Raw genomic sequence first — 115,343 nt, 5'->3', positions numbered from 1 at the left:
CCGTCAGAACCACGGTTCACTTCCACACTTAGCTCTAGGTAGTTACGGTAATCCAGTAGCTCTTCACCCAGAACCTGAGGAGAACGTTGACCCATATCGATGTGTGGGTTCACGCGTTGGAACAGTTTCGCCATTGCTTCAGAGAAGGTAAAGCGAGTCGATTCAAACAGATCTTTATGCTGCTCTTGTTGTGTCGCTAGACCGTTTAGTAGCACTTCGTGACTTTCGCGGATCTTCACGTTTAGACGTACGCCCTTCACCTGACCAAACGAGATGTTCGACAAGCCTTGGTTCAGCATACGGATACGGTTTTGCTCACGCTGAATCGTCTTCTTGATAATGCTCGCTACTGACTCAGAGCTGATCGCTAGGCGGTTTTCACGTTGCGTTAGCTCTTCCGTTAGACGCGCTAGCTCTACTTCCATCTCTTCGATCGCTTCGACTGGATCATCAGTACGGATGATATCCTGACGAATACGCTCACGAAGGTGTTGGTACACAGCAATGTAGAACAGAACTTTACGCTCTGGACGTGCATTGTCTTCTGATAGACGCAGCGCATCACGCAGGTCATCATTATTCGCAACCGCTAGACGCAGCGCACCCAATGATTTATCCGACATTGAACGCAGTTCATCCGCGGACATGTAAGCCAGTTCACGCTTGTGTAGACGACGCTCAACATCGTTCTCACGCGCTAGACGAAGTACCGAACACCAGCCAGCTTTCGCTGCAACAACGAATGTACGCAGCTCAACGTATTCTTTCTGAACTTTCTTCAGACGTTTCGCCAAGCCTTTCATCTCTAGTTCAGTAGAGGTGATCGTACGCTCGTATTCGCTCTTACGGCTACGAGAAGTGTGTAGACGCTCATGCAGTTCGTCACGACGACGCATTGCACGCTCTTCTGCACCTTCGTCAGCGTTCACGCCAAACTCTTGAAGTTCTTGTTTGAACTCTTGAACCGTTTCCAGTTTCGCTTGGTGTGAACTCTTCAGAGAAGCCAATACTTGGTTGTATTGGTTCATTTGACCTTGCGATTGTTTCAACTCTTCACGAGAGCGAGTACGCATTTGTTCAGCTTGAACCAGTTTTGCTTTTAGCTGTTCGCTCAGCTCACTGCTCTTGTTCAGTAGGTCTACTGAATCTGAATAAGCGAAGTAGTGGCGACGTTCAACGAGGTCCGAGAGCGCAAAGATTTGCTTCTTAAGATCTTGTAGCTGTTCGTCTGCCGCTTTGTATTCCGCTTCTAGTGCATCGAATTGCTCTGGATCGGCATCTAGGGCAACTGCGACTTTTTCCAGTTCCGCCACCGCTTTCGCGTGGTTATTTAGGAAAGCTTTTGCTTCTGAAAGCTGGGCGATTTTCTCTTCCAACTCATCAAAGCGCGCTTGCAGCGACTCGTCTTCAATCAACGCCATGTTTGGTGCTAGCTTGTCTAGAGAAGACAATGCTTGCTTGCTGGTTTGCAGTTGAGAACGTTGCTGCTGCTCTTTTGCATCCAGATCAGCCAGTACGCGCGCAATTTGGTTACGCTTGTCGCGAATGGTTGCCAATGCTTGCTCTGGGTCAGCTTCGAATGCTACTTGAATGTGGCTTGCCACAAACTGGTTGAAAGCTTGATACAGACGCTGCATTTTTTGCGAATCGAATGCTGCTTTCGCGTGCTTCTCAACAACTTCTTCACGTTCGTTACGCAGTAGCTCTAAACGCTGCTCACGTGCTGCACGACCAAACAATGGGATTTCAGGCAAGCGAGAGTAACGCATTTGGCGATCGTTCATACGAACACAAACCGCGCCTTCTAACTCTTCTGCGTCGAATGAGCTGTCATCAAAGGCATCGATGTCACCTTCAATGATGTACAAGTCTTCTGGACAGTCGTCTAGCTCTACCAGTTTCTCTTCGATACCAGATAGGTCAGAAACAACGATAGCGTGACGAGCCGGACCGTACATCGCACTGAAGTAAGGCGCGTCATCAATAGTGATGTCATCATAGATCTCTGACAGCAATACGCCGCCTAGAGTATCTGCCAAACCTTTCAGACGAGGGTCGTTTGAACCACCAGGAGAAGCAAGACGCTCAATCTCGGTATCAAGCTGACTGCGACGCTCTGCCAGTTTGTCTTTTGCCAGAGAAAGGGTTTTCTCTTGCTCAAGCACCACTTGCATTTGGCTCATGACTGACTGGCTATCTTCTAGCTCAGCGCCACTTTGCTCACGCAGTTTTTCTAGCGCATCGTTCGCAGCAATCCACGTTGGAGCAATGGCTTCTAGCTTGTTGATTTCCGCTGCTGCATCTTGCTCTAGACGACGCTGTTCGCTGCGTTGCTCACGCACGTCTTCCTGCGTCATTTCAAGCGAGTCGATTTGCATCGCATGACGTTCACGCTCTTGTTCAAACGTGATTTCGTCAGTCAGTTCAACATGGAATTGCTTTTGGTATTCGTTGACTAGCTCGCGCGCTTGACGTTGCTGGTTAAGGCTACGCTCAAGGTCACGGTGCTGTGCACGCCATTGCTGTTCGTTTTGCGCGACTTGCTGAGATTCACGCGCTTTCGCTATTGCGGTTTTCGCATGTTCAGACGCGTCTTTACGCTCAACTTGACCAACGATGCTTTGTACCAGTTTAAGCGCGGTTTCGAACTGCTCTGCTGCCGCAGAAGACATGTCCAGTTTGTGCTTAACCGATAGCAACGCGTTGGTGCTTTCTGATTCTTTGCTCTTAAGCTCAGAGACAAGCGCTTGTGCCGATTCTGCCGTTAGGCTGTCATCGCCAAGTAGTTGCTTCGCTTTTTCCAGCGCTTGAACCGCTTGTTGGTATTGAAGGGCGCGAGTTTGTTGAACGTCGAGTGCTTGTTGGTAGTCAGCCAGCTGCGTCTTAAGGCTATCCACCTCTTCTTCCGCAATGGTCGCTTGCTCTTCCACCATCATCACGCGTTCTTGCGCTTCTTCCACTACCATCATCTGTTCTTCAAGACGCTCACTCAGCTCTTCAAGATCTTCTTGGTAGCGTTCGATCTTCTCTTGCTGACGCAGTGCGTTTTGCACCAGTTGCAAGTGGTCAGAAGCCGCTTGGTAATCTTGCTCTAGCGCAGATTCCGACTCGATCAGCAGTTCTAGCTCTTCTTGAACACGGTTAAGCAGGTTGTTTTGCTCAACGAGAGTTTCACGAGAACCGAACAGCTCTGAACGTAATGACAGCGTTTTATCCAACTTGTTACGACGATCGTTCGCGTGACGCATGTAGTCCGCAGCCACGTAGTTGGTTGACTCTGTGATCAAGTGTTTGAACAAGTCACGGTCTGCTTGCGTGGTTTTGATCGCTTCTAGCGTCATGCGGTTTTCACGCAGTGCTGATTCCATATCTTGGAACGCTTTCTTCACGCCGCCGTTTTGTGGCAGAAGGTAGTCACGTAGCGAGCGCGTGATTGCACTTGAGATACCACCGTAAAGCGATGCTTCGATCAAGCGGTAGAATTTAGAACGGTCACCAGAGTTACGCAGTTTCTTCGGAATCACACCGAATTCGAACATCTGCGAGTGGTAATCCACGATAGAAGAGAAGGCTTTAAATTGAACGCCTTCAAATTCTGCGATCGATTCTTTTACTTCATTGATTTGACGTACACGAGCTTGAGTCGCAGATACGCTTTCAACCAAGATATCCGTTGGTTTCACATGGCTTGGAAGACCTTGGATAACAAACGGTTTGATGTCTACTTTCTTATCACGACCCGCTACTTGCTGCAGTTTTACTGCAAACAATAGGCGTTGGTTACGTGAGTTCACCACATCTAGCGCCGCATAACATGCGCCCGGCTGTAACTTACCGTACAGACCTTTGTCGCGAGACGATTGGCTGCTGCCCGCTTCTGTGGTGTTACGGAAGTGCAGTAGCGTTTGGTCAGGAATCAATGCGGTGATGAACGCCGCCATTGTGGTCGATTTACCTGCACCGTTACCACCTGATAGCGTGGTTACCAGACCATCGATGTCAAACGTACGGGCAAAGAAGCCGTTCCAGTTGACCATGGTCAGCGATTGGTATTTACCGCGTTCAATCATGCTCATGCTTCACCCTCTTCTGTTGTTTCTTCTTGGGCTTGGTCGCCTTGATCTTCTTCAGACAATAGGCTGCCTTGGCTTGGCTCTTTGGTGTGCACTACCGCTTCACCATCACGGATCAGACGTAGCTGCGCTTCACGCATATCATCACCAATTCGTACATCGGCACCAAAGCGGAATACTGCTTCACTGATGCTGAATTTACCGGTTTCACCGATGTTGATGATCATGCCTAGGCGACGCAGGCGACGGAGTGACGTACGTACTTTTTCAAACAGCTTTTCTTTATCAAGGTCAGAACCAGTCGCACGGTTCGTCACTAGCTTCATCAGCTTGTTTTCATCAGCCAGAGCAAGTAGCTCGTCGTACAATTCTTGGTTAGTGAAGATGCCTTCGTGCGCAAGACGTTCTGGGCTTAGGTAAAGGAAACACAGTACCTTACCCACCAGCATGTCCAGCTCAGAAAGGACACTACGACCAATCAAAGACGTTGAACGTGGACGGAGGTAGAAGAAACCTTCTGGCGCTTTCACCAATTCGGTGTTGTAGCGCTGGTAGAAAGAAGAAAGCTCAAGTTCGAAATCCGACAACAACGCGTGGTTGTCCAGATCTTCACTTGAAACATGACGCCCTGCTCGAAGCATGCTGTCTAGCGCTGGGAACAGAGGGTTAGAAATTGCTTTTGCCAGATTCTCTGACATGTATTCATTAGTATCGGTCGATGACATTCGCTTGTACCTTTGCCCCAAATTCGTTGATTGCTTTCCAGTCTGGCTGAACAGCTTGGTAGTCGGATTCTGAATAACCCAGACGTACCGCCTGATCAACGACAATGCGAGCTAAATCAAAGTGATGAGTATGAGGGTGTTGTGCAAGGTAATCTCGCAGTACCACACTCAAGTCAATAGGTGCGCCTTGGTCTTTATGCGCTTTCAGCATGTCACCAATTCGCTCCGCCAACTCATCATTGACTTGTTGAAACTCTTCGTATTCCACTTCCATCGGAACTTGACCTGTTACCTCGTCATCACGCAGTACTAGGGCTTCATCACGAAGGTCAGAAAGCCTTTCCGCATCTGCATAAGTCAGATACCAAGGCGAATCAAAGTAGTCTTTAACGGACTGGCGCAGACGCGAGCTAAACGCACGGTTCTTATCCATATCAATTGCAGTACGGATGAACTTGTGTACGTGTCGGTCGTAGCCAATCCAAAGGTCGATCGCTTGCTGGCCCCAGCTTGTGATTCGGTCCAGTTTCATCTGAAGACCAAACAAGGCTTCCTCGATAAACTCAAGCTCAGGGTCACCATAGACAATCTCTTGAATGTCTAGGATCTGAGTTTGCAGTTCATCACTGGCAGCTTGCAGCGTATCTTGAAGTTCACGCAACGTGCTTGATGTTTCTGACAGAAGCGCTTCACAGTTGTTGATTGCTTCACGCCAGTCTTTGTTAAGCAGGTCAGCAATCTGTTGTTTCACAGATTGTTGCTGCTCATCCATCACACGTTGGTTGAGATCAATTTGATCGAAGATTTCGCCTACAGAATATTTCAATATCCCGTACACGTTCTTCTTCCAGTGGCCCGGAGTGCCGCCTTTTTGTGCCGCTTCAATCGCTTTCGCCATTTCATCAGCGACCATAGACAACTGAATAGAAAGGCGCAGTTTCGAGAACTCACGATGGCGCACGTAGTAGTCGGTAATTCCTATCGCTAATGGCGACAAGCGGTAAATGCTCGCTCCGTCAGTAATCTCACTGACAAAACGGCTCATAAGACGCTGCTTAACCATCTCGTTAATGGCATTGTTCGCACGGAAAGCCGAAGCTTCTCCCGTCTCATCAAAAAGTCGAGTGACGATGGCAAATGCATCGTGCAATTCACCTTCACCCAATTCTTCATCGAACCTTTCATTACTTAATACAGCGATAGCAATCAAAAATGCCAGTCGCTCAGTGGTCAGGTTCAACGAGAAATCGTGCTGCTTTACCCAGCCAACCAACTCATCGATTGGTTGCTCTGCAGCATTGAGAGTCATCTCACTCATCGTTATTCCTGTTTATCGTTCTTCTTAGCCCACACATGAATATAGCGGCCTAATGAGAGGTATGGCTCTTGTCGACAAAGTTGTTTTTCTAGCGCCAACACATCTTCAAACTCGTAATCGCCCATGTATTGCATATTACCTATGTAATCACTGAATGAACGAATACCAGATTTACCGCAAATACTAAAACCAGAATCTTCTATCCATTGATAAACCTCTTCAGGTTTTAGCCCTTTTTGTGGTTGTAGTTTAAATCTTTTTCGGTGAGGCATGCCGTCTAAAACATGAGGAATGTTGCCACAAACCACATTTTTATAGACCAAGCCGTGGTGGTTATAGAACATAACCGAAGCGATGCCCCCCGGTTTGACCTGCTCCAAAAGCGTTTCAAGTGCGGTTTTCGGATCAACCAACCACTCCATAACGGCATGGAACATGACAAGGTCCACCTGCGCTTCCATGTGTTCAGCAATGGATTGGACAGGCGAATGAATCAGGCGATACTGCTCAAGCAAACCGTTTTTTTCAATATCCTGCTTTGCTAGTTGCAGCATTTCCGAAGATAGATCACACAAAGCGACATGATGTCCGAGCTTAGCAAGCTTTTGCGACATTTGCGCTAAACCACCACCAGCATCAAGGACTTGTAGTGCTTGATGGTCGGCGTCTAATTCACTTAGAATCTGTAGAAAATCTTCCCACACAATGATTTGTCGGATCTCCCCTTTATCGGAGCCGTAAATATTTTTTGCAAATTTGTGGGCGATATCGTCGAAATTGCGGTCTTCTGTCACTTCTGCTGAGTTATCATAACGGATTGTGCCGCTATTCTGTCACAAGGAAAGCAGGAATAAAGAGGGTTATCCTCATTTTTATTATCAATTGATGTTTTTTCGGACTATTTATGTATGTTTGAGCTGAAAAAAGTAATGTCAGCCTTGTTAATGCCGCTTCCGGCATTGCTAATCATAGGCTTGTTAGGTCTTGCTCTCATTAGTTTTACCACGAAACGTAAAACTGGCTGCTTTGTTGTTCTATTCTCTTTTGTCGGCATTTTCCTCGTTGCCTTCCAACCTGTTTCAACCAAGCTTCTGATGCCTCTTGAGCGCGAGTACAAAGCGTTTTTACCTGTATCAGGTAGCATTGACTATGTCATGGTGCTTGGTAATGGTCATGTCGTCGATGATGAGATCCCACCAACTTCTCAACTAAGCCGTACAGCGCTAATGCGCCTTACCGAGGGCATCCGTATTTTACGTATGTACCCTGGCGCTAAGTTAATTTTGTCCGGTTACGCAGGTGGATCTGAAATCAGTCATGCGCGCATGATGGCTAACGTGGCACTTTCTCTTGGTGTCGCAAAGTCCGACATCATCCTTCTCGAAGACGCTAAAGACACATGGGAAGAAGCCCGCCAAGCCGCTGCCTTTGTGAAGCAAAAAGACATTGTGCTGGTAACCTCAGCAAGCCATATGAAGCGTGCTTTGTACGAGTTTAATGCTGCAGGTATCAAGCCAATCCCTGCGCCAACTAACTTTATGGCAATTGATGACATCGAACAGCCATGGCAAAAGTACACTCCGAAAGCTCGTTACTTAGAACAAACCGAGTTGTATTGGCATGAGTATTTAGGTGGGTTGTGGCAAAAGTTGCGTGATAACGTAGGTCAAACACCAATGGTTGAAGTAGAACAACCATAAAACACTTAAAAACGATTCAGTGGTCAAATTGCGGAAACAAAAAAGGAGAGCCAATGCTCTCCTTTTTCTTTAGGTATGATTTAATCACCAGCAAACATGTAGCCTTCACCGTGAACCGTCACAAAGATTTGTGGGTTCTTAGGATCAAACTCCATCTTAGCGCGCATGCGGCGAATCAGTACGTCAATCGTACGATCATTTGGCGCATCCACTCGGTGGCTGATCATATTCAAAATACGCTCACGGCTTAGTACCTGATTTGGGTACGAGGACAGTGCAACCAATAACTCATATTCAGCTTTGGTTAGTTTCACTGGCTCACCATTACGGCTTAGAGCTCGACGCTGAATATCAAACGTCCACTCACCGAAGCGCACAATGTGTTCTTCATTAGTGTCGTTCGCTGCTTTTTGAGAACCGCTGCGTGCCGCAGAGATGCGCCATAGCAAGTTCTTCACGCGAACCAATAATTCCCTTAGTTCAAAAGGCTTTGTCACATAATCGTCTGCGCCCATTTCTAGACCAACGATTTTGTCAATGCTATCCGTGCGTCCTGTCACTAATATGATGCCGATATCTGATTGGCTGCGTAATTCACGCGTAAGCATAAGGCCGTCTTCGCCGGGCAGGTTAATATCCAGCATGATTAGGTCAACATCACCGCCTTGAAGCACTTCGCGCATCTCTGCGCCGCTTTCTGCTTCACTGACTTTGTAACCTTCATTTTGGAAATAGCCCGCGAGCTTACTGCGAGTTACAACATCATCTTCTACGACTAATACGTGATAGCTCATTTACACCACTTTCTGTCTTTTTTATTTTCCAAGACGTATTCTATTCATAACTAGTAACATTTCTAGTCATAGATACATTAAAAAGCAAGATTTTGCGATTTTATTGATTCAAAGCAAGCTTATTTACAGCCATTCACAAATACGCATATTTTCCAATAATGCATAACAATTATAGTTACTGCTATTCATCTTAATTGTTTACACTTAAGGGATAACCATTCAGGAGCAAAAAAATGCAAGAAGTGAAAGCTTTTAACGAGAAACGCGCAGAAATCTATTGGTGGTTTTCTAGCCTGTTCGCAAAAGAACTGACAGAGAAAGAACTAGAAACCTACCACAGTGTTGAAATTCGAAGCTTTTTAGCGGGTCTTGGTGAAAACGAATCACTAAAACCAGCTGTTGATACCCTTGTTGATGCACTCAACCGTTTACAAGACCGTGAAGACGCTCAGTTAGAATTAGCAGCGGACTTCTGTGAACTCTTTCTAAAAACAGAAAAACACGGCGCACTGCCTTATGCTTCAATGTACATCGGCGAATCTGGTTTATTAAATGATAAGCCAGCAGAAGAGATGGAAAAACTGATGGCAGACTTTGGTGTGCAAGTGGACGAAAATCTGAAAGAACCAGCGGACCACTTAGCGGTCGAGCTAGATTTTCTAGGCAACATGATTATCCGCTCGAACGAACTAGAGCAAGATAAACATATGGAAGAAGCGTTCGGAAAACAGAACGAGTTCATCCAACAACACCTTATGACTTGGCTGCCACAGTTTGCTGCTAAATGTAAGCAATTCGACGAATTTGGCTTCTACATTAGCGTTGCGCAACTATTAATTGCATTTTGTAAACTGGACAGCACCTACCTTCTTGGTGAATAATTGCCACCTATTTTGGGGAGTCTGTCATTCAGACTCCCTATTTTATTCGTTTGTTTTTAATCTGGCACAGAGAAATACAATCAATTTAGCCGTTAAAATGTGACCTCAGGGGCACAAAACAACTGCCTAGAATATTGCCAGCTTGCTCGCATCAGTCTAAAATGTGAGCGCAAACGATTAAATATGATTTATATGTAAACCGCTGAAATAAAGCGGTTTTTGTGTTTTCTTAACAGGATTGCTGACCAATTCCTCACTTATATAAGAAAGGAATATGAGACTCAGCGATAAATGTTGCTACAAACCTTTTTATACCGATTTCGGAACAACCGCTGCCAAATATCTCAGCAATGCCCCTATTCGCAGTTGCTCGGTTTGCGCAAGACCCTAAGCGTATGGTTGTCTTCACTACGGTATTTACAGTAGCTCGATACAGGACATCATTTATGGCCACTATTAAAGACGTTGCTCGCTTAGCCGGCGTTTCTACCACTACGGTTTCGCACGTAATTAATAAAACTCGCTTTGTTGCTGAAGCAACTCAAGAAAAAGTAATGAAAGCGGTGGATGAACTTAATTACGCACCAAGTGCCGTTGCGCGCAGTTTAAAATGCAACTCAACTCGTACCATCGGTATGTTAGTTACTCAATCTACCAACCTATTCTTCTCTGAAGTAATCGACGGCGTTGAGAGCTACTGTTACCGTCAAGGTTACACTCTGATCCTATGTAACACGGGCGGTATTTACGAGAAGCAACGTGACTACATCCGCATGCTAGCTGAGAAACGTGTAGATGGCATTCTAGTAATGTGTTCTGACCTTACGGAAGAGCTAAAAGAGATGCTTGACCGTCATTCAGACATTCCTAAAGTTGTCATGGATTGGGGTCCTGAAAGCTCACAAGCAGACAAGATCATCGATAACTCAGAAGAAGGCGGTTACATCGCAACAAAATACCTGATCGACAATGGTCATACTGATATTGCTTGTCTGAGCGGTCACTTCGAAAAAGCAGCTTGCCAAGAACGTATTGCGGGTTACCGCCGTGCCATGGCTGAAGCAAACCTAGCCGTTAACGAAGACTGGATTCTTGAAGGCAACTTTGAGTGTGACACGGCTGTCTTAGCTGCAGATAACATCAGTGCTATGGACAAACGTCCAACCGCTGTTTTCTGTTTCAATGACACAATGGCACTTGGCTTGATGAGCCGCCTACAACAAAACGGTATCAAAGTACCTGACGATATTTCTGTTATCGGTTACGACAATATCGAACTTGCTGAGTACTTCTCTCCACCGCTAACGACGATTCACCAACCAAAACGTCGTGTGGGTAAAAATGCATTTGAGATCCTACTTGAGCGCATCAAAGATAAAGAGCATGAGAAGCGTGTTTTCGAAATGCAACCAGAGATCGTTGTGCGTAATACAGTTAAGAAATTGAACTGATCTCTCGCTTGATTTTATAAAGCGCTCCTAGGAGCGCTTTTTTATTGCCTAAAAATAACTTTTTTTGGACATTTCATCAGAAAAATAATTTAAAGAACGAAGATAAGTTGCTGTTTTAACTCAAGGTAGCACATATCCTTGATAGACCTTTTGTATTACAATTATACATTCCAGCATATGAAACTTTACACATCAAATTACCACTATTAACTGAACCAAGATCACACTTCAACGTTTGAAACGTGATGTTAATTCAATATACGAAGTATCCTCAAAGAGTCACGCACAGGGCAAACCATCCGAAAGGGTGGGACGCAAAGCCTCCGGCCTGAACCATCTTATTAGATGGAAGGTAGCGGGGTTACCGATGGCAAATATGCATTAAGTGAGTTTACCCTTTAATGACATTGTGTCTGCATGCATTTGCTAATCTCTCGGACCTGATTTTTGGTGGCGTAATATTAATTACACCGAGATAACACACCATGGATAAACCGATACTCAAAGACTCAATGAAGCTGTTTGAGGCACTTGGTAATATCAAGTCGCGCTCAATGTTTGGTGGTTTTGGGCTCTTCGCCGATGAAACGATGTTTGCGCTTGTCGTAAACAATCAACTTCATATTCGAGCTGACCAACAAACTTCATCTGACTTCGAGACTCAAGGACTAAAACCGTACGTCTACAAGAAACGTGGTTTCCCAGTCGTTACGAAATACTATGCAATTTCTGATGATCTTTGGGACACAACCGACCGCTTGATTGAAGTTGCCAAGCAATCCCTCGAGACTGCTAAGCAAGAGAAAAAACAACAAGCAAGCACCAAGCCTAATCGATTGAAAGATCTACCTAACCTGCGTCTAGCGACTGAGCGTATGCTCAAGAAAGCGGGCATTGACTCTGTAGAGCAACTTGAAGCAGAAGGCGCGCTAAACGCATACAAAGCAATCCAAGATACGCATGCCTCTACGGTAAGCCTTGAACTGCTCTGGGCGTTAGAAGGTGCAATCAAAGGCACACATTGGAGTGTCGTACCTCAGTCTCGTCGAGAAGAATTGATGAGTGCTCTTTCCTAAAGCATTTATATCAGCATGACATTGAGTAAAAGCCGCAGTTTTCAAACTGCGGTTTTTTTTTGAAATTTTTTATTGCCCCATTCTGTCTTATTATCTAAGAAGCCAAACGGAGCTATTGATATGAATAAGAAACTGATTTTAGGACTGATCCTACTCGCGACGATTATCTTTTTAGGCGTGAATTTTGGTCAATACCTAACGCTAGAAAACGCGAAGGCGCAACAAGAAGCGTTGAACACTTTTATTAGCGAAAACTTCGTATTCGCTGCTGCCACTTATTTCTTTGCTTACATTGCCATCACTGCGTTTTCGATTCCAGGTGCAGCAGTGGTGACTTTGCTTGGTGCGGCGCTATTTGGTTTCTGGACAAGTTTGCTGCTGGTTTCTTTTGCCAGCACAATCGGTGCAACGATCGCCTTTTTAAGCAGCCGTTACCTATTGAGGGAATGGGTACAGAGTAAGTTTGGAAACAAGCTAGGTGCGATCAACCAGGGTGTAGAAAAAGACGGCGCATTTTACCTGTTTTCGCTACGCTTAATCCCTGTTTTTCCATTTTTCCTAATCAATTTGTTAATGGGTCTGACACCAATGACTATTGCTCGATTCTACTTAACAAGCCAAATTGGTATGTTGCCTGGCACCGCGGTTTATCTGAATGCAGGTACACAGCTAGCAACCATTGATAGTCTTTCTGGAATTGTGTCACCAACCGTATTAGCATCGTTTGCTCTACTTGGTTTGTTCCCTATTATCGCTAAATGGGTTATGAATAAGGTTCGCCCTGCACAAGTACAGAATGGAAACGCTTAATGAAAATATACATCGCTAAAAATCCGGCTGAAGCTCATATCGTTTGTGAGCTTCTTAAAACCGAGCAAATAGCCTGCGAAGTGCGAGGTGAAGGCATGTTCGGATTGAAGGGTGAGCTACCTTTTAGCGATGATACTGACCCGTATGTTTGGCTTTTACATCCGGAGCAACATTTGAAAGCATCAGCCATCGTCGAAGACTATCGAAAACAAGCAGAACTTATTTACCAAGATTGGCAGTGCCCACAATGTTCGGAGCAAAATGAAGGTCAATTTGGCGCTTGTTGGCAATGCGGATATCAAATAGGGGAGCCTTAATGGCTCCCCTATTCTTTTCAATCATTTTAAGTTTAAGCGGCTAAGCTTTGCTGCTTAATGAACTCGATAGAGTGTTGATTGAAGTCATCAGGTCGTTCTACATTGCACACATGACCACAGTCTGGAATCTCACGTAGAACACTTTGCTTATGTACCGCAACCATCTCTTTAACTGGCTTGATGAACATGTAATCCCTATCACCCATTAAATACAATGTTGGGATAGGCAGTTCACGATCTTTAAAGTATTTCATCAGAGGATTAACGTCAGCGGCTAAGATAAACCATCGTTTGAATTCTTTCTGGCACAATTTCTTTGCTTCGCGGATAAATAGGTGACGTGATTCTCGTTGGTTTTTTTGCGGCATAACAATGTAGGCAAACAACTTGTACAGCCACATATAAGGCAGAATGTGCTTTCCTAGATTACCTAACTTCACCAGGATTTGTGAGCGGGTATTTAAACGCGTAACTGCGCCACCAAGAACCATAGAGCGTACTCGCTCAGAGGCTAACTCAGCCAAATTACGAACAATAATAGTACCCAAAGACATACCGACAAAGTGCGCAGACTGAATCTTAAGATGATCCAAAACTTTTAGAATATCTTGAGTCACCGCCGTAAAGGTATAGCGACTTGTCATCAATTCTTTAAGCAGTTGGTTAGATTTTCCATGCCCTCGAAGGTCGATCAGCAGTAAGTTAAAGTGCTGCTTATACGCTTTGATCTGCTTAAACCATATCGAAGAACTGCCACCAGCACCATGCACGAAAACGACCCACTCTTTGCTAGTAGGGTGTATATAGGTTTTATGGAATAAAAGTGGCTGAGTCATGTATCAGTATGAAAAACATTCTTTGTGAACAGGAATGGATAAATGCTACCACACTCCTTATGGGTAAGATAATAAAGGCACCCTATTCGGTGCCTTTCGTTACACTTTTTAAAGATTTTGCGTCAATTTAACGCGGCTCTATACAACTGCAAGTATTCTTCCGCAGCTTTACGCCAACAAAAGTCTTTCTGCATTGCATGAAGCTGTACACGCCTTACTTCGTTCGGACTCTGTGCGTAAAGCAACAGTGCCCTTAGCATCGTCAATAACAACGCTTGTGGTGTTGGCTCATAGAATACAAAACCTGTGGCTTCTTCAAGATCTGCGTCGTAGTCATTAACACTGTCTTTCAAACCGCCTACACCACGAACAATCGGCAACGTGCCATAAGCCATACTGTAGATCTGATTTAAACCACAAGGTTCAAATTCTGAAGGCATCAGGAAGAAATCTGAGCCAGCCTCAACAAGGTGTGCGAGTTCATTATCGTATGCTTCAACAAAAACCAACTTATTAGCGAACTGTGCTGAGACGTCTCTCAGTTGGGCAGCAAGGATAGGATCGCCAGTCCCCACGACGACAACTTGAACATCATGTTTGAGGAAGTCAGCCAATGCTGGTAGCAAATAATGCACGCCTTTTTGTTGCGTTAAACGGCAAACCATACCAAACATAGCGCAATCAGATGCTTCAAGACCCAGCTTTTCTTGTAGGGCTCTCTTACAAGCGTTTTTGCCACGCACCATGCTTTGTCGGTTCGCTTTGTAGTTCAACGGTAAACTAGAGTCCGTTTCTGGATTCCACGCACTGTAATCACAACCATTTAGAATACCCACTAAATCGTCAGCGCGTTGTTGAAACTCCCACGCCATACCATGACTACCTAGCTCAGTCTTAAGCTCTTCTGCGTAAGTCGGGCTTACTGCATTGATTTTGTCTGCATTCATCACCCCCGCTTTGAGCATGGTGATGTGAGTGGCACTGACGGCTGCATCAGGCACATTTCGACTATGGAACTCTGGAAGGCATTGAACATCGTCGTAACTAAATACCCCTTTGAACACCGCGTTGTGAATTGAAATAACGCTGCGAGTGTTTGCAAAGAAGGCTTCATTGCCGTATCGATGTTTGAGCAAGAATGGGGCTAATCCTGTATGCCAGTCATTAGCGTGAACAATGTCCGGCTGGAAGCCAAGCTTAGGTAACATGTCCAAACACGCTGCACTAAAGAATGCAAAGCGTTCACCATTGTCTGTATAAGCTTGGTTGTTTTCGGCGTACATAGAAGGACGATTGAAATACGGCGGACAATCAATTAAGTAAACTGGATTATCCCCAAGCGTTAACTTAAGCACTCGGTACGCCGTATGTGGCCAACTCGTTAACTCTGTTTCTAGAACCGTTTCCGCTTCCGATAGTTGCTCAATGCCAGTATAGGCTGGAATAGAAATTCGTACATCTTGCTGAAGATTTTGAAGGGCTTCCGGCAGTGCCTTGGCTACATCAGCCAAGCCACCACTTTTAATTAGTCCTTCGACTTCAGACGCTACAAACAGAACAGACAAATTGTTAGTAGCCAACACGTGCTCCTTTTGGAATTACAACGATGCCATCATCTGACACATGGTAGTGTTTCTTATCTTCTTGTAGATTTACACCAATTTGCGTACCCGGCGCAATATCTGCGTCTTTATCTACAATCACGCGACGAAGCACACAACCTTCCCCGACTTTCACATCACCGAGCAAAATACACTGACTGATGTCACACGCCGAAGCAATGTTGCTACGGAAGCCTAATACTGATTTTTCAATACGTGAACCACGCACGTAGCTACCGTTACATACCAAGCTATCGATGATCTGAACTCGACCATTAACAGAGTCAGTAAATGTCGCTGGTGGCAATGGTGGGTAATAAGTATGAAGTGGCCATTTGCGGTTGTATAGAGAGAACGGTGCGTCTTTCTCAAGAAGATCCATATGAGCTTGCCAGTACGCATCAATCGTACCTACATCGCGCCAATATACTTCTTCTTTCTCACCCGTGATGCGGTTGGTACTGAAGTCATAAACAAACACATCACCACGCGGGAACATTTTAGGAATAATGTCTTTACCAAAGTCGTGCGTTGATGCTTCGTTATCAGCATCTTCAATAAGTTCGGCAAACAGTGTCTGAGCTTCGAAGATATAGTTACCCATAGACACGAGTGCGTGCTCTGGATCACCTGGGATAGATTTCGGATTAGCTGGCTTTTCTTCAAAGCCAATCATGCGACCTTCGTTGTCTACTTCGATAACACCAAATTGAGACGCTTCAGATAACGGCATTCTTAGCGCTGAAACCGTTAGCGAAGCCTCTTTCTCTTGGTGGAAAGCCAACATCTGTTTAATGTCCATTTTATAGATATGATCGGAACCAAAGATACATACTTGATCAGGTTCTGCCAACTCCATAAAACGCAGGTTTTGGTAGATAGCATCTGCCGTTCCTTCATACCAACGCTTGCCTGTACGCATCTGCGCAGGAATTGGGTCGATAAAGCGGTCGGTGATGCCATTGATGTTCCACCCTTTCTTCAAGTGGTGGAATAGAGATTGAGATTTGAATTGAGTAAGGACGTAAATGCGCATTAAATCCGCATTCACAAAGTTATTCAGAGCGAAATCAATAAGTCGGTAACTTCCGCCGAAAGGGACCGAAGGTTTACTGCGGGATTCCGTTAAAGGTCTCAAGCGAGAGCCTTCACCGCCAGCAAGAATCATTCCCAAAACACCAGCCATTCGTTGTTCTCCATATAGTTATAGCTTGGAACTGGTACTCGCTTGATATGAGCAGAACTCGGGGAGTCAAGCGAATACGTTAATACGTCCATATTGATGAGTTTCTATGAACCCTCACAATACGAACTGAAAAAGCTATTGCACATCCTCGTACGCACACGCCTTAGTTATTCTTTATTTTCGGCGCTAAATAACAGCATACAGTTGCATTATCTGTCTAATAAGTTATCGAACTGGAACTAAATTACAATTTAAAATATGCCATTCCGTGTAGTGTACAGATGTTGCTTACTCAATACGGTATCTTGATCACACAATGGGACGCAAACGATTACATTGTGAAAACAATTTACAAACCGATTAACTACACAAGTGCAGTTTTGCGACAGGATACGATGAAACTATGACCGTTGGATGAAAACAAGAATGGTGAAAAATGGAAGAAAAATGATTGGTGAAATGAATGAATTATAAAATAGCAGGTAAAAAATAAGGCAGCGTATGAGCTGCCTTATCGATTCAATCTCTAGGATTATGCTTTCGCTTTTTTGCGCTTGTCCGTGATTTCCCACTTACCATCGATAAACAATGCCGTCCAACCACTTGGTTTGCCATTGTCTTCAGTGCGCACGTAGTTCTCTTTGCTCTTGCGGCTAAAGCGAACAACAGCAGGGCGACCATCAGGGTCCGCAGTTGGCGCGGTAGTCAGATACTTAAACTTCTCAGGAAGACGTTCTTCGAAGCGAGCAAGTTCAGAAACTAATGGTGCACGAGTCTCACGTGATTTAGGGAAGTTACTCGCAGCCATAAACAGACCAGAAGCACCGTCACGTAAAACAAAGTACGCATCTGAGTTTTCACATGGAAGTTCAGGGAAATGAACTGGATCTTCTTTCGGCGGTGCTACTTCACCGTTCTTAAGGATCTTACGAGTGTTCTTACACGTTTCACTTGTACAATCCATGTATTTACCGAAGCGACCGTTCTTAAGCACCATGTCAGAACCACACTTGTCACACTCAACAACTGGACCATCATAGCCTTTCACTTTGAATTCGCCATGCTCGACGATGTAGCCTTCACAGTTCGGGTTGTTACCACAAACGTGCATCTTGCGTTTATCATCGATCAAGTATGCGTCCATCGCCGTTTCACAGATAGGACAACGCTTCTTAGCACGCAGAGCTGCTGTTTCCACATCTTCTTCTAGAACGTTGATGATACCGTCTTCGTCACCCAAGTTGATGGTTGTCTTGCAACGCTCCTTAGGTGGCAATGCGTAACCAGAACAGCCTAGGAATACGCCTGTTGACGCGGTACGAATACCCATAGGACGGCTACAAGTCGGACACTCGATATCTGTCATCACAATGTGATTCAACTTCATGCCGCCTTCGTTCTCGTCTTGCTCCGCTTTCTCTAGATCGCCAGTGAAGTCTGTGAAGAAGTTATCTAGAACATCTTTCCACATCACATCGCCTTCAGCGATTTGGTCAAGCTTCTGCTCCATACGCGCAGTGAAGTCGTAGTTCATTAGATCGTTGAAACTGTCATCCAGACGGTCAGTAACAATCTCGCCCATCTTCTCTGCGTAGAAACGACGCTGTTCTACTTTTACGTAGCCGCGATCTTGGATCGTAGAGATGATTGAAGCGTATGTAGAAGGACGACCAATGCCGCGCTTCTCAAGTTCTTTTACCAGTGCCGCTTCTGTGAAACGTGCAGGTGGCTTGGTAAAGTGCTGTTTAGGATCTAGTGATTCAAGATCCAGCTTATCGCCCAGTTGAACAGCAGGAAGAATCGTATCTTCGTTTTTACCCATTGGGCGTTGAACGCGAGTCCAACCGTCAAACTTAAGAATACGACCTTTCGCTTTTAGCGTGTACTCAGCCGCTTTCACACTGATGGTGGTTGAATCGTATTCTGCAGGCGTCATTTGACACGCAACGAATTGATTCCAAATCAGCGCGTACAGCTTGTGTGCGTCCGCATCAACACCTTGTAGGTCTTCAGCTTTCACAGCAACATCGGAAGGACGAATTGCTTCGTGCGCTTCTTGTGCGCCTTCTTTGCTACCGTATGTTAGCGGTTTAGCTGGAAGGTATTTGTCACCGAACTCAGAACCGATGAAACCGCGAACTGCATCTACTGCTTCCGCGCTCAAGTTGGTTGAGTCGGTACGCATATAGGTGATGTAACCCGCTTCGTATAGACGCTGCGCCAGCATCATTGTCTTCTTAACGCCGTAGCCTAAACGAGTACTCGCCGCTTGCTGAAGTGTAGACGTAATGTATGGTGCAGACGGCTTACTTTTCGTTGGGCGGTCTTCACGCTTACATACTTCGTAGCTTGCGTTTTCCAGTACCGACATCGCCGCCTTGGTTTCAGCCTCGTTAACTGGCTTAAACGCAACGCCATCTTTCTGCGCAACAAGCAGTTTGAACGCCGTCTTATCTTTTGTGTGCGTATTTGCGTTGATATCCCAGAATTCTTCTGGAATGAAAGCGTTGATTTCACGCTCACGCTCAACCAGTAGTTTAACCGCGACTGATTGTACACGACCAGCAGACAGACCACGCGCCACTTTCTTCCATAGCAATGGAGAAACCATGAAACCTACTACACGGTCCATGAATCGACGTGCTTGTTGTGCGTTAACACCATCCATGTTTAGCTCACCAGGCGTCTGGAAAGCTTGCTGGATTGCATTCTTCGTGATCTCGTTAAACACTACGCGTTTGTATCGCTCTTCATCGCCACCGATGATCTCACGAAGGTGCCATGCGATTGCTTCCCCCTCGCGGTCTAAATCGGTTGCGAGATAAACGTAATCAGCATCTTTGGCTAATTTTTGCAGTTCGCTAACGACTTTTTCTTTGCCTGGAAGGATTTGGTAATTCGCATCCCAGTCATGATATGGGTTAATCCCCATTTTTTTGATTAGAGCTTTACGGTCTTTTTCTTTTTTGACACGCGCTTTTTCTTCCGGGCTCATTCCTTTAGTAGAAATGGCTGCGGCTTTTTTCTCACCAGTGCTTTGACCGGCCGTAGGCAGATCACGCACGTGACCAACACTAGACTTAACAATAAAGTCTTTACCAAGGTATTTATTTATCGTCTTAGCCTTGGCTGGTGACTCCACTATAACGAGCGATTTACCCATAACTGACTCTAACGTCCTTCATAATAATGCGGGTAACTAGCCCAAAGGAAGCTACCCGCATAATGTTCTATTTCATTGCTTCTTTTTTTACTATTGTGCGAGATGAAAAGAAGATCAACTGCTTTTTTGAAATTCAGATCCGATTGGTTGACAATTCATCGCCTTTGTACTTTGACGAGGCAGGGTACTGCAAAAGGTCTTGAGCGGCATATACTAAGCAGGCAAAGTTTCCTCTCGCTAGTCGAATTCGATAAATTTTGTCTCTCATCACAAAATAATTTGTCTTACGCGATCAGAACGTAAGCTTAAGTTATGCCAGTGAAATATCGGCTATTTGCAGATGAGAATCGCTTCGCTACTCCCTCTATATTAACGTGTGACGTTCGTAAAACACGCAATCACTGTTTTTAGTATGCAAACCCTTCACAATTGTGGGTATACTGCCCCCACTTAAAGTTTCATTGAATGACGAGAATGGTATGTCTGATAGAAAACACATTGAAGAGTTCGACCTTCTTTTAATTGCGAACCAAATCATCCAAGAGCACGATGACTACATTGAAGGCATGCGCGCAACAAGTGTAGAAGAAAAAGACGGTGTTTTGGTGTTTAAAGGTGAGTACTTCTTAGATGAAAAAGGTCTGCCGACAACCAACACTACTGCGGTTTTCAATATGTTTAAGTACCTAGCGCACCACCTTTCAAAAGAGTTCACATTGAACAAGTAAGCGCTTCAAATTCCAATAAAAAAGCCAGAGTCTCTACTCTGGCTTTTCACTTTCAATAAGGCGAATTAGCAGCTTAGTGCCTTTAACTTATCGAAGTAATCTGGGAAGGTCTTTGACGTACATTTAGGGTCGTTAATCGTCACTGGAGTATCACTCAGTGCCACTAATGAAAAACACATCGCCATGCGGTGATCATCGTAAGTATCAATCGCTGCGTGCGTAAGCTTAGGGACTGGTTTCACGATGATGTAGTCCTCACCCTCTTCCACCTCAGCACCGACTTTACGAAGCTCAGTCGCCATCGCTGAAAGGCGATCCGTTTCCTTTACGCGCCAGTTGTATACATTGCGAATTGCGGTTGTACCTTCAGCAAAAAGCGCTGTCGTTGCAATAGTCATTGCTGCATCAGGGATATGGTTATAATCCATATCGATGCCTTTTAACTGACCAACACGAGAAATGACGTAATCATCACCCCATTCGATTTCTGCACCCATTTTTTCAAGTGCATCAGCGAATTGGATATCTCCCTGAATGCTGTTCTTACCAATACCGGTTACTTTTACTTCACCACCCTTGATAGCAGCTGCGGCCAAAAAGTAAGAAGCAGAAGAAGCATCACCTTCCACCAAAAAATCACCCGGAGCGATATATTGCTGACCAGCTGGAATCACAAACTCTTGGTAATCATTGTTGATTACGTTGACACCAAACTGCTTCATAATATGGAGTGTAATGTCGATGTATGGTTTAGAAACCAACTCACCGTCAATATTGATGCGAATCTCACCATCAGCCAGCGGTGCTGACATTAAAAACGCTGTCAGAAATTGGCTAGAGATTGAACCATCAATCGATACAGAGCCAGACTTAAGTCCAGTACCAGTGATTTTCAGCGGTGGGTAGTTTTCGTTCTCTAGATATTCGACGTCAGCGCCTGCTGCTTTTAAGGCTGTCACTAAGTGACCAATTGGGCGTTCTTTCATGCGAGGTTCGCCAGTAAGAACGTATTCACCTTCACCTAAGCACAAGGCTGCTGCCAATGGGCGCATTGCTGTACCTGCGTTACCCAAAAATAGCTCAACAGGTTCAGAAACAGAAAATGGACGACCAAGCCCCTCTACAACACATTCTGTCTTGTCTTCAGACAACTGATACTGAACACCAAGCTTAGTCAGAGCGTTCAACATGTGGCGAATATCATCGCTGTCGAGAAGGTTGGTCAACCGAGTCGTGCCTTTTGCTAGAGCGGCAAGAAGCAAAGCTCGATTGGAAACGCTTTTTGATCCAGGAAGGTTCACTTCCCCTTGAATTTTATTGATAGGTTGTAACGTTAGGCTTTCCATTAAAAGTTGTTAATCCTTTGTGCTCTCACTTCACAATTTTTGAGAGCTAAACAATTCTTCGTGAATTCAGACTAACGAAAAAGCCACCACAAAACCAGAGCAAATCTACGCTAATTTTTGAATAATTAGTCAACTTCGTTTTTGCAGTACAAACATATACCCAAGTGACTTCAAGATGCATGGTTCAGACCGTTGTCATTGACTCGAGAGCAAAGAAAACAACGCAGTGTATTGGTTGCCAATTTTTGGCTTGGCTCCACTGAACCTTCAAATCCTAACCGCGCTAACAAACCAAGCCATTGTCGCGACCCCAAACATCTCGAGGTTACTTAATATGCAATATCAACCCTGACACCATCATCAAAATACAGAATGCGTACATCATCACCACGGTTAAACAGCATACTATTATCAACGTCTTGAATGACGTTGATAAGTTTGTTGCCATCAACCTTAATTAGCAGCTCAACCAATTTATACTCAACCGTGTATTCGTAGTTATTTCGATTTCGAACGACTGCGGCCCCCGCGAGTGCGCCCACGGCAGTTGCGACTTCTCTACCTGTGCCACCACCAAATTGGTTGCCAACTAGACCACCAATTGTGGCACCAAGAAGCGTTTCCCAACCGTTACTTTGTGATTGCTTTACTTCTTGTTGAGTTATGTATCGCACAGAATCGACTTTGCCATACACCACTTGATTGACTGGTTTTGCTACATTTCTTTCATAAGCTGCATTGGCGAAAAATGGCAAAAACAGTATGATCCATGCCCATCGTTTTATATTAAGTCTTTCTCTGCTCATAATAAGCTCCTATAGGCTCTGATGTTGGTAAACTTCTCTTTATGGCTATCTATTTAACTGAACTTGATGATTCGCTCTCTTTTCCATCTCCCTATGATGCGCTGAGCGATCCAAACGGTTTATTGGCGTTTGGTGGCGACCTTGACCCCGACCGCATCCTATGTGGCTATCAACAAGGCATTTTCCCTTGGTATGGTCCCGGAGAGCCAATTCTCTGGTGGAGTCCATCACCACGAGCTGTTTTCGATCCTTTGACCTTTACGCCTTCCAAGAGTTTGAAAAAGTTTCAGCGTAAACAACAGTATAAAGTAACGTTAAACAACGCAACCGAACGTGTCATTCAGTTTTGCTCTTCGACCCGCCCTGCGGAAGAGACTTGGCTCAATGACGAGATGCAAGCTTCTTATATCGAGCTTGCAAAGCGTGGTCATTGTCACTCAGTAGAAGTATGGCACGACGATCAATTAATTGGCGGTCTATATGGTATTAGCGTCGGTCGACTTTTTTGTGGTGAGTCGATGTTTAGCCTCAAAGACAATGCTTCAAAAATCGCATTGTGGTATCTGTGCGAACACTTGGCGTCAAATCAAGGTCAATTGATTGATTGTCAGGTGATGAACCCACACCTAGCATCGCTTGGTGCATTTGAACTCCAACGCGACGATTTCATACAAAAACTACTATCTTTAAGAGATAAGAAAACCGATTTGGGCACGTTTGAGCCACAGATTTTGCAGGGCGCGGTATCATGAGCACAGATCTCCAACATATTCGTATTGGGTTAACCAACAACCATCCATGCAGCTATTTACCTGAGCGTGAAGAGCGTGTGGCAGTAGCTCTTGATGCTGATTTGCATACAGAGCAAAGCTATCAAGTATTGATGGCTAATGGTTTCCGCCGCAGTGGAGACACCATTTACAAGCCGCATTGTCAGCACTGTAGTGCTTGTCAACCAATCCGAATCGCAGTACCGGATTTCGTAGCATCCAAAAGCCAGAAACGTTTGCTAAACAAAGGAAAGGCACTGCATTGGGAGATGAAACCTGAGCTCGATTCAAATTGGTTTGAACTCTACAGCCGTTATATTTGCGAACGGCACCAAAATGGTACTATGTATCCACCTCGGGAAGACGAGTTCGCGCGATTTGCTCAAACAACATGGTTAACGACTGGCTTTCTTCATGTTTATGATGACGAAGCGCGCCTAGTAGCCGTTGCTGTCACTGATATTATGGAGCATTGTGCGAGTGCGTTTTACACCTTCTTTGACCCAGATTATCCTTTGTCTCTCGGGACCTTAGGCGTGCTTTTCCAGCTAGAATACTGCCGACAGCACAACAAACATTGGCTGTATCTAGGGTATCAAATCGATGAATGTCCGGCGATGAACTACAAAACTCGCTTTCAGAGACACCAAAGGCTAGTAAATCAGCGTTGGCAAGGGTAGAATACGCCCCAACTTTACATAATTACTGTTTAGCGGCAAAATTAGCCCGCTAATACCGCCTAATTTCTAAAGAGGATTAAATGGCTAAAGAAGACGTAATTGAGATGCAAGGCACTGTGCTTGACACTCTACCAAACACTATGTTCCGCGTTGAACTTGAAAACGGTCACGTTGTGACTGCACATATCTCTGGCAAGATGCGTAAGAACTACATCCGTATCCTTACTGGTGATAAAGTAACTGTAGAGATGACTCCATACGACCTATCTAAAGGCCGCATCGTCTTCCGTGCTCGTTAATCTCTGATTTTCGAATACAATAAAAAACGGAGCTCGTAGCTCCGTTTTTTATTGCTTGTCATTTGCTTTAAAAACCAGTCTGGCTTTGGGAATTCAATTCACGCTACAAGCTATACTCAAGTGACTTCAAGTTACAGGATTCAAAGCGTTATCTTTGATTCTCTGTTTACCGAAAGTAAGCAAGGAAGACAATGAAGCGAAATAGCCAGCGTTTCAAATAGTTGCCTGCCTTCAAATCAAGTCATTCTCGCTGAACCAAGCTCATTGAGGTTAATTGAGAATATATAGCAGGCATAAAAAAGCGCACGACTAAGCGCACGCTTTTAGAACTCAACAAGACCTAAGCTTAGTGAAGCGCAGCTTCTTTCTCACTTAAGTACTCAAACTTAAGCTCGTCTTTCACCAACGTAACTTTCACTGTACCACCGTCAACCAGTGATCCAAATAGAAGTTCATTCGCCAAAGGTTTCTTAAGCTGCTCTTGGATAACACGTCCCATAGGGCGAGCTCCCATCGCTTTGTCGTACCCTTTGTGAGCCAACCAATGACGCGCATCTTGCGATACTTCCATCGACACACCACGAGCGTCCAGTTGCACTTGTAGCTCCACGATGAACTTATCAACCACTTGATGGATAACCGTTTCATCTAGGCTATTGAACCAAATGATATTGTCTAGACGGTTACGGAACTCAGGGGTAAATACCTTTTTGATTTCCGCCATCGCATCATGACTGTTGTCTTGTTGGATAAGACCGATCGATTTCTTCTCAGTTTCAGCTACACCTGCGTTCGTGGTCATTACAAGGATCACGTTGCGGAAGTCCGCTTTGCGACCGTTGTTGTCCGTTAGCGTACCGTTATCCATCACTTGCAGTAGCAAATTAAAGATATCCGGGTGTGCTTTTTCAATCTCATCAAGCAGCACGACCGAATGAGGATGTTTAATCACCGCATCCGTCAATAGACCACCTTGGTCGTAGCCAACATAACCAGGAGGCGCACCAATCAAGCGACTGACCGAGTGACGCTCACCATATTCAGACATATCAAAGCGCAGTAGCTCAATGCCTAGTAGTTTAGAAAGCTGAACGGTAACTTCTGTTTTACCAACGCCTGTTGGACCTGCAAACAGGAATGAGCCAACAGGTTTGTTATCCACACCAAGACCAGCACGAGATAGCTTGATTGCTTCTGACAGTGCATCGATTGCCGTATCTTGACCGAACACAAGCATCTTCATCTTGTCATCCAGATTCTTCAGAATATCTTTATCTGAAGATGATACTGATTTCTCTGGAATACGTGCCATCTTAGCGACCATCGCTTCGATGTCTGCAACACCAACGGTCTTCTTACGACGGCTTGCTGGCGCTAGACGACTGCGGGCGCCTGCTTCATCAATAACGTCGATTGCTTTGTCTGGCAAGTGACGCTCGTTGATGTACTTCGCTGACAGCTCTACCGCTGCACGCAGCGCTTTGTTGGTATAACGTACTTCGTGGTGGGCTTCATACTTAGGTTTCAAACCAATTAGGATTTTGGTTGTATCATCCAGAGAAGGCTCTACCACATCGATCTTTTGGAAACGACGGGACAATGCACGCTCTTTCTCAAAGATGTTGCTGTACTCTTGGTACGTCGTTGAACCGATACAACGCAACTTACCACTACTTAGTAGAGGCTTGATCAGGTTAGCGGCATCGACTTGACCACCAGAAGCGGCACCCGCACCGATGATGGTATGAATTTCATCGATAAACAGGATCGCGTCTTCCTCTTTCTCTAGCTGCTTTAACACAGACTTAAAGCGCTTCTCGAAATCACCACGGTATTTAGTACCAGCGAGTAAAGAGCCAATATCCAGTGAGTAAATCACACTGTTTTGAATCACTTCAGGAACCTGCCCCTCAACGATTCTCCAAGCGAGACCTTCGGCAATCGCCGTTTTACCTACGCCAGCTTCACCCACAAGTAATGGGTTATTTTTGCGGCGGCGACAAAGTACTTGGATTGTACGCTCTAGCTCTTTATCACGACCAATAAGAGGGTCGATATTACCGGCTTTTGCAACTTGGTTTAGATTTGTAGCAAAGCTTTCTAAACGTTCTTCTGGGTTGGTTTCTTCAGGCGCTTCCGAGCCAAAAGAGTCGGACGAAGAAGAGTCTTCGCTTGAACCAGAAGCTTTGGTAATACCATGAGAGATAAAGTTAACGATATCCAAACGAGAGATATCATTCTTTTTCAGCAGATAAGCAGCGTGAGACTCTTGCTCACTAAAAATAGCAACAAGAACGTTTGCCCCGGTCACTTCGCTTCGACCAGACGACTGAACATGGAAGACGGCGCGTTGAAGTACACGCTGGAAACTCAATGTCGGCTGGGTTTCGCGCGTCTCATCGCTTTCTGGGATGAGCGGCGTTGTTTGGTCGATAAAAATATCGAGTTCGTTACGCAAAGCATCAAGGTCCGCTTTGCAGGCTAGAAGGGCTTCCTTAGCTGCATCATTCTCCAATAATGCAAGTAGGAGGTGTTCGACAGTCATGAACTCGTGGCGTTTGTCACGTGCACGAGCGAATGCACCGTTAAGGCTTGACTCTAGTTCTTTATTTAGCATAAGTACCTCCCGAAAGAACAACTTTGGTTGCTCGAGCAAGTCTTCTTATTACGCTTGCTCCATAGTACATAGTAGCGGATGCTCATTTTCCCTTGAGTACATCGTCACTTGCGCTACTTTTGTTTCGGCAATTTCTGCGCTGTATGTGCCACAAATTGCCTTTCCTTCATAGTGAATCTTGAGCATGATTTGCGTTGCTTTATCAATATCATGTGAAAAGAATCGCTCAAGCACCTCTATGACGAAATCCATAGGTGTATAGTCATCATTATTGAGTACAACGTTGTATAGCTTTGGCGGCTGAACTTTTGTACTTTCTCGCTCCAGAAGATCTGAGTCTGGAGTCACCCATTCAAAATTTTTACTCATGGCAATTCAAAGATATCGTATCAAAGGGTTGATGTTTTCGACCTATAAAAACAATCTACCATAAGCATGCCGTGCGGTGTAGTGAGATATGACACCTAATTCGATTTTGATAGATAAAATTTGCGTCCTCATATAGAGACTAATGCACCTCCGGCAGGCGCGCAAATAAAAGATTTTTATCTCTTAGAACGGTTATTTTTTGCTGTTAGAACTATCAATTTTTGCTCTGTTTCCATATAACCGATAAACATTCTTAAACTGCCAAGATCACACTTACAACGGAAAAGTCGCTAAATATCACGAAAACATCACTTTTTATTCATTTAGTAGAATCTTCTAATGTACACACTTGGTTTAGAATGCCTTCGCTCTATTTCAATACCTTGCAGACCTTTTATCTAAACTTCGGCGAACCACCTCGATTGAGTTTGCAAAATTGTTAATCTCAAAAGTGATTTGTTTTCAAATATGTTTCTTAATGTTGTCTTTCACTATTGACTGACGAGATTCATTGACTACAGTGGAAAGTGTTGATGCATAAATCCTCATTCTGAATTTGTTGGATTTCTAACAATTTGATGAATGTGGATGTGCACACTCGACGTGTGTTAGCAATTACTAGCATAGCAAGGCTAACAATGAGACCAAGCTGAAGGGATGGCTTGGGTGAAGTAACAACATCAGTAAAAAATGCATGAGGGATGTAAAAGCATGGCTACAGGTACAGTAAAGTGGTTTAACAACGCCAAAGGATTTGGGTTTATTTGTTCAGACGAAGAGGAAGGAGACATTTTCGCCCACTACTCAACTATCCAAATGGACGGTTATCGTACACTGAAAGCAGGCCAACAAGTCTCATACGAGATTGAAAAAGGTCCGAAAGGTTCACACGCAAGCAGCGTTGTTCCAATAGAAGGCCAAGCCAAATAAATAGAGCGCTGTCGGAAAGACAAATCATTTGCTCTCGTAGAAGCACACAAGCTTTTATGAAGAGAAAAATAAACCCGCGTAAAGCGGGTTTATTGTTTCTATAGGTCTACCGAAGTAGCGTGTACAAGATTATTTATTGATAATAGCGTTCAGCGTTGCGCTTGGACGCATCAATGTAGACGCTAGAGAATCATCAAGAGAGTAGTAACCACCTAGCTCGCCTTTTACACCCTGCGCGTTGTTTAGCTCAGACACAATCGCTTCCTCTTGCTCTGCCAACGCTTTTGCGACAGGAGCAAACTCTGCTGCAAGATCCGCGTCTTCTGTTTGCTCAGCCAATGCTTTCGCCCAGAACGATGCTAAGTAGTAATGGCTACCACGGTTATCCAACTCACCTACTTTACGAGAAGGTGATTTATTTTCGTCTAAGAACTCGCCTGTTGCTTTATCAAGAGCGTCAGCAAGAACTTGAGCCTTCGCATTGCCCGCCACAGAGCTTAGGTGCTCTAGAGAAGCTGCCAGCGCAAGGAACTCACCTAGAGAATCCCAACGTAAGTGGTTTTCTTTTTCAACTTGCTGAACGTGCTTAGGTGCCGAACCTCCTGCTCCCGTTTCAAATAGACCACCACCGTTCATTAGCGGAACGATAGATAGCATCTTCGCTGAAGTACCAAGCTCCAAAATTGGGAACAAATCGGTCAGGTAATCACGCAATACGTTACCCGTTACAGAAATGGTATCTAGACCTTCTTTGATACGCTCTAGAGAGAATTTACATGCATCGATTGGCGCAAGGATCTTAATTTCTAGACCTGAAGTATCGTGTGCTGGAAGGTAGGCATTCACTTTTTTGATAAGTTCTGCATCATGAGCACGCGCTTCATCAAGCCAGAACACAGCCGGCGCACCCGAAGCACGAGCACGAGTTACCGCAAGTTTCACCCAATCTTGGATTGGCGCATCTTTGACCTGACACATACGGAAGATGTCACCTTCTTCTACTTCTTGCTCAAGAAGAACCGCACCAGAAGCATCTACAACACGTACAGTACCTGCTGCATCTAAAATGAATGTCTTATCGTGTGAACCGTATTCTTCAGCTTTCTGAGCCATTAGACCTACGTTTGGTACGCTACCCATAGTTGTTGGGTCAAATGCACCATGTTCTTTACAGAAATCGATAACCGCTTGGTAAATACCTGCATAGCTACGATCTGGAATCATTGCTTTAGTATCTTTCTGTTTGCCGTCTGGTCCCCACATTTGACCAGATGCACGCAGCATTGCTGGCATAGAAGCATCAACGATGATGTCACTTGGTACGTGCAGGTTGGTAATACCGCGATCTGAGTCAACCATCGCGAGTGCTGGTTGTGTTTCGTATACCGCAAGGATCGCCGCTTCGATTTCCGCTTTTTGTTCAGCAGGTAGCGCATCGATCTTCGCGTATACGTCACCGATACCATTGTTTACATCAACGCCTAGCTCTTCAAATAGCTTGCCGTATTTTGCAAACACGTCTTTGTAGTAAACCTTAACAGCATGACCAAAGATAACTGGATCCGATACCTTCATCATGGTCGCTTTCATGTGTAGAGAGAGCAAAACGTCTTGCTGTTTTGCTTCTGCAATTTCCTTCTCAAAGAACTCAACAAGCGCTTTCTTGTTCATTACCGAACAATCGATCACTTCTTTGTCTTGTAAAGGGAACGCCGATTTAAGTTCTTTCACCGAACCATCTGCAGCGACAAATTCAATTTTTACGTCAGTAGCACCAGAAACGGTTGCCGATTTTTCACTACCGAAGAAGTCGTTGTCTGCCATGCTTGAAACATGAGATTGAGAATCCGCTGACCATGCACCCATTGAGTGTGGGTTCTTCTTCGCGTAATTCTTTACTGAAAGTGGCGCACGACGGTCTGAGTTACCTTCGCGTAGAACCGGGTTAACCGCACTACCTTTGATTTTGTCGTAAGTCGCTTTAATCGCTTCTTCTTCGTAAGTGCTCGGCTCTTCTGGGTAGTTTGGTAGCTCATAGCCTTTTGCTTGCAGCTCTTTGATAGCAGCTTTTAACTGCGGGATAGATGCAGAAATGTTTGGAAGTTTGATGATGTTTGCTTCTGGCGTTTTCGCCAACTCGCCAAGTTCTGCTAGCGCGTCACCGATGCGCTGTTCTTCTTTTAAATGCTCTGGGAAGTTAGCGATGATACGACCTGCTAACGAAATATCACGAGTATCTACATTAATGCCAGACGATGCAGTAAACGATTGAATGATTGGTAGTAATGAATAGGTTGCTAACGCCGGGGCTTCATCAGTGATTGTGTAGATAATTGTAGGTTTTTCTGTAGGCATGAAATTTCCCTATTTTTTACTCAACTAAGCTGAACAACTCAGCAACTGAGTTCGTTGAATTTACGCATTGCTTAACGTTAGTAGTGCATTCCTCCTCACCAACGTGACATGCGGTTTGCACTCTTTCTTATAGTTTGAAGCTCTATGGCTCTCTATCCATGAGTGCACTTTGTGCCAAGTTTGCTTTCATGAAGTTCTTTTGCAAAAACACCTCTCTAAAAGCAACTTGGCTATATCATTAAACAAATAACACGAAATAGTCTATTATTCTGTGCGCTTTTGTTAGTTTTAGGCGCGCAAATGATAGCCGATAAGAAGAAAACTTAAAACTTTCAAACACAGTTCATTTACATTTTTGCAAGGTAGTTAACATGTCATCTCGCACGGGTCATGAAAAAGGTCGCCGTAGTAACCACTCTAAACCGAGCCATTTTAAACGCTCAGGCAAGTCAAACCATTCAAATGGACAGGCGAAAAATCGACCAGGGCGCTCTACCCGTTCATCAAAGTCAACAAAACCACGCATTACACCAGAAGACCGTAAAGTGATCATCTTCAACAAACCTTATGATACGTTGAGCCAATTTACCGATGGAGATGGTCGTAAAACGTTAGCGGATTACATCCCTGTCAAAGATGTATACGCGGCAGGACGGTTAGATAGAGATAGCGAAGGTCTGATGGTGCTAACAAATGATGGCATCTTGCAAGCAAAGTTGACACAACCTCAATCAAAGTCGCCAAAAACTTACTGGGTACAAGTAGATGGAGCACCTAATGAAGAGGACTTGGAAAAACTTCGTAAAGGTGTTGAATTGAAAGATGGCATGACATTACCAGCAAAAGTAGAAGTGATGCCTGAACCAAAGATCTGGGATAGAAATCCGCCCGTTCGGTTTAGAGCTAATATTCCTACAACTTGGCTAGCAATTACGATCATTGAAGGTCGAAATCGCCAAGTACGACGAATGACAGCACATATTGGCTTCCCGACACTGCGTTTAGTACGTTACTCCATGGGTGATATTGCGCTTGACGACTTGAAGCCGGGAGAATGGCGTGAAGTCACTCTCTAAGCTCGTCTAAGCTCGCACATCAAAAAACACCCACATCAAAAAATATAAAAAGCAGGTCAAGACCTGCTTTTTATATTTTTGTCGTCACCAATAATATTTATTGTTGAGCAACCCACTTCATGAATGCCTGACGTTCTTCGTCTGTCATTTCTAGGTAGGCAATCTTCGCTTTTGTTACCGGTGATTTTACTCTTTGCGCGCTTTTGCTAGTTGCCGTTACAGCCGTCGCTGCTTGTAGCTCAGACAATTCGACTCTCTTACCGTTAGCAAAGAAAACGCCATTAGCTTCATTGTATTCCGCTAGTTGCTCATCTAGGTTTGAGTAAGGGAACGCACCTTTCTCACCTGGCATTTTATATTGCGAGTAATCAATTGACTTATCGTTGAAACTTACTTTCCAGTCCATTTTGTCTTGTTCGAACAGCTTGTCTGCCTGACGTTTTTCTCTAAAAGATGGCGCATCAATATAAAGCTCACCCGCACCAGAGCTAAAGCCAAGAATATACGGTGCAGAGTAAACTTGAGTACGCTTATCACCGCGCCCAATAGCTTTGTTTACTTTTACAACTACTTGGTTAGAGCCATCAACAAGACCAAACGGTTCACTCAAATCATCCGCACTAACGCCATTTACAAACAGCACTTGAACGCCTTGAGCGGTAGTTAAGGTTGCTGAAGTATCAGCTTTATTTGTTGTGTCTGCGTTCGCTGTTGTACCAAACAACCCAAGCACAAATGCTACAGTCCAAGCTTTTAGTCTCATATCCTAATAACCTTAAAATTCAATTAATTACATCAAAAGAGTTAAATATCGCTTACGATTCATCACAGTTTGAGGAAATCATTGCTGAAAAGCCAATCATTTCTACATCATTGACTGTAGATAATTGGTAAGCGCATTCAAGTCTCAAAAATCTTCATGTACTCACTTAGTCCATGCTTTCAGGAGCCTAAGGAGATGCAAGCTTTTAATATAAAAAAGGCCGCAATAAATGCGACCTTTACTATATCTACTTAAGTTCTGAAATTAGAACGTGTAGTAAACACCAGCAACAACTAGGTCAGCTTCTTTCTTAGAAACGTTTTTCTCGTCGTTTTCGCTTGCAGTGTATTCGATGAACGTTAGAACGTTACCAGTTACAGCGTAGTCAGCACCAAACGTGTAGTAAGACTGGTCGTGGTCGCCTTCGTACTCAGTGAAACCAAATGAAGTGTAAACGCGTGCTTCGTTCATTTGGTAAGCAGCTACTGCAGACCATGTATCTTGGTCAGCTTTGTTTAGCTCTTCAGCAACGTAGTTAACTGCAGCAGAGAAGTTATCCATGTTGAAGCGAACAGCTGCACCCATTACTTGGTAATCAGTACCAGCAACGTCACGGTTCTCTTGATCTTGGTAAGAAGCACCAACAGTGAACATGTCGTTGATTGCGTATTGTGCAGATAGACCGAATGCAGTATCGATTTTCTCGTTTTGATCTAGGTATGCATCAGCGATAACAGTTAGCTTGTCGAAGCTACCTTTAACTGAAACAGCGTGACCAGCACTTTCTTTTGATTTTACGAAATCATCAACGTAACCAAGACCTTCGTTAGTGTTGTCGATAGTGATTGCGTCTAGAGAGTCGCCGAAATCACCAACTTCACCTAGAGCCACACCCCAGTTGTCACCGAAGTAAGCACCGAAGTATAGGTCATCTGTACGTACGCGAGCGTGGTCAGAGCTGCTGTCTTTATCGAAGAACTCGCCGTTTTCTAGTTCAAATGAACCGAATACTTTGATGTCTTCGTTTAGTTTGTGCTCTGCATCGATTTGGATTTTAGCCCATAGGTCAACGTCTACGTCACGCTTAACTGTAGTTTTGCCGTTTTCTTTGCCTTCTACAGTACTTACGTAAGTATCGATCTCACCCTTAAGGTTGAAAGAAGTTGTACCGTTGTCGTAGATGTTGCCTGCTGCTAGTGCAGACGTAGAGATGCCTGCTACTGCAAGAGCTACTAGAGTCTTTTTCATAATTAATCCACTGCCTTTTCTTAGATTGGGATATCCTTTCCGATTCCCTTTTTTATATTTTTGAGGTCGCTTGTTATCAAATCGCAACAATGCTTTACCTGCAAAATCTGGGCACTAGAGTGCAAAAGATTATTCTGGCTGTCAAATTTTCTAAATCACAACATCAAAAAACAAAAAAATCTTTATTTTACAGTAACATAGAAATTTAAGTTTCAATTATTCGATGAAGTTCTAAACAATCGACTTGATTTTTCTTAATTTAGCAAAAGATAAACAAAAGAGATAAACAACCTTACAACAGCAAAAAACCAAATCAATTCAGAATAAAATTCTGGTCAAATGGTATTTTTGAAGCTTTATATTTTTCACCTAATGAAATTATTTTCATTTAGATTGAGTTCAATATTTTTTTGTGAACAAGATCTACATTCCACATAAAAGCATTCCGTTTTGTGAACTACAGTACAACTAGTGATGTGTGCTACTATGCGCGCCCCACGCGTTTGAGGCACTTATGCTAACTAGTAACATCCAAAAATCGATCAGAACCAGCTACCAGAACTTACAAGCTCAACTGGATAACTTTGTACCTCGAAGAGCGCAAAATTACCTAGTCGCAGAGATTGCTAAGACGTTGTGCGGGCAATACCACAAATCGAATAGAATGCTTGTTGCAGAAGCAGGAACAGGGATCGGTAAGTCATTGTCATATCTGATGGCAGTTATTCCCGTGGCAGTCTACAACAACCGAAAAGTCGTGATTTCGACTGCAACAGTCGCGTTGCAAGAACAGTTGGTGAATAAAGATCTCCCATTATTTCGTCGTATTACCGACCGAGAGTTTTCTTTTATTCTAGCAAAAGGGCGCCAACGTTATTGCTGCGCGGAGAAACTCGCAACGGCAAGTGGTGTCGATGGCGGACAACTTGCCATGTTTGAGACCAAGCCAAAAAAGAAAGACATTGATTTGTTGGAAACCATGTACCGTTCTCTTGCTCAAGGCAAATGGGATGGCGACCGCGACTCCTGGCCAAAACCTATTGATGACCATATCTGGCAATTGATTGTCAGTGACAAGCACAGCTGTAATAACAGCCTACCAGCTCATCGTAACTGCCCTTTCCAAAAAGCACGTTCAGAACTGGATAAAAATGATGTCATCATCGCAAACCATTCATTAGTAATGGCAGACGCCGATCTGGGTGGTGGCGTAATTCTGCCCGAGCCGGAAAATACTATTTATGTCTTTGATGAGGCGCATCATCTTCCGCACGTCGCACGAGACCACGCTTCCGCATCTGCAAGCTTAAAAGGAGCGGCAGCTTGGTTAGAAAAACTCAATCAGTCCACCAGCAAATTCTCATCATTGGCAGACGAGAAACGCGTCGCACGCTTTCGCAATGACTTGCAGGAGTCGGTACAAGAACTCATTCCCGCGCTTAGCCAATTAACAAAGCAATTTGACCCAAACCAATTTGAAGAAAACATCTATCGCTTTGAACATGGCGAACTTCCAACTTGGTTAGAAAATCAATCTAAAGATTTAAAACAGCTCAGTAAAAAAGCAAACCAAAGTGTCGCGAAAATTGCGGATTTGATTGCTGAGCGAGTAAAAGACGGGGAACTTTCTTCAAGGTTAGCAGAGCCAGCTCTGGCTGAATTGGGGTTCTACATTCAGCGCTTAGAAAATCTTGCTCAAGTTTGGAACTTGATGGCAGAGCCAACACGAGAAAAAGGGGCACCGTTAGCAAGGTGGCTTGAGAAGCACCCAGATCGTGAAGGTGACTATATTGTGAGCGTTTCACCTTTGGAAATCGGCTGGCAACTTGATCAACAAATCTGGAGTCGTTGTATCGGTGCGGTATTAGTCTCTGCTACGATGCGTGCACTGAATTCATTCCATTACTTTTGCCATCAAGTGGGAGTAGACGCAAAACCTGAGTCAGGTACGCAGTTTTTAGCCTTGGCGTCACCGTTTGATTATCAGAACCAAGCGGAGCTTTTAATCCCTGCGATGAAGTATGAACCTCAAGCGCCACAGTTTACCGAATATCTTATTGAAATTTTGCCTAAGTATTTAGAAGACAACAAAGCGAACTTGGTATTATTCTCGTCATATTGGCAGATGAACCAAGTCGCAGATGCTCTAAGTGCTGATTTTGTAAAACGAGGCTGGGCACTGCAAGTACAAGGCGAAAGTTCACGTGCAGAAATTCTAAAAAAACATAAAAAGCTCGTCGACCAACAGAAAACCAGTATTCTCTTTGGCACGGGTAGCTTCTCGGAAGGTCTTGATTTACCAGGAGAGCTATTGGAAAACTTGGTCATTACTAAGATTCCTTTTGGTGTCCCTACCTCACCCGTAGAGCAAGCGCACTCAGAGTACATAGAAAAGAAAGGGGGCAACCCATTCATGCAAATTACTGTGCCTGATGCGAGCAAAAAACTGATTCAAAGTGTCGGTCGTTTACTGCGCAAAGAGCGCGATTCTGGTAGAGTGACCATCCTTGATAGACGTTTGATAACAAAACGCTACGGGCAAGCCTTAATTGACTCGTTGCCGCCATTTAAACGCAAGATAGAATATTAGAAGAATAACGATTTATGGAAATGATTGAGCCAACCATGCTGTTGGTTTTGGCGCTCGTCGCTTTTGTTGCTGGATTTATCGATGCGGTTGCAGGCGGTGGCGGTATGCTCACCGTCCCTGCCTTATTGTCGTTGGGACTCCCTCCGCACATTGCATTGGGCACAAATAAACTGGCAGCATCGTTTGCCTCTTCTACTGCCGCTTTCACATACTACAAGAAGCGTTTGTTTAAACCACAATGCTGGGGACGAGCGTTTGTGGCGACTCTTGTTGGTGCCACGCTCGGCACATTGTTTGTCGACGCAATCAGTACTGAATGGCTAGAGAAGGTTTTACCTCTCATTATTCTTGCTGCCGCGATGTATACCGTGTTCCATAAAGCTCCACAATCGACTCACCAAAGCCCGACACCTGAACCATGCCCAATGTTGAATAAAAAGCAGTATCTGCAAGGATTCTCAATCGGCTTCTACGATGGTCTAGCCGGACCAGGGACTGGCGCATTTTGGACTGTAAGCTCAATGGCGCTTTATCGGTTGAACATCTTGCTCGCTTCCGGGTTAGCAAAGGCGATGAACTTTACCAGCAACTTCACTTCTCTTGTCACTTTTGCTGTTTTGGGTCATATAAATTGGGTGCTAGGATTAACAATGGGCGTATGTTTGATGGCAGGCGCATTTGTTGGTGCTCACTCTGCAATCCGCTTTGGTTCTAAATTTATTCGCCCTGTGTTTGTTTCTGTTGTCAGCGTATTAGCAATTAAACTCGCTTATGATGCGTGGTTTGTAGGCTTATCATGAACATCAAACAGCTTTCCAATGGTCTAGAACAAATGTCTGAGAAAGCGGCTTCACTTGACCATCAGCGAGGTCATCATGAGGCAATGCTGTTTGATGAACGTCTATTTCGCTGCCGCTCTCGTTTGTTAGTTCCTTGTGTCAATGAAGCAAGAGCGACATTAAACGACATCATCAAGGAGCAAAAAGAAGGTGAGTTAAATGCGCAACGAGCAGAATATCTGACTGACCGATTGGTTGCCCAAATCACGGCAATTCAACGCGAAATTTCTATCGCCGAGATACCTAAAGCAAAGCCTAAGAAATCCGCTCGACAAGACAAGTCCCTTGATGCACTAAAACAAGAAGTCGCGCAGCATAAAGAATGGGCTCGTCGCTTGCGCGAGATGGTTATAGAAAAACAACAAATAGTTGCCATTGCTCCAGCTCATTTACGCACCGAAGCGCAGAAAGCTGTATTAACGGCAAAACAACGACTGATTCGCTGTGAAGCTGCATTAAACGAGCTAGAAAAGCAAGTAATCCAAAGAGAGAACAATTGAGCATGTCTGAAGAATCGAAATCACCACTGGATGATGCCCCAGAAGAGATCAAGCTAGCTGTCGATTTAATTTACTTGCTAGAAACGAATGAAATCGATCCTAAAATAGCGCTAAAAGCGATTAAGATCGTACAAAGCGATCTTGAAAATAAGATCAACGCAAACTGATAGACAACAAATAGACAAAAAAGAGGAGCGATTTCGCTCCTCTTTGTTTAAGCTGAGTTTGCGTTGATACCACGCTATACTTTGAATTGAGACATTAAGGTTTGCTGTTGATCAGAAAGTGAGGTCATCTCGATACCTGCATTTTCCGACGTTTGCGCTTGATTAAGGATTTCTCTGCTCAGATCGCGAATGTTCGCCACACTTTGATTCACCTCATTAGAGACAGATTGCTGCTCTTCTGCCGCTTTTACTATCTGATTATTCATATCACTTATCGCAGCAATTGACTCAAATACTTTCTGTAATTCTTCTACCGCCATATTCACCTGTTGAGAAGAGGATTGCGCACTTTGATTCCCTTCTGTAATGGACTCAACAACCGCTTGCGTGCCCTTTTGAACATTAGCAATGACATCTCGAATTTCACCCACCGAACTTTGAGTTCGACTTGCTAAGCTCCTTACCTCATCAGCCACCACAGCGAAACCACGACCTTGTTCACCAGCTCGTGCGGCCTCTATTGCTGCATTGAGAGCTAACAAGTTGGTTTGCTCAGAAATGCCTTCAATAACAGAAAGAATTTCGGTAATGCTGGCGTTGTTCTTCGCTAGCTCTTCTACAACCGGGACGGCATTCATCATGGTTAATAATAGTTTTTGCATCTGAGTTTCAGACGCCAAGATCACTTTCTGACCGTTTTCTGCAGATTCACTCGCCTCACCAGCCGCCTTTACCGCAACTTCGGCATTTTGTACCACCAACGCCGCTGTTTGCGTCATTTCTTCAGCAGCAGTCGCGACTAAATCAACTTCTTTAAACTGCGAATCACTGCTATTTCGAGTAACGGCTACAACGTGTTTTGCATGTTCGGTCTTATCTGCAATTTGTCGAGATGTTTCTGCGACTTCTTTAATCGTTAATTGCAAACGCTCAAGAAATCGATTGAACGCCCTCGCAAGTTGACCAATTTCATCGTCTGTTTTAACTTCCAAACGCTGAGTTAAGTCTCCTTCCCCTGTCGAAATATCTTCCAAACGAGCGACAACTTCTCGAATCGGCTTCACTAAGGTCTTAGCCAGCAGTCCGGTTGTAATCAGTCCAACAACGACAAGTGCGACACCAACACTTAATTCAATAATAACGCCGTCTTGCATCTTATTGGTAATCAAAGCGTCTAACTGATCCGCATCAGCAAGCACTGCAGAACGAGGCATTTCAAAGATCACACCCCACGTTTGATTCGCTATTTGGATAGGCGAAAAGACCGTCATCCACTCACCAGAGGCATCCCATTCAACCTTGGCTTCACCGCCAAACAATAAATCAGTGAGATTGTCATTAGAAATGGTGGAACTCGAAAAAGGCTGTCCAGGGGAATCAGTGTTACTATCTGAAGCTAACAAAGTTCCATCGAGACTGATCATTGATACCTTTCCAGCCCCAGCGAACAAGCTTTGATCAGAATTAATCGCAATGCTCGCTAACTGGTCTAATCGTAACTCTATACCCAAGAAGCCAATCGGCATACTCTCGACAATGAGTGGAATGGAGATCGATGTTGTTAAGAAGGAACCAGCATCGTTGGTGTTAACCCGCGGCGATGCAATGCAAGTTTGACCAGACGAGAGCGGACAGTAAAAGCGCTCAGCATTGTCGTTCTCATTCAAGGCTTGCTCACTTATCGTACTCGCTAACACGTTTTCACCATTGCTCGCTTTGGACCAATAGGTCGCAAACCGACCGACTTCATTAGAACCGACGTAATCGGCACTTCGATAGTTGGCATCTTCACTGTCGAGCATGTCGGGATTAAACACCAGATAAGCCGCTTGTATCGTGTCAAAGCGTAACACTGCCTGACGAATCATTTCATTCAGAGCGGAGCGAAGATCTTCACTACTGCCAAAATTCTCTTCCGAGTTGGTTTTAAAAAACAGCGCATTTGCTGCCAACATTTCAGCGCGGTAAGTCGCTTCATTGAGATACTCAGACACTTCCGTCGCGTTTAATAACGCTCGTGTCTGTAAGAGTTGTTCAGATTTTTCGATAACAGAAGAGCTAGTTTCTCGCTGCAACAACTTTTGGTTACCGAGCGCGTTGTAGACCGAAAAACCAATTAAAGATAAAGAAGTGACGAGCAGGCAAAGCCCGGAGAGTAATGTAATTTTCCACTGCACAGATATGGTTCGCATACAACATCCTTATTCAAGCAAACTCATTTTTGAGACTCATTAAACCATACGCAGGCACAATAGCAATTACATATTTAACAATTCTTTAAACTTATTCCGTTTACATGAGAACCATTTTCAGCTTGCCTTTGCAATGGTAACATCATGCTCAAACACGCCCTCTGAGAAGGATAAAAAATGAAAGTAATTAGCTTTAACATCAATGGACTTCGTGCGCGTCTGCATCAACTCCAAGCACTCATCGACAAGCACCAACCTGACGTGATTGGTCTGCAGGAAATCAAAGTTCACGACGAAGCCTTCCCTATCGACGATGTAGAAGCAATGGGATACAAAGTTTACTTTCACGGTCAAAAAGCCCATTACGGTGTGGCAATGCTATGTAAACAAGAGCCTATCAGCGTTCAAAAAGGTTTCCCAACCGATAATGAAGAACACCAAAAGCGCATGATCATGGCGACGTTTGAAGATGAAAACGGTGAAAAAGTGACGGTTCTTAACGGTTATTTCCCGCAAGGCGATAACGTTGCTCACGAAACTAAGTATCCATACAAACGTCAGTTCTACAAAGACTTGATGACTTACCTCAACGATCACCACACTAACGATGAGCAGCTGATTGTCATGGGCGACATCAATATCAGCCCAATCGACGCGGACATCGGTATCGGCGAACCAAACCGTAAACGTTGGCTGAAAACGGGTAAATGTTCTTTCCAACCAGAAGAGCGTGAGTGGTTGCAAACGCTTCTAGATTGGGGCTTTGAAGATACTTTCCGTAACTTACACCCTGAAGTCGATGACCGCTTCTCGTGGTTTGATTACCGTTCGCGTGGCTTCGATGATAACCGTGGTCTTCGTATTGATGTTATTTTGGCAACACCATCACTCGCAGAAAAATGCATAGAATCCGATATTGACTATGAGTTACGAGGCATTGAAAAACCTTCAGATCACGCGCCAATCTGGTCAACCTTCAAGTAGTTCTTACTAACATCGACTAAAAATAAAAAAGAGCGCCAACAAGCGCTCTTTTTTGATGTTTGTATTGTCCTACATGAAGTGGAATTAACAAGCCATCTTGTTAGCTCAATGGTCTTAGGTACGCCAAGAAGCGCTTCTCTGCCACTTTGAAGCACCACAAAATAATAAATGTCAGCGCCATGTAGAAGAGTCCCGCTGTCAAGAATGACTCAAATGGCGCGTAGTATCTTGAGTTCACCAAACGTGCTGCACCTGTCAGATCCATAATGGTAATGATGCCGGCGACCGCACTGCCATGAAGCATGAAGATAACCTCATTCGAGTAGGCAGGTAACGCGCGACGCAAAGCACTTGGAAGAATAATGCGACGGTAAGTCATAAACGTACTCATGCCGTATGCCTTAGCTGCCTCTACCTCTCCCTTCGGCAAGCCATTGATTGCCCCGCGAATAATTTCAGCAGTATAAGCGGACGTGTTGAGAACAAACGCCACCAGCGCACAAAACCATGCGTTTTCCCAAAGCGTGTCTTTTACCGGAAAAAACTGGTCCATGCCGTAGTAGATCAGATACAGCTGCACCAACAAAGGAGTGCCTCGGAAAAAGTAAATAAACGCCCATGAAGGCAGGCTTAGTGCGTAGTTTGCACTATTACGTGCAATCGCAAGAGGAATCGATACGGCTAACCCAATCACCAGTGCTAACGCAACAAGCCATACCGTCGTCCACAATCCATCTAGGTAGACCGGGAAACTTTCAATTATCAATGAAAAATCCATGGTTTACCTCGCGTGAATACTAAATTTGCGTTCAACCAACTTAAGTAAGCCTGTTGAAACACTGGTAAAGAACAAGAAGATGATTGCAACCGCCATGTAAAAAGTGAATGGCATTTTGGTTGTACCCGCAGCCAACGAGCTAATGCGCACCATATCTTCCAGACCAATGATGGATACTAACGCGGTCGTTTTCAGTAGAACCAACCAGTTGTTGCCAAAGCCTGGTAAAGCATGTCGGATCATTTGAGGCAATAGAATTCTTCGAAACGACATTATCGGGCTCATGCCATAAGCTTTTGCGGCTTCTAGTTCACCCTTGTCTACCGCCATGATAGCGCCACGAAACGTCTCTGCCATGTATGCACCGAAGATAAACCCAATGGTTAAAACACCGGCAATAAAGGGGCTGACATCGATGTAATCTGGCAAATACGAAGTCCACTCATGATTTGGGTCACTTGCAGTAAACCATTCATTGAGTGTTTCATTGATCGAGTAAAGGCTATTGTTAAGTAGAATTTGACCACCAAAGAAGATAAGCATCATCAGAACTAAATCAGGGATGCCACGAATGATGGTGGTATAAAGCGTCGCAACTGCTCTTGCCCACTTGTACGGTGCCAATTTCGCCAATGCACCCAGCATTCCGAGAATGACCGCTAAAAGTAGAGAAAGTATTGCGACTTCGATGGTTACTAGAGCCCCTTTTAAGATCGAGGCTTCATATCCTTGTAGATCCAGCATAGGTGAGTTCCTAATCCCTAAACTCAAAAGATCGACCGTTGGTTACTTCTAGGAACAAGCCAACGGTCGCTTAATTACAGCTTATTCGCCGTAAACGTCGTAGTTAAAGTATTTACCTGCGATTTCTTGATAAACACCTTTTTCACGTAGTGACAAAATAGCTGCATCGAGCTTTTTCGTTAGATCCTTGTCTTGCTTACGAACTGCAATACCAAAACCATCACCAAACCACTTAGGATCCGTTAGTGAAGGACCAACAAATTCATAAGCATCGCCACCAGCTTTGTTTAAAACACCCTCTTCTAGTGCAGACGCATCACCAAGCACTGCCGCAACACGACCGTTTGCAAGATCTAGGTACGCTTCGTCAAATGATCCGTAACGCACGATTTCAACTTTGTCGCCATAGTTATCTGTCAGGTATTTGTCGTGAGTCGTTGCACGCTGCACGGCAATTTTTTGACCATCAAGGTTATCAAAATCTAGGTTTGCACCTTTCTTAGCGATGAACTTGTTTGGAATCAGCGCGTATTTTCCTGTGAAGTCGACTTTCTTCTTACGTTCTTCAGTGATCGACATTGCAGCAATAATCGCATCGTATTTACGAGCAAGTAGAGAAGGAATAATTCCATCCCAATCTTGAGCAACGATCTGACACTTCACTTTCATCTCTTCACAAAGTGCGTTCGCCATATCCACGTCGAAGCCTTTTAGAGAGCCGTCCGTTTCTGTCCAGCTAAACGGAGGGTAAGCGCCTTCAATACCAAAGCGAACGGTTTTCCATTCTTTCGCTTGAGCGACACCAGACACTGCTGTTGCAGCAAGCGTTGCTGCTAATAACCACTTTTTCATTTCCATACTCCTGTGATTGCTTTTATTTGGTTTTGATTGTTGTGCTTATGGGTGGCAAAAGACTGCCACCCAAGAAATATTAGTAGATAGATGAGATAAATTGCTGTAATCGTTCTGAATCTGGGTTTGTAAATAGCTTAGCTGGATCTCCCTGTTCTTCCACTAAGCCTTGATGTAAAAACATCACATGGTTAGATACGTCACGCGCAAATGCCATTTCATGGGTAACGACCAACATCGTTCGCCCTTCATCTGCCAAATCTCGCATTACTCCTAACACCTCACCAACCAACTCAGGATCGAGTGCTGAGGTCGGCTCATCGAACAACATCACTTCTGGATCAACAGCAAGAGCACGAGCAATAGCAGCACGTTGTTGTTGACCTCCGGATAGATGTCCAGGGTAGTAATCTTTACGTTCGTACAATCCCACTTTTTTCAAAAGCAGTTCAGCGTTTTCGATGGCTTGAGCTTTCGGTACGCCAAGCACATGAACTGGTGCTTCAATCACATTTTCTAGAACGGTTAGATGTGACCAAAGATTAAAGCCTTGAAACACCATGGCTAAACGAGAGCGAATGCGCTGAACTTGTTTCTCATTAGCTGGAACTGACTCTCCTGCTCGGTTGTTCTTCATCTGAATAAGTTCACCATTTACCCAAATTTCACCGGCGGTCGGAGTTTCGAGAAGGTTAATACATCTAAGGAAGGTACTCTTACCTGAACCGGAAGAGCCGATGATGGAGATAACATCACCTTTATGAGCGGCAAGTGAAATGCCTTTCAAGACTTCATTTTGTCCAAATGTTTTGTGCAGGTCTTTTATATCTAGCGCTGGTACATCATTCATGCGCCTTACTCCCTGTGTTTTTGTCACTGCAATTAAGGGACTCCGCCCTCTTTGAATTGGAACAAACTATCACCACCCACCGCAAGTTGCAACAAATCATTAACCTAAATAATTCGAATGGATAGATACAACAATCAAATGAATATGCAATTTTTAGCAATATATTCTTTTAATGCTGAATATTAGACGTAAAAAAGCCCCTCACAGGAAGGGGCTCTTTTTTGTAAAAATGTTAATTATTACTTAATCAACACCATAAAGTCAGACTTCTGAGCATTCGTATTGACCTTCTCAGAATCAACTTCACTGATCACAAGACCATCGTGATCCACTTTAAGATCGGTCACATCACCATGAGAGAAAAGAGAAACAAAGTCATAGCTATTTAGGTTTGCTTCAGCAGACTCCACGACAATAGATTGTGAGTAATCACTGGTAGAAGAAACTTTCAAATCTTGCTTCACATTGTCATCGAATGTGTAGTAGTACAATTCCGGAACAACGACATCACTCTCTAAAGTTGTAAATATCTTGTGTGTTACTCGGTGTAGTGTTCCAGAGTTAGACTCTGCACGATATGCGAGGCGGCTAAAGCCTTTATCTTGGTCATTGAAAGCAAAACCAGTATCAATCGTTGAACCTCTCACCACATGCGCTGCAGGCAGAGCATTTAGGTTGTAGTAAGCGCTTGGATCAATTGAGATATCCCATTTTGCGTCCTGGTACATCTTTTGGTTCAGCGCAACTGTCCAACCATTGATCGGTTTTTCAGCTGCAACACTGTAAGTCCAAGTTTCCGTTTTAGGTTCAAGCGGGTGGTAGAACTTCGTCGTTGACATAGGTAACTCTGCAACTTCGTAGTTGTAATCACCAACCAGTACACTGATGTCTAAAGTGTCATATTTAAAAGATGTTGGGTTCAAGATTGGTGAAGAACCAGTCATGCCAACCAACGGCAATGGTGATTCACTTGACCAATCGCGAATACCATATTGGTGCAGTTCTGTCTTCGCTGCGTCCGCATATTGCAGCACGACAGTCGACTCCATCTTCGAACCAATAGCTCTCACATCCAAAGAGTCAATGGAATAAGCAGGCTTAGACTCTTTAGCAACTTGAGATATAAAGTTGTACTCTAAGCCACCAGCTTCTGTTGCCACATAGTTAAGATCGGTTCGGGTAGTCTTATTAAAGTTACCATTTTTGTTACAAGCAGACACCGCCTCTCGATTCATCGAGAACGTTGAGTTTCTAAGGTTATTGTCCTGTAAAAAGTCTCGACTAAAGCTGTTTGCCGTAAATACGGTTCCAGAAGCATCAAGCAACTGATAAGTAAAGTAGCCATCCTCAGGAATGTCTTCTAGAACAAATTTTAAAGTAGTGCCTGATGGGTAGATAAAGTCGCCTTGACGGACACCATTCTTGTCAGAATAGAAACCAACAACCTTATCCCCTGTCAACTGTGCACTTACAGCTGGTTGATAAGTTAATACTTGATTGATGCCATTACCATCTACTCTACGCTCGTAAACAGTACAACTATCTTTTTGTGCGTTTGCTTCACTGATGACATTTGGGGCAGCAAAAGTAAAAGTGAATGTAGTTCTCGGTGTAGAACTGCCACCACCGCCACCGCCGCCGCCACCGCAACCGACCATTAATCCCGAAATGATTGCCACTAGCGGCAGTACTTTAAGCTGTTTCATGTCTTCTTCCTAAACTGAGCGGCAATGGTTAGCCAAAAAATCGTCTTTGCTCGGTACTAAGCAAGAATAAAGCCAGCTTTTAATATCACTCATGAATGATATCAATAAATATCGTTGAGTATTATTTCCGCAAAACCACATCTAATTTTATGCAACTTGTGTAATCGAATTACACACGAAACAACCAAGTTGTTCGCATGCCAGACACTTTCTGTAGTTTTCTTTCACATCTATTCTTAAAGTGATCTAAATCAATCACCCCAAAGGGCTATCTTGTTAGACTCCGCCCCAATGATGAGGAATTTTTTGTGCCTCAACACAACAAGTTATTAGCTATGCTTAGGCACGAGATATTCGTGTGACAAAATCTAATAATAGCTAGCATAGGACGTGCCGCAGGAAGCGGAAAAACACAATTCAATTTAGAATTCATAACTTTTAAATATATGAGGAATCTATGTCAGACGCAGTTAATAAAGCGCACTCTGATTCGGATATTGAGACTAAAAGCTACCGCGAGCTTCATCGTCCATCATCTGAGTTCGCAAGCCGTTCAGACTACCTAGACCACGAACTACAAATTATGAAGCCACGTCGATTTGGCTTGAACTTGCCAGGTCGTGACTTCCGCTTTGAGCTTGAAGACCTTGTTCCAGCACTTGCTGGTACTATCGGTATTATCGCAATGTACTCTGCGGTAATGATGTCTTGGGCTGAAGGTCTTACTGCAGCATGGGACCACGTCAACTTGGGCAAAGATTTTGCTATCGAAGTTGCACGTGTAGAAATGCTTATCCCTGCACTTCTTTTCTGTGTACTTGCTTCTGGTTTTATTAACCCTAAAGCCAACCTTGCAGGTAACCACGGTCCAATGATCCCTCTTATTGGTACCATCGCTCTTGCTGGTGCTCACCCTCTTGCATTGGCAATTCTAATCGGTGTGTTCGGTCTTCTACTGAGTTTCCTAAAAGGCGGCTCCAAACTGGTGAACCTCACCTCGGAAGGTACAGCCGGTGGCTTGCTTATCTTCTTGGGTTTGACTGGTACCATGAGCCAGATTACTTCGATTCAAGAATGGGCAGTTGGTCTGCAATCTTCTACTGTTGAAGCTGGTAGCATGGGCTATGTTGGTCTGATCGTACTGGCAGTCACTATCGCACTATACGCATTCCTTGCAAAAGTGAACAAGCGTTGGCTTGCTATTCCGGTGTGTGCTTTCACTGGTCTTGCAATCGCTTTAGTACTAGGTGCAGGTTTCGATATTAAATTCGTCACTGAAACAGGTCTTCCTAACCTAAACCCTGTTTACTGGTGGGGCAGTACTGAAGAAGGTTGGATGCTAGGTCTTCCTAACATGGAACACTTCATCGCATCTCTACCATTTGCAATCCTTGCCGTGGCAATGTGGTCTCCTGACTTCCTAGGTCACCGTATCTTCCAAGAATTGAACTACCCTAAAAAGACAGAAAAAGTATTGATGGACGTAGATGACACAATGACAATGTGTTCTATCCGTCAGATGGTAGGTACAGCAGTAGGTGGTGGTAACATCACTTCATCTTGGGGTACTTACATGATCCCAGCAGCGATCGCAAAACGCCCTATCCCTGGCGGTGCAATCCTTCTTGGTCTTCTGGTAATGATCATTGCAATCCTTGGTTTCCCAATGGATATCGCAGTATGGCCACCAGTAATGCGTGTTGCTCTTCTTGTAGGTGTATCTCTACCTCTACTTGAAGCAGGTATGCAGATGGTGAAAGACTCGAAAGATTCTCAAGCAGCAGGTATCTGTATCTTTGGTTCTGCAGTCGTTAACCCAGTTCTTGCTTGGGCACTGACTATGCTGCTAGACAACAATGGTCTGATTGGTGATAAGGAGCGCGCTTCTCGTCTATCCTTTGTCGATAAGATTGTGATCCCTGTAGGTGTACTTGTTATCTGTTTAGTCGCTATGCTTGCAGTAGGTATGCTAGAAGGACAATATGGCATTAAAGCTTGGCTATAATGACATTCGTTCAAAAATTGTGTGGGTAGCGCTCGTCGCTACCCAATTTTTATCGAGATTTTTTAGGATTTATTGATTTAGTTTAAGGTTTGCAAAATTTTTTTAGTGTAGCCTTGAATTGTGGTTGGGAAGAACCCACATTGTTAGCAGTGACAATATTTATAGTTTTATGACCCACTCTTTCTTATTTAAGACTATAAATATTGTTATTCATTAAGAGTGTACTGTTCTCCGTTTAACAGTGGAGATAGCTGGCTCAACGGCGAACCAGTACGTATTTTTTTCTACTACAAAGGTAGGTATGTCATGGCAGAGCAATTTGCTAAAGCTTGGGAAGGTTTTGCTGCAGGCGACTGGCAAAACGAAGTAAACGTTCGTGATTTCATTCAGAAGAACTACACTCCGTACGAAGGCGACGAATCTTTCCTAGTTTCTGAAGGTACTGAAGCGACTAACAAGCTTTGGGCTAAGGTAATGGAAGGTATCAAACAAGAGAACGCGACTCACGCTCCTGTTGATTTCGATACTTCAGTTATCTCTACCATCACTGCTCACGATGCAGGCTACATCGAAAAAGACCTAGAAACTATCGTAGGTCTACAAACTGAAGCTCCTCTTAAGCGTGCAATCATCCCTAACGGTGGTATCCGTATGGTTGAAGGTTCTTGCAAAGCTTACGATCGCGAGCTTGACCCACAAGTTAAGAAAATCTTCACAGAATACCGTAAAACGCACAACGCTGGCGTATTCGATATCTACACTCCAGATATCCTAGCATGTCGTAAATCAGGCGTTCTAACTGGTCTTCCAGATGCGTACGGTCGTGGTCGTATCATCGGTGACTACCGTCGTGTTGCTCTATACGGTATCGACCGTCTAATGCAAGACAAGCTAGCTCAATTCAAGTCTCTACAAGAGCGTTTTGAGAACGGTGAAGATCTACAGATGACTATGCAGCTTCGCGAAGAGATCGCTGAGCAGCACCGTGCACTTGGTCAAATGAAAGTTATGGCTGCGAAATACGGCTGTGACATCTCTCGTCCAGCTGAAACTGCACAAGAAGCTATCCAGTGGACTTACTTCGGTTACCTAGCTGCTGTTAAATCTCAAAACGGCGCAGCAATGTCTCTAGGTCGTACTTCTACTTTCCTAGATATCTACATCGAACGTGATATCGCTGAAGGTAAGATCACTGAAGTTGACGCACAGGAAATGATCGACCACTTCGTAATGAAACTACGTATGGTTCGTTTCCTACGTACTCCTGAGTACGATGATCTATTCTCTGGCGACCCAATCTGGGCAACAGAGTCTATGGGTGGTATGGGTCTTGACGGTCGTACGCTAGTTACACGTTCAAACTTCCGTTTCCTAAACTCTCTATACACAATGGGTCCTTCTCCAGAGCCAAACATCACTGTTCTTTGGTCTGAGCAACTACCTGAAGGCTTCAAGAAGTTCTGTGCAAAAGTATCTATCGATACTTCATCAATCCAGTACGAGAACGACGATCTAATGCGTCCAGACTTCGAGTCTGATGATTACGCAATCGCATGTTGTGTATCTCCAATGATCATTGGTAAGCACATGCAATTCTTCGGCGCTCGCGCTAACCTAGCTAAGACTCTTCTATACGTTATCAACGGCGGTGTGGATGAGAAACTGAAGATCCAAGTTGGTCCAGAGATGCCTAAGATCACTGACGAAGTTCTAGACTTCGACGATGTATGGGGCAAACTAGACCACTTCATGGATTGGCTAGCTAAGCAGTACGTGACTGCACTAAACAGCATCCACTTCATGCACGACAAGTACAGCTACGAAGCTGCGCTAATGGCTCTACATGACCGTGACGTTCGCCGTACTATGGCTTGTGGTATCGCAGGTCTATCTGTTGCAGCTGACTCACTATCTGCAATCAAATTCGCGAAAGTTAAACCAGTTCGTGACGAAGATGGCGTAGCAATCGACTTCGAAATCGAAGGCGACTACCCTAAATTCGGTAACAACGATGCTCGCGTAGATGACATCGCTTGTGAACTTGTTGAAGTGTTCATGAACAAGATTCGTCAGCTTAAGACTTACCGTGACGCAATCCCTACTCAGTCTATCCTAACTATCACTTCAAACGTGGTATACGGTAAGAAGACTGGTAACACGCCTGACGGTCGTCGCGCAGGTGCTCCTTTCGCACCAGGTGCTAACCCAATGCACGGTCGTGACGAAAAAGGTGCTGTAGCGTCTCTAACGTCTGTAGGTAAACTACCGTTTGCTCACGCTAAAGATGGTATCTCTTACACGTTCTCTATCGTACCTAACGCTCTAGGTAAAGATGAAGGTTCACAACGTGCTAACCTTGCTGGTCTAATGGATGGTTACTTCCACCATGAATCTGGCATCGAAGGTGGTCAACACCTAAACGTGAACGTTCTTAACCGCGAAACTCTAGAAGACGCTGTTAAGCACCCAGAGAAATACCCTCAGCTAACAATCCGTGTATCTGGTTACGCTGTACGCTTCAACTCTCTAACTGCAGAGCAACAAGCTGACGTAATCGCACGTACATTCACTGAGTCTCTATAAGACTGATTGAATTAGCACTTTAAGTGATAGAACAAAGGTCGATGCTGAAAAGCATCGACCTTTTTTTGTTTCTTGAACTAAAGTTGTGACATTACAAAAGATTTTGTCTGGGATCTTCCGTATGATGCGTAAAAAGCTTGCAAACATACACTATGAAACTCAGTAAATTATTCATCCTTGCGCTGCTATCACCGGCAGCAATCGCATCCACCAAATCCACAGTCTCTTTCACTCTCGATAACGATGGCATTTTTGGCGTTGACCAAGATTATACCAATGGTATTTTTCTCTCTTACGCGACTGAACAATTGCGTGAAGACGCAGAATGGAAATGGTTTACATTAAATGATTCTAGCCAAAGCAACGTCGATAAGATTGAATTAGTGCTTGGGCATAAAATGTACACGCCAAGTGACATCGAAGCCGACTACCCACTTGTCAACGATCGTCCTTACGCGGGCTACTTACATACTGAAATCAACTATATCTCACTCACCGCTGATAAAGCTGTTCGCTACAATTTCACTATCGGCGCAACGGGTGAGAGCTCACTGTCTGAAAAGGCGCAAGAGCTGGTTCATAGCATTACTGGTTCAACCGATCCACAAGGTTGGGATTACCAAATTGATGACGAGTTGGCATTTAGCGTCGGCTACCGAGCGTTCAACAAATTGATGCGTAGCGAAGGCAAAACGACACAGTGGGAAATTACCAACGTTAACGATATTAACGCAGGTAATTTCCGAAGTGACGTTTCACAAGGTGTCATGTTTCGTTGGGGTACTAACTTAGCCAACAGCATAGGTGCCGCAAACATCAGCGTTGAAAGTCCATTCCATGCCAGCATGTTAGCTAAGAGCACATCAAGTTGGTTCTTATTCACGGGCTTTGAAGGTCGTTACCGCTTTAACGATATCACTATTGAAGGCGACCGTTCAGGTCTACCAGAGCCATCAGACCAATATGATGTCACACTACAGAACTGGCAAGCGAGTGCCGTTGCAGGTGCGGCTTGGTACAACCAAAACTATGGCGCAAGCTTAACATTTACAGTGAAAACGCCAGACTATGAGGAAGCCCAAACTGACGTTTACGGTACAGGCTCTTTGTCTTTGTTCGCCTTCTTCTAAAGAAATCTTCCCATACGGCGTGTGAGTTTTCATTCGCCGTTGTCTTTGCTCAATATCTCGCCAACGAAAACCCACTTAGACTGTTTTAACCCTGCAATTTGTAATAAAATAACGGTCAGAATTTATTAAAAATGAGAGCAAAAGATGTCAACAACTGGTCGTATTCACTCGTTTGAGTCATGTGGTACCGTAGACGGACCTGGTATCCGTTTTATCGTCTTCTTGCAGGGTTGCCTAATGCGTTGTAAGTATTGCCATAACCGCGATACATGGGACACGCATGATGGCAAGGAAGTTACGGTTGAAGAGATTATTGCTGAAGCAAAAACTTACCGTCACTTCATGAACGCATCAGGTGGTGGCATTACTTGTTCCGGCGGTGAAGCGATGCTTCAGCCTGAGTTCGTTCGTGACTTCTTCCGCGCTGCTCAAGCAGAAGGCATTCACACTTGTTTGGATACTAACGGCTACATCCGTAAACACACCGACGTGATCGATGAAGTGTTGGATGCGACTGACCTAGTCATGCTTGACCTAAAACACATGAAAGATGAGATTCACCAAGACTTCATTGGTGTGTCTAACCGTCGTGTTTTAGACTTTGCTCGTTATCTACATAAAATTGGTCAAAAGACTTGGATTCGTTATGTGGTTGTTCCTGGCTACACGGACGAACCAGAAGCCGCTCATATGCTTGGTGAATTCATTAAAGATATGGATAACATTGAAAAAGTAGAGCTTCTGCCATACCACAAACTTGGCGCACACAAATGGGAAGCGCTTGGTGTTGAATATCCTCTTGATGGTGTAAATCCTCCATCTAAAGAAACCATGGACGAAATCCAGTCAATTCTTTCCCAATACCACTCAAATGTGAAATACTAAGTAGCATTAGGTTATTGAATAGATTAAAAATACCAGCAACTTGCTGGTATTTTTTTACCTAAACGTAGGTATATGTGTCTAACGGACCAGCAGGTCTTGTGCCCTATCCAACTCATATTAGACATATTAGGAATACGAAACCGTAAGTAAAGCTCACAGGAAAAGCGTTGGGATAACACATGGATTGGTTTAATTTTGTTTCGATCATCATTATTTTCTGGGTCGTCGTCGTTTATTGTCTCCCCGATTGGCGAAGAGTCGTTTGGCCTAAAATGGAACAAGAAAAGCCATTCCAACATTTAGTCTTCGCGACACTTTTCTTGATTAGCGTTTTGTGGTCTGCCCAAGCAGGGGTAAAAGAAGGGTTACAAATTCATTTCCTTGCTTTAACCACGCTAACTATGATGTATGGTTGGCGCATGGCTTTTCTATTTTGCATCCCTGCGATGGTCGTCAACCACTTGATTCATGACATATCGTTGTTGATGTTGCCAAGCGCGCTGGTGCTCTCTGCACTGATTCCAATACTTATCAGTTACAGCATCTTTCTTCTGAGCTACCAGTACTTACCACGTAACATCTTCGTTTTCATTTTTGTGGCAGGATTCTTCAATGGTGCACTTACCGGCAGCCTCCACTTGCTGATCAATTCTTTTTACCACCTATCTGTGGGTCATTATGACTGGCAAACCATCCAGCACAATTACTTTGTGTTTGTGCCGTTACTCGCTTTCCCTGAAGGTCTTCTTAATGGAATGGCTTTAGCGGTACTGACCGTTTTTAAGCCTGAGTGGCTGAGAGTTTTTTCGGACCGTGACTACATATACAACCATTATCACAAATAAGTTGTAACGCCCCATTCATACTGCATTTGTAAACTGGTTAAATTCGATAATTCTTGCCATTTTTCATATTAAATATGTGTTGAGATCATGTTTCACCTTCATCCGAAACGTTAACCTAAGCACATTAAAAATGTATTAGATTATTTAGTGAGGTCACCATGGAAATGTCAAACGCTCAACGTTTGATCCTATCAAACCAGTACAACCTAATGTCTCAACTTGATCCTAACAACGCGGCAAAATACAAGCGTCTACAGACTATTGTAGAGCGTGGTTACGAGCTACAAATGCGCGAGTTGAACAAAGATTTTGGCTGCATTACAGAAACCGAGTGTCGTGAAATCATCGACATCATGGAGATGTACCACGCAATGCAAGAATCAAACAAAATGCTGGATGACGAAGAGTGCGGTAAAGTCGACCAGCGTCGCCTTCAGTTCCTTGGCTTTGATATTGCGACAGAAGCACAACAAGTACACTATGTGCGCTTCCTAGTGGATTCAGAAGGTCTTTACCCTCAATTTGATAAAGCTGATCACCACTTCAATAGCCAAATGCCAATGTTAGACAAATACCGCCGCATGCTAAAAACCTGGCGCAACTGTCCTCGTCAATACCACCTATGTGCAAACGAGCTAGCACAAATCTTTAGTGCATAATTCAGCAAGTATTTGAAAAGGAGGGCAAAGGCTCTCCTTTTTTCTTTTCCCCTGTCACAAGTCAAGCTCATTCTATCAGCACAGTTTTATCTTTCATTCTCTAGACTTGTATACGAATCACTAATATCAGTGATTCAAAGCCAAATATCTGATTTCTATCACTCCTATTCACAACATAAATTTTTCAATCTCCAAACAGTGATTCAAATGTCACTTTTGCAATAAATTCATAATTGTTAAGCAAAATTGGAAATCCCCGACTAGGCTTAAAATGAGAAAGGGAGTGATTGAAAGGTACCTATCCATCGTTCTCCGTTGCAGTGAAAAAGTGTCCATAAAGCAAAGTCTTTGGTGTTGTCTAGCTTACTTCCAGTACAAACCAAACGTGATAACAGGACGTATAACTTCATACAACGAAGGGCATATCAAAGGTGGATAAGCCTGCGTCAACGTTCGTCGGTAGACTGACTAGTTAAAGGGGAAAGCGACATGAGTATTTTCGACCACTATCAATCAAGATATGAAGCTGCAAAAGATGAAGAGATGTCGTTACAGGATTTCTTAGCCCTGTGTAAAGACGACAAAAGCGCTTACGCTAATGCTGCAGAACGCCTACTGATGGCTATCGGAGAGCCAGAAGTCATTGATACTGCTCAAGATCCAAGACTGAGCCGTATATTCTCGAACCGAGTCATCTCACGTTATGAAACCTTCAAAGACTTCTATGGCATGGAAGATGCGATTGAGCAGATTGTTTCTTATCTCAAACATGCCGCACAAGGTTTGGAAGAGCGTAAACAAATTCTGTACTTACTCGGTCCTGTTGGTGGTGGTAAGTCATCACTTGCCGAAAAGCTAAAAGCCCTAATGGAAAAAATGCCCGTTTATGTGCTTAGTGCGAACGGCGAACGAAGCCCAGTTAACGATCACCCTTTCTGTCTGTTCAATCCAACAGAAGATGGCGAGATCTTGAAGAAAGAATACGGCATCGAACATCGTTACCTACGATCTATCATGTCACCGTGGGCAGCAAAACGTCTGCATGAATTTGGTGGTGATATCACCAAGTTCAAAGTGCTGAAAGTACGCCCTTCCATCCTCGACCAAGTGGCTATTGCCAAAACCGAGCCAGGCGATGAAAACAACCAAGACATTTCGTCCCTCGTTGGTAAAGTCGATATTCGTCAGTTAGAGCATTACTCACAAGACGACCCAGATGCCTACAGTTACTCTGGTGCGCTGTGTAAAGCGAACCAAGGTTTGATGGAATTCGTAGAGATGTTCAAGGCGCCAATCAAGGTGCTACACCCTCTATTAACCGCAACTCAAGAAGGCAACTTTAATGGTACCGAGGGACTGTCTGCGATTCCATTCGACGGTATGATTCTGGCTCACTCGAACGAATCTGAGTGGCAAACCTTCCGCAACAATAAGAACAATGAGGCGTTCTTAGACCGTGTGTACATAGTGAAAGTACCTTACTGCTTACGTGTGTCGGAAGAAGTGAAGATCTACCAGAAACTGCTTGAAAACAGTGAGCTTTCTAAAGCACCTTGCTCACCAAGTACGCTCGAAACTCTGGCACAATTTAGTATTCTTTCGCGACTTAAAGAGCCTGAGAACTCGTCCATCTTCTCTAAGATGCGAGTGTACGATGGTGAAACACTGAAAGACACCGATCCGAAAGCGAAGAGCTACCAAGAGTACCGTGACTACGCAGGCGTTGACGAGGGTATGAACGGTCTATCAACTCGTTTCGCCTTCAAAATCCTATCTCGCGTGTTCAACTTCGACCAAACGGAAGTGGCGGCCAACCCTGTTCACCTGTTCTATGTTATTGAACAGCAAGTAGAACGTGAGCAGTTCCCTTCAGAAATGGCAGAGAAGTACCTTGAATTCTTGAAAGGCTATCTAGTGCCTCGTTATGTCGAGTTCATTGGTAAAGAAGTTCAAACGGCATACCTAGAGTCTTACTCTGAGTACGGTCAGAATATCTTCGACCGTTACGTCACCTATGCAGACTTCTGGATCCAAGACCAAGAATATCGCGATCCAGAAACAGGTCAACTGTTCGACCGTGCTTCTCTAAATGCTGAATTAGAGAAGATCGAGAAAACAGCGGGCATCTCTAACCCGAAAGATTTCCGAAACGAAATCGTAAACTTTGTGCTTCGTGCGAAAGCCAATAACAATGGTCAAAACCCAGTTTGGACCAGCTACGAAAAACTGCGCACGGTAATCGAGAAAAAAATGTTCTCCAATACCGAAGAGCTGCTTCCGGTTATCTCATTCAATGCGAAAACGTCTTCTGAAGATCAGAAGAAACACGACGACTTTGTCGCTCGCATGATGGAAAAAGGCTACACCGAGAAACAGGTTCGCCTACTTTCTGAGTGGTACCTACGAGTACGTAAGTCATCCTAACCAGTTTGAGTTAGGTCGCTTGTGAAACATGAAGAGGGCTATTTCATGGCGCAATTTATAGACCGAAGGCTCAATGGCAAGAACAAGAGCGCTGTTAATCGACAGCGCTTCTTGAAGCGCCATAAAGAGCAGATTAAAGAGTCGGTAGCTGACGCAGTGAATCGACGCTCGATCACGAACACGGAAACGGGCGAAGACGTCGCAATACCGCACAAAGACATTAACGAACCTATGTTTCATCAGGGTAAAGGGGGCGTACGTGACCGTGTGCACCCTGGTAACGACCAATTTATCACGGGTGATAAAATTGAACGTCCGAAAGGTGGAGGTCAAGGCGGCGGTGCTGGTGAAGGCAATGCTAGCCCCGACGGCGAAGGTCAAGACGAGTTCGTTTTCCAAATCTCAAAAGACGAATATCTCGACATCTTATTTGAAGATTTAGAGCTACCAAATCTCGAGAAAAACCAAATTGCCAAAATCACAGAGTGGAAGACCCATCGCGCGGGTTATCAAACCGCGGGTATTCCATCCAACATTGCCGTCGTTCGCTCGTTACAACAATCTCTGGCGCGACGCACCGCAATGACAGCAGGTAAAAAACGTCTTCTTAACGAGCTAGAGGATGAACTAACTCGCATCAAGAACATTGAGCCTGCACAACAGCTCGAAGAAAATCGCTTGAAGAAGGAAATCGAAGAGTTACGTAAGAAAATCGAAAGCGTACCCTTCATTGATACCTTCGACTTACGTTTCAAGAACTATGAGAAGCGCCCTGTGCCATCGAGCCAAGCGGTCATGTTCTGTCTAATGGACGTATCCGGTTCTATGGATCAAGCCACCAAAGACATTGCAAAACGCTTCTATGTGCTTTTGTATCTTTTCTTAACTCGCACGTATGAGAATGTTGAAGTGGTCTTCATTCGCCACCACACTCAAGCGAAAGAAGTCGACGAGCACGAGTTTTTCTATTCGCAAGAAACGGGGGGCACTATCGTATCGAGCGCGCTCAAGCTGATGAATGAGATCGTTCAAGATCGCTACCCTGTGGGTCAATGGAACATCTACGCGGCTCAGGCATCCGATGGCGATAACTGGGCAGACGACTCACCCCGTTGTCGTGACCTACTCGTCAATAAGTTACTGCCAAATTGTCAGTACTATTCATACATCGAGATCACTAGACGTTCCCATCAAACGCTGTGGCATGAGTATGAAAAGCTTTCCGAAGCCTTTCCAAACTTCGCCATGAAAAACATCCGCTCTGTGGAGGATATCTTCCCAGTCTTCCGTGAACTATTCCAAAAAGAAAATGCGTAAGGAGGCTAGCGATGAATACCGCAACGACAAACCTTTCGGGGGAAGCCTCGAAGAAACGCAGAGATAATATGCTGCCAGATGGTCCAGACTGGACATTTGAACTGCTGGAGCGTTACCACAAGGAAATCAAGCGTGTCGCGGAGCTTTATCGCCTCGACACCTACCCTAACCAAATCGAAGTCATCACCTCAGAGCAAATGATGGACGCATACTCAAGCATCGGTATGCCTATCAACTACAACCACTGGTCGTTTGGTAAAAAGTTCATCCAAACAGAGCAGAACTATAAGCACGGTCAAATGGGTCTAGCTTACGAGATCGTCATTAACTCAAACCCATGTATCGCTTACCTGATGGAAGAGAACACCATCACTATGCAGGCACTGGTTATTGCTCACGCATGCTATGGGCACAACTCATTCTTTAAAGGCAATTACCTGTTCCAAACTTGGACCGATGCCAGCTCTATCATCGATTATCTATTGTTTGCGAAGAACTACATTGCGGAATGTGAAGAGCGTTATGGTGTGCACGAAGTCGAGCAGCTTCTAGACTCTTGCCATGCACTTATGAACTTCGGCGTTGACCGTTATAAACGTCCTGAAAAGATTTCAATTAACGAGGAGAAAGCGCGTCAGGAAGAGCGTGAAGCTTACCTGCAATCGCAAGTGAACGAGTTATGGCGCACCGTTCCACAATCGAAAACCAAAGAAGAAGACATTAAAGTTCGTTTCCCTAGCGAGCCACAAGAGAACCTGCTCTACTTCTTTGAAAAACATGCTCCTCTGCTTGAACCATGGCAACGTGAGATTGTGCGTATCGTGCGTAAGGTAAGCCAATACTTCTATCCTCAAAAACAAACTCAGGTCATGAACGAAGGCTGGGCAACATTCTGGCACTACACCATTCTTAATCACCTTTATGATGAGGGTTTGGTGTCTGAGAAGTTCATTCTCGAATTTCTACACAGCCACACTAGTGTGGTTGCACAGCCACCATATAACAGCCCTTACTTTAGTGGTATCAACCCTTATGCGCTTGGTTTTGCGATGTTCCGCGATATCAAACGTATCTGTGAAGAACCAACAGACGAGGACAAAGAGTGGTTCCCTGAACTAGCAGGAACAGACTGGTTAGACGCGGTTCACTTTGCCATGCATAACTTCAAAGATGAAAGCTTTATTAGCCAATACTTATCACCGAAGCTCATGCGTGATTTCAAGTTGTTTGCCATCAATGACGATGATCGTAAAAACTTCATCGAAGTTGCCGCCATTCACGATGAGATCGGTTATCGACGCATTCGTGAAACGCTAGCTGCGCAATATAACTTGGCGAATTTAGAGCCAAATATTCAGGTGTTTAACGTAGATGTCCGCGGTGACCGCTCATTAACGCTGCAATATGTCCCCCATAACCGTATTCCTTTGGATAACAGTTATGAAGAAGTACTTAAGCATGTATATCGCTTGTGGGGCTTCGACGTGATTTTGGAAGAAGTCAAAGACACCGGACACAGAGAGATCCTCTCAACATGTCCGAAACGCAATCAGTACGACACCAATATCTAACCGATACAGCTTCCAATCTATCGTAGATACAAAAAGGCTCCTCAACGAGGAGCCTTTTCTAATTTTGAAATCAATACCAAGCTTATTGTGCTTGCTTAGCGACAATCGCACGTACTGCTTCTAAATCTTCTGGCGTATCCACACCAGTTGCTGGCGCTTCTTTTGCAACTTCCACATGAATCTTTTCGCCGTACCAAAGTACGCGAAGCTGCTCTAGACACTCGATTTGTTCAAGTGCACTTGGCTGCCAATTCACATAGGTATTGATAAAACCAGCACGGTAAGCGTAGATGCCGATGTGACGCATCAATGGGTTCGCGATCGTTTTGTCTTGTTTAGCAAAGTTGTCACGATCCCATGGAATCGTTGCTCGGCTAAAATACATGGCATAGCCACGCTCATCCGCGACCACTTTTACCGCATTCGGGTTGAAGACTTCCTCTTCCGATTCGATCTCCACCGCAAGCGTTGCCATGGGCGCATCGCAACCTGCTAAGTTATCAGCCACTTGGCGAATGATAGACGGCGGAATCAATGGTTCATCACCCTGAACATTCACCACAATGTGGTCTGCAGGAATCGCCATTTTCTCTACTACTTCGGCTAGTCGCTCAGTGCCAGATTCGTGGTTTGGCGAGGTCATACAAACCTTGCCACCAAACTGCTCTGCTGCCACTGACACTCGCTCATCGTCAGTTGCAATAATCACATCTTCTGCACCCGCTTGTAACGCTTGCTCGTAAACCCATTGGATCATAGGTTTACCACCAATATCTGCCAATGGCTTACCTGGTAAGCGGCTTGACGCATAGCGTGCAGGAATGACAACCGTAAAAGACATTAGCGTCCCTCGTCCATGCTCATGGTTCGAGCTTCTGGCTCAAGCAGAACAGGAATACCCTCTTTTATTGGGTAAGCAAGGCGATCTAATTTGCAGATCAACTCTTGATTATCTTTATCGTACGTCAGCTTACCTTTGCACACAGGGCAAGCTACAATCTCAAGCAGACGGTGATCCATAAGTCGCTTTAACCTCTTTTATTCGATTTAAAATTCGCTCTGCATCGTTTGATTCAAACTGAGCAGAAACAGGCAGATACCACCAATTATCTTGCGCATAGCTGTCACATTTGACGGCATCTTTTTCTGTCATAATCACATTCGCCCCTTGTTGAGCCAATGTGTGCAATTCTTGCTGGTCAAAGTCTTGATGATCGGCAAAGCCCTTCGTTACTTTAACGTCAGCGTTCATCGCATTAAGTGTATTAAAAAATCGTGGTGGATGTCCGATCCCAGCAAATGCAACGAGGTCTTGCAGTTCACTCACCTCGACTTGCTGTTTTGTCTTTAAATTAACGGCTTTCGATGGCGCTAAAGACATTGGCATTTCGTTTTGCTGAGCTTGACCACCGTTAGTGATAATAAAATCGACGTTAGAAAGACGCTCTACCCCTTCGCGAAGCGGGCCAAGCGGTATAAGGCTTTCATTACCAAAGCGACGATTACCATCAACAATAACAAACTCGATATCTCTCTCAAGCGCGTAATGTTGAAGCCCATCATCCGTAACAATGATATCAACGCCCACTTCTAGTAATGCTTTCACTGCATTAGCACGGACTGGATCCACTGCCACTGGTGCGCCAGTTCTGCGATAGATAAGCTTAGGTTCATCACCACAATGTTTAGCAGGCGTACTATCATCAAGCAATAACGGATATTGCGGCGCTTTTGCGCCATAGCCTCTAGACACCACTCCAGGCTTAAAACCAAGTTGCTGCAATTGCTCTACCAGCCACACCACAACTGGGGTTTTGCCGTTCCCACCAGCAGTAATGTTACCAACAACGACAACAGGCACAGGCGCTTTATACGCTTGTTTTTTTCCAGATTGGTATTGTTGTCGCTTAGACTTACTAATTGCACCGAATAACAGACTAAGTGGCCACAGTAGCGGCCACAGTAAGTACTTGAGAGGATGGTTTTCGAACCAGATTTTTTCAATCACAGCGCTTAAGCACCAAATTGGATTCGGTGAAGTTGGGCATAAGCGCCATCTTTCGCGATTAAATCGGCATGGCTACCACGCTCAACAATTGCACCTTCGTCCACAACCAAAATTTCATCTGCATTCTCAATCGTAGATAGGCGGTGGGCAATCACCAATACGGTTTTGTCTTTCTGTAGCTCATCCAGAGCAGATTGGATTGCACGTTCAGATTCGGTATCTAGAGCAGATGTTGCCTCATCAAGAATAAGAACTGGCGCATCACGTAATAAAGCTCGAGCAATTGCTACACGTTGACGCTGCCCACCAGAAAGGCTTGCACCGTTCTCACCTATCATCGCGTCGAGTCCACCATCCATCTTACTGATGAACTCCATCGCGTGAGCTAGGCTGGCTGCGCGTTCAATGTCTTCACGTGAATACTTATCTTCTGTTGCGTAAGCAATATTGTTCGCAATCGTATCGTTAAACAGATGCACGTTTTGCGAAACCAAAGCAAACTGCTCACGTAAGTTTTTCAGCTCATAGTCACGGATATCATGACCATCAAGTGAGATAGCACCGCCACTTACATCGTAGAAACGGTTAAACAAATTCGCAATGGTACTCTTACCTGAACCTGAGCGCCCCACTAAGGCAACTGTTTTGCCTCGTGGAATATCAAAGCTGACATTTTCCAATGCAGGCTTTTCAGAACCTTCATAGGTAAAGCTTACATCTTTCACTGCAACGTCGCCTTTTGCTCGCTCGACAGTGAATTTGCCTTCGTTCTTTTCTGTATCCAAATCCACAAGAGCGAACAAGGTTTGGCTCGCCGCCATACCACGTTGGAACTGTGACGTTACGTTTGTTAGTGCTTTCAATGGACGCATCAAACCAAACATCGCAGAGAATACAACAGTAAATGTACCCGGCGTTAACTGGTCTTTAATTGAGTCAATACTTGCAAGATAAAGCACCACAACAATAGCAATAGACGCAATCATCTGGATGATTGGGTTTGCCGCTGCTTGAGCTGTCACCAACTTCATGCTTTGTTGGCGCATTTGGTTACTTACTTTCTCGAAGCGTTTACCTTCGATATCTTGGCCGCCATAACTCAGTACTACTTTGTGACCTTTCAGCATTTGCTCTGCAGAGGCAGTCACATTGCCCATCATCGTCTGCATGTTTCTCGAGATCTTTCTGAATCGCTTAGAAACAACGCTAATACCAAAAGCAACAACAGGTGCAACAGCAAACAAAACCAAAGACAATTGCCAGCTGTTATAGAACATCAGAACCAACAAACCAATGATGCTTGCGCCTTCACGCACAATGCTAACTAGCGCAGAACTAGTCGCCGCTGAAACTTGTTCAGAGTCATAAGTAATTCGAGAAAGTAGATTGCCTGTTTTTTCTTTATCGAAGTAAGAAACAGGCATATGCATAAAGTGATTAAACACCATGCGACGGATTTGCATTACCACATTACCGGATACCCAGCTCAGACAATAAGTAGAGACAAACCCGCTCACACCACGAATAAACATCATGGCGAAAACGATAAGTGGAAGTGTACGTAGAAAATCAGATTCCGCACTACCAAAACCTTCATCTAGAAGCGGTTTTAGCAAGGAGATCATGTAGGTATCAGAGATAGCATTAACAACTAATGCTACAACAGCAACGATTAGACCTGACTTATAAAGGCGAATAAATTGCCATAGACGCTTAAACGTCTGCCAAGTCGTTTCATCAGTATTTATCGACATAGAAGTGCTTTGTTTTCTTACATTAAGACTCTTATTCTACTCCGTTACGCAGCATCTGCCTATACCAAGGGTCAAATGTCTCACTTCGTTTCGTTTCAAAATACCAATTCTCTTGCTCAATAAGGACGCTTATTTGACCGCCATTCCCCGTATCCAGCCATTTCGCATTGGCGTTCTCGTACGCTAGAACCACGTTATTTGCAGGCATTCCCCACTGATTCCCTTTTGCCAGAGATGCGATCGCCAGTTTTGGGGCAATCGCTTCAACAAACTTGGGGTTAGAAGAGCTCTTACTTCCGTGATGCGGGACAATCACAACATCACTTTTTAACTGATCGGGGTTTCTCACCAAGATCCATTCACTAACGGCTTCAATATCGCCCGTTAATAGCAACTTAAAATCCGTTTTGGTATCGACGACACGAATCACGCATGAATGTGGGTTATATGCACGTTTAACCAACTTCGGAGGCCAAAGAACTTCAAATTCTAGCGCTTGCCATTTCCATCGCTCCCCTGCAATACAAGGTTGGTAGTTAGCGTAGTTTTGGCTACTAAGCTTACGAACTGGGGCGAAGTGCCTTTCGATATATGCACGTCCTCCAGCATGATCTGAGTCGGCGTGACTGACGACAAACATGTCGATAGAACCGAACCCTCTGCGATACAAGATAGGAGCAATAACTTGTTCAGCAATACTTCCATAAGCCCATGTTTTACCCGTGTCATATAAAAGCACTTCACCGTCTTTTTCTAGGAGCACTGCAAGTCCATGCCCAACATCTAACACATCAATACGCCAACCATCGGATTTTCGTTCATACCACAACGCCAGACTTGTGATGACCAAGAACAAAACGCCTGAGGTTTCTCGATTTAAAAATCGCATCGAAAGCACACAAACGCCCAATGCCAGCACCCACAACGTTGCCTGTGAGCTAAGAGATTGCCAACTCCCCAAAGCAAATGGCAAAGACCAAGTAAGGGGTACAAGCATCCAATCTAACCACTGCCACAGCATGTTCGCCAAGTGCACTGAAAACGGGGTAATGATAAGTGCAACAAACATCAGTGGAACGACAACAAAACCGAACCAAGGGATAAAAATGAGGTTATATAAAATAGAGGAGAGGCTCGTCCCGGCAAAAAACAACCCACTAATCGGAATGATCAACACAGTGAGTACTAACTGAATTTTGAATAAGGTACCCAGTTTCCTAATCCAATTGCCACGGCTATGTTGTACACAATTCACTGCAAATAAAACGGCGATAACAGAGAGATAAGACAGCCAAAAGCTCATAGTGAGTGCAGAAAACGGCTCGATGCACAACTGTATTGCTACAGCAAGGAGCAGCACGCGCCAAGCGCTCCAATAAATCAAAGCAGACTTTAATAACAAGTAAATCAAACATACTGAAAAAGCTCGAGTCGTAGGCAAAGAGAAGTCTGCTAACCATGAATACAAAAAAGCAGTAGTAAGCCCAAACAAGGAAGGTAAAAAGACAAATTTTGGCAAAGCGTACCTAACAACAACCCCAAAGCTCATACCAAAAGCAAACGCCATTCCTATATGTAAACCCGAAATCGAGACCAAATGCAGTAAGCCACTATCACGTAGGAGTTGCCAGTCATATCGAGACAGAAGCGTACGGTCACTAAACGCCAAAGCACGAATAAGAGCGAAGTGTTCAAGCTGAACAATGTGCTTATGAACGACGGCGATAATTTGCGTTCTTAATGATGATCGCTCACGAATAAGCCACGCTGAATCCTTTGAAACGGTCGCCCTTGCCACAATGCCCTTTCCTACTGCCTGCTTTTCGGCGTCATGACCTGCTTCGTTTAAGAGCCCAAAGATGGGTTTAACTGTCACTTCGGTAGTGAACTCACTGTTAACTGCGAGTGGGAAAGGCGTTATCAACCGGATTTTCGGTTTAAAAAAAGGTAACAAGTTTTGAGAATTCACCTGATGGACACGCGCAATTCCTTCATATCCGTGACTTATTTGCGTAAAAGGGCTGTCAACTTTGCCATTTATGGTAATATTCACCCCTGCTTGAAACAGGGCTTGTCTTTGATGCTCCATAACATTGCCGTGGATAATGACAACCATAAAGCCCGAAATTACGCCTATGCTCAATAAGCCACGTCGTAATTTTATTATTGAGCCAGTGGCAATTATTCCCAGCAGCAACCAACGCCAATCTGGTATCGTCGGCCACCATGCAGACGAAATAACGCTCGCTACAAATAAAGCCAAGGTCAAACTTTTTTCTAAGAGAGTCATGTCGTCCTATGCCTAGAAAGCTGATAAAACGCTTCATGCCAGATCATGAAATGATCAAACGCCAAAAAGCACTGAAGGTCTTCGGCAACGTTTTATATAACCCAAACTTGTGGTGTTTAAATCGTCGCTCTGCGTCTGGTGCTTTTGCTGTTGGTCTGTTTATGGCGTTTGTCCCGCTTCCGAGTCAGATGATCATGGCGGCAGGTCTTGCCATCATGCTTGGTGTTAACTTGCCTCTATCAGTCGCACTTGTTTGGATCAGTAACCCAATTACCATGCCAGTGCTGTTCTACTTTGCTTACAAGCTTGGCGCCTTGGTCATGCATGTACCACCACAACCATTCCACTTTGAATTGTCGTGGGAATTCATCATGCAGCAAATGAACACCATAGGACCTCCGTTCTTACTTGGCTGCGCGATCTGTGGCGTAGTGTCAGCAATCATTGGTTATTTCGGTATTCGTGGTCTTTGGCGTTATTCAGTCGTGAGAAGCTGGCAAAAGCGTAAAGTACGATAAGCGCTTATTCACCAGTTGGCAGGTTATGGCGCGTTGAATGGAAAACAGTTAACGTTAGAAATGAAAGGTGATGTAACTCAAGTATGAAACGCATCGAGCCAATTAGAGATAGCAACGATATAGATAAAAAGGACCGATAATAATCGGTCCTTTTTTTGTTGTCTGTTATTTGCGAACTGTTCGCTGAGCTTTGTAGATTACTTGGAACTCAATACCGCCGCTGGATTAAGTTTCGCTGCACGGGAGGCTGGGTACCATGTTGCCAACAAACTCAAGATAATCGCCGTAATGGAAACCAAAGCAACATCTGGCCAATGCAATTGCGATGGTAAGAAGTCGACAAAGTAGATATCCCCCGAAAGAAATTGGTGACCAATTAAGGCTTCCAACCCCTTAATAATCGGTGTGAGGTTGAGAGCAACAAGAACGCCAACGACACTACCCGCAAGACTACCAAATACGCCCGAGAATACGCCTTGCCAAACGAAGATACGCTTAATCAAACTGTCTTTTGCACCCATAGTACGAAGAATCGCAATCTCAGCCGCGCGATCTTTAACCGCCATCATCAATGTCGAGACAATATTGAAACACGCGACACCAATCACTAGCACCATTACCAGGTACATAATGGTACGAACAAGTTGGATATCACGGTACAAAAAGCCAAATTGTTGTTGCCAGCTTTTTAGGTAAACATAAACATCAATTCGGCTACCGACTTCACGTACAATTGATGGTGCATTCAACACATCATCCGTCTTCAGCGAAATACCTGTAACGCCATCACCTAAGCGGGCATAGGCTTGAGCATCCTTGAGTGGTACTAGCGCTAATGAATGATCGATTTGACCGTTAAGCGTTAAAAAACCAGCGACTTTGACTCGGACTCGCTTTGGGGCTTGTACCTTATTCGTACTGCCTGATTGCGGGATCATTAAAGTAATATAGTCACCAACATCGACCTTTAACTCATTGGCGACACCACGCCCAAGAATCACTTGCTGTTGACCTGAGTAAAAATTTTGCCACGCCTGTGGGTCAATAAAGTCAGACATACTAGAAACAGCTTGCTCAAAAGCTGGATCCACACCGCGAACTTCTATTGCTTTTAGCTTACTGCCCTTCTCTGCTAACCCTGTAAACCGAACATAAGGTGCGGCAGCAACCACATGCTCATGACTTAGGGCTTGCTTCATGGTTTTGGTATAGTTGTGCAGTGGACCATTCACCCCCTCTAACTCACCATGTGGAATCACAGAAAGCACACGAGACTGTAACTCTCGTTCAAAGCCATTCATCGCAGATAAGCCAATGATGATGACTGCTACGCCAACCGCAATACCTATGGTGGAGGAAAGAGAAATGAACGATACCATCTTGTTACGCTTTTTAGCGCGACTGAAACGTCCACCAATCATCAATGCTAAAGATGAAAACAAAATTAGCCCTCCACGGTTGCTGTGTCTGTGGTAAAACGATCCACCAGCAAACCATCTTGCATATGCATTTGGCGATCCATTTTCGCGGCCAGCTCGTTATCATGAGTGACAACTAAGAAAGCAATATTCGACTCCTGATTTAACTCACGCATTAAGTCGTAAATCGCTAGCGCCGTATTGTGATCTAAGTTACCAGTCGGCTCATCTGCTAAAACCAAGTCAGGCTTATTGACCAAAGCTCGTGCGATAGCCACACGTTGGCGCTCACCACCAGAAAGTTCTGACGGACGATGGTCCATTCGATGTCCCAACCCCACCTTCTCCAGAAGGGCTTTTGCTTCCGCTTTCGCATCTGCAACTTTCGCCCCACCAATCAACAGTGGCATTGCAACATTTTCAACCGCTGTGAAATCAGCCAGCAGATGATGGAATTGATACACAAAGCCAAGATGCTTATTGCGCAATGCAGCTTGTTTGTTGGAGCTCAAAGCAGACAGGTTCTGTCCCAGAAAATCCACTTCTCCTTGAGATGCATCGTCTAATGCTCCAAGGATGTGGAGCAACGTACTCTTACCCGAGCCTGATGAACCGACAATAGACACTAACTCGCCTTTATCAATATCAAAACTTACACCTTTGAGCACTTCAGTATCTAACGAACCCTCTCGGTAGACTTTACGAATATCACGACATTCTAATAGCTTATTCATAGCGAAGTGCCTCAGCAGGTTTAACAGAAGATGCTCGGAAAGACGGGTAAACAGTTGCAGCTAGACTCAGAGCAATCGCCAGCACTACCACTAGTAAAATTTGGAATGAATCAATCACAATAGGTAAGTGACCACCGAAGCTAAATAGTGCCACTCCCGCCGCTTCAAGAATTGCATTGAGGTTAAGTGATAAAGCAACGCCCATTGCACCACCAACAATGGCACCAATCACACCACTGCTTGCGCCTTGAACCATGAAAATCGCCATCACTTGAGATTGAGTCATACCTTGTGTTTTAAGAATCGCGACTTCAGATTGCTTCTCCATCACCACCATGATCAAAGCGGAAATAATGTTAAACGCAGCAACACCAACGATCAGCCCAAGCATCAAGCCCATCATATTCTTTTCCATTTTGACGGCTTGGAAAAGCTCACCACGTTGTTCTCGCCAATCACTCCATTGCCAACCATCAGGCATTGGCTGATCAGCAAAATCAGTCACCATAAAAGGGTCTGAGAAGAACACACGCCAGCCAGAGACTGTATCTTTCGGTAAACGCATCAGCTTTGCCGCATCAGTCATATTAACAATCATAAGCTGACCATCGACATCTGAGCCCGTATTGAAGATGCCAGCTACCGTGAAATTACGTTGGCTCGGAATTCGACCCAGTGGGGTAAATTGGGTGGCATTGGTGACCATCAAACGGACTTTATCGCCCATCGACACTTTCAATGAGCGCGCCAAGCTGTGACCAAGGAATACTTTGTACTCACCTGCTTGAAGAGAAGATAAACGTCCTGCGATAAGGTGGTTAGAAATCGGGTCGCCAAGTTTGGGCTCTATACCAATTAAATAACCAGCTGTCAGTTGTGCAGAGCTTTGAATAACAGCCTCACCACGAACAATAGGTTCTGGTTTTGCTATGGTCGACATATCTTGAATGAACTTAGGAGCAGCTTCACTGAGAGGCGTTTTACTATCGTGTTGCGAAATCACAGCATGAGGAAGCACTCCTAAAATGCGCTCTTTCAACTGGGCTTCAAAACCGTTCATTACGGAAAGCACCGTCACTAACGCCATCACGCCAATTGTGATACCGGCTGTCGACATATAAGAAACAAATCGGCTAAATCGGTCTCCGGAGCGTCCCCGAAGGTACCGCAAGCCAATAAACAAAGAAATAGGATGATACATATAGGACAAACCAACTGGTTATCTAGTTATGAAGCCATTACTTAGCTAGTTAATACGGGTTATCTTACCTTACTCTTACAATGAAGAAGACAAGATAATCGCTAAATTTGTCAACGACATGCAATAAGTCCCCATTTACAGCAAAAAGTTCAGCCAGAGAAACGGGGAAACTTGATAACTTAACCTGATTAGCGATAATCAACCCCCTATCCTACTCATTCCTAAATGAAATGAGAGCGCTCGATGGCAGAAAAGGACCGAATTATGACAGAGCAAGAATATTTTACCGTACACCACAATCTGACTATCAACGTCGAAACGCTAGGGACGGACTTTGCTCTGCCAGATGAAGAGACTTTCCAATCCGAAATTCCAGCGCCTTTTATTGTCGCAAGTGAATTTAGCCATTTAGATATGTTAGCTGATAACGCGAGATTGGAGCTGCAAAACAAAGAGTTAAAACACGTCATCCATTTGCTGGATACTCAAAACTCTAAACTCAACTTACTGCTCAGCTTTATGCTCTCGCAACAAGATGACATTGCACTCCGTTTCCAGACTACGCAATTCGGCGCAAGCCAACTGAGCTACCGTAGCGATTCTGCCGTAGAAAAAGACCAACTGGTTCGTGTGAAGCTCTTCTTAGATCATCCTGCTGCAGCAATTTACTGCTACGCTCAGGTAGTAGAGTGCGAATCTGCCGAGCAAGGCTATGTAGTCACACTAAAGTACAAATTACTTCGAGAAGCTGACCAAGATTTATTGATTAAAGCCGCACTATACCAACAGCAAAAACTACTCCGTCAGCGCTCATTAGAGCGAGATAACAAATAATTACCATGACAAAAGCAACGATTCTGTCCGTCACCAATCCGTCTGAGCGTGGCGATAAAAAACAGCTTGGCAACTTACCGGGAGCGGCATTGCCGATGGCGATTGCCGAGCTAGCAAAACAACACTCTAGCCACTCTCTGCTAGTGGTACCAGACCCGCAAATCGCGCTCAAACTGCAAGCAGAAATTGAGCAATTTACCGACCAACCTGTAAGCCTATTCCCTGATTGGGAGACGCTGCCATACGACAACTTTTCTCCACACCAAGAGATCATCTCAGATCGTATTGCACGCTTATATCAATTGCCAAACCAAAATCGTGGTGTGACCATTGTGCCAGTGAGCACAGTATTACAACGCCAGTCCCCGCGTGATTTCTTACTGCAACACACCTTGATGGTGAAAACGGGCGACCAATTCTCGCTGGAAAAACTGCGTGTGCAACTGGAGAACTCTGGCTACCGTCACGTTGATCAAGTTTTTGGTCCAGGTGAATATGCAAGCCGAGGTTCGATCCTAGATTTGTTCCCAATGGGCAGTTCAGATCCATATCGCATTGATTTCTTTGATGACGAGATCGACACCATTCGCACATTTGATCCAGAAAACCAACGTTCGATCGAAGACATTCAGCAAATCCAGCTTCTGCCTGCGCATGAATTTCCGACGACGAAAGCGGCTATTGAAGATTTCCGTACTCGTTGGCGCTCTCAGTTTGAAGCTCGCCGCGAGCCTGAGTCAATTTACATGCAAGTCACCAAAGGCACTTGGCCGGCGGGCATCGAATATTGGCAGCCATTGTTTTTCGATCATACAGAAACGCTTTTCGATTATTTACCCGATGACTCTCAACTGATCACCTACGGCGATATTGAAGCCGCAGTCGATACCTTCTTGAATGACGTTGACTACCGCTACGATCAAAAGAAAATCGATCCACTGCGTCCGTTGTTAGCACCACATGAATTGTGGCTGAAGAAAGATGAGCTATTCACTCACTTCAAACAACTACCGCAAGCTCAGCTGAGCCTAGAGAAAATCGTTAAACGTGCAGGTCGCCAGAATCTCGCCGTTCAATCTCTAGCCGAGCTTGGTGTTCAACAGCAGAACAAAGAGCCGTTAGCGCGTTTACGCCAATTCAGTGAACAGTTTGCGGGTAAAATCGTTTTCTCTGTCGAGTCAGAAGGTCGCCGTGAAGCATTAACAGAGCTACTGCAAGGCATTAAAGTGCGCCCAGTAGTCCATGGTTCACTATATCAAGCGCTGGATTCTGACGATCGTTTCAGCCTAATTCTAGGTGCTGCGGAACATGGTTTTATTCATGAAGAGCTAAATTTCGCGCTGATCTGCGAAAGCGATCTGCTTGGCGATCGCGTTATCCAACGTCGCCGTAAAGACAAAAAAGCGGTCAACAGTGACACCGTCATACGCCACCTAGCTGAACTTAAGCCGGGTCAACCTGTTGTGCACATCGATCACGGTATCGGCCGCTACATAGGCCTACAAACTCTTGAAGCTGGCGGTATGAAAACGGAATACGTAACACTTGAGTATCAAAATGATGCCAAGCTTTACGTACCCGTATCTTCACTGAACTTGATTAGCCGCTATTCAGGCGGAGCTGAAGAAAGTGCACCGCTGCATAAACTAGGCGGTGAAGCATGGGCAAAAGCTCGCCGTAAAGCTGCAGAGAAAGTTCGTGACGTTGCAGCAGAACTTCTGGATGTTTATGCCAAGCGAGAGCTAAAACCGGGCTATAAATTTGAGCTCGACCGCGGTCAATACGCAACTTTCAAAGCAACTTTCCCGTTTGAGGAGACCGACGATCAGTCAATGGCAATTAATGCGGTCTTGTCTGACATGTGCCAAGCAAAAGCCATGGACCGCCTAGTTTGTGGTGACGTTGGTTTTGGTAAAACAGAAGTCGCAATGCGCGCTGCATTTGTTGCCACAGACAACAGTAAGCAAGTGGCAGTCTTAGTACCAACCACTCTGCTTGCACAGCAACACTTTGAAAACTTCCGCGACCGCTTTGCTAACTTGCCAATTCGCGTAGAAGTCCTGTCGCGCTTTAAATCGGCAAAAGAGCAAAAAGTGATTCTCCAAGATGTCGCTGATGGCAAAGTTGATATTGTCGTTGGTACTCACAAGTTGCTATCAAGCGATATTAAGTTCAAAGATCTTGGCTTGTTGATTGTTGATGAAGAACACCGATTTGGTGTGCGTCAAAAAGAAAAAGTGAAAGCAATGCGTGCCGATGTCGACATCTTAACGCTTACCGCAACACCAATTCCGCGCACATTAAACATGGCAATGAGTGGCATGCGCGATTTGTCGATCATCGCAACACCACCAGCACGCCGCTTGGCGATTAAGACCTTCGTACGTCAACGCGAAGACTCCGTGGTACGCGAAGCAGTACTCCGTGAAATCATGCGTGGTGGTCAGGTTTACTTCCTACATAACCAAGTCGAAACGATTGAAAAAACCGCCGAAGATTTGCAAAAGCTGATTCCGGAAGCGCGAGTTACCGTTGCACATGGTCAGATGCGTGAACGCGAGCTCGAGCGCATCATGAATGATTTCTATCATCAGCGCTTCAACTTACTCGTATGTACTACGATCATAGAAACAGGTATTGACGTACCAACCGCCAACACCATCATCATGGACCGAGCAGATAACCTAGGTCTCGCGCAGTTGCACCAGCTTCGTGGTCGTGTTGGTCGTTCACACCACCAAGCGTACGCTTACCTGTTGACGCCACATCCAAAAGCAATAACGAAAGATGCAATTAAGCGTCTTGATGCAATTGCGTCACTGGAAGACCTTGGTGCTGGCTTCACTCTTGCTACCCACGATCTTGAAATCCGCGGGGCTGGTGAGTTACTGGGTGACGAACAAAGTGGTCAAATTCAATCGGTTGGTTTTACACTATATATGGAAATGCTTGAACAAGCTGTTGAAGCCTTAAAAGAAGGCAAAGAACCTTCACTGGATGATCTACTTCGAGAACAAACTGAAATCGAAATGCGCATTCCAGCTCTTTTGCCGGATGACTACATACCAGACGTCAACACTCGCCTATCTATGTACAAACGAATCGCGAGCGTGACAGATAAAGAAGGGCTATCAGAATTAAAAGTGGAACTGATTGATCGTTTCGGCTTGCTACCTGATGCAACGAAGAACTTACTGTCTGTCTCTGAGCTAAAAATTGCTGCTGCATGTCTCAAAGCTAAGAAAATTGAAGCTCATGACAAAGGTGGTTTCATCGAGTTTTACCCTGATGCTGACATAAACCCAGCATATTTAGTTAAACTCCTGCAATCACAGCCGCAAAAATTTGCAATGGAAGGTCCAACTAAGTTCAAGTTTAGCGTACCATTGACGGACCGACGTAAACGCATTCAGTTTGTTCAAGACTTACTGAATGATTTTAAACAGAATTTATTACCAACGAGCTAATAGTCGAATGAGAATACTGATCCCATTATTACTTCTTTGTGTCTCAATGCCATCATGGGCTGCGCGTCAATTTGATATTGAAGTAATTATTTTCAAGCGAGCAGTCGACGCTGAAAGTACCAGTGAATCATGGCCAAACAAACTGCCAACTATCGAAATGAGTAACGTCGGCAGCTTACAAAGCGATTCTTACCGTCAATCAAAAGGTGTCACCCTGCTTCCTCGTTCTTCTTACAGATTGAACGCTCAAGAAGCAGCACTTAACAACCATGCAGGCTTTAAAGTATTGAAGCACGTAGCGTGGCGTCAAGGTGACCGTGGTAAAGCAAGTGCACCAGTTTTCCGCATTGTTGGCGGGCGTGATTTTTCAGGATCATATAATCCGGATGGCAGCTCAATCACTGGCAATGCACATTCCTTAGCGACCAATGGCTATAGCGAAGAAAGCGTTAAAGGTCCGCTTTATGAGTTGGATGGCAAATTACAAATCTACGTTCAGCACTATTTGTTTGCCGAGACAACGATGGACTTACGTGAACCGAGTGTTCGGGAGGTTCACATTGAATCGCAACCTTCAGAACAATTGTCTGAAGAATTTGGCGAAGTCGATGGTAACGTGCAAGTCGGTAACTTAGCAGAAGTCTCTCCGACTGTGACTGAAGAGACATTCTTGAAGAGCTTCCGAATGGATCAGAAGCGTCGTATGCGCAGTGGCGAAACCCACTACTTAGATAACCCATTAATGGGGATGATCATTCAAGTTCGTCGAGTACAATAAAACACAGTACCAACAACAAAGCGCAGCACTTGCTGCGCTTTGTTTTATTTGAAATCTAACATGGAAGTTGTATGAGTCCAGATTTTGAAATCATAACCCCTCGTTTGGCTCTCAGATTAATCCCATCTGAGGAAGCCCATATTCTACAACGCATACTGGCAGAATCCCCTTCCCTACACCAATGGTTAGATTGGTGTGATGAAAATGTCTCACTAAGAGATGCGCAAGATTTCTTGCTCGCTACGCGACTGAACTGGGTAAAAACAGAAGCGTTTGGTTTTGGCATTTATGAACGAAGTAGCGATAACCTTGTTGGTATGGCTGCTGTCAATGAGCTTTATCATACCTTCAATATGGCAAGCATTGGCTATTGGGTTGCGGACCGTTATCAACGCAAAGGTTACGCTCAAGAGGCAATCCGCGCGCTTGCCGAGTTCTGCTTCGCTAAACTCAATTTGACTCGCGTAGAAATCGTCTGTGATTTAGATAACACAGCCAGTCAGGCTTTAATTGAGTCTGTTGGTGCACAGAAAGAAGCGATTGCCAGAAACCGATTTATCTTTCATGGGAAGCCAAAAGATGGGGTCGTTTATTCACTGTTACCCAATGACTTGGAATGAAAAAAGCCACCGACATGCGGTGGCTTTTCTTCTATTTGTTATTTGATTCTCTCGCCAAATCTTCAACAAAGAACCAAAAATTCAAATTAGTGCAGTTTCAAGTTTGGACGCAATACGCGGTTGATACGACCAACCAGCATCATCAAACCCGTTTTAATCACACCGTGTAGCGCCATTTGGTGCATACGGTACAGTGAAATGTAAACTACGCGTGCGATGCGACCTTCAACCATCATAGAGCCTTTGGTTAAGTTACCCATCAAGCTACCAACGGTTGAGAAGCGGCTTAGAGACACTAGAGAGCCGTGGTCTTTGTATTCGTATGCTTTAAGCTCGCGACCATTAAGCTTAGCCACAATGTTAGTGAACGCTTGACTTGCCATTTGGTGCGCAGCCTGAGCTCGTGGCGGCACAAATGAGCCATCTGGCTGGGTACATTGAGCCAAGTCGCCGATAACGAAGATGTCGTCATCACGAGTGGTTTGCAACGTGTTTTTCACGACTAATTGGTTAATACGGTTCGTTTCTAGACCGGCAATATCTTTGATGAAATCAGGCGCTTTGATACCCGCAGCCCATACCATGATTTGTGCAGGGATTTTCTCACCATCTTTGGTAGTCAAACCGTCTTTGTCCGCTTGTGTCACCATGGTCGCAGTACGCACGTTTACACCTAGCTTAACCAACTCTTGATGCGCTGCAGAAGAGATACGTGGTGGAAGCGCAGGCAGAATGCGCTCACCTGCTTCAACTAGGTTTACATTTAGTTTGCTAGAGTCAAGATCGCCGAAGCCATACGTACGTAATTCTTTTACTGCGTTGTGAAGCTCTGCCGATAATTCAACACCAGTTGCACCCGCACCAACGATCGCGATATCTACCGTACCGTTACCGTTTTTTGCATGCAGTTTTAAGAATTCATTATTCATTTCACTACGGAAACGGTGCGCCTGTTCAGGGCTGTCGAGGAAGATACAGTTTTCACGAACCCCAGGCGTATTGAAGTCGTTTGACGTAGAGCCAATTGCCATAACCAGAATATCGTATTCCAGTTCACGGCTTGGCATCAGAAGTTCACCATGTTCGTCTTTTAGTTCACTTAGAATGATCACTTTACGTTCACGGTCAATGTCTTGAAGGCTACCCATTTGGAAATCGAAGCAATGGTTTTTGGCATGAGCACGGTAGCTCAATGCATCCACACCTTCGTCTAATGAGCCTGTTGCCACTTCGTGCAACAGTGGTTTCCACAAGTGGCTCGCTTTACGGTCTACCAGTGTAATTTGCGCACGGTTCTTACGACCCAGAGTGCGGCCCAGTTTGGTAGCCAACTCAAGGCCACCAGCACCGCCGCCTACAACGATAATGCGTGTCACAATGTTATCCTCTACAAAAATGAATATATGGGTTCAGCTCGACGTAGACTCACAGTTACGCTGCGGTCATACATCCAACCGATGAATTCTTTGGTCTCTAGAGGTGAGCTCACTTTTTGGATAAATCCCGATGCCATCATGTTATTGCCTACTCTTGTTTTCGGCTTATGGTCCATCGGATTATTCGCCTGAAACACACGATCTCAGACAAAAAATGGGCAAGTTTCTTACTCGCTCTCAATTTTTTTTGATATTTATCAAATTATTTTTACCAAGTTCATTATATAGAGCAATCCTTTGATGGCAACAAAAATCCTTACTCTGGATACGGATTGACTACTTTTCATCTGCTTGACGGTAACGTTTTCGTGCCACAAAAGGTTAAATCGATAAATCAAGCCGATAAATCGATACAAAATGTAAAATTTGGCAGAATCAGTGCGATAGAGTCAAAACCAATAGATACAAAAACAGCACTTCTTGAAGTGCTGTTTAAAGGTAGTTAAATTTTTATCTATTGGGCAATTTATGCGTTCTTAAATGCCTTCATCGCTTGCAGATGATGAGAGATTTTCTTGAACTTGTGCGTTTGGTTCTCATCCCAAATAATCTGATAATGCTTGTCCAACTCTGCCGCAGTTTTCGAATTGTCATGTATTTCATCTTCTTTGGATAAAATCACTAAACAACGATCTTGGTTTTTGGTTCGGAATTGCTCGACACATTTGGTCGCGATATCTTCATATTCTTCGGGACGATCAATGCGACCTGCCATCGTTTTCTCTGGATGCAGGTTTGGGTTGAACATCACCTGCTTAATGCCGCAAAGAAAACCGATACGCTCTGACCAATATGCGCCAAGTCCAACACCACAGATAAGTGGGGCTGGGTCATTCGCTTGGTCGATGACCTTAGACACTTCCTTCAACAAGTGCTGCATATCGTGCTTAGGATGAAGTGTGCTGTAATTGATGAAACGAACGTCATCATCGATGAATTGCAATTGAAGAACTTTTTCGTGGTTACCTGGGCTTGTACTATCAAAGCCGTGCAAGTAAATAATCATGTGTACCTCTCCCTGTGACTTGCTGGTACTTCACTTTAAACTACCACTATTTCCTTATGGTTAAAGAGGAAAAAGTCATGAGTTATCAAAACAGTGATCTTCCATACATAATAAGTCTTTAAACTCATTCGCACTGTCTAAGTATTGTTCATCATCCCACAATTTGTAGGCGATCAAATACCATAACATCGCCATCATAATGGTCCTTGGCATCCACGCACGTACGCCTTCCAGCCACAGAGACACATCATCAATTTGACGAATCTGGCAATACTGAGCAACACCCTGCTCAATTGGCACATCGGCAAGCTGCAAAATCAAAGTGAGGTCTAATCTTGGATCAGATAAAGCGGCGTATTCCCAGTCTATGACCTTCACCCCCTCTTCACCACGAACCAAGTTATAACAACCAAGATCGAAGTGGCACAGTGCAACGGGAACTTGTTCAACACTCGGTTCCGACCGCCATTTTCGATACAAGGTTTCAAACTCTGTACCAATGTACTTACCACCTAGCTCTAACCAGTAGTGATCAATTCGTGACAAGTAAGAGAAAGGAACCAAAGGAATCGCCGTCGACGGATATTCATGAATAGCAGCAGCGATTGGCAATAATTCATCAATATCGATACCAGGCTTAGTCAATGTCTCACCCGGAACCCACTCCACTAGCAAACCTTGCTCATGAACAAAGACAGGTTTAGGTCCGAGGTTAAGCGGGGCGATTGCATTGAGCACTTGATATTCGTTATGGCGAGATATAGCAAAGGTCTTGCATACGTTACTGGTTGGTCGCCAGACATACGCAAGACCCTCTGAAGATTCCAACCGCCAACAACGATTGGTAAGTCCACCAGTGACGGTTTGAACCTTCACTGGTGGTGAAGTAAAGAAGCCATCAAGAGTATTTAAACTCGGATCTAACTGTTTCGCTTGTTGCCAAGAAAACCACGCCATGAATGACTTCTCCACTCAAGGTCATATGACCAAAAAGAATCAATTAAAGACCAAATAGGCTCTTAGATTGCTCTTTACGGATTTCTGTTTCATCCGCCCATTCAATCAGACCTGTTTCTAGATCCATTAGACGCATCGTCATTTTGTAGTAAACGTCTTTGTCACTGCCTGCATTTTTCACGATGCTAGAAAGGTTGCCGTAAAGCATGTATTGCGCACCGACCATTTTACCGAATTGGATAGCTGTGCTTTGGTTCACTAGCTCGTCAGTGTTTTGGAAGTTAAGTTGCTCACGAACAGATTCCACACGATCCATGTCTACAAAACGGAACTTACCAGAGTTCAGCATCTTAGTAGAGATAGTGTCAGTAATAGATTCAGTATCGATGTGCTCACTTGTTTTGTTCTTGATGCGCTCAACAAACACGATAGGACGTTGGTCACGAGTAATTGCTGCCACTGAACCTGACATCATCATGCTGTCGACCATTTCGCCAGCAATTTTTTGTAGATCCGTCGAGCCGAAATCAATCGTTGTTGTTTCTGTCGCTTGCGCATCACCGTAAGAGACCTTGTTTGAACAACCACCCAGAATGACGGCAAGACCTAAAAGAGCAATAATACTTTTTTTCATGAGAGTTCCTTAGTTTGTGTTTCATACCAAGGTGCCTCCACCTTGGCAAAGCAGCATAGCCGCCGAAATTGTGTTACTCGAGTTGAGTTAGTTATCATCTGCTTCGCGAATTTGTACGCGAAATTGTGTTCCGTTTGGGTTCACCGTCACTTCAGACAGAGTCACCTGTTCGAATCCACGCACAATCATTTTGCGCCACGGACCAGGTTTGGTGTTCACTTCCAGACCTGTATTGTCATACCAATAAAAGCGATAAAGAATGTGCTGGTCACCTTTGTAGTTACTGCTTAACTGCACGACACCTCGTGGGCGATCATCCACGTAAGTCGTTGTGATGTTGTCAACTAACAAACGGCTACCCAAAACATTGTCATTAAAAAACACCTTTTGAGTTTGACCATCAATTCGGATACCTGCGGTGTTGTCAGCACACCCGGCTAAACCAATGATCACCGCTAAGCCTATAAGCCATGCTCTCATTACAACCTCCCTAGTTGTTTATGCCACACTGTTGAGTGCGATCCCTGACGGGACACCCAAACCAACGTGGTTTGTTGTGCTGGCACGTCAAATTGATACACCTGATCACCTAAGTTAAGACTCTGCTTGCCCGGCTTCACCACTTTCGAAGCCGTTTTCACCGTCCCCGGGAGCGTCTGCCAACTTCTGGTATCAGGTTGTTCAGTTAATGTATTCCAAACATTGAAAAGAATGTTGCCGACGTCATCGCCTTTCTTCGCTGCTTCTTTTCGAATTCGGTCTTTTGCCCAAACACGAATTGCCTGACGAATAACAATCGTCGTTAAACGTTCGTTCAAATCGTTTTGAGCCATCGAGTTAACATCAACTAAAGTGCTCGATGGTAATTTGCTACCATTCAATGCCACATCGCCGAAACGCTGCGTTCCACTTTTTGGGTAATAAGGTAATGCGAGCGAATAAATTGCACCATCACCTCGGCTGTCATATATAGGCAAATCTATACGCCAACCTTGTAATGCTTCTACAACACCTTGTTCATCGATCACGATCACGCGACCTTGAGACTTACTCAACCCTGAAGGTGCTTTACCATAACGTTTTTCAAGTAAACGTAAGTCTTCACGCATGCCGAGCTTTTTTGCGGCATACATGGTGCTTTCAATCACTTGCTTATTGTTTGGCATCACCGCAAGGGCACGACGGTAGTCTACATACGCACTATTCAAATCTCGTGACGCTTCATATAAAAGACCCGACAGATAGAACAAGTAGCCATTTTGTACTGAACTTAGCTTTTTACCCGCATCTGGGTAGTTTGCAAGCACGCTACCTAGGTTCGCCGACATGCCTTGACTCTTAAGATCCTTCTCTGCGCGTTTTAGTTCCTTTTCACGTGCTTTCTTCGCTGCTTCTTGCACTTGGTTAGCACGGCGCATTTCTACCAGCGCACCTTCGAGATCATTCTTTTGCAAATAGTTTAAACCTAAGTACAAATGCAAAAAGCCGAGCTCATAATCGGCAGGCTGATATTCATTTAGATTGTCGTTAACGGCAAGAGAACCAACGCTGGTTGCTGTTTCCGTAACAGAAATGGTTGCACGATCTTGTTGTTTACGAACTGCACGATCGCTTTCTTCTAATGAGTTCAAGCTGGTAGGGTAATCCTCAGCAAGAAACGAAATTCTTCCTTGTTCAAAGTTTCCAAGGATTTCGCCACCTACATCACTTGATTGCAGTTGTTCAGCTTTGGCGTATTCACCAGCAACCACCGCTTGGTAGACTTCTTTATTTTGGTCGCTGTAATGACTGAACAGATTGCCAGCGGATAAGTTCGCACATCCCGTAGCAAGCAGGACCCAGCTCATCAATCCAAATAGCTTCACACCATGTTTCACATTTATCTCCACAAATGTGTCGTTCACAGAAATATACCCAAGTAATTTCAAAACATTGGCTGAGCCAAACATCCCGAAGTGCTTGGGTATAAAGAAGTGGATGAACTGCTTCATCCACTTCTAATAGATTAGCTCAATACCATTGGACCTAAAGGACGACCGCCCACTAGATGCATATGAATATGATAGACTTCCTGACCGCCATGTGAGTTACAGTTTACAATCAAACGGTAACCGTCTTCTGCAATGCCTTCTTCTTTAGCCAGCTTTTTCGCAACCGTGAACATGCGCCCCATCATCGCTTCATCTTCGGCTTCCACGTCATTAGTTGTCGGGATCAGCTTATTTGGAATGATAAGAATGTGGCTTGGTGCACGCGGATTAATATCACGAAACGCCGTTACTAAATCATCTTGGTAAAGGACATCTGCTGGGATTTCTTTGCGAATAATTTTGCTAAAGATGGTTTCTTCCGCCATGGGTACTCCATTTTATAAGGTGTGTAACCTATTTAGTATGCGCTAAGCCAAAAGCGAGCTCAATAAAAAACAGTGTTCACTTAACATTATCAATATAAGCCGTTACGTTGAAGCTTTTTTTGTCGTGTCCGTCATAAAACGTGCGTCTCAAACTCAATACAATCCAATGAATTTTGTTACTTTTTTAAGACATTTCTTATTTATCTTGTCTATTTTTGGGAGAGGAAGCTCACTTATGCGAGGTTCAGTTATTAAACGGATGTATGCAGGCTTCGCGCTAATCATCGTCCTGTTTGCGGTCACGATTGCCATTATGATGGGGGGCATGAATGATATTCACGGTAAGTTTGAGACAGTATCCAAGTCTTCACTACCACTTGTTTCACTATCTAACCAGACCAGTGTGGAACTGCTTTCCGCAGATAAATCTTTTAAGGATTTCCTGACCACAGAGAATAAACAACGCATGGATGAAATGCGTCAGGAATTTGCTAAATCTCAACAGCGCTTTGAAGGGACATTGAGTCAACTTGAAATCGCGAGTCAAATCTACCCTTCTCTTGCCGAACCATTTTCTCAACTTAAAGAACTTGAGCAGAGCTACTTTACCGAAGCAAAAGAAGCCATGGACAACTATGAGGCAATGTTCTCTGCACAAGAAGAAGTGCAAAAATCATCGCGTCGTTTCCAAAAGCTCAACACAGAGCTTTCTGTTGGTCTTAAAGAATACGTTGCAGATCAATCCAGCATCTCAGTGAAAGTGATGGCAAAAAGCTACTTCATTAAATTAAAAGATGCTGAAGTTATTACCTCGGATGCGCTGGCAAGTACCAACCCAGAATTCGTAACTCAAGCGGTAGCAAAAAACCGTAAAGCAGTCACGCACCTAAACTACGCGTTCCGTGGACTTGTGACACAACTGCCTGAGCTGCAAAAAGCCTTCGGCGAATCCGTTGAGCAGTTTACTCGCGACGTAGGTATGCGTGGCGGAGTATTGGATCAACACAACAGTTACTTATCGGCTCGATCTGCGTTGTACAACAACATTGCTAACCTAGCAACAAAAGTAGACTCTAGCATGGCAATTCTTGAACAATTCACCACAACCGCAACCGATAAGCTGAACGAGTCTCTCGCTGACGCTGGGGACATCTACTCAGCGGGCGTGACTAAAGCGATTGTCATTGCTGTTATTGTGGTTCTCTTTGCAACAGCGATCGGCTACCACATCGCGCAAAGTGTTCGTGAACCACTAACTCGCATCTTAAAAGCGTTGGAAGGCCTTACAGAAGGCGATATGACGCAACGTATCGACAACCGTTACAACAACGAATTCAGCCGTGTGAGCGGTCACATCAATACGCTCGCGGATAGCTTGCACAACATCCTTGTGAAACTAAACGATGCATCAGACAACTTAGCAACAACCGCATCAACCAACGAGCAAACTTCTTCACAAGCACAAACACAATTGAATTCTCAACGTGAGCAAACCGCTAATGTGGCGACAGCAATGACTGAGATGTCTCACTCAGTACAAGAAGTCGCGCAGAGTGCACAAGGCTCGCTAGAGATGGTACAACGTGTTGAGACAGCGTCTGACCAAGGACGCAACGTGATGAACAGCAATATCTCGACCATCAACCAACTTGAGACACGTTTAAACGAATCAGTGTCTGCGGTTTCTGAATTGCAGAAAATGAGTGGGCAAATTGGCTCTATTCTGGATGTAATTCGTAACATTGCTGAACAAACCAACCTACTCGCACTGAATGCCGCCATTGAGGCAGCACGTGCTGGCGAGCAAGGTCGTGGTTTTGCAGTTGTTGCCGATGAAGTTCGAGTGTTAGCTTCCAAGACGACACAATCGACAACTGAGATTGAGTCAATGATCAGTAACCTACAAACCAGTTCACAAACCGCGAGTCAGGTGATTCAAAGTTGTATGAGTGATATGGAAATGTCGGTGGAACAAGCATCAAAAGCAAACAGTTCAATGGAAGAAATCCAAGCACTGATCATCGAAATCAGCCAAATGAGCACGCATATATCTCAGGCGGCAGCTGAGCAGAGCGAGACTTCTGCCGATATTGCACGCAGCATTGAAGACATCAATAGCATTGCAGACCAAAGCTATCACGCGATGTCTAGCATTGCGCAAACCAGCGAATCAATGACGCAACTTGCGCATCAGCAAAATGAACTGGTTCATCGATTTAAGCTATAAAATCGAACGCGACAAGTAGCGGATTTATTGCAACCAACTGTATAAGGGTGACTTTTTATTAAAGTCACCCTTGTTTTTTATGAGCCTTGTCTACATATGGTTATTATGGCTTGCTCATCCCTTTTCTTTTCTCTTTTCGAGCAAGCCAAATAAGAAGGAAAACCTATGGCTGTTCATGTTGGTATTATCGACCAAGATCCAGTGAGATTAGTCACTCCTCTTTTGGATAATCGCACTGTAAGTACACATATCGTCTTCATCGGCGACAAAAGCCAATCCGATATGTACGAGCGACTGAGCGCAGTATTAGAGCAGCGAGAAATTACTTCCGAATTCTTTGAAATTCCTTCTGCAGTAAACACTTCTCTGATCAAACAATCTGTCCACAAATTGGCAAAAGACCTCCACGACCGAGGCGAAGAAGTTAAACTCAATGCAAGCTGTGGTCTTCGTCACCGTCTGCTTTCCGTGTACGAAGTCTTCCGTACTTATCGCTGGCCAATCTTCGTTGTAGAGCCAAATAGTGACAAATTATGCTGGCTTTACCCAGATGGCAAAGAAGACACGCAAGTAGAAGACCACATTACGATTTCTGACTACCTTACAATTTTCGGTGCGCGCGGTGAATTCCACCACGTAGACCTTCCTCCTCAACTTGACCAAAAGCTGTATGAACTTGGCGAGCGCTGGGCGTCTAACGCGTTAGAGCTTGGTCCTGGTCTTGCTACACTAAACTACCTTGCAACAACGTGTCGTAAAGAGCAAAAGCTAGATGTTGAGCTTTCTGAGAAACAACAAGGCTACCGTGAACTGAACATGTTGTTGACCGACTTGGTCGAAGCGCAAATCGCCACTTACGAAAACGGCGTACTGACGTTTGCTGACGAAGATGCACGCCGCTTCTCAAATGGTGAGTGGTTAGAAACTCTGGTTCACAGCACCGTTAAACAAATTCAAGACACCATGCCGACCATTCAAGACCGTTCGTTGAACGTGCAGGTTTATCGCAAACTCGGTGAAAGTGAAGTTCGTAATGAGCTTGACGTGGCAACGGTGGTGAACAACAAGCTTCACATCATCGAATGTAAAACCAAAGGCATGCGTGACGATGGCGATGACACGCTCTACAAACTTGAATCGCTGCGTGATCTTCTTGGCGGTCTACAAGCAAGAGCGATGTTGGTGAGCTTCCGCCCACTGCGCCATAATGACATCACTCGTGCAGAAGATTTAGGTTTGGCACTGATCGGTCCTGATGAACTCAAAGATCTCAAAACTCACCTTTCTGCATGGTTTGAAGCCGCTGGCGGTTCTGACGAAATCTAGTTTTTAACCTCCAATCAAAAAACAGAAAAGCAGCCCTCTCGGCTGCTTTTTTTTATTGCGTCAGGTTTAAAGTTGTTGCACCCAAACAAACGAACAGATAGAAAAAACCAGAGGCGAACCTCTGGTTTTTCCCGTTTGTTTAAATGCCAACTAATGTTGTACTTAAAGCATCTTACGAGCGGCTTCTACTACAACTTTAATTGAGCGAGCTTCCGTTTCTTTCAGAGTTGAATGATCTGGAATCTCTTTTTGTGTACGGTTGATGATTACACCCGCCACACAACCTGCTTTCAGGCCAGAGCTTGCACACATGGTTAGCAATGTTGCTGACTCCATTTCGAAGTTCAGAACGCCCATGTCTTGCCACTCTTGCATAGAACCTTGGAAACGCTTAACAACACGACCAGAGAAAGTATCGTAACGCTCTTGACCTGGGTAGAAAGTGTCACTTGAAGCAGTCACACCCATATGAACTGTTGCACCAGACTCTTCAACGGCTGCTTTCATTGCTGTTGCGATTTCGAAATCTGCTACTGCTGGGAACTCCATTGGAGCAAAGTGTAGGCTCGCGCCATCTAGACGAACAGAACCTGTCGTAACGATCATGTCACCTACGTTTACGTGTGGTTGGATTGCGCCAGTAGTACCAACACGTAGGAAAGTACGAACACCAAGTTGCGCTAGCTCTTCTACTGCAATAGAAGTAGATGGACCACCGATACCTGTAGAACAAACCACAACAGGTTTACCGTCTAGCTCTGCACGGTATAGCGTGTATTCACGGTGACTTGCTAGAAATACTGGGTTTTCCATTTCTTCTGCGATTTTTTGTACGCGTGCTGGATCGCCTGGAATGATTGCTAGAGTAGCACCATTAAGATCAGCTTCAGTAACACCTAAATGGAATACAGCTTGAGACATAAGTCGCTCCTTGTTGTGGCTTATTTTGTAAACAATAAGCTCATTAATAAGTTGTTGGGTACAGATGCACTGTAGCGAACCTTTTACCAACATTGAGTGATCACAATCACAATGAAACAATGTAATAAATCTACACTTTCAAATAAAAACGGTTTGGATCACACTTTACAGACCAAAAGATCATTTCATTGCATAGTAATCAGTGATTCACCAAACGAAACCATCACTAAGACCATCTCGATTAACAGATATAAAAAAGCCTGAGACGTCTCCGCCTCAGGCTAATTCTTAATACACGTTTATGATTATTTTACTTGCTTAGTTTCAAAGCGTAATAGTCTTAGAGCGTTCAAAGTCACCAAGGCAGTAGCCCCGCTGTCGGCTAATACCGCAACCCATAACCCGGTAATACCGAGTAAGCTTGTCACCAAGAACACGCCTTTCAAGCCTAAAGCCAACGCTACGTTCTGACGAATATTATTGAGCGTCGCACGTGATAGCTCAATCATCGCAGGCAATTCAACCAAGCGGTTGTGAGTCAGGGCCGCATCTGCGGTTTCTAGCGCAACATCCGTACCACCACCCATGGCGATACCGATGCTGGATGCTTTCATCGCCGGTGCATCGTTAATACCATCTCCGACCATCGCGACAGTGTGTTGCGCTGATATCTCTTCCACATAGTGCACTTTATCCGCTGGTAACAGACTGGCTTTGTAATCAAGACCAATCTGGTTAGCAATAGCTTCTGCACTACGTGGGTTATCACCGGTTAACATGACTGATGAAATACCAAGTTTCTTCAGTGCAGCAACCGCTTGCTGGGCGTCTTGGCGAAGCGTGTCTTGCCATGCGATCAAACCAATGACTTCATGATCATGACGAGCAATAACGACCGTTTTACCCTGCCCTTCTAACTCAACCACTTGTTGCTCAACCTGTTGCGAGATTGGGAAGTCTGCTTTCGATGGTGCGATGACTAGAACCAACTTCCCTTCAACCACACCTGTCACACCAGAACCAACCTGCGCAGTTTTATCTGCCGCTTCAGGAATATTGATGCCTTGCTCTTGCGCTTTACTTACCAGCGATAACGCTAGTGGGTGACTTGAGCCAATCTCAATCGACGCCGTTAAGCTTAATAGCTGCTCTTCTGTTACATCGAATGGAACCACGTCAGTCACTTGCGGTTTACCTTGTGTCAAAGTACCTGTTTTGTCGAACGCGACAGATTCAACACGTCCCAACAGTTCCAACGCTGCACCGCCTTTGATCAAGGCACCTCGTTTTGCTGCCGCGGCTAAACCTGAGGTAATCGCTGCAGGAGTAGAGATAACCAAAGCACATGGACATGCGATCAATAACAATGCTAAACCGCGGTATACCCATGTCTCCCAAGGTTGTGCAAACAGCAATGGCGGTGTGATGATGACTAATAGAGAGACAAGCATCATCAGCGGTGTGTACCAACGACTGAATTTATCTAGGAAGCGTTCAAGCGGTGCTTTGCGTGACTCTGCTTCTTCAATCAAATGCAGAATACGGTCGATCGCGTTTTCACCTTGGCGAGACGTCACTTTCACTTGCACGACTTTGTCGACAACCACGGCACCCGCCATGATTTTTCCACCTTCAGCATGTTCAACTGGAACGGATTCACCGGTTAGTGCGCTCTCATCAAAGCTTGCTGCTTGGGTCATAAGTAGACCGTCAGCAGGCATACGACCACCAGGAGCGACTTCAATAATGTCACCTGGCTGAAGCTGTGACGCTGGCACTTCTTGACGTTCGCCGTCCACTATTAGTGTCGTATTTTCAGGCACTAAGTCCATCAATGCCTGAACACCACTGCGAGCACGAGATGATGCGTATGCTTCTAACTTTTCACCAATAAGGAAAAGCAATAGCACCATCGCTGCTTCAGCAGTTTCGCCAAGGTAAAGTGCACCTAATGCTGCGACACTCATTAATGTTTCAATCGCAAACGGAGTGCCACTACGAGCCAATTTCACCGCTTTCATTGCAACCGGATACAAACCAAGCAAACAGGTTAAGGTAAACAGCCAAGTACTTAACATTGGGTTGAAATCAGAAATGATGCCAGCAAACGCCATTGCACCTGCGATCGATAGGATTTGTACATTGTCTTTAACAATGCCTAACCAACCTTTCTTTTCTGCTTTTGGCTTTGGTGCATCGGTAGAAATTAATGGAAAACCAGTTTGTTGAGAGACCTGCTCAATTACAGCCGCGACGGCACGGTTATCAAAATCGACGACCAATTTTTCGGTTGCGAATAGTACTTTAGCGTTGGTAACCCCTTCTACAGAGGTAATCGCCTTCTCTAACTTTTGGGCACAAGAAGGACAGTCCATACCAGACACTAACCAGCTATGACGAATGGAGGATTCGAGGGGTTCGGCAGGACCTTCGTCTTCGGCAGACTCTGAGCTACAACCGCCGCTACTGCAGCAAGAGCCTTCTGAGCCGACCACGCTCGCTTGCGTGATATTGAGAGTTGGTTTTGCCGGTGCGCAGCAAGAGTCGTTTGCACCTACCGCCACCGCAGATTTGATTTTGCCAGATTGGCAACCTTGATGTTTTGTACACATAATTCACTTTCCTTATTGGTGATGAGTCTCTTTCTGCCACTAAGGATAAACCTTGGAGCTAGCTCCAAGGTCAAGAACAATATGATGAATTAAGCAAAATTACGCTTTTTCTTCTTCCAAAGCCGTTGCGACTTCGTCGATCAATACCGCGTCATGCGAACAGAAAGGCTGAGTGTTAACACAAGTAATCGCAGGGTCTTCTTCAATAATGTCTTCCCCAAAGTTCTGCATCAGATCTTTGATGTGCTTGTTCAGTACTACCAGTGCAAGTAAACCAAATACAATCGTACCCACCGCTTGTCCATATAGCACACCAAGTGCGCCATACCATTGAGCCCCAAAGTACACAAATGGTAATGTACCAATTGTCGCTTTACCCAAATTCAATGCCGTTGAATAAAGCGGTTTACCAAGGTTGTTAAACGAGGTATTCGCAACAAATAAAGTGCCATTGAATACAAATGTGATAGCAACGTAAGTGCAGAACGCGACAACAATAATCGCGGCATCCCCCGTCAAACTAAACATAGCGACGATGTAATCTTGCAAAACATAAAGCAAGGCACAAACACCCAGCGTGTAAATAGTGGTAACCAACAAAGAGTCTGTCAGTGTTCGCTTCACGCGGTCCATTCGCTCCGCGCCAAAGTTCTGCCCAATGATAGGACCAACCGCACCAGACAATGCAAAAATCACAGCAAAACACACTGGTGTTAAACGCCCTATCACCGCAAAGCCTGCGACAAAGTCCTCACCGAATTGAGCAATATGTGTCGTTACAATCGCGTTGCCAATTGGCGTTGCGGTATTAGTGATGATTGCTGGAATGGCAATCGCCAAAATCGGCTTAAGGTTATTTTTGAAGATATCGAATGTTGGAAAGGACACCAACTGATGCACTTTCACCAGTGGATAAAGGGAGAATGCCAATACCGTAAAACGAGCAATCACCGATGCCGCCGCCGCACCTTCCACGTTCCATTTGAAGACAAAGATAAAGAGAGGATCAAGAATCGCATTAACGATACCACCAGCCAACGTGGCCCACATCGAGCGTTTAGCATCACCAGCAGCACGCAAACCTGCACCGGCTGACATACCTAATGCCAAAATTGGCGCACTTGGTAGAAGAATGTTGAGATACGCTTCAGCACGCTCCGCTGCAACTCCTTCCGCACCAATGGCTGCGAGTAATTCGGGAATGTGGATGAACATACCAATGGTAATGACCAAGCTGATCATAAAAGCCACCAGCATGATGCTACCACTGGTCAACTTCGCTCGTTCGAAATCCTTTGCACCGATCGCTTTGGAAACTAAAGCGCCCATCGCTATCGAGGTACCTATCGATGCTGAAGTTGAGAAGAAAATTAATGTTCCCGCGAAACCAACCGCCGCAGCCAACTCGACCTGCCCCAACATACTGATGAACAACATATCAAGCAAATCGACGACAAACAGCGCCATTAAACCCACGGAACCCGCTCCGGACATCACCAGAATGTGGCGCATGGTTGAACCTTGGACAAACTTTGCGTCTTGCGTAGACATATTCTTCCTCAACGACAAAAAGACGCCGTAGCGTCTTTCGTCTTCATACTTATTGTTTTGTAATTAAACGGGGTGTTTGAAACATTCGTTCAGCGTTTTTCCTATCGCTCTCAGCACATCGCGTCTTGTAATCACACCGACGAGTTTCTCTTTATCATCTACCACAGGGTACATTTTTGGCTTGCCTATTTTCATCATGTCGGCCAACTCAATGATCGACATATCCGGCGATACAGACAAAACATCATCATGCATACACTCTTCTACTGTGTGCGTGTCCTGACAGTGATAACTGGCTTTAACGAGTTTGTCCAAAAGGTCTTGTTCAGAAAGGAATCCAATGACTTTCTCGTTTTCGTCGATAACAGGTCCACCTAGAGTAACACTTTGCATCACCTTGTCCAAAGCCGCCGTCAACGACATGTTCTTGGTGAATGTCACTGCCTGTAACGTCATGTAATCTTTAACTTTTAGTGAGTGCATTCTTATCTCCTTAGCGGCACATTTTTGCTGCCTTTAAGATAAGTGTCGTCTAATTTCTTGATTTTACTAAATGGAAATTAGCAATTTTATCCATAGATTTAGTCTATCGATCTCTAATCGAATCAATACATAAGACAAAACAATAGATGCTCAGTTGCATATTTATATACCATCAACACCGCCCTCAGCTCGATGAATAACCATGAGAATATAAAGCATGAGAAGAGGTTGGATAAGTAACCAGTCGTTCAGAAATTTAAATGAGAAATAACTAGCTATGCAGCAAAGACAAAAAAGCCAGCCTATGATCGGGCTGGCTTTCGACGTTATATCACGCGATTAAATTATGCATTTTCCAGTGAAGCTACGATGTCACGCGCTACGGCTTCCGCCACTTTGATGCCATCAATACCCGCAGAAAGAATACCACCAGCATAACCGGCACCTTCACCCGCAGGGAAGAAACCTTTTAAGTTAATGCTCTGGAAGTCTTTGCCACGCTTGATGCAAACTGGAGAAGACGTACGTGTTTCAACACCTGTAAGCAAACCATCTTCTGATGCAAAACCTTTGATCTTACGATCGAATGCTGGAATCGCTTCACGAATCGCTTCAATAGCAAATGCAGGTAGCGCTTTTGACAGGTCAGTCAATTTGATGCCCGGAGTGAACGATGGCTCAACATCACCCAGTGCGCTTGGATCGCGACCTTTCAGGAAGTCACCAATTTTCTGTGCTGGTGCGTCGTAGTTCTCACCACCGAGTGTGTAAGCGCCCGATTCCAGTTCACGTTGGAAACGGATGCCTGCTAGTGGATCGCCTGGGTAATCTACCTCTGGTGAGATACCGACGACGATTGCGCTGTTCGCGTTACGCTCCGCACGAGAGTACTGGCTCATGCCGTTCGTTACTACACGACCTTCTTCAGAAGTTGCCGCAACTACCGTACCACCAGGGCACATACAGAAGCTGTAAACCGTACGACCATTCTTACAGTGGTGAACCAGTTTGTAGTCTGCAGCACCAAGAATTGGGTGACCTGCGTTTGGACCAAAACGCGCTTCGTCGATCATCGACTGTTTATGCTCGATACGGAAACCAACAGAGAATGGTTTCGCTTCCATGTAAACGCCACGGTCGTGCAGCATTTCAAAGGTATCACGAGCACTATGACCTACCGCTAGTACTACGTGACGAGATTTGATCTCTTCACCGTTTGATAGCGTTACGCCTGTGATTTGACCATCTTCCATATGCAGATCGTCAACACGAGTGCTAAAGCGGATCTCACCACCTAGCTCGATGATTTTCGCGCGCATCTTCTCGATCATGGTAACCAGTTTAAAGGTACCGATGTGCGGCTTACTTACGTATAGAATTTCTTCTGGGGCTCCAGCTTCAACAAACTCAGTGATCACTTTGCGACCGTAGAAATTTGGATCTTTCACTTGGCTGTAAAGTTTACCATCAGAGAAAGTACCTGCACCGCCCTCACCAAACTGTACGTTCGATTCTGGGTTAAGTGTACGCTTGCGCCAGAAGCCAAACGTGTCTTTAGTGCGCTCACGTACTTCTTTACCACGCTCAACGATGATTGGGTTAAAGCCCATTTGAGCCAAAACCAAACCCGCAAAAAGACCACAAGGACCGAAACCGATCACCACTGGGCGCTCAGTTAGGTTCTCAGGTGCTTTCGCCACGAACTTGTATTCCATGTCAGGTGTTTGGCGAACATGTGGGTCTTTTTCAAATTTCGCTAGCAACGCTTCTTCATCACCTTCAACGATGATGTCTAGCGTGTAGATAAGATGAATATTGGTTTTCTTACGAGCATCGTAGCCGCGTCTAAAGACATTAAAAGAGATAACTTTCTCAGCAGCAATGCCAAGCTTTTTAGTAATCGCGTCCAATAGCGCGCCTTCCTCGTGATCAAGAGGAAGTTTAATTTCATTAATACGAATCATGTGATGTCTCGTTATGGTAGGTGTCTTAGCCAGAACTGCTATTTTCTCCTCGTTAATATCAAGGGTGAAAAAGCAGTCAGCTCACAATGGCGCGCATTTTACGAGAAATTGAATTGTCTGTCATACTAAATCCAAGTTGCGCGGCGGAATTAATGTAGCGAATGTTGAATTTTGCCTTGGGATGAGTATTATCCCCATTCTTCAATTTTGACTAACTTAAGAGCTGATTATCATGGCGTTTGTCGTAACCGATAACTGTATCCAATGTAAATACACTGACTGTGTCGCGGTATGCCCTGCTGATGCCTTCCACGAAGGTCCAAACTTTATGGTAATCAACCCGATTGAATGCATCGATTGTGGCTTGTGCGTGGATGAATGTGCCGCAGCCGCCATCTTCCAAGAAGACGAGCTACCAGAAGATCAAGTGATCTACAAAGAGCTCAACGCAGAGCTTGCGGAAATCTGGCCGGTACAAACTGAAGTGAAGCCAGCAATGGATGAAGCAGAAAAGTGGAACGGCGTGCCAAACAAGTTGGACATGCTAGAAAAATAAGCGCATTAAAACGAAAAAAGCGTAATGAACCTCAACTTGAAAAAGTCTGGCTCGTTACGCTTTTTTTGTATCTATGATTTGTTGATGCGATTAGCTGTGTTGACGACGCATGTTGTCGAGAATAATACCTGTCGCCATTGCCACGTTTAGCGACTCAGCACCACCAAATGCTGGAATAGTAATCTTGTCAGTCACAAATTTAGACGCCGCTTCACGCACACCATGAGATTCGCTGCCCATCAACAAAATACCGTCTGCTGAGAATTCTGTCTTGTGCACACTCTCGCCTTCAAGGAAAGCGCCATATACTGGCAAGTTTGCCTCTTCTAAGTAGCTTGGTAAATCCACTAGGCTAACTTGCACACGACCAAAGCTACCCATGGTTGCGCTGATGGTTTTTGGGTTGTATGGATCGGCACAATCTGTGCTCGCGATGATGTGCTTGATACCGTACCAGTCTGCTACGCGAATAATCGTACCTAGGTTGCCCGGATCAGAAACGCCATCCAATGCGATCATCAAGCCTTTTGCCTGAGGCACTGTTACGTTTGGAATTTCAACCACAGCAATGGCTGCGTTATTGCTGACCAGGGTACTTGCCTTGGTTAAGTCATCAAGTGACGCTTCAATACATTCGAAACCGTTTAGTTCTTGGCTGTGCTGCTCTAGAAACTCAGCAGTCGCAAAAATCTGCTTTACCGTGAGCGAGCTGTTCGCTAACTCCAGTACGTTCTTTTCACCTTGAACCAGAAATAAGCCGTGCGCTTTACGCTGCTTCTTTTGACCTAAAGCACGCAGCAGTTTTAGTTGGTTTTTTGAAATCATGAAAATATCCCAGATGAAAGTTGGTGAAGTACCAGATGAAAACGGGGGGATTATAGAGTAAACCTTCGCACAGCTAAAGAGATGCCTTGCTTGAGAGAAAAGAAAAGCCCGCCAAGCTATCACTCTCGGCGGCCTTTAGGTCTCTGTCACTTCCCTATACTGCAAGAATCGACATCACCATACTTAAACGACTTTGGTTTTCGTCATCTCTTTGATACCAGACAAAATGAACGTTGGCAGTGAAGACACTAATATCACACCAAATAGGTGACCAGCACTCAGCGCCTCGGTATTAAAGATAAGCTGACCAAGACTCGTGTAAATAACGCCAAGAGACAGCATTGCTGATACTGCGACTGCCCCCAGTAGGTATTTGTTGGTGAATGGGTTCTTACGATATAGCGAGTTAAACGTACGCGAATCAAACAAGTGCCATAACTGGGCAAAAATCAACATTGCGAATGCCATTGTCTGTGCATATTGAGCGCTTTGACCGCTACTCAATGCCCAGTTGAACGCCAAATAACTCATTCCGCCTAATGCTAAACCACGCGTCACAATACGTGTACCGAGATGGTCGCTGAAGAAACTTTCGTTACGCTTGCGCGGCTTACGTTCCATCAAGTCTTTCTCTTCTGGCTCAACACCCAACGCCAAAGCAGGCAAGCCGTCAGAGACTAGGTTAATCCAAAGAATCATCAATGGCGTGAGTGGTAGAATCGCCTCAGGTCCCATCATCAAGAAAGCAAATAAGATAACCGACACTTCACCCACGTTCGCTGTCAGTGCTTGGCGAATGAACTTACGCAAGTTATCGAAGATCTGACGTCCTTGGCGCACGGCTTTCACGATCGTACTGAAGTTGTCATCCAGAAGGATCAAATCGCCTGAATCTTTGGCCACCGAAGTACCGGTAATACCCATCGCAACACCAATGTCAGCTCGACGAAGGGCAGGTGCGTCATTAACGCCATCACCCGTCATCGCTGCCACTTCATTATTGTGTTGCTGAGCTTGAACAATACGCAGCTTGTGTTCTGGCGTCACGCGGGCAAAGACTGCCACTTCCGGGCAAATCTTACGCAATGCCTCATCGTCCATTTCATCCAGTTGTGCTCCCGTTATAACCAAGTCTTTTTCACTGCGGATAATGCCGATTTCGCGTGCAATTGCCGCTGCAGTGAGTGCATGGTCACCCGTGATCATTACCGTGCGAACGCCAGCGTTGTAACAACTCTCTACTGCATCTCGAACCTCTGGACGCGGTGGGTCCATGATTCCATACAAACCAAGCACGGTCACATCTTTCTCTAGCTCAGCAGGATCACGCTTTAGGTCATCCTCTGTCAGCTCTTTGTAACCCACCGCCAAAGTACGAAGCGCTTGCTCTGCGAAGTCCTGAATTGCCGCTTCATAATTCGCGATGACCTCTTCTGCTGGACTTGCCGCTAACGCAAGGCTACCTGTCGACATGGTTGGAGCTGTTGGTAGCTCACCACCATCAACCATAAAACCAGAGGCATTACGCAACACCACATCTGGCGCACCTTTGATAGCGAGGAAGTGCTTACCATCAGGTCCTTTAACAATCACTGACGCCATCTTACGTGCAGAGTCGAATGGGAACTTCTCGACGATAGAGTAACCGCCTGTTGATAGCATGTCTGATTGTTCCAGACCCGCTTTTGCCGCGGCAACAATCAGTGCACCCTCGGTTGGGTTACCACGCACTGACGAATTATCACCATCTTTGATGTATTCCGCATCATTACACAGGGTCGCAACTACCAAGCCTTTCATCATTTCTGGGCTTTGCTTTGCATCAACCGTATGACCTAGAGGTTTGAATTCCCCCTCAGGGCTAAAGCCTTTGCCCGACACTTCCCAGTAACGACCACTTGCATCGTACGCTTTCATTACCTGCATTTGGTTTTGTGTCAGCGTACCGGTTTTATCCGAACAGATAACCGTGGTTGAACCGAGCGTTTCAATCGCAGAAAGCTGCTTCGCCAATGCGTTGTTCTTCACCATACGTGTTGAGCCCATGGTCAACACAATTGAAATAACCGTTGGTAGACCTTCTGGAATTGCTGCTACCGATAGAGAAATACCCGTGTTGAGGATTTCGAGCCAAGGCATACCATGGTAAAGACCGATACCACAAACCACAGCAACCACACCCAAAGCCGCAACCATCAAGGTCTTCGCGATGGTATCCATACGTTCTTGCATTGGTGTTTTGGTTTCTTCGGTGTTTGCCATCATATCCGCAATATGACCGACTTCCGTCTTCATGCCTGTGCTGACTACTACACCTAAGCCTGTACCTGTCGTCACAATCGTGGTCATAAAGCCCATATTACGCTGATCACCAAGACCAACGGTTTCGTCTTCAATCACCTTGACGATTTTATCAACCGGCTCAGACTCACCAGTAAGCGCAGCCTCATCTACTGCGAGACGGTTCGCTTCGATGATACGCACGTCCGCTGCGAGGATGTCACCCGTATTAATCTTTAGGATATCGCCTGGCACAATGTCACGCGCCAAGACATCAACCCATTCTCCATTGCGACGAACTTGTGCGGTTGGGGCTGCCATTTCTCGCAGTGCTTCCATGCCCTTCTGAGCTTTAAACTCTTGCCAAAATGCAATGATGGCATTGATGAAGATGATCACAGTGATGGCAATCGCATCAACTAGGTGACCAGTGAAGAAGGAAACAATCGCACCAATACCCAGAATGAAGATCAATGGGTTCTTAAATTGGTGTAGAAATAGCTCAAGCGCAGATTTGCCTTCTTGCTCTTGTAGCTCATTTTTGCCGTGTTCAGCCTGACGCTGTTCTACTTCTTCCGAAGTCAGACCTTGCTCAGTTGATACATTAAATTGAGTCAGTGTTTCTTCAACCGACTCAGTAAACCACTTTTTAGTCATGGGGGTCTCCAAAAAGCATTCAAGCGACATCAGTACAATTTCAAACTGATAAAAAGCATTCGCTGAATAGAATTGAGTTAAATCACCTCGCTCGTCACCTTTGCACCGTTTATTTTCATTTTGAATATTTATCAAGAATCTATTCAGTGTTATGTCAGCGAGTAAAAATAACCTACCCGAACCAATGAATACTTGTAATTAACTTTCAGCCCCGAAAAAGGCGAATGCGGACGAATCTTTGACCCCAATCAATCTCAATTTTATTTTGTCATACAAAAAATAAAACAAGTGTAAAAGATCATGAATAAGACCCCGAATAGACGGAAAATACACTTCATATTTCCCGAAAAGTGTAATTTTTCTACAGATTAATTTTCTTAAAGATTGCTAACAAATCTAACAAGCAGACAAACTATTCGAATAAACAGGAACGAGAAGATAAAAGAATTGCTAACAGAAAATAATGATGCGAGCACTGTAAGAATATAAAGACTTGCATTCATCGGTAATGAATATTTATTTTCTGAGCATATTCTGGGAAAAATGAATAACGCGGGTAAAAGCGCGACTTTAGATTCCTTACCATAGAATGAAGCTCGTCCATGTATACCCAAGTAACCTCGAGATGCTTGGTTCCGCGAGAATGACTTGGTTTGAAGGCGAGGCAACAGTTTGAAGATCTAGTGGTTCTAAATCGAAAATTGTTAACGAAGCATGCGAACCAAGGCAACTCGCCCATCGGGAGCGTGTCACTGAAGCAACTTGGGTATAGGTACAGAAATCAGGGTATTGAATGGCTCTAAAGTGCAGAAGATAAAAACGAAAAAGCCCCGCTGTATAAGCGAGGCTTTTAAAGGGTGGGACCCCAGCCACATCCCGGCACACAAGTCACACGCTGCGGCTGCTTCCTTCCGGACCTGACCGAGTTCACGAGCTATTGTTGCGAGAGGACCAGAGCCCCATAATTCTTGCTTTGAGAGCTTGTCTCAAATGATGTGAGGATTATTCAGCATCGCCTCTCGGATTGCAAGGGCTAAAGCGACGAATTTGTCCTTTTCACTTCCGTTTGGACAAAACTCGGTCAATTCAGTCTATTAAAGCTAAACCATACAAGGGTTTGCTTCATTACAATTCCGGGAAGCTTGTTTGCTCGAATACATATCTTCATCTGCTAAATGCAGCGCTTGCTCAAGACTAACGCTTCGCTCTCGCTTGGCGGAAACACCCACAGAAATGGTTACCACATTCAAACCATCAGATTGTTCGTCTTTGACATCCAGTGAACTCAGTTCTTCAACCGCTCGACTTAACTGAACCTCAGTAGGATAGCCAAGCAAAATAAACTCATCACCACCAATCCGATAACTTCTACCCGCCCACACACGATGTATTTTGAGCGACAGCAATTGCAACACTTTATCTCCTGCTCGATGTCCAAACGTATCGTTGATTTGCTTGAAGTGGTTAATATCGAGATATAAGACCGCAAGATCCTTTGGTACACCCTGTCGGTACTTAAGTTGTAACGAGCGTCGATTTCTCAATCCAGTCAAGTTGTCAGTGTTTGATTGACGATATAGGTACAAGCTGACACCAACCGCAAACACCAGCACAAAAACAAACACAGCTTGAGTCTGCGTCGCCAAACGAACTTCATATTCTAAGGCGGTTCGCCAATCTGGTCTTAAGTCATACTGAGCAACAATTTTCTCCAAATCTAGCATGGAGATTGCTCGACTAAAGTATGGGGCGAGAATTTCACCACGCTGATTGGTTGTTAACCCTATCGACAATTCCGATTCGTAAAACTCACCAATCGCATCGTCTTGTTCGATTGGAATTAACTCACTCAAACGTAAGAAATGATTCAGCATAGCGGTGTCCATCGCAATGTAATCAATCTCTCTGGCTAACAAGGCATCTAATGTTGCTTGCTGAGAATCAAATCGCTTTAGTTCCTTTAATGGCAGCATTTGGGTAAGCATTTGATCAAAAAAGTCATCTTTTACCACACCAATACGTTCAGAAATAAGCTGAGAAACATGGGAATATACGTTGGGCTTGTAGCCCAAGCGTTTCACCATAACCGACGTTGGTTGGTAATGAGGTTGAGGGAAGTAACTGAAAGCACGTCGTTCTCGACTGATGGTCAGTGGCGCTAATAAATCGAATTCACCTTGGATAAATTGGGCGTACATGGACTCCCAACTTTCATCAGGCTTGCTGATAACCACACAATTCAAAGCCAAAATTTTACAGCTTTTCATTACGACGTCTGCTGTCATCCCTTCGATAGAGCCGTCCTCTTTATAAACCACGTAAGGAAAGATGGATTCAAACTTGATAGTAAGAGGCTGCTCTAAATCGATTGGCAGTCGTTTGATAGATTCACGCAATGCTGTCTGTCGAAGTTCAAACTGATATAGCGCAACTTGTTCGCGTAAATGCTTTTGTACCGATTCATCGTGAATAAAATTGGCAAACGTCGACAACTCATCAAGATGTGATCCTTTCTGGCTAACAATAGAAACAGGCTTGATGGAGATTTGGTCATTAAGAAGTTTGGCATCAAAGCCTTCTAGCAACATAGGTTTGAGTTGATTGATAGCATCTACTACCCCATCAACTTGACCAGAACGTAGCAGTGCCACCGCTTCTTCATGCCCTTGATAAGGAACTTGAAGCAACTCAGGGTAGTTTTGTTGAATAAGCTCTGCATAGATGGTGTCTTTTGGTACCCCAACAACACTCGCTTCACCTAAGGTCGCGTCATTCAAACCATACAGATAAGTATATTCAATGTTAGTTGGACGTGAATAACTGAACTTCAGTGCACGTTCTGAGGTGTAGGTGATATTCGCAGCAAAGTCGCTCTCACCGTTCGCAACAGAATCCAAAATAGCGTCGAAACTCGAGTAATTCACGTACTGGATCGAAACACCAAAATGTTCTGCTACTGCGTCAAATAACACGCGAGTAACGACATCATCCGCCTCTGTCGCTACCTTATAATTAGGGGCTTGTTCCGGTTCTGCTTTGAGGCTCAAACTCAATAGAAAGCAAGCAAAAACCAACAGCCTTTGAACTACTTTAACCATGACAAACGTTTCTAAAAGGACCCTTCATACATATTGAAGGTAGGATTGAATTTTTATTATTAAATGCACAATAAATATGAAAGGCCGAACATATAACATTCGGCCTATTATTTCATAAACAAATCAAGAGTCTGCCGCACGGGTCACTATTTACCCAGAGCGACTACAACTATTTCATAACTCTGCCTGCTCATCGCTACTACGTAAGATGTAGTCCGTCATCCAAGCCGTTCCGAGCAAACAAATCCAAACAACAAAGACAGGGTTTGGTACTTCAATGTTTGGGCTAACGACTAATGCAGCGAACCCTACGGTCGGCAAAGTCCAGCAGAGCAACTTACCCCAACGCATCGAATTTCGAATCTTAGTTAACGCCTCCATAGAAGCCAGAATTCCCGTAATACTTAGTGCGACAAGCACAGCATAAGGCAAATCAGCTAACCACAGTGGCAGCAACAACAGCAATGACCACCAACTGTGTTTTTCTGAAGGTTTCCAATGATTTGCTGCCCACCACATGACTATCACTGATAAGGTTTGTACCACTGTCAACCACGCAGAGCCATCAAGCTTCCCGGCTTGTTGTGTCACCATAATGCCTACTTGTAAGGTCAATACAATCAGACCAGCGGTAAGCAATACGCCTAGTGAACTACGACGTGAGAACACGACCATTAATAGTGGGAATAGGATCAAAACGCCCACTGACAATGCAATCGGCTGCATCGACAGAGTGACACCATAAACGGTCATGGCACCGAGCAGAATCAAACCGGCAATTCCTCCTTGTGGCAATATCCACAGTGCGGGAATCATTAAGGCGAGAACGGGGATCTCTCCTTCGCTCAAACTGATGGCACGAGCACACACCACGGCAAGAAGAGTCGTAATAAGAAATTGAAGTGTCGAAAAAATCATAGCGCCTCCTGGCTTCCCCAACCAACTTGGTAACTCAACGGCATGTCAAACTGGGCATTAAAAGTCGTTGAGCGGGTCTATATGTAAACTAAGCATAAGCTTGTTTTTGTATTTCCAACTTACTCTGAGAGATCACTTGCAGCTCACAAAAGAAACAATAAAAGGCGGTGAAGAGAGATGAGCGACAAATGATGTTAAGGAGCAAGAACTGATAGCGAAGTACAAGTCTTGTGTATTACCATTCCTTGGTAAACAACAATGGACACTTTCAGTATGGACCAATTTTTAATGCAAATCTTTGCTGTAATTCACCAAATTCCCACCGGACGTGTTTCTACTTATGGTGAAATTGCCAAAATGGCTGGCTATCCGGGCTATGCAAGGCATGTTGGTAAAGCGTTAGGTAATCTACCCGAAGGCAGTAAACTGCCATGGTTTCGTGTCATAAATAGTCAGGGGAAGATTTCGTTGAAAGGTCGCGATCTGGAAAGACAAAAGCAAAAGCTTGAAGCTGAGGGAATTGAAGTGTCTGAGATTGGAAAAGTCTCGCTCAGAAAATACAAATGGCAGCCTTAATGGCTGCCATTTTAACAATCAGTTGGGCTAACGATTAACGAGTACCAACAAGACGAATGTTTGCTTGGTGCGTTTGTTCTGCATCTGTAATGACAGGAATGCTTGTGTCATTAATAAAGCGCAATTTACCATCCACTTCGATACGAGCACGTAGGCTGTAACGGTGGTTTGGTTTGATATCGTTGCTGTTGTAGCTCAGTTCAAATGCCAAAGGTACTTGTTTACCTTCTGTCTCGAATGTTTGTTTCGCTAGTACTTTAGCTGGGGCATCCGCAAGAGAAACATCTTCTAGCGCAACCGTAACGACTGCGTGCGGAGGCAGTGCAATACGCTCGCGATAAGCCACTGTACCTGTAATTGTCTTCATAGACGCCTCAGCTGATTCCATTTCTGTTGTTTGAGAAGTTTGGCAACCCACTAGTGCAGCACCGAATAGTAAAGAAGTAACAAGTAGTAGTGTTTTTTTCATAGTTTCCTCAACGGGTGTATCAATTCGCGCTAAGTATAGAGGGAGATTATTAAACTGTCTGCTGTACGCTTATCTATTTGACAATAGTTTGACTAAGTTAGAAATTATCAAACAGTTGATTTTGTTTCATAATTGAAGCAGCAATAAAAACAAGGTGAGGAGACATCATGAGTAAACCACTAAGAGAATTGCTCAGCCTACTACAACTCGAAAAACTAGAAGAAGGCTTGTTCCGTGGTCAAAGCGAGAACCTAGGTTTACCTCAAGTTTACGGTGGCCAGGTTATTGGACAGGCATTATCTGCTGCACGTTACACTGTAGAGGACGCACGCACAGTGCACTCGTTTCACAGTTATTTCCTCTATCCTGGCGATCCAGAGAAACCAATCATCTATGACGTAGAGAACCTACGTGACGGGCGCAGCTTTAGTACTCGTCGAGTCAAAGCGATTCAAAATGGTCGTCCTATTTTCTATCTAACGGCGTCTTATCATGGCGATGCTCCTGGTTTTGATCATCAAAACACCATGCCAGATATTCCTGGACCGGAGAATTTCCCTTCGGAAACTGAGCTTGCCAGCCATATTGCAGAGTTCTTACCCGAGCGTTTACGCAAAACATTCTGTGGCGAAAAACCTATCGAGACTCGCCCAGTCAACATCGTAAACCCATTGAAACCTAAGAAAACTGAAGCGAAACAGTACCTATGGATTCGCGCCAATGGAGAAATGCCAGAGAACCAACTGATTCACCAATATCTCCTAGCTTACGCGTCGGATTGGGGCTTCCTAACAACGGCACTTCATCCACACGAAGTGTCATTGATGACTCCGAACTTCCAAGTGGCAACCATCGATCACTCTATCTGGTTCCACCGCCCGTTTAAGATGGATGAGTGGTTGCTGTATGTAATTGAAAGTCCAACCGCCAGTAACACTCGCGGTCTAGTTCGTGGGGAAATCTACAACCAACAAGGTCATCTTGTTGCAACGGCCGTTCAAGAAGGTGTGATGCGCTTTACCAAATAGCTCTTCTCACAAATTGGGACTAAAAAAGGAGTGCTTATGCACTCCTTTTTATGTCAGTTAGTTTTTTTGATATTCAAAAGTAACAACAGACCACTCGTACAAGCTGTCTGGAGGGCCGTACTCACCTTTATGATAAATCACACCTGGTTCCGCGTATTGCCCCCCTTTCTTAGTGGCCAGAAACTCGCGATGTCCACGTCGGTACTGAATCAATGGGCTGACTATCTCGTATTTGGTTCCTTTTTCAAGCTTGCTGTCATCAATAACCAAATAACGAGTCATACGAAAGGTTGCACCGGTTTTACAATAACCTTCCGCTGAATAGTCGATCGCTAAAAATGGGCGAGGATCATTAGGATCCAATAATGCAGCACGACAGCCATCAAAACGAGCAATATGCATCCACACAGCTCGCACTGCCATTGGGTCATCATTATCTGTTGGTCTCATCAGCAACAGGGCAACTTTACCTTCGCCATTCTCAACCAATTCAGTATCTGTAGGCTCTCGTAAGAAGCTCGCTCCCATAATACCAAATTCACTTTCTTTTAAATTAGCGAATTGTTGTGCATTCAATTCACTACCAACGACCGTTTGACCACCTGTTAAATGTGTGTACTTATCCGCCACACCAGAAGCAGAGAGGTTGAGTGCTACTGTTACCGGAGTGTCACTCATCTCTTTGTAATCGCGGGTTTCTTTCTCAGCAATATTAATTTGCACAGCGCTACTAGAATCATAACCTTTTAAGGTGATAACACCGCGTGAAGGATCTAGTGACGCTATATTTTCGCGTCTGGTGTTGTGTAGTACGTAACTGCGCTCGCCAATTGCTCGACCAAAATCTAGCACCACTTCTTTGAAGGGTTCAAACTCTACCTCTTGGCGAAGTACAGATAAACCAGGGTGATCGGCTTTGCCTATTTTCCCCTGATAGCTGACCTTTTTAGTTAGGTAGTTACGTCCTGTCAGCGTGGCTTCAACCGTGTAATCTCCAGCATGCAGTATCGTTAACTCGCCATTGTTTGAAGCCATTTTTACAGACGGATCTGATTGGTTGATCAAGCGATATTCAGCTTTGACACCATCACCGTTTAAATTAGGTTTTAACTTGTCACCAGAACCATATGTCGCTTGTGGATAGGTAATAGTCGCACGGCTCTCAATCGGTTTAACGGTAACAGCAAAGCTTGCTTGTCCAGCGGAGTATTGCTCATTGCCCACATCAGACACGACAATTCTTGTGCTGCCAGCATTCAGAATTCGCATTTCACCTGAGTTAGGGTCTAATGAAACCACATCGGTTTCTGAACCTTCAGCAAACGCATAGCTGACCTGACCAACCACTCCTGAAATTGTCGGTTTGGCTACCGATGGTTTAAGCGCGTTCCAATTAACTTCGACATCAGAGCTAATCTGGATTCGACTCGGTGCACTCAATATGGTGAAGGTTACCGTTTGCTCTGGTCCCGCGGTATAGTTCTGACTCTCTTTACGACGTAACGTTAAGGTTGTCACACCCGCTTTATACACGTGAACCAGACCATTCGCGATGGCATCAGCAACACTCGGCTGGGTATTGTCGAGAACTTCAATTCCATCGCCAGAAGCGAGCAACTCAAAATCACGTAATAACTGGAACTGATGATTTGTGCTGTATACAACCTCATAGTCTTTCACAGGCATTGCTGAGCCTTGAGCCTTGGCGACATTAAGAACGACATCAAACTGAGTCGATTGATAATACTCACCACCATCATCTTCAAAGCGCAGCGTATAGCTGCCTGCTCTATTTACATAGATTTTACCGGCAGCAATTTGCAGCCCTTCAGGAATAGAATCAACTAAACTGAGTTTGCCTTTCTGACCAGCAAACTGCAGTGGAACTGTTAACTCATCTTGATAAGTGAGAGCAATTGCAACATCTTCCATGTCTGGGTGCGGTGCTGGAGCAATATCAACCGTGATTTGAGTTTGCGTATTAGGAAAATTGCGTATTTCTCGCTCAATAATGTCGATTTTTGCTTGACCGACACCTTGTATGATCAGAGCGTCTCCATTTGGGGATACACGAACAACATCTTGCCCTTCAGCCACATCAAAATAGTAGTCGCCCTTTGCATTGCTAACGAGAGGATACAGCGATTGGTTAGTACTGTAGTTTGCAGCGATATTGATAGAGTTGAGCGGCTGACGCTTACCTTTGGCAACGTTCACCACAAAACGGGCTGTTTGTTGCTGCTGAACAAAACCTTGGCTGTATGTTGCCGTCGCCTCTATTTCGACCTGCCCTGCGTTATGAATCAACAGTAAACCGGTGTTCTTATCAAGAATTTCAACAACATCGGATTGGACGTTACTGTCAGCAAGCTTAAACGTAAGACTCTCAGTTTCAACGTCATCCAGTCGAACTGGTTCTAGCGTTAAACCGTCCCTATAAACAGGGCTTAGAGGCGCAAACTGTAATTGTTCAGCACCAACTTGGAAAACATGGACATTGGCATAAATATCGCGCGCTTGGTAATAATCATCTCCCGTATCGTGAATACGGATTCGCGCCTGACCTTGCGCTCCAATAGCATACACGCGACCATTTTGGTTTACGCGAACCAAGTGCTCATCACCATCAACCACTTCAAAGCTTATTTGGCCTCGTTGACCACGAACAACCAATAACTCACCGTCTTTATTCAATGCGTTCAAATTGAGTTCGTTGACCACTAAATCGGGGTTAGTGCCTTTGCTCACTGTCACAGTGAACTCTGCCTCAGAAGACTCATAAATCGAGCTGTTATCCGTCGCTTTTACCTTCGCGATGCCAGGGCGCAGAATCTGCAATTGCCCAGATTCATCAATTTGGACCACATTAGAAGGTGTTGAAGAGAGAATTTGGTATGTGATCGTGCCCTGCACATTGCTCATCGTTGTATTAAGAACGTGACCAACGCCATCAAAGGCAAGCGTTGTGTCTTCTACCTTTAACTGAGCACGGCTTTGCTTGGTCGTTTGAGTTGAAGAGTTTGAATTATCGGGTTTGGAATCACCGCCCCCACCACCGCAACCTGCAATAACAACAGCGAAAAACAAGAGAAAATAATATTTTTTCATTTTTTGTAATAATTTCTTACATCAGGAATGTGGCGCGATAATAATACGATGTTTTATTCATCACCACCCCCATTTGGGATTAATTTCATACCTATCAACCCCGAAATACATTCATAAGATCCATAAATTGCCGACAATTTTCGAAAACTTGCAAAAATAAAAGACAAGCAAACGTTTACCTTACGTTAAGTTATTAAATTAGCGATAATAAATATTGGGTTTTCAACAGGTTAAAATATAAGCACCAAATCACACTTTGAGGTGCTAATAATTGTAAGAGGTAAAAGAAGTGAGCCCTAAAAAGGCGCTCACGGAGATGTGAAAGAGAAATTAAACGCCATAAATTGGTAGCTCAGTAGTGTACTTTATCGGTTCCATAGCAAAGGTTGATGTTACGTTGGATAAACCTTTTACACTGTTCACCAATCGTTTATAGAACTCATCAAAACACTTCATGTCTTTGACGACCACTTTCATCATATAGTCGTATTCTCCTGCCATACGATAGAACTCCATCACTTCAGGGAAATCACTTACGGTCGTCACAAAATGGTTATACCACCCTTCTGAGTGATCACTGGTTTTGAGCTGCACAAACGCAATGAAGGATAAATCTAACTTCTCCGCGCTCAGTAGCGCGACACGCTTTTCAATATAGCCTTCATCTTCTAGCTTTTTTAAACGCTTCCAGCAAGGCGTGGTCGTCAGATTAACTCGCTCAGCTAAGTCATTTAATGACAAGGTTCCATCATTTTGGAGGAAAGAAAGCAACTGCTTATCGATTTTATCTAAGCCCATTACTATAAAAACCCTTTAATGCAGAAAATTTTTCTACTTTTGATAAATAACAGAACAATAATAGCAAAGTTTTTCTCTGCAGTTATAGGTAGATTATCCCTATAGACAAAAACAACTACCCTACAGAATTTCGAGGAGTCATGTTATGTGTACTGACCACAACTGGATCAACAATGCTGTACGCAAAATCGAAGCAGACTTTCAACGCTCAGCAGATACCCACTTATTCAAGTTAGATCTACCTTCTTTGGAAGGCATCGATATCTACTTAAAAGATGAAAGCACCCACCCGACAGGCTCACTAAAGCACCGCTTGGCACGCTCGCTGTTCCTTTACGCGATTTGTAATGGTTGGGTTGGTCCAGAAACCACGGTGATCGAAGCATCATCAGGCAGTACAGCGGTTTCTGAAGCGTACTTCGCTCGTCTTCTTGGCTTACCATTTATTGCGGTGATGCCAAAAACGACGGCACGCAAGAAAATTGAACAAATCGAATTCTACGGCGGCAAAGCGCACCTTGTTGACCGTTCAGACCAAATTTACGATGAGTCTCGTCGACTAGCGAAAGAGCTAAACGGTCACTACATGGACCAATTTACTTACGCTGAGCGCGCAACTGACTGGCGTGGTAATAACAATATTGCGAACTCTATTTTTAGCCAAATGGAGTTGGAAGATCATCCAATCCCAAGTTGGGTTGTAATGAGCCCAGGTACAGGTGGTACGTCGGCAACCATTGGTCGCTTTATTCGTTACCAAAAATACGACACAAAACTGTGTGTGGTTGATCCAGATAACTCGGTATTCTATGACTACTTCCAGTCTGGCAACGCAGAGATTAAAGGCGAAAACGGCAGCAAGATTGAAGGTATCGGTCGTCCACGAGTAGAGCCTAGCTTTATCGCAGGTGTGGTAGACGAAATGCGCAAAATTCCTGATGCAGCAAGCGTAGCAACAGCACATTGGCTGTCTGGCTTAATTGGTCGTAAAGTTGGCGCGTCGACAGGCACCAACCTATATGGTGTTCTTCAGCTTGCATGTGAGATGAAACAACGGGGTGAGACTGGCTCTATCGTAACGCTTCTGTGTGACTCTGGTGAACGTTACCTAGACACTTACTACAACACGGATTGGGTAAAAGAAAACATCGGTGACATTCAACCTTACCTAGCACAGCTTGAAATTATTCAGTCAAAAGGTTGCGTTGAACCAGCATGTTGCGGTCCAATCACTGAGTAAAACTCAGACGCCAAATAAAGAAACAGCCCGCTCAATCAGCGGGCTATTTTTTTATCTGCTTAATACAGAAAAATCACTTCTTCTGGCGTGCTTCAAATGCAGCCAATTGCTCTGGCGTTGCTTTAGGTTGGTGGTTCTGTTTCCATTCATCGTAAGTCATGCCATAGACACGCTCACGAGCATCATCGATATCGATATCCGCACCTAGTTCTTCAGCTTCTGCTTTATACCATTTGCTAAAGCAATTGCGGCAGAAACCAGCAAGGATCATGAGATCAATGTTTTGCACGTCTTTATTTTCATCCAAGTGAGCCAACAGGCGACGAAATGTCGCTGCATCAAGCTTGTCTTGCTCTTCTTGGGTTAGATTTTTGTACTTGAATTCAGCCACTTTACTTTCCTTTTATTTATCTCGCAGTTCATAGCATAGAAATGAGTGAGCGTGATGAGTCTAAAATTTGCGTCATTACAACAAATTTCCTTGTAAAATCACGCACTCACCCAAAAGACTGATATGATAACCGCCAGTTATCTTATTGATTAAATTAATACTAATTCTAAAAACGGTCTTTCACAAAGGTTATCGCCAAGTTATGAAAAACGCCATCCTATTATTATCTGCATTGACCATGAGTCTGCCAACTCTCGCTACTCAAGAACAAACTCACCAATCTTATTTGTACCTTGGAACTGGTAATGTGGGCTTCGACACGCCGGAGTTTGGTTCTGATCGAGACAGTGGTTGGTCAACACCTCATATTACAATTGGCTGGGGCTACAACGTAAACCAATACCTTGCGTTTGAGGGTGTGTTGCGTTATTCACAAAATGAACTTAAGAATGATTCTCTTAAGACAGATTTAGACCTTCATTACTACCAAGCAGGTATGTCAGCCGTACTAACAAGCGATAACTTGGGTGATACACCATTGTCACTATTTGGTCGCGTGACCGCATTGGGTACTCAAGCAGAAATGTACATTCCTGATGTTCAAAAAGTCACCGATGACTCTGGCGCGCTATTCAACGTTGGTGCAGGTATTCACTGGGACATGAGTAAAGATATTTGGCTTCGTGCTGAGTACATCTACAATGTGGCAGATATGGGCTTTGATAACTTTTATGACAGCTATGAAGGTGTCCAAGTAAGCTTAGGTAAACGCTTTTAATCAGACTTTCCCAAGCTTATATTACGTTCAGAATTGAAGACAAAAAAACCGAGGTCATTACCTCGGCTTTTTTGAATTTATAGCACGGAGTCACCAAGCAACTTATTGTTCAGAAAACTGACCAGCGGTGTCTTGCTTCACATGACTACTGCCTTGACCCGCATCCAATGAGGTCAAAATGTTTTCTTGGCGATCTTGAATCGCGCCTGTTAACTGCGGTAACGCAGTTGTCGCTAATAGCGCCATTGCACCAGCAACTAAAACCATCTCAACCATGTAACTGCCACGGAATTTTTTCAAGGGAACACCTCAATAGTAACGCCAGCCAAAGTATTAATCCTCAGATACATTGCCTGCCAAGACCCATCATTCGGTCAAACACGATGAGCGAGTCCTGTGCCCCTCGAAGAAGTGGCGAAATAATAACCAATAATTATCATTAGATCTATAAATAGCCAAGCGAAAAATATAAAAAAACCGAACGAAAATTGTTCGGCTTTTATATTCAACGTCTTAGCGGTAACACCTTATGGATGAGCAATACGTCCTTTTGTGTCGTGGCTTAGCGCTTTGTTCAACTCAGCCTCTACATGACCAGGTGAACGTGTCTTCGCAGAGATCAATCGGTACATCGCAGGGATAACAAACAGTGTCACTAATGTCGCAAAGCCCATACCGAAGAAGATAACCGTACCGACAGCCACACGGCTTTCATAACCCGCGCCTGTCGACATGATCAAAGGAATCGCACCGGCAAGTGTTGTGAATGCAGTCATCATGATCGGACGTAGACGACGAGCTGCCGCATCAGTAATCGCTTTTTCAAATTCAATGCCACGGTCACGTAACTGATTAGCAAACTCAACGATCAAGATACCGTTCTTAGTTACCATACCGATCAACATGATCATGCCGATCTGACTGTAGATGTTCATCCCTTGGCTCATCACTACCAAACCAAGGAAGCCACCAAAGACCCCCATCGGCACAGTGAACATTACCACTAGAGGGTTGACGAAGCTTTCGAACTGCGCCGCCAATACAAGATATGCAACTAACAATGCCAAGGCAAATACAACTGCAACACTGGCTTGGTTCTCTTTGAAGTCCTTTGATTCACCAGAATAGCTCACTGAAATATCACCCGGCAGGTTATCAATCGCTTCTTGGTCTAAGAAATCAAGCGCCTCACCTAAGGTGTAGCCTTCTGATAAATTGGCAGTAATGGTGATAGATTTCTGTTTGTTATAGTGGGACAAACGAATCGATGCAGCCACTTCTTCTACCTTAGTCACCGTATCTAAAGTCACTAGCTCACCGCTGGTAGTGCGCAAGTAAATCTGGCTTAAGTCAGCCGCGTTATTGAAGCTATTTTCATCACCTCGAAGGTAAACATCATATTCTTCACCACGGTCAACATAAGTCGTTTCACTTTTACCACCAAGCATGATTTCCAGAGTTTCAGAAATGTCTTGAACACTCACGCCAAGTTCAGCCGCGCGGCGTTTGTCGACAGACACCAATAGCTCTGGCGTTTTCTCTGAATAATCGATTTCAGCGCCTTCCATCATTGGTGATTCTTCAGCTTTGTTCTTGAGCATTTCTGCCCAGACTAATAGCTCATCGTAGTCCGATCCGCCCAAGACAAACTGCACTGGTTCGCTCGATCCACCACGGAAACCCGGCATGAATGGGAAGACACGAACGTCAGGAATACCTGCCAGTGATTTGCGAACTTGATTCAACGCATCTTGAGCAGTGACATCACGTTCGTTCCAGTCTTCCAGAATCATGATAACGAAACCCGTTTGGTCACCCGCTTGACCACCGAATGCTGGTGTTTGGATACTGAACGATTTCAAGAATCCTTGCCCCAGTAACGGCATTAAGCGATCTTCTACAATGTCCATGTTGGCTGACATACGGTTATAGGAAGTTGCATCAGCACCACGAACAAAGGCAAAGATCACGCCTCGGTCCTCTTGCGGAGTTAACTGTGCTGGCACTTGATTCATCAAGAAGTAACTGCCACCCATACACGCGATAATAACCAAAGGTGCAGCCCAACGAACTTTCAACGCACCGCGCAGCGCTTTACGATAAGCTGCTTCCAATTTCGCAAACAGCTTATCAACGGCTTGATTAAATCGGTTTGGTTTCACGTTCGCTTTTAGAATTTGACTGCCTAAAACAGGAGTAAGCGTCAAAGCAATTAAGGACGAGAAGATCACCGACATTGCCAACAAAACTGAGAATTCAGTAAACAGCAAACCGACCATGCCATCCATAAAGGAGATCGGCAGGAATACCATCACAAGAACTAACGTTGTGGCGATAACAGCAAAACCTACTTCACGCGTACCTTTGTAAGCCGCCAATAATGGTGATTCACCACGTTCAATATGGTGGAAGATGTTCTCTACTACTACGATTGCATCGTCCACAACTAGACCAATAGACAGGATCAACGCCATCAAAGTAATGAGGTTAATAGAGAAACCAAAATAGTAGGCAGCGATGAATGATGAAATCAGTGACACTGGTACCGTCACCGCAGGAATCAACGTTGCTCGTGCTTGACCGATAAAGATGTACAAAACCAGAATTACCAGACCACCCGTAATAAAGAGTGTACTGTAGACCTCATCGATCGAACGTTCGATAAAGACAGTGGCATCATAATCAATAGCTAGACGAGTCCCATCTGGCAAAAACTTCTGGATTTTATCCACTTCAGAACGCACAGCCTGCGCAACTTCTAAAGGGTTCGCATCTGATTGAGGCACCACCCCCAAACTGATGTTCACAACACCATCACTCTTAAAGGTCGAGTTTTCGTTTTCTGCACCGATGAACACATCAGCCACGTCTTTTAGGTAAATAGGCGTGTTGTCACTTGCACGTTTCACCACAAGGTATTGGAAATCTTCTGGCGTGTTGTATGTACGGGCAGTTCGCACTGACATCACTGTCGAATCGTTTCGAACTTCACCACCCGGACTTTCTAAGTTTTCACTACGAAGCGCTGCTGTAATATCAGAGGCAGTAACCGAACGCCCTGCCATCAGATCTGGTTTGAGTTTCACGTACATCACTTTGTACAAACCACCAGACAGATCGATAGAACTAACACCCGAGATCAAACTGAAACGGTCCATAAGCACACGTTCGGCATAATCCGTCAATTGTGTGCGGTCCATCTCTGATGAGCTGAGGTTAATATAGAGAGAAGCTTCACCAGAACCATTGTTTTTGTAAACAACAGGATCATCAGCTTCATCTGGCAACGAACGCTGTGCTCGAGCTACCGCATCACGAACATCACTTACGCCGGTATTAAGGTCATAACCCAATTCAAAAGTGATGGTGATACGCGACATGCTGTTGCGCGTAGTGGAGCTAATTTCATCAATTCCACTGATGCCCGAAAGTTGATCTTCCAGTACCGAAGTAATTTGGCTTTCAATGATGGTTGCAGAAGCGCCTTCATAACGAGTGCTGATCGATACAACTGGACTTTCGATATCTGGCATTTCACGCACTGCAAGTTTGGTAAACGACACAAAGCCGAATACACATAGCAGCATGCTTAATACCAGCGCCGCAACAGGGCGTTTTACGGAAACGTCAGAAAGTAACATTAATTTGCTTCCTTAGCCGCTTCGTCTTGCGCGCCCTGCTCACTGGTTGCATTCGCAGTTTTCGCTTTTCCTGGTGCGATGATTTCTTTCACTTCGACGCCATCGCGCATGTTCACAATACCTTGCACGACAATCTTGTCGCCAATCTCTACACCAGATTCAATCACCACTTCATTATCGACACGCGCCCCCAAGAACACTTCTTGACGCTTCGCTTTGTTGTCTTCATCAATAACATACACAAAACGCTTCGTTCCGGAATATTCCAGCGCTTGAACTGGGATAATTGGTGCTTCAATCGCAGGGAATGCCAAAGACGCATTCATAAGCATGCCCGGCTTCAGATGGTTTTCTGGGTTGTCGAATTCAATACGAATACGTAAGTTCAACGTTTCTGCACTGATACGAGTATCGATGCCTGTGACTTTACCGACAAAATCAACACCGTTCCAAGCGCTGGTCGTCGCGTGAACCTCCATACCAACAGATAACATCGATAGGTAACGCTCAGGTACTTGCAGATCCAGCTCCATTACGGACAAGTCATCTAACGTCAGCAACTCAGAGCCTGCACTGACCATTTTTCCTCGACTAAAATCGATAAAACCAACCGTACCGGCAAAAGGTGCACTGATATTAAGATCCGCTAGGTTAGCTTTTGCTGCATCTAGACGCGCTTCCGCAATCTCTACGCTTGCTTTTTGCGCATCAATTTCCGTTTGAGTAATGGCATTACGTTTCACCAAACGCTGAAACTCTTTTAACTTACGCTGTTCATCTTTTAGGTAAGCTTTTGCTTCTACTAATGCTGCTTGCGCTTTGTCATCATTTAGTAGAATGAGCAGCTGATCTTGTTGAACGTTTTGATTGGCTTTTACGGGGATATCTTTTACCTTGCCAGCAACTTCAGAAGCAACAATCACTGATTGGGCAGCTTCTAGCTTACCAATCAATGATAGAGATTGGTTGATTTGATGCGTCTCTACTTGTTCAGTTACGACCGTAACCGTCGATGGACCACGTTTTGCAGCAAAAGCCGCAGGTGATGCCATTAAAATAGAAAGCGTTAGAACGGATAAAGTGGCTCTCATACTCATAATTTTGACTACTAAACAGATAAACTTATGTCATTAAACTGATTACAGTTTATCAGTTGATACGACGCCTAACGTCAAGTAGTGTAAATTCAAGTAAAAAGTCAGTTTCTCTTTTGTATAAACGACATACAAAACGCTGACTTTCTACCATCTTTGCCCAAAAAGGCAGCATTCAACTTAAAAACGTAAGAAAAACGCTTTACAGCTTGAGCGAGTTTGCTATGATGCGCTCCGCACTTGAGAGATGTGTTGGGAAAACATTCTTAAGTATAAAAATACTCTGGAGGGGTTCCCGAGTGGCCAAAGGGAGCAGACTGTAAATCTGCCGGCACTGCCTTCGATGGTTCGAATCCGTCCCCCTCCACCATATTCTTTCTTATGTTTTTCCTTTGAACATAAGAACAACTTGGAAGCTAGGTTGGGAAACTAATTTTCAAGCATGCTCTTTGTAGTATGAAAACACCCTGGAGGGGTTCCCGAGTGGCCAAAGGGAGCAGACTGTAAATCTGCCGGCACTGCCTTCGATGGTTCGAATCCGTCCCCCTCCACCATATTCTTTCTTATGTTTTTCCTTTAAACATGAGAACAACTTGGAAGCTAGGTTGGGAAACTAATTTTCAAGCATACTCTTTGTAGTATGAAAAACACCCTGGAGGGGTTCCCGAGTGGCCAAAGGGAGCAGACTGTAAATCTGCCGGCACTGCCTTCGATGGTTCGAATCCGTCCCCCTCCACCATATTGAAAAAGCCAGCTCATTGAGCTGGCTTTTTTCGTTCTATACCTATCAATTTTCAATGACAACCCCACTATCTGGCTAAATCTAGTCTCACTCATAGCGCGATTTTTAGTGATCTTTCGTTAAGTAGTACGACACCTAGATACTTTTAACTAGCTCTGCTTGAGAGGGAATCAAAGTATTTTAGGTCAATGGAATCAAGCCATAGATCATCTCATTAGCTCTATCTTCACCATTCCCTATGTGTGACTCATCGTTTCCCTTGTAAGGATCCTATTTGCTCGACTTTAACCACTCGAAATTATATCGATAGGTTTCGATTCTCTGATTTCCAGACATAAAAAAACCCGCTCGAAAGCGGGATTTTACTAAGACTAAATTGAACGCTGCTGGTGATTAACCTTGAATACCGACAATCAACCAAGGTGCGTTTGGTACCGTTAGGTCGCGCTCTAGGTGCCAGATATCTTCGATATCTTCTTCAATGCCTTCTGCTGCATCACGGTAGCGACC

92 protein-coding genes, 3 tRNA genes, 1 other RNA gene and 1 riboswitch (2 of these 97 running past the window's edge) are annotated in these 115,343 nt (G+C 44.6%); of the genes, 41 read left to right on the top strand and 55 right to left on the bottom strand.

What is annotated here, in order from left to right; all coding sequences use genetic code 11:
* The 4 genes in view from mukB to cmoM are tightly spaced (at most 2 nt apart) and all read right to left on the bottom strand, a layout consistent with a single transcriptional unit that may run on beyond the window.
* On the bottom strand, window positions 1-4,070 hold the 5' portion of the coding sequence (mukB, locus tag OH463_RS01255; protein ID WP_269990540.1) for a chromosome partition protein MukB. Its footprint begins 394 nt before the window's first position; 4,070 of the gene's 4,464 nt are visible here — the first part of the coding sequence; it begins with the start codon at window positions 4,068-4,070; the stop codon falls past the left edge of the window.
* Window positions 4,071-4,072: 2 nt separating this feature from the next.
* Window positions 4,073-4,798 carry a chromosome partition protein MukE gene (gene mukE, locus OH463_RS01250; protein ID WP_172580476.1) on the bottom strand — a complete coding sequence of 242 codons (726 nt, stop codon included), beginning with the start codon at window positions 4,796-4,798 and terminating at the stop codon, window positions 4,073-4,075.
* A complete protein-coding gene (gene mukF / locus OH463_RS01245; RefSeq protein WP_009698286.1) occupies window positions 4,779-6,116 on the bottom strand; it encodes a chromosome partition protein MukF in 1,338 nt (445 codons plus the stop codon). The genes mukE and mukF overlap by 20 nt, the downstream gene beginning before the upstream one ends.
* A gap of 2 nt (window positions 6,117-6,118) precedes the next feature.
* The gene (cmoM, locus tag OH463_RS01240; protein WP_009698287.1) at window positions 6,119-6,910 is read right to left on the bottom strand and encodes a tRNA uridine 5-oxyacetic acid(34) methyltransferase CmoM; all 792 of its coding nucleotides are present in this window, start codon (window positions 6,908-6,910) and stop codon (window positions 6,119-6,121) included.
* 114 nt (window positions 6,911-7,024) lie between these two features.
* On the opposite strand from cmoM, the gene elyC reads away from it, so the two are divergent.
* Complete coding sequence (elyC, locus tag OH463_RS01235) at window positions 7,025-7,816, top strand: envelope biogenesis factor ElyC (RefSeq protein WP_005450349.1); 792 nt, start codon at window positions 7,025-7,027, stop codon at window positions 7,814-7,816.
* Between the two features lie 80 nt (window positions 7,817-7,896).
* On the opposite strand, the gene torR is transcribed toward elyC, so the two are convergent.
* Window positions 7,897-8,610: a two-component system response regulator TorR gene (gene torR, locus OH463_RS01230; protein WP_005450350.1), complete on the bottom strand. Its 714-nt coding sequence runs from the start codon at window positions 8,608-8,610 to the stop codon at window positions 7,897-7,899.
* 233 nt (window positions 8,611-8,843) lie between these two features.
* Here torR and torD point away from each other — a divergent pair, with 233 nt between their 5' ends.
* From torD to OH463_RS01205, 5 genes are all read left to right on the top strand, one after another.
* Window positions 8,844-9,491, top strand: coding sequence for a molecular chaperone TorD (gene torD, locus OH463_RS01225; protein ID WP_009698288.1), 648 nt, complete (start codon window positions 8,844-8,846; stop codon window positions 9,489-9,491).
* 446 nt (window positions 9,492-9,937) lie between these two features.
* Window positions 9,938-10,942, top strand: coding sequence for an HTH-type transcriptional repressor PurR (purR, locus tag OH463_RS01220; RefSeq protein ID WP_005450353.1), 1,005 nt, complete (start codon window positions 9,938-9,940; stop codon window positions 10,940-10,942).
* Window positions 10,943-11,221: 279 nt separating this feature from the next.
* A riboswitch (cyclic di-GMP riboswitch) is annotated at window positions 11,222-11,311 on the top strand.
* A 116-nt stretch (window positions 11,312-11,427) separates the two neighbouring features.
* Window positions 11,428-12,018 (top strand): TfoX/Sxy family DNA transformation protein, encoded by a 591-nt coding sequence (locus OH463_RS01215; protein WP_005450356.1) that lies wholly within the window; start codon window positions 11,428-11,430, stop codon window positions 12,016-12,018.
* A gap of 120 nt (window positions 12,019-12,138) precedes the next feature.
* The gene (locus tag OH463_RS01210; protein ID WP_005450359.1) at window positions 12,139-12,828 is read left to right on the top strand and encodes a TVP38/TMEM64 family protein; all 690 of its coding nucleotides are present in this window, start codon (window positions 12,139-12,141) and stop codon (window positions 12,826-12,828) included.
* The gene (locus OH463_RS01205) at window positions 12,828-13,145 is read left to right on the top strand and encodes a putative signal transducing protein (RefSeq protein ID WP_269990323.1); all 318 of its coding nucleotides are present in this window, start codon (window positions 12,828-12,830) and stop codon (window positions 13,143-13,145) included. The genes OH463_RS01210 and OH463_RS01205 overlap by 1 nt, the downstream gene beginning before the upstream one ends.
* A gap of 32 nt (window positions 13,146-13,177) precedes the next feature.
* Here OH463_RS01205 and OH463_RS01200 read toward each other — a convergent pair whose 3' ends face one another.
* The 4 genes from OH463_RS01200 to topA all read right to left on the bottom strand — a co-directional run bounded on the left by OH463_RS01200 (window position 13,178) and on the right by topA (window position 19,931).
* Window positions 13,178-13,981: an alpha/beta fold hydrolase gene (locus OH463_RS01200; RefSeq protein WP_005450365.1), complete on the bottom strand. Its 804-nt coding sequence runs from the start codon at window positions 13,979-13,981 to the stop codon at window positions 13,178-13,180.
* A gap of 122 nt (window positions 13,982-14,103) precedes the next feature.
* The gene (glgA, locus tag OH463_RS01195; RefSeq protein WP_222325731.1) at window positions 14,104-15,561 is read right to left on the bottom strand and encodes a glycogen synthase GlgA; all 1,458 of its coding nucleotides are present in this window, start codon (window positions 15,559-15,561) and stop codon (window positions 14,104-14,106) included.
* Window positions 15,551-16,768: a glucose-1-phosphate adenylyltransferase gene (gene glgC / locus OH463_RS01190; RefSeq protein ID WP_005450367.1), complete on the bottom strand. Its 1,218-nt coding sequence runs from the start codon at window positions 16,766-16,768 to the stop codon at window positions 15,551-15,553. The genes glgA and glgC overlap by 11 nt, the downstream gene beginning before the upstream one ends.
* Before the next feature lie 532 nt (window positions 16,769-17,300).
* A complete protein-coding gene (topA, locus tag OH463_RS01185; RefSeq protein ID WP_029789004.1) occupies window positions 17,301-19,931 on the bottom strand; it encodes a type I DNA topoisomerase in 2,631 nt (876 codons plus the stop codon).
* A gap of 479 nt (window positions 19,932-20,410) precedes the next feature.
* Here topA and OH463_RS01180 point away from each other — a divergent pair, with 479 nt between their 5' ends.
* A complete protein-coding gene (locus OH463_RS01180; protein ID WP_005450369.1) occupies window positions 20,411-20,659 on the top strand; it encodes a YciN family protein in 249 nt (82 codons plus the stop codon).
* A gap of 65 nt (window positions 20,660-20,724) precedes the next feature.
* Here OH463_RS01180 and aroA read toward each other — a convergent pair whose 3' ends face one another.
* Window positions 20,725-22,005: a 3-phosphoshikimate 1-carboxyvinyltransferase gene (aroA, locus tag OH463_RS01175; RefSeq protein WP_005450370.1), complete on the bottom strand. Its 1,281-nt coding sequence runs from the start codon at window positions 22,003-22,005 to the stop codon at window positions 20,725-20,727.
* A gap of 329 nt (window positions 22,006-22,334) precedes the next feature.
* A complete protein-coding gene (locus OH463_RS01170) occupies window positions 22,335-22,811 on the bottom strand; it encodes a glycine zipper 2TM domain-containing protein (protein ID WP_005450372.1) in 477 nt (158 codons plus the stop codon).
* A gap of 41 nt (window positions 22,812-22,852) precedes the next feature.
* Between OH463_RS01170 and aat the strand changes: the two genes are divergently transcribed.
* The 3 genes from aat to infA all read left to right on the top strand — a co-directional run bounded on the left by aat (window position 22,853) and on the right by infA (window position 24,560).
* On the top strand, window positions 22,853-23,563 hold the full coding sequence (aat, locus tag OH463_RS01165; RefSeq protein ID WP_009698295.1) for a leucyl/phenylalanyl-tRNA--protein transferase: 711 nt from the start codon (window positions 22,853-22,855) through the stop codon (window positions 23,561-23,563).
* Window positions 23,560-24,261 carry an arginyltransferase gene (locus OH463_RS01160; RefSeq protein WP_005450375.1) on the top strand — a complete coding sequence of 234 codons (702 nt, stop codon included), beginning with the start codon at window positions 23,560-23,562 and terminating at the stop codon, window positions 24,259-24,261. Before aat ends, OH463_RS01160 begins: the two co-directional genes overlap by 4 nt.
* 80 nt (window positions 24,262-24,341) lie before the next feature.
* On the top strand, window positions 24,342-24,560 hold the full coding sequence (infA, locus tag OH463_RS01155) for a translation initiation factor IF-1 (protein ID WP_001040192.1): 219 nt from the start codon (window positions 24,342-24,344) through the stop codon (window positions 24,558-24,560).
* Window positions 24,561-24,906: 346 nt separating this feature from the next.
* Here infA and clpA read toward each other — a convergent pair whose 3' ends face one another.
* Window positions 24,907-27,177 carry an ATP-dependent Clp protease ATP-binding subunit ClpA gene (clpA, locus tag OH463_RS01150; RefSeq protein WP_005449844.1) on the bottom strand — a complete coding sequence of 757 codons (2,271 nt, stop codon included), beginning with the start codon at window positions 27,175-27,177 and terminating at the stop codon, window positions 24,907-24,909.
* A 48-nt stretch (window positions 27,178-27,225) separates the two neighbouring features.
* Window positions 27,226-27,546, bottom strand: a complete 321-nt coding sequence (gene clpS, locus OH463_RS01145) for an ATP-dependent Clp protease adapter ClpS (protein ID WP_005427554.1) — start codon at window positions 27,544-27,546, stop codon at window positions 27,226-27,228.
* 711 nt (window positions 27,547-28,257) lie between these two features.
* Here clpS and cspD point away from each other — a divergent pair.
* A complete protein-coding gene (gene cspD, locus OH463_RS01140; RefSeq protein WP_005427548.1) occupies window positions 28,258-28,476 on the top strand; it encodes a cold shock domain-containing protein CspD in 219 nt (72 codons plus the stop codon).
* Between the two features lie 129 nt (window positions 28,477-28,605).
* On the opposite strand, the gene OH463_RS01135 is transcribed toward cspD, so the two are convergent.
* Window positions 28,606-30,831, bottom strand: coding sequence for an NADP-dependent isocitrate dehydrogenase (locus OH463_RS01135; protein ID WP_269990320.1), 2,226 nt, complete (start codon window positions 30,829-30,831; stop codon window positions 28,606-28,608).
* Between the two features lie 371 nt (window positions 30,832-31,202).
* Between OH463_RS01135 and OH463_RS01130 the strand changes: the two genes are divergently transcribed.
* Entirely contained in the window at window positions 31,203-31,907 is a 705-nt protein-coding gene (locus OH463_RS01130; RefSeq protein WP_005449848.1) for a pseudouridine synthase, read from the top strand.
* Window positions 31,908-32,004: 97 nt separating this feature from the next.
* Here the strand turns inward: OH463_RS01130 and OH463_RS01125 are convergent, their stop codons facing one another.
* Both OH463_RS01125 and OH463_RS01120 read right to left on the bottom strand, forming a co-directional pair.
* Entirely contained in the window at window positions 32,005-32,670 is a 666-nt protein-coding gene (locus tag OH463_RS01125; protein WP_038898166.1) for a DUF2057 domain-containing protein, read from the bottom strand.
* A 264-nt stretch (window positions 32,671-32,934) separates the two neighbouring features.
* Window positions 32,935-33,918: a porin gene (locus OH463_RS01120; RefSeq protein ID WP_009698301.1), complete on the bottom strand. Its 984-nt coding sequence runs from the start codon at window positions 33,916-33,918 to the stop codon at window positions 32,935-32,937.
* 514 nt (window positions 33,919-34,432) lie between these two features.
* On the opposite strand from OH463_RS01120, the gene dinG reads away from it, so the two are divergent.
* From dinG to rsmS, 4 genes are read left to right on the top strand one after another with little or no spacing between them, the layout of a single operon-like run.
* Complete coding sequence (gene dinG, locus OH463_RS01115; RefSeq protein ID WP_029788996.1) at window positions 34,433-36,508, top strand: ATP-dependent DNA helicase DinG; 2,076 nt, start codon at window positions 34,433-34,435, stop codon at window positions 36,506-36,508.
* A 14-nt stretch (window positions 36,509-36,522) separates the two neighbouring features.
* The gene (locus OH463_RS01110; RefSeq protein ID WP_005449856.1) at window positions 36,523-37,308 is read left to right on the top strand and encodes a sulfite exporter TauE/SafE family protein; all 786 of its coding nucleotides are present in this window, start codon (window positions 36,523-36,525) and stop codon (window positions 37,306-37,308) included.
* Complete coding sequence (locus OH463_RS01105; protein ID WP_049535772.1) at window positions 37,305-37,847, top strand: primosomal replication protein; 543 nt, start codon at window positions 37,305-37,307, stop codon at window positions 37,845-37,847. The genes OH463_RS01110 and OH463_RS01105 overlap by 4 nt, the downstream gene beginning before the upstream one ends.
* Window positions 37,848-37,849: 2 nt before the next feature.
* Window positions 37,850-38,014, top strand: a complete 165-nt coding sequence (rsmS, locus tag OH463_RS01100) for a pleiotropic regulatory protein RsmS (RefSeq protein WP_005449861.1) — start codon at window positions 37,850-37,852, stop codon at window positions 38,012-38,014.
* 74 nt (window positions 38,015-38,088) lie between these two features.
* On the opposite strand, the gene OH463_RS01095 is transcribed toward rsmS, so the two are convergent.
* Window positions 38,089-40,206: a methyl-accepting chemotaxis protein gene (locus OH463_RS01095; RefSeq protein ID WP_269990318.1), complete on the bottom strand. Its 2,118-nt coding sequence runs from the start codon at window positions 40,204-40,206 to the stop codon at window positions 38,089-38,091.
* A gap of 177 nt (window positions 40,207-40,383) precedes the next feature.
* On the opposite strand from OH463_RS01095, the gene xthA reads away from it, so the two are divergent.
* Window positions 40,384-41,190, top strand: a complete 807-nt coding sequence (gene xthA / locus OH463_RS01090; protein ID WP_009698305.1) for an exodeoxyribonuclease III — start codon at window positions 40,384-40,386, stop codon at window positions 41,188-41,190.
* A gap of 100 nt (window positions 41,191-41,290) precedes the next feature.
* Here xthA and OH463_RS01085 read toward each other — a convergent pair whose 3' ends face one another.
* The 5 genes from OH463_RS01085 to OH463_RS01065 form a co-directional block, all read right to left on the bottom strand.
* Window positions 41,291-41,968 (bottom strand): ABC transporter permease, encoded by a 678-nt coding sequence (locus tag OH463_RS01085; RefSeq protein WP_005446711.1) that lies wholly within the window; start codon window positions 41,966-41,968, stop codon window positions 41,291-41,293.
* A gap of 3 nt (window positions 41,969-41,971) precedes the next feature.
* Window positions 41,972-42,712 (bottom strand): ABC transporter permease, encoded by a 741-nt coding sequence (locus OH463_RS01080; RefSeq protein ID WP_017819029.1) that lies wholly within the window; start codon window positions 42,710-42,712, stop codon window positions 41,972-41,974.
* An 81-nt stretch (window positions 42,713-42,793) separates the two neighbouring features.
* A complete protein-coding gene (locus OH463_RS01075; protein WP_009698306.1) occupies window positions 42,794-43,564 on the bottom strand; it encodes an ABC transporter substrate-binding protein in 771 nt (256 codons plus the stop codon).
* Between the two features lie 79 nt (window positions 43,565-43,643).
* Entirely contained in the window at window positions 43,644-44,414 is a 771-nt protein-coding gene (locus tag OH463_RS01070) for an ABC transporter ATP-binding protein (RefSeq protein ID WP_005446708.1), read from the bottom strand.
* Between the two features lie 239 nt (window positions 44,415-44,653).
* Window positions 44,654-46,120, bottom strand: a complete 1,467-nt coding sequence (locus tag OH463_RS01065) for a hypothetical protein (protein WP_005446707.1) — start codon at window positions 46,118-46,120, stop codon at window positions 44,654-44,656.
* 457 nt (window positions 46,121-46,577) lie between these two features.
* Between OH463_RS01065 and OH463_RS01060 the strand changes: the two genes are divergently transcribed.
* From OH463_RS01060 to OH463_RS01020, 9 genes are all read left to right on the top strand, one after another.
* Window positions 46,578-48,125 carry a DUF3360 family protein gene (locus OH463_RS01060; RefSeq protein ID WP_005446706.1) on the top strand — a complete coding sequence of 516 codons (1,548 nt, stop codon included), beginning with the start codon at window positions 46,578-46,580 and terminating at the stop codon, window positions 48,123-48,125.
* Window positions 48,126-48,431: 306 nt separating this feature from the next.
* On the top strand, window positions 48,432-50,708 hold the full coding sequence (pflB, locus tag OH463_RS01055; RefSeq protein ID WP_005446705.1) for a formate C-acetyltransferase: 2,277 nt from the start codon (window positions 48,432-48,434) through the stop codon (window positions 50,706-50,708).
* Between the two features lie 152 nt (window positions 50,709-50,860).
* Window positions 50,861-51,838, top strand: a complete 978-nt coding sequence (locus OH463_RS01050) for a lipid A deacylase LpxR family protein (protein WP_009698308.1) — start codon at window positions 50,861-50,863, stop codon at window positions 51,836-51,838.
* Window positions 51,839-51,982: 144 nt separating this feature from the next.
* Window positions 51,983-52,723, top strand: a complete 741-nt coding sequence (pflA, locus tag OH463_RS01045) for a pyruvate formate lyase 1-activating protein (protein ID WP_005446703.1) — start codon at window positions 51,983-51,985, stop codon at window positions 52,721-52,723.
* A 179-nt stretch (window positions 52,724-52,902) separates the two neighbouring features.
* Window positions 52,903-53,568: an energy-coupling factor ABC transporter permease gene (locus tag OH463_RS01040; RefSeq protein WP_009698309.1), complete on the top strand. Its 666-nt coding sequence runs from the start codon at window positions 52,903-52,905 to the stop codon at window positions 53,566-53,568.
* Window positions 53,569-53,726: 158 nt separating this feature from the next.
* Window positions 53,727-54,227 (top strand): YfbU family protein, encoded by a 501-nt coding sequence (locus OH463_RS01035; RefSeq protein WP_269990314.1) that lies wholly within the window; start codon window positions 53,727-53,729, stop codon window positions 54,225-54,227.
* 489 nt (window positions 54,228-54,716) lie between these two features.
* Entirely contained in the window at window positions 54,717-56,651 is a 1,935-nt protein-coding gene (locus tag OH463_RS01030) for a PrkA family serine protein kinase (RefSeq protein WP_005431706.1), read from the top strand.
* Window positions 56,652-56,696: 45 nt separating this feature from the next.
* Window positions 56,697-57,968 (top strand): YeaH/YhbH family protein, encoded by a 1,272-nt coding sequence (locus OH463_RS01025; protein ID WP_005446701.1) that lies wholly within the window; start codon window positions 56,697-56,699, stop codon window positions 57,966-57,968.
* A gap of 11 nt (window positions 57,969-57,979) precedes the next feature.
* A complete protein-coding gene (locus tag OH463_RS01020) occupies window positions 57,980-59,539 on the top strand; it encodes a SpoVR family protein (RefSeq protein WP_049535777.1) in 1,560 nt (519 codons plus the stop codon).
* A gap of 82 nt (window positions 59,540-59,621) precedes the next feature.
* On the opposite strand, the gene kdsB is transcribed toward OH463_RS01020, so the two are convergent.
* From kdsB to OH463_RS00995, 5 genes are read right to left on the bottom strand one after another with little or no spacing between them, the layout of a single operon-like run.
* Entirely contained in the window at window positions 59,622-60,380 is a 759-nt protein-coding gene (gene kdsB, locus OH463_RS01015) for a 3-deoxy-manno-octulosonate cytidylyltransferase (RefSeq protein ID WP_017819022.1), read from the bottom strand.
* Window positions 60,380-60,559 (bottom strand): Trm112 family protein, encoded by a 180-nt coding sequence (locus tag OH463_RS01010; RefSeq protein ID WP_005378451.1) that lies wholly within the window; start codon window positions 60,557-60,559, stop codon window positions 60,380-60,382. Before OH463_RS01010 ends, kdsB begins: the two co-directional genes overlap by 1 nt.
* Complete coding sequence (gene lpxK / locus OH463_RS01005; RefSeq protein WP_009698313.1) at window positions 60,540-61,547, bottom strand: tetraacyldisaccharide 4'-kinase; 1,008 nt, start codon at window positions 61,545-61,547, stop codon at window positions 60,540-60,542. The genes OH463_RS01010 and lpxK overlap by 20 nt, the downstream gene beginning before the upstream one ends.
* A 5-nt stretch (window positions 61,548-61,552) precedes the next feature.
* Window positions 61,553-63,301 (bottom strand): lipid A ABC transporter ATP-binding protein/permease MsbA, encoded by a 1,749-nt coding sequence (msbA, locus tag OH463_RS01000; protein ID WP_269990310.1) that lies wholly within the window; start codon window positions 63,299-63,301, stop codon window positions 61,553-61,555.
* Between the two features lie 31 nt (window positions 63,302-63,332).
* On the bottom strand, window positions 63,333-65,591 hold the full coding sequence (locus OH463_RS00995) for a DNA internalization-related competence protein ComEC/Rec2 (RefSeq protein WP_269990309.1): 2,259 nt from the start codon (window positions 65,589-65,591) through the stop codon (window positions 63,333-63,335).
* A gap of 8 nt (window positions 65,592-65,599) precedes the next feature.
* On the opposite strand from OH463_RS00995, the gene OH463_RS00990 reads away from it, so the two are divergent.
* Window positions 65,600-66,109 (top strand): DUF2062 domain-containing protein, encoded by a 510-nt coding sequence (locus tag OH463_RS00990; RefSeq protein WP_005446692.1) that lies wholly within the window; start codon window positions 65,600-65,602, stop codon window positions 66,107-66,109.
* A 197-nt stretch (window positions 66,110-66,306) separates the two neighbouring features.
* Here the strand turns inward: OH463_RS00990 and lolE are convergent, their stop codons facing one another.
* From lolE to lolC, 3 genes are read right to left on the bottom strand one after another with little or no spacing between them, the layout of a single operon-like run.
* Complete coding sequence (lolE, locus tag OH463_RS00985) at window positions 66,307-67,551, bottom strand: lipoprotein-releasing ABC transporter permease subunit LolE (RefSeq protein WP_009698315.1); 1,245 nt, start codon at window positions 67,549-67,551, stop codon at window positions 66,307-66,309.
* A gap of 2 nt (window positions 67,552-67,553) precedes the next feature.
* The gene (gene lolD, locus OH463_RS00980; RefSeq protein ID WP_029790268.1) at window positions 67,554-68,261 is read right to left on the bottom strand and encodes a lipoprotein-releasing ABC transporter ATP-binding protein LolD; all 708 of its coding nucleotides are present in this window, start codon (window positions 68,259-68,261) and stop codon (window positions 67,554-67,556) included.
* Window positions 68,254-69,462 carry a lipoprotein-releasing ABC transporter permease subunit LolC gene (gene lolC / locus OH463_RS00975; RefSeq protein ID WP_026000130.1) on the bottom strand — a complete coding sequence of 403 codons (1,209 nt, stop codon included), beginning with the start codon at window positions 69,460-69,462 and terminating at the stop codon, window positions 68,254-68,256. Before lolC ends, lolD begins: the two co-directional genes overlap by 8 nt.
* A gap of 264 nt (window positions 69,463-69,726) precedes the next feature.
* Here lolC and OH463_RS00970 point away from each other — a divergent pair, with 264 nt between their 5' ends.
* From OH463_RS00970 to OH463_RS00955, 4 genes are all read left to right on the top strand, one after another.
* The gene (locus OH463_RS00970; protein WP_009698318.1) at window positions 69,727-70,296 is read left to right on the top strand and encodes a PilZ domain-containing protein; all 570 of its coding nucleotides are present in this window, start codon (window positions 69,727-69,729) and stop codon (window positions 70,294-70,296) included.
* Between the two features lie 5 nt (window positions 70,297-70,301).
* Complete coding sequence (gene mfd / locus OH463_RS00965; RefSeq protein WP_005446683.1) at window positions 70,302-73,763, top strand: transcription-repair coupling factor; 3,462 nt, start codon at window positions 70,302-70,304, stop codon at window positions 73,761-73,763.
* A gap of 7 nt (window positions 73,764-73,770) precedes the next feature.
* Window positions 73,771-74,541 (top strand): peptidoglycan binding protein CsiV, encoded by a 771-nt coding sequence (locus OH463_RS00960; RefSeq protein ID WP_195724123.1) that lies wholly within the window; start codon window positions 73,771-73,773, stop codon window positions 74,539-74,541.
* Window positions 74,542-74,612: 71 nt separating this feature from the next.
* Window positions 74,613-75,161, top strand: coding sequence for a GNAT family N-acetyltransferase (locus OH463_RS00955; RefSeq protein ID WP_005446680.1), 549 nt, complete (start codon window positions 74,613-74,615; stop codon window positions 75,159-75,161).
* 86 nt (window positions 75,162-75,247) lie between these two features.
* Here the strand turns inward: OH463_RS00955 and OH463_RS00950 are convergent, their stop codons facing one another.
* The 7 genes from OH463_RS00950 to hinT form a co-directional block, all read right to left on the bottom strand.
* The gene (locus OH463_RS00950) at window positions 75,248-76,537 is read right to left on the bottom strand and encodes an NAD(P)/FAD-dependent oxidoreductase (RefSeq protein ID WP_005446679.1); all 1,290 of its coding nucleotides are present in this window, start codon (window positions 76,535-76,537) and stop codon (window positions 75,248-75,250) included.
* Window positions 76,538-77,063: 526 nt separating this feature from the next.
* Entirely contained in the window at window positions 77,064-77,603 is a 540-nt protein-coding gene (ycfP, locus tag OH463_RS00945; RefSeq protein ID WP_005446677.1) for an alpha/beta hydrolase YcfP, read from the bottom strand.
* A 75-nt stretch (window positions 77,604-77,678) separates the two neighbouring features.
* Window positions 77,679-78,560 carry a thiamine kinase gene (gene thiK / locus OH463_RS00940; RefSeq protein ID WP_005446675.1) on the bottom strand — a complete coding sequence of 294 codons (882 nt, stop codon included), beginning with the start codon at window positions 78,558-78,560 and terminating at the stop codon, window positions 77,679-77,681.
* A gap of 43 nt (window positions 78,561-78,603) precedes the next feature.
* Window positions 78,604-79,194 carry a penicillin-binding protein activator LpoB gene (lpoB, locus tag OH463_RS00935; RefSeq protein ID WP_005431666.1) on the bottom strand — a complete coding sequence of 197 codons (591 nt, stop codon included), beginning with the start codon at window positions 79,192-79,194 and terminating at the stop codon, window positions 78,604-78,606.
* Between the two features lie 87 nt (window positions 79,195-79,281).
* Window positions 79,282-79,674, bottom strand: a complete 393-nt coding sequence (locus OH463_RS00930; RefSeq protein WP_005446667.1) for a YcfL family protein — start codon at window positions 79,672-79,674, stop codon at window positions 79,282-79,284.
* Window positions 79,674-81,071 carry a COG3014 family protein gene (locus OH463_RS00925; protein WP_009698321.1) on the bottom strand — a complete coding sequence of 466 codons (1,398 nt, stop codon included), beginning with the start codon at window positions 81,069-81,071 and terminating at the stop codon, window positions 79,674-79,676. The genes OH463_RS00930 and OH463_RS00925 overlap by 1 nt, the downstream gene beginning before the upstream one ends.
* A gap of 128 nt (window positions 81,072-81,199) precedes the next feature.
* The gene (gene hinT, locus OH463_RS00920) at window positions 81,200-81,550 is read right to left on the bottom strand and encodes a purine nucleoside phosphoramidase (protein ID WP_005446662.1); all 351 of its coding nucleotides are present in this window, start codon (window positions 81,548-81,550) and stop codon (window positions 81,200-81,202) included.
* Window positions 81,551-81,785: 235 nt separating this feature from the next.
* On the opposite strand from hinT, the gene OH463_RS00915 reads away from it, so the two are divergent.
* The gene (locus tag OH463_RS00915; RefSeq protein ID WP_005446660.1) at window positions 81,786-83,777 is read left to right on the top strand and encodes a methyl-accepting chemotaxis protein; all 1,992 of its coding nucleotides are present in this window, start codon (window positions 81,786-81,788) and stop codon (window positions 83,775-83,777) included.
* 165 nt (window positions 83,778-83,942) lie between these two features.
* Window positions 83,943-85,103 carry a DUF1887 family protein gene (locus OH463_RS00910; protein ID WP_005437515.1) on the top strand — a complete coding sequence of 387 codons (1,161 nt, stop codon included), beginning with the start codon at window positions 83,943-83,945 and terminating at the stop codon, window positions 85,101-85,103.
* A gap of 162 nt (window positions 85,104-85,265) precedes the next feature.
* On the opposite strand, the gene udp is transcribed toward OH463_RS00910, so the two are convergent.
* From udp to OH463_RS00885, 5 genes are all read right to left on the bottom strand, one after another.
* The gene (gene udp, locus OH463_RS00905; RefSeq protein WP_005437517.1) at window positions 85,266-86,024 is read right to left on the bottom strand and encodes a uridine phosphorylase; all 759 of its coding nucleotides are present in this window, start codon (window positions 86,022-86,024) and stop codon (window positions 85,266-85,268) included.
* Window positions 86,025-86,329: 305 nt separating this feature from the next.
* Window positions 86,330-88,636 (bottom strand): zinc/cadmium/mercury/lead-transporting ATPase, encoded by a 2,307-nt coding sequence (locus tag OH463_RS00900; RefSeq protein ID WP_269990303.1) that lies wholly within the window; start codon window positions 88,634-88,636, stop codon window positions 86,330-86,332.
* Window positions 88,637-88,735: 99 nt separating this feature from the next.
* A complete protein-coding gene (locus OH463_RS00895; protein WP_269990302.1) occupies window positions 88,736-90,187 on the bottom strand; it encodes an MATE family efflux transporter in 1,452 nt (483 codons plus the stop codon).
* A gap of 63 nt (window positions 90,188-90,250) precedes the next feature.
* A complete protein-coding gene (locus tag OH463_RS00890) occupies window positions 90,251-90,670 on the bottom strand; it encodes a CBS domain-containing protein (RefSeq protein WP_005446643.1) in 420 nt (139 codons plus the stop codon).
* Between the two features lie 344 nt (window positions 90,671-91,014).
* Window positions 91,015-92,634, bottom strand: coding sequence for an NAD(P)/FAD-dependent oxidoreductase (locus tag OH463_RS00885; RefSeq protein WP_005446641.1), 1,620 nt, complete (start codon window positions 92,632-92,634; stop codon window positions 91,015-91,017).
* Window positions 92,635-92,866: 232 nt separating this feature from the next.
* Between OH463_RS00885 and fdxA the strand changes: the two genes are divergently transcribed.
* A complete protein-coding gene (gene fdxA / locus OH463_RS00880; protein WP_005431654.1) occupies window positions 92,867-93,190 on the top strand; it encodes a ferredoxin FdxA in 324 nt (107 codons plus the stop codon).
* Window positions 93,191-93,280: 90 nt separating this feature from the next.
* Here the strand turns inward: fdxA and OH463_RS00875 are convergent, their stop codons facing one another.
* From OH463_RS00875 to OH463_RS00855, 5 genes are all read right to left on the bottom strand, one after another.
* Entirely contained in the window at window positions 93,281-94,015 is a 735-nt protein-coding gene (locus tag OH463_RS00875) for an RNA methyltransferase (protein WP_050921139.1), read from the bottom strand.
* A 183-nt stretch (window positions 94,016-94,198) separates the two neighbouring features.
* On the bottom strand, window positions 94,199-96,952 hold the full coding sequence (locus tag OH463_RS00870; protein WP_047513164.1) for a cation-translocating P-type ATPase: 2,754 nt from the start codon (window positions 96,950-96,952) through the stop codon (window positions 94,199-94,201).
* A gap of 860 nt (window positions 96,953-97,812) precedes the next feature.
* An RNA gene (ffs, locus tag OH463_RS00865) (signal recognition particle sRNA small type) lies at window positions 97,813-97,909 on the bottom strand.
* Window positions 97,910-98,052: 143 nt separating this feature from the next.
* Complete coding sequence (locus OH463_RS00860; protein ID WP_009698326.1) at window positions 98,053-100,050, bottom strand: GGDEF domain-containing protein; 1,998 nt, start codon at window positions 100,048-100,050, stop codon at window positions 98,053-98,055.
* 174 nt (window positions 100,051-100,224) lie between these two features.
* Entirely contained in the window at window positions 100,225-100,968 is a 744-nt protein-coding gene (locus OH463_RS00855; RefSeq protein WP_005446632.1) for a hypothetical protein, read from the bottom strand.
* 273 nt (window positions 100,969-101,241) lie between these two features.
* On the opposite strand from OH463_RS00855, the gene OH463_RS00850 reads away from it, so the two are divergent.
* On the top strand, window positions 101,242-101,544 hold the full coding sequence (locus OH463_RS00850) for a DNA base-flipping protein (protein WP_005446629.1): 303 nt from the start codon (window positions 101,242-101,244) through the stop codon (window positions 101,542-101,544).
* Window positions 101,545-101,578: 34 nt separating this feature from the next.
* Here OH463_RS00850 and OH463_RS00845 read toward each other — a convergent pair whose 3' ends face one another.
* On the bottom strand, window positions 101,579-102,013 hold the full coding sequence (locus OH463_RS00845) for a YbaY family lipoprotein (protein ID WP_005446628.1): 435 nt from the start codon (window positions 102,011-102,013) through the stop codon (window positions 101,579-101,581).
* Between the two features lie 167 nt (window positions 102,014-102,180).
* Here OH463_RS00845 and tesB point away from each other — a divergent pair, with 167 nt between their 5' ends.
* Window positions 102,181-103,041 (top strand): acyl-CoA thioesterase II, encoded by an 861-nt coding sequence (gene tesB / locus OH463_RS00840; RefSeq protein WP_005446627.1) that lies wholly within the window; start codon window positions 102,181-102,183, stop codon window positions 103,039-103,041.
* A gap of 57 nt (window positions 103,042-103,098) precedes the next feature.
* On the opposite strand, the gene OH463_RS00835 is transcribed toward tesB, so the two are convergent.
* A complete protein-coding gene (locus OH463_RS00835; RefSeq protein ID WP_269990300.1) occupies window positions 103,099-106,149 on the bottom strand; it encodes a cadherin repeat domain-containing protein in 3,051 nt (1,016 codons plus the stop codon).
* A gap of 330 nt (window positions 106,150-106,479) precedes the next feature.
* A complete protein-coding gene (locus OH463_RS00830; protein ID WP_017188345.1) occupies window positions 106,480-106,947 on the bottom strand; it encodes an Lrp/AsnC family transcriptional regulator in 468 nt (155 codons plus the stop codon).
* Window positions 106,948-107,092: 145 nt separating this feature from the next.
* Between OH463_RS00830 and OH463_RS00825 the strand changes: the two genes are divergently transcribed.
* On the top strand, window positions 107,093-108,187 hold the full coding sequence (locus OH463_RS00825) for a PLP-dependent cysteine synthase family protein (RefSeq protein ID WP_009698329.1): 1,095 nt from the start codon (window positions 107,093-107,095) through the stop codon (window positions 108,185-108,187).
* Window positions 108,188-108,260: 73 nt separating this feature from the next.
* On the opposite strand, the gene OH463_RS00820 is transcribed toward OH463_RS00825, so the two are convergent.
* A complete protein-coding gene (locus tag OH463_RS00820) occupies window positions 108,261-108,578 on the bottom strand; it encodes a DUF1244 domain-containing protein (RefSeq protein WP_005446621.1) in 318 nt (105 codons plus the stop codon).
* Between the two features lie 202 nt (window positions 108,579-108,780).
* On the opposite strand from OH463_RS00820, the gene OH463_RS00815 reads away from it, so the two are divergent.
* Window positions 108,781-109,356 carry a porin family protein gene (locus OH463_RS00815; RefSeq protein WP_101961153.1) on the top strand — a complete coding sequence of 192 codons (576 nt, stop codon included), beginning with the start codon at window positions 108,781-108,783 and terminating at the stop codon, window positions 109,354-109,356.
* A gap of 102 nt (window positions 109,357-109,458) precedes the next feature.
* On the opposite strand, the gene OH463_RS00810 is transcribed toward OH463_RS00815, so the two are convergent.
* The 3 genes from OH463_RS00810 to OH463_RS00800 all read right to left on the bottom strand — a co-directional run bounded on the left by OH463_RS00810 (window position 109,459) and on the right by OH463_RS00800 (window position 114,094).
* Window positions 109,459-109,656 (bottom strand): type II secretion system protein, encoded by a 198-nt coding sequence (locus OH463_RS00810; protein WP_009698330.1) that lies wholly within the window; start codon window positions 109,654-109,656, stop codon window positions 109,459-109,461.
* Between the two features lie 227 nt (window positions 109,657-109,883).
* Window positions 109,884-112,997 carry a multidrug efflux RND transporter permease subunit VmeF gene (gene vmeF, locus OH463_RS00805; RefSeq protein ID WP_269990299.1) on the bottom strand — a complete coding sequence of 1,038 codons (3,114 nt, stop codon included), beginning with the start codon at window positions 112,995-112,997 and terminating at the stop codon, window positions 109,884-109,886.
* The gene (locus OH463_RS00800; protein WP_053052826.1) at window positions 112,997-114,094 is read right to left on the bottom strand and encodes an efflux RND transporter periplasmic adaptor subunit; all 1,098 of its coding nucleotides are present in this window, start codon (window positions 114,092-114,094) and stop codon (window positions 112,997-112,999) included. The genes vmeF and OH463_RS00800 overlap by 1 nt, the downstream gene beginning before the upstream one ends.
* A 282-nt stretch (window positions 114,095-114,376) precedes the next feature.
* Between OH463_RS00800 and OH463_RS00795 the strand changes: the two genes are divergently transcribed.
* The 3 genes from OH463_RS00795 (at window position 114,377) to OH463_RS00785 (ending at window position 114,830) form a co-directional block, all read left to right on the top strand.
* Window positions 114,377-114,461 (top strand) — tRNA-Tyr (locus OH463_RS00795).
* A 99-nt stretch (window positions 114,462-114,560) separates the two neighbouring features.
* A tRNA-Tyr gene (locus tag OH463_RS00790) sits at window positions 114,561-114,645 on the top strand.
* Between the two features lie 100 nt (window positions 114,646-114,745).
* Window positions 114,746-114,830: transfer RNA gene (locus OH463_RS00785), tRNA-Tyr, on the top strand.
* A gap of 396 nt (window positions 114,831-115,226) precedes the next feature.
* Here the strand turns inward: OH463_RS00785 and OH463_RS00780 are convergent.
* Window positions 115,227-115,343 carry the end of a Tim44 domain-containing protein gene (locus OH463_RS00780; RefSeq protein WP_005446611.1) on the bottom strand. Its footprint extends 756 nt past the window's final position, so 117 of the gene's 873 nt are visible here — the last part of the coding sequence; its start codon lies beyond the right edge, outside the window; its stop codon occupies window positions 115,227-115,229.

Source organism: Vibrio sp. NFR (assembly GCF_027587095.1).
GTDB lineage: Bacteria > Pseudomonadota > Gammaproteobacteria > Enterobacterales > Vibrionaceae > Vibrio > Vibrio harveyi.
The sequence above is the reverse complement of the archived record's forward strand: the minus strand, read 5'-3'. Positions and strand labels throughout refer to the sequence as shown.

Excerpts from the sequence above, each read along its gene's own strand:
- mukE (WP_172580476.1), bottom strand. The coding sequence starts at position 4,798 with ATGTCATCGACCGATACTAATGAATACATGTCAGAGAATCTGGCAAAA.
- mukF (WP_009698286.1), bottom strand. The coding sequence starts at position 6,116 with ATGAGTGAGATGACTCTCAATGCTGCAGAGCAACCAATCGATGAGTTG.
- elyC (WP_005450349.1), top strand. The coding sequence starts at position 7,025 with ATGTTTGAGCTGAAAAAAGTAATGTCAGCCTTGTTAATGCCGCTTCCG.
- torR (WP_005450350.1), bottom strand. The coding sequence starts at position 8,610 with ATGAGCTATCACGTATTAGTCGTAGAAGATGATGTTGTAACTCGCAGT.
- torD (WP_009698288.1), top strand. The coding sequence starts at position 8,844 with ATGCAAGAAGTGAAAGCTTTTAACGAGAAACGCGCAGAAATCTATTGG.
- purR (WP_005450353.1), top strand. The coding sequence starts at position 9,938 with ATGGCCACTATTAAAGACGTTGCTCGCTTAGCCGGCGTTTCTACCACT.
- OH463_RS01215 (WP_005450356.1), top strand. The coding sequence starts at position 11,428 with ATGGATAAACCGATACTCAAAGACTCAATGAAGCTGTTTGAGGCACTT.
- OH463_RS01210 (WP_005450359.1), top strand. The coding sequence starts at position 12,139 with ATGAATAAGAAACTGATTTTAGGACTGATCCTACTCGCGACGATTATC.
- OH463_RS01205 (WP_269990323.1), top strand. The coding sequence starts at position 12,828 with ATGAAAATATACATCGCTAAAAATCCGGCTGAAGCTCATATCGTTTGT.
- OH463_RS01200 (WP_005450365.1), bottom strand. The coding sequence starts at position 13,981 with ATGACTCAGCCACTTTTATTCCATAAAACCTATATACACCCTACTAGC.
- glgC (WP_005450367.1), bottom strand. The coding sequence starts at position 16,768 with ATGGCTGGTGTTTTGGGAATGATTCTTGCTGGCGGTGAAGGCTCTCGC.
- topA (WP_029789004.1), bottom strand. The coding sequence starts at position 19,931 with ATGGGTAAATCGCTCGTTATAGTGGAGTCACCAGCCAAGGCTAAGACG.
- OH463_RS01180 (WP_005450369.1), top strand. The coding sequence starts at position 20,411 with ATGTCTGATAGAAAACACATTGAAGAGTTCGACCTTCTTTTAATTGCG.
- aroA (WP_005450370.1), bottom strand. The coding sequence starts at position 22,005 with ATGGAAAGCCTAACGTTACAACCTATCAATAAAATTCAAGGGGAAGTG.
- OH463_RS01170 (WP_005450372.1), bottom strand. The coding sequence starts at position 22,811 with ATGAGCAGAGAAAGACTTAATATAAAACGATGGGCATGGATCATACTG.
- aat (WP_009698295.1), top strand. The coding sequence starts at position 22,853 with ATGGCTATCTATTTAACTGAACTTGATGATTCGCTCTCTTTTCCATCT.
- OH463_RS01160 (WP_005450375.1), top strand. The coding sequence starts at position 23,560 with ATGAGCACAGATCTCCAACATATTCGTATTGGGTTAACCAACAACCAT.
- infA (WP_001040192.1), top strand. The coding sequence starts at position 24,342 with ATGGCTAAAGAAGACGTAATTGAGATGCAAGGCACTGTGCTTGACACT.
- clpA (WP_005449844.1), bottom strand. The coding sequence starts at position 27,177 with ATGCTAAATAAAGAACTAGAGTCAAGCCTTAACGGTGCATTCGCTCGT.
- clpS (WP_005427554.1), bottom strand. The coding sequence starts at position 27,546 with ATGAGTAAAAATTTTGAATGGGTGACTCCAGACTCAGATCTTCTGGAG.
- cspD (WP_005427548.1), top strand. The coding sequence starts at position 28,258 with ATGGCTACAGGTACAGTAAAGTGGTTTAACAACGCCAAAGGATTTGGG.
- OH463_RS01135 (WP_269990320.1), bottom strand. The coding sequence starts at position 30,831 with ATGCCTACAGAAAAACCTACAATTATCTACACAATCACTGATGAAGCC.
- OH463_RS01130 (WP_005449848.1), top strand. The coding sequence starts at position 31,203 with ATGTCATCTCGCACGGGTCATGAAAAAGGTCGCCGTAGTAACCACTCT.
- OH463_RS01125 (WP_038898166.1), bottom strand. The coding sequence starts at position 32,670 with ATGAGACTAAAAGCTTGGACTGTAGCATTTGTGCTTGGGTTGTTTGGT.
- OH463_RS01120 (WP_009698301.1), bottom strand. The coding sequence starts at position 33,918 with ATGAAAAAGACTCTAGTAGCTCTTGCAGTAGCAGGCATCTCTACGTCT.
- dinG (WP_029788996.1), top strand. The coding sequence starts at position 34,433 with ATGCTAACTAGTAACATCCAAAAATCGATCAGAACCAGCTACCAGAAC.
- OH463_RS01110 (WP_005449856.1), top strand. The coding sequence starts at position 36,523 with ATGGAAATGATTGAGCCAACCATGCTGTTGGTTTTGGCGCTCGTCGCT.
- OH463_RS01105 (WP_049535772.1), top strand. The coding sequence starts at position 37,305 with ATGAACATCAAACAGCTTTCCAATGGTCTAGAACAAATGTCTGAGAAA.
- rsmS (WP_005449861.1), top strand. The coding sequence starts at position 37,850 with ATGTCTGAAGAATCGAAATCACCACTGGATGATGCCCCAGAAGAGATC.
- OH463_RS01095 (WP_269990318.1), bottom strand. The coding sequence starts at position 40,206 with ATGCGAACCATATCTGTGCAGTGGAAAATTACATTACTCTCCGGGCTT.
- xthA (WP_009698305.1), top strand. The coding sequence starts at position 40,384 with ATGAAAGTAATTAGCTTTAACATCAATGGACTTCGTGCGCGTCTGCAT.
- OH463_RS01085 (WP_005446711.1), bottom strand. The coding sequence starts at position 41,968 with ATGGATTTTTCATTGATAATTGAAAGTTTCCCGGTCTACCTAGATGGA.
- OH463_RS01080 (WP_017819029.1), bottom strand. The coding sequence starts at position 42,712 with ATGCTGGATCTACAAGGATATGAAGCCTCGATCTTAAAAGGGGCTCTA.
- OH463_RS01075 (WP_009698306.1), bottom strand. The coding sequence starts at position 43,564 with ATGAAAAAGTGGTTATTAGCAGCAACGCTTGCTGCAACAGCAGTGTCT.
- OH463_RS01070 (WP_005446708.1), bottom strand. The coding sequence starts at position 44,414 with ATGAATGATGTACCAGCGCTAGATATAAAAGACCTGCACAAAACATTT.
- OH463_RS01065 (WP_005446707.1), bottom strand. The coding sequence starts at position 46,120 with ATGAAACAGCTTAAAGTACTGCCGCTAGTGGCAATCATTTCGGGATTA.
- OH463_RS01060 (WP_005446706.1), top strand. The coding sequence starts at position 46,578 with ATGTCAGACGCAGTTAATAAAGCGCACTCTGATTCGGATATTGAGACT.
- pflB (WP_005446705.1), top strand. The coding sequence starts at position 48,432 with ATGGCAGAGCAATTTGCTAAAGCTTGGGAAGGTTTTGCTGCAGGCGAC.
- OH463_RS01050 (WP_009698308.1), top strand. The coding sequence starts at position 50,861 with ATGAAACTCAGTAAATTATTCATCCTTGCGCTGCTATCACCGGCAGCA.
- pflA (WP_005446703.1), top strand. The coding sequence starts at position 51,983 with ATGTCAACAACTGGTCGTATTCACTCGTTTGAGTCATGTGGTACCGTA.
- OH463_RS01040 (WP_009698309.1), top strand. The coding sequence starts at position 52,903 with ATGGATTGGTTTAATTTTGTTTCGATCATCATTATTTTCTGGGTCGTC.
- OH463_RS01035 (WP_269990314.1), top strand. The coding sequence starts at position 53,727 with ATGGAAATGTCAAACGCTCAACGTTTGATCCTATCAAACCAGTACAAC.
- OH463_RS01030 (WP_005431706.1), top strand. The coding sequence starts at position 54,717 with ATGAGTATTTTCGACCACTATCAATCAAGATATGAAGCTGCAAAAGAT.
- OH463_RS01025 (WP_005446701.1), top strand. The coding sequence starts at position 56,697 with ATGGCGCAATTTATAGACCGAAGGCTCAATGGCAAGAACAAGAGCGCT.
- OH463_RS01020 (WP_049535777.1), top strand. The coding sequence starts at position 57,980 with ATGAATACCGCAACGACAAACCTTTCGGGGGAAGCCTCGAAGAAACGC.
- kdsB (WP_017819022.1), bottom strand. The coding sequence starts at position 60,380 with ATGTCTTTTACGGTTGTCATTCCTGCACGCTATGCGTCAAGCCGCTTA.
- OH463_RS01010 (WP_005378451.1), bottom strand. The coding sequence starts at position 60,559 with ATGGATCACCGTCTGCTTGAGATTGTAGCTTGCCCTGTGTGCAAAGGT.
- msbA (WP_269990310.1), bottom strand. The coding sequence starts at position 63,301 with ATGTCGATAAATACTGATGAAACGACTTGGCAGACGTTTAAGCGTCTA.
- OH463_RS00995 (WP_269990309.1), bottom strand. The coding sequence starts at position 65,591 with ATGACTCTCTTAGAAAAAAGTTTGACCTTGGCTTTATTTGTAGCGAGC.
- OH463_RS00990 (WP_005446692.1), top strand. The coding sequence starts at position 65,600 with ATGCCTAGAAAGCTGATAAAACGCTTCATGCCAGATCATGAAATGATC.
- lolD (WP_029790268.1), bottom strand. The coding sequence starts at position 68,261 with ATGAATAAGCTATTAGAATGTCGTGATATTCGTAAAGTCTACCGAGAG.
- lolC (WP_026000130.1), bottom strand. The coding sequence starts at position 69,462 with ATGTATCATCCTATTTCTTTGTTTATTGGCTTGCGGTACCTTCGGGGA.
- OH463_RS00970 (WP_009698318.1), top strand. The coding sequence starts at position 69,727 with ATGACAGAGCAAGAATATTTTACCGTACACCACAATCTGACTATCAAC.
- mfd (WP_005446683.1), top strand. The coding sequence starts at position 70,302 with ATGACAAAAGCAACGATTCTGTCCGTCACCAATCCGTCTGAGCGTGGC.
- OH463_RS00960 (WP_195724123.1), top strand. The coding sequence starts at position 73,771 with ATGAGAATACTGATCCCATTATTACTTCTTTGTGTCTCAATGCCATCA.
- OH463_RS00955 (WP_005446680.1), top strand. The coding sequence starts at position 74,613 with ATGAGTCCAGATTTTGAAATCATAACCCCTCGTTTGGCTCTCAGATTA.
- ycfP (WP_005446677.1), bottom strand. The coding sequence starts at position 77,603 with ATGATTATTTACTTGCACGGCTTTGATAGTACAAGCCCAGGTAACCAC.
- thiK (WP_005446675.1), bottom strand. The coding sequence starts at position 78,560 with ATGGCGTGGTTTTCTTGGCAACAAGCGAAACAGTTAGATCCGAGTTTA.
- lpoB (WP_005431666.1), bottom strand. The coding sequence starts at position 79,194 with ATGAAAAAAAGTATTATTGCTCTTTTAGGTCTTGCCGTCATTCTGGGT.
- OH463_RS00930 (WP_005446667.1), bottom strand. The coding sequence starts at position 79,674 with ATGAGAGCATGGCTTATAGGCTTAGCGGTGATCATTGGTTTAGCCGGG.
- hinT (WP_005446662.1), bottom strand. The coding sequence starts at position 81,550 with ATGGCGGAAGAAACCATCTTTAGCAAAATTATTCGCAAAGAAATCCCA.
- OH463_RS00915 (WP_005446660.1), top strand. The coding sequence starts at position 81,786 with ATGCGAGGTTCAGTTATTAAACGGATGTATGCAGGCTTCGCGCTAATC.
- OH463_RS00910 (WP_005437515.1), top strand. The coding sequence starts at position 83,943 with ATGGCTGTTCATGTTGGTATTATCGACCAAGATCCAGTGAGATTAGTC.
- udp (WP_005437517.1), bottom strand. The coding sequence starts at position 86,024 with ATGTCTCAAGCTGTATTCCATTTAGGTGTTACTGAAGCTGATCTTAAT.
- OH463_RS00900 (WP_269990303.1), bottom strand. The coding sequence starts at position 88,636 with ATGTGTACAAAACATCAAGGTTGCCAATCTGGCAAAATCAAATCTGCG.
- OH463_RS00895 (WP_269990302.1), bottom strand. The coding sequence starts at position 90,187 with ATGTCTACGCAAGACGCAAAGTTTGTCCAAGGTTCAACCATGCGCCAC.
- OH463_RS00890 (WP_005446643.1), bottom strand. The coding sequence starts at position 90,670 with ATGCACTCACTAAAAGTTAAAGATTACATGACGTTACAGGCAGTGACA.
- OH463_RS00885 (WP_005446641.1), bottom strand. The coding sequence starts at position 92,634 with ATGATTCGTATTAATGAAATTAAACTTCCTCTTGATCACGAGGAAGGC.
- fdxA (WP_005431654.1), top strand. The coding sequence starts at position 92,867 with ATGGCGTTTGTCGTAACCGATAACTGTATCCAATGTAAATACACTGAC.
- OH463_RS00875 (WP_050921139.1), bottom strand. The coding sequence starts at position 94,015 with ATGATTTCAAAAAACCAACTAAAACTGCTGCGTGCTTTAGGTCAAAAG.
- OH463_RS00870 (WP_047513164.1), bottom strand. The coding sequence starts at position 96,952 with ATGACTAAAAAGTGGTTTACTGAGTCGGTTGAAGAAACACTGACTCAA.
- OH463_RS00860 (WP_009698326.1), bottom strand. The coding sequence starts at position 100,050 with ATGGTTAAAGTAGTTCAAAGGCTGTTGGTTTTTGCTTGCTTTCTATTG.
- OH463_RS00855 (WP_005446632.1), bottom strand. The coding sequence starts at position 100,968 with ATGATTTTTTCGACACTTCAATTTCTTATTACGACTCTTCTTGCCGTG.
- OH463_RS00850 (WP_005446629.1), top strand. The coding sequence starts at position 101,242 with ATGGACCAATTTTTAATGCAAATCTTTGCTGTAATTCACCAAATTCCC.
- OH463_RS00845 (WP_005446628.1), bottom strand. The coding sequence starts at position 102,013 with ATGAAAAAAACACTACTACTTGTTACTTCTTTACTATTCGGTGCTGCA.
- tesB (WP_005446627.1), top strand. The coding sequence starts at position 102,181 with ATGAGTAAACCACTAAGAGAATTGCTCAGCCTACTACAACTCGAAAAA.
- OH463_RS00835 (WP_269990300.1), bottom strand. The coding sequence starts at position 106,149 with ATGAAAAAATATTATTTTCTCTTGTTTTTCGCTGTTGTTATTGCAGGT.
- OH463_RS00830 (WP_017188345.1), bottom strand. The coding sequence starts at position 106,947 with ATGGGCTTAGATAAAATCGATAAGCAGTTGCTTTCTTTCCTCCAAAAT.
- OH463_RS00825 (WP_009698329.1), top strand. The coding sequence starts at position 107,093 with ATGTGTACTGACCACAACTGGATCAACAATGCTGTACGCAAAATCGAA.
- OH463_RS00815 (WP_101961153.1), top strand. The coding sequence starts at position 108,781 with ATGAAAAACGCCATCCTATTATTATCTGCATTGACCATGAGTCTGCCA.
- vmeF (WP_269990299.1), bottom strand. The coding sequence starts at position 112,997 with ATGTTACTTTCTGACGTTTCCGTAAAACGCCCTGTTGCGGCGCTGGTA.
- OH463_RS00800 (WP_053052826.1), bottom strand. The coding sequence starts at position 114,094 with ATGAGTATGAGAGCCACTTTATCCGTTCTAACGCTTTCTATTTTAATG.